At 71.1% G+C, this 113,716-nt stretch carries 102 protein-coding genes and 3 pseudogenes (2 of these 105 only partly in view); 40 read left to right on the top strand and 65 right to left on the bottom strand.

Annotated features, from left to right (window positions below; genetic code table 11):
• Window positions 1-413, bottom strand: partial view of a ZIP family metal transporter gene (locus KWI83_RS05650; RefSeq protein ID WP_218513148.1) — the 5' portion only. Its footprint begins 301 nt before the window's first position; the window shows 413 of its 714 coding nt (coding positions 1-413); it begins with the start codon at window positions 411-413; the stop codon falls past the left edge of the window.
• A gap of 82 nt (window positions 414-495) precedes the next feature.
• Here KWI83_RS05650 and cobM point away from each other — a divergent pair, with 82 nt between their 5' ends.
• Genes cobM through cobC form a run of 6 tightly spaced genes read left to right on the top strand, consistent with a single transcriptional unit; the run spans window position 496 to window position 6,783 of the window.
• Complete coding sequence (gene cobM / locus KWI83_RS05645; protein ID WP_218513147.1) at window positions 496-1,314, top strand: precorrin-4 C(11)-methyltransferase; 819 nt, start codon at window positions 496-498, stop codon at window positions 1,312-1,314.
• Window positions 1,311-2,546 (top strand): precorrin-6y C5,15-methyltransferase (decarboxylating) subunit CbiE, encoded by a 1,236-nt coding sequence (gene cbiE, locus KWI83_RS05640; protein WP_218513146.1) that lies wholly within the window; start codon window positions 1,311-1,313, stop codon window positions 2,544-2,546. Before cobM ends, cbiE begins: the two co-directional genes overlap by 4 nt.
• Window positions 2,543-4,216, top strand: a complete 1,674-nt coding sequence (gene cobJ / locus KWI83_RS05635; RefSeq protein ID WP_218513145.1) for a precorrin-3B C(17)-methyltransferase — start codon at window positions 2,543-2,545, stop codon at window positions 4,214-4,216. The genes cbiE and cobJ overlap by 4 nt, the downstream gene beginning before the upstream one ends.
• The gene (locus KWI83_RS05630) at window positions 4,213-4,800 is read left to right on the top strand and encodes a precorrin-8X methylmutase (protein ID WP_218513144.1); all 588 of its coding nucleotides are present in this window, start codon (window positions 4,213-4,215) and stop codon (window positions 4,798-4,800) included. The genes cobJ and KWI83_RS05630 overlap by 4 nt, the downstream gene beginning before the upstream one ends.
• Window positions 4,797-5,738: a sirohydrochlorin chelatase gene (locus KWI83_RS05625; protein ID WP_218513143.1), complete on the top strand. Its 942-nt coding sequence runs from the start codon at window positions 4,797-4,799 to the stop codon at window positions 5,736-5,738. Before KWI83_RS05630 ends, KWI83_RS05625 begins: the two co-directional genes overlap by 4 nt.
• A complete protein-coding gene (gene cobC, locus KWI83_RS05620; protein WP_218513142.1) occupies window positions 5,728-6,783 on the top strand; it encodes an Rv2231c family pyridoxal phosphate-dependent protein CobC in 1,056 nt (351 codons plus the stop codon). The genes KWI83_RS05625 and cobC overlap by 11 nt, the downstream gene beginning before the upstream one ends.
• On the opposite strand, the gene KWI83_RS05615 is transcribed toward cobC, so the two are convergent.
• The 10 genes from KWI83_RS05615 to KWI83_RS05570 form a co-directional block, all read right to left on the bottom strand.
• Entirely contained in the window at window positions 6,731-8,617 is a 1,887-nt protein-coding gene (locus tag KWI83_RS05615) for a DUF2264 domain-containing protein (protein WP_218513141.1), read from the bottom strand. The genes cobC and KWI83_RS05615 overlap by 53 nt on opposite strands.
• Before the next feature lie 98 nt (window positions 8,618-8,715).
• Window positions 8,716-9,768: a LacI family DNA-binding transcriptional regulator gene (locus KWI83_RS05610; protein ID WP_218513140.1), complete on the bottom strand. Its 1,053-nt coding sequence runs from the start codon at window positions 9,766-9,768 to the stop codon at window positions 8,716-8,718.
• A gap of 43 nt (window positions 9,769-9,811) precedes the next feature.
• Window positions 9,812-11,461, bottom strand: coding sequence for an extracellular solute-binding protein (locus tag KWI83_RS05605; RefSeq protein WP_218513139.1), 1,650 nt, complete (start codon window positions 11,459-11,461; stop codon window positions 9,812-9,814).
• A gap of 27 nt (window positions 11,462-11,488) precedes the next feature.
• Complete coding sequence (locus KWI83_RS05600) at window positions 11,489-12,376, bottom strand: carbohydrate ABC transporter permease (protein WP_218513138.1); 888 nt, start codon at window positions 12,374-12,376, stop codon at window positions 11,489-11,491.
• Window positions 12,373-13,227 carry a sugar ABC transporter permease gene (locus tag KWI83_RS05595; RefSeq protein WP_218513137.1) on the bottom strand — a complete coding sequence of 285 codons (855 nt, stop codon included), beginning with the start codon at window positions 13,225-13,227 and terminating at the stop codon, window positions 12,373-12,375. The genes KWI83_RS05600 and KWI83_RS05595 overlap by 4 nt, the downstream gene beginning before the upstream one ends.
• Window positions 13,228-13,454: 227 nt before the next feature.
• Window positions 13,455-14,387, bottom strand: coding sequence for an SCO1860 family LAETG-anchored protein (locus tag KWI83_RS05590; protein WP_218513136.1), 933 nt, complete (start codon window positions 14,385-14,387; stop codon window positions 13,455-13,457).
• Window positions 14,388-14,545: 158 nt separating this feature from the next.
• Window positions 14,546-15,631, bottom strand: coding sequence for an amidohydrolase family protein (locus tag KWI83_RS05585; RefSeq protein ID WP_218513135.1), 1,086 nt, complete (start codon window positions 15,629-15,631; stop codon window positions 14,546-14,548).
• A 106-nt stretch (window positions 15,632-15,737) separates the two neighbouring features.
• Window positions 15,738-16,511 (bottom strand): amino acid ABC transporter ATP-binding protein, encoded by a 774-nt coding sequence (locus KWI83_RS05580; protein ID WP_218513134.1) that lies wholly within the window; start codon window positions 16,509-16,511, stop codon window positions 15,738-15,740.
• Window positions 16,508-17,344, bottom strand: a complete 837-nt coding sequence (locus KWI83_RS05575) for an amino acid ABC transporter permease (RefSeq protein ID WP_218513133.1) — start codon at window positions 17,342-17,344, stop codon at window positions 16,508-16,510. The genes KWI83_RS05580 and KWI83_RS05575 overlap by 4 nt, the downstream gene beginning before the upstream one ends.
• The gene (locus KWI83_RS05570; RefSeq protein WP_218513132.1) at window positions 17,341-18,195 is read right to left on the bottom strand and encodes a transporter substrate-binding domain-containing protein; all 855 of its coding nucleotides are present in this window, start codon (window positions 18,193-18,195) and stop codon (window positions 17,341-17,343) included. The genes KWI83_RS05575 and KWI83_RS05570 overlap by 4 nt, the downstream gene beginning before the upstream one ends.
• Window positions 18,196-18,352: 157 nt before the next feature.
• Between KWI83_RS05570 and KWI83_RS05565 the strand changes: the two are divergent.
• From KWI83_RS05565 to thpD, 5 genes and pseudogenes are all read left to right on the top strand, one after another.
• Window positions 18,353-19,161 (top strand): annotated as a pseudogene (locus KWI83_RS05565) (aminotransferase class V-fold PLP-dependent enzyme); the annotation flags it as partial.
• A gap of 344 nt (window positions 19,162-19,505) precedes the next feature.
• Window positions 19,506-20,030: a diaminobutyrate acetyltransferase gene (gene ectA, locus KWI83_RS05560; protein ID WP_218513131.1), complete on the top strand. Its 525-nt coding sequence runs from the start codon at window positions 19,506-19,508 to the stop codon at window positions 20,028-20,030.
• A 101-nt stretch (window positions 20,031-20,131) separates the two neighbouring features.
• Window positions 20,132-21,403 (top strand): diaminobutyrate--2-oxoglutarate transaminase, encoded by a 1,272-nt coding sequence (gene ectB, locus KWI83_RS05555; RefSeq protein ID WP_218513130.1) that lies wholly within the window; start codon window positions 20,132-20,134, stop codon window positions 21,401-21,403.
• A 21-nt stretch (window positions 21,404-21,424) separates the two neighbouring features.
• The gene (locus KWI83_RS05550) at window positions 21,425-21,829 is read left to right on the top strand and encodes an ectoine synthase (RefSeq protein WP_218513129.1); all 405 of its coding nucleotides are present in this window, start codon (window positions 21,425-21,427) and stop codon (window positions 21,827-21,829) included.
• Window positions 21,830-21,835: 6 nt separating this feature from the next.
• Window positions 21,836-22,726 (top strand): ectoine hydroxylase, encoded by an 891-nt coding sequence (thpD, locus tag KWI83_RS05545; protein WP_218513128.1) that lies wholly within the window; start codon window positions 21,836-21,838, stop codon window positions 22,724-22,726.
• Window positions 22,727-22,787: 61 nt separating this feature from the next.
• Here the strand turns inward: thpD and KWI83_RS05540 are convergent, their stop codons facing one another.
• The 3 genes from KWI83_RS05540 to KWI83_RS05530 all read right to left on the bottom strand — a co-directional run bounded on the left by KWI83_RS05540 (window position 22,788) and on the right by KWI83_RS05530 (window position 26,308).
• A complete protein-coding gene (locus tag KWI83_RS05540) occupies window positions 22,788-23,840 on the bottom strand; it encodes an aminotransferase class V-fold PLP-dependent enzyme (protein ID WP_218513127.1) in 1,053 nt (350 codons plus the stop codon).
• A 95-nt stretch (window positions 23,841-23,935) separates the two neighbouring features.
• Window positions 23,936-24,577, bottom strand: a complete 642-nt coding sequence (locus KWI83_RS05535; protein WP_218513233.1) for a DsbA family oxidoreductase — start codon at window positions 24,575-24,577, stop codon at window positions 23,936-23,938.
• 201 nt (window positions 24,578-24,778) lie between these two features.
• Window positions 24,779-26,308, bottom strand: a complete 1,530-nt coding sequence (locus tag KWI83_RS05530) for an aldehyde dehydrogenase (NADP(+)) (protein ID WP_218513126.1) — start codon at window positions 26,306-26,308, stop codon at window positions 24,779-24,781.
• Between the two features lie 139 nt (window positions 26,309-26,447).
• On the opposite strand from KWI83_RS05530, the gene KWI83_RS05525 reads away from it, so the two are divergent.
• Together KWI83_RS05525 and KWI83_RS05520 are read left to right on the top strand one after the other, a co-directional pair.
• Window positions 26,448-27,221: an IclR family transcriptional regulator gene (locus KWI83_RS05525; RefSeq protein WP_218513125.1), complete on the top strand. Its 774-nt coding sequence runs from the start codon at window positions 26,448-26,450 to the stop codon at window positions 27,219-27,221.
• A gap of 94 nt (window positions 27,222-27,315) precedes the next feature.
• Window positions 27,316-28,764, top strand: coding sequence for a penicillin-binding protein 2 (locus KWI83_RS05520; protein WP_218513124.1), 1,449 nt, complete (start codon window positions 27,316-27,318; stop codon window positions 28,762-28,764).
• A 36-nt stretch (window positions 28,765-28,800) separates the two neighbouring features.
• Here KWI83_RS05520 and KWI83_RS05515 read toward each other — a convergent pair whose 3' ends face one another.
• Window positions 28,801-30,258: an NCS2 family permease gene (locus KWI83_RS05515; RefSeq protein ID WP_218513123.1), complete on the bottom strand. Its 1,458-nt coding sequence runs from the start codon at window positions 30,256-30,258 to the stop codon at window positions 28,801-28,803.
• Between the two features lie 225 nt (window positions 30,259-30,483).
• Between KWI83_RS05515 and KWI83_RS05510 the strand changes: the two genes are divergently transcribed.
• The 4 genes from KWI83_RS05510 (at window position 30,484) to KWI83_RS05495 (ending at window position 35,217) form a co-directional block, all read left to right on the top strand.
• Entirely contained in the window at window positions 30,484-31,050 is a 567-nt protein-coding gene (locus KWI83_RS05510; protein WP_218513122.1) for a SigE family RNA polymerase sigma factor, read from the top strand.
• A complete protein-coding gene (locus KWI83_RS05505) occupies window positions 31,047-31,904 on the top strand; it encodes a hypothetical protein (protein WP_218513121.1) in 858 nt (285 codons plus the stop codon). The genes KWI83_RS05510 and KWI83_RS05505 overlap by 4 nt, the downstream gene beginning before the upstream one ends.
• Before the next feature lie 105 nt (window positions 31,905-32,009).
• The gene (locus KWI83_RS05500) at window positions 32,010-32,843 is read left to right on the top strand and encodes a pectate lyase (RefSeq protein ID WP_218513120.1); all 834 of its coding nucleotides are present in this window, start codon (window positions 32,010-32,012) and stop codon (window positions 32,841-32,843) included.
• A 178-nt stretch (window positions 32,844-33,021) separates the two neighbouring features.
• Complete coding sequence (locus KWI83_RS05495) at window positions 33,022-35,217, top strand: family 43 glycosylhydrolase (protein ID WP_218513119.1); 2,196 nt, start codon at window positions 33,022-33,024, stop codon at window positions 35,215-35,217.
• Between the two features lie 3 nt (window positions 35,218-35,220).
• Here KWI83_RS05495 and KWI83_RS05490 read toward each other — a convergent pair whose 3' ends face one another.
• From KWI83_RS05490 to KWI83_RS05415, 16 genes are all read right to left on the bottom strand, one after another.
• Window positions 35,221-36,297 (bottom strand): dienelactone hydrolase family protein, encoded by a 1,077-nt coding sequence (locus KWI83_RS05490; RefSeq protein WP_218513118.1) that lies wholly within the window; start codon window positions 36,295-36,297, stop codon window positions 35,221-35,223.
• Window positions 36,275-37,408 carry a pectinesterase family protein gene (locus KWI83_RS05485; RefSeq protein ID WP_218513117.1) on the bottom strand — a complete coding sequence of 378 codons (1,134 nt, stop codon included), beginning with the start codon at window positions 37,406-37,408 and terminating at the stop codon, window positions 36,275-36,277. Before KWI83_RS05485 ends, KWI83_RS05490 begins: the two co-directional genes overlap by 23 nt.
• A 112-nt stretch (window positions 37,409-37,520) precedes the next feature.
• A complete protein-coding gene (locus KWI83_RS05480) occupies window positions 37,521-38,792 on the bottom strand; it encodes a pectate lyase (RefSeq protein WP_256361862.1) in 1,272 nt (423 codons plus the stop codon).
• Between the two features lie 74 nt (window positions 38,793-38,866).
• Window positions 38,867-39,661: a rhamnogalacturonan acetylesterase gene (locus tag KWI83_RS05475; RefSeq protein ID WP_218513115.1), complete on the bottom strand. Its 795-nt coding sequence runs from the start codon at window positions 39,659-39,661 to the stop codon at window positions 38,867-38,869.
• Window positions 39,662-39,770: 109 nt separating this feature from the next.
• On the bottom strand, window positions 39,771-41,132 hold the full coding sequence (locus tag KWI83_RS05470; protein WP_218513114.1) for a sugar ABC transporter substrate-binding protein: 1,362 nt from the start codon (window positions 41,130-41,132) through the stop codon (window positions 39,771-39,773).
• Between the two features lie 46 nt (window positions 41,133-41,178).
• On the bottom strand, window positions 41,179-43,155 hold the full coding sequence (locus tag KWI83_RS05465; RefSeq protein WP_218513113.1) for a pectinesterase family protein: 1,977 nt from the start codon (window positions 43,153-43,155) through the stop codon (window positions 41,179-41,181).
• Window positions 43,156-43,188: 33 nt separating this feature from the next.
• A complete protein-coding gene (locus KWI83_RS05460) occupies window positions 43,189-44,712 on the bottom strand; it encodes a glycoside hydrolase 43 family protein (RefSeq protein WP_218513112.1) in 1,524 nt (507 codons plus the stop codon).
• Window positions 44,709-45,566, bottom strand: coding sequence for a PmoA family protein (locus KWI83_RS05455; protein ID WP_218513111.1), 858 nt, complete (start codon window positions 45,564-45,566; stop codon window positions 44,709-44,711). Before KWI83_RS05455 ends, KWI83_RS05460 begins: the two co-directional genes overlap by 4 nt.
• On the bottom strand, window positions 45,563-46,717 hold the full coding sequence (locus KWI83_RS05450) for a Gfo/Idh/MocA family protein (protein WP_218513110.1): 1,155 nt from the start codon (window positions 46,715-46,717) through the stop codon (window positions 45,563-45,565). Before KWI83_RS05450 ends, KWI83_RS05455 begins: the two co-directional genes overlap by 4 nt.
• Window positions 46,714-48,009, bottom strand: coding sequence for a polysaccharide lyase family 1 protein (locus KWI83_RS05445; RefSeq protein ID WP_218513109.1), 1,296 nt, complete (start codon window positions 48,007-48,009; stop codon window positions 46,714-46,716). The genes KWI83_RS05450 and KWI83_RS05445 overlap by 4 nt, the downstream gene beginning before the upstream one ends.
• A complete protein-coding gene (locus KWI83_RS05440; protein ID WP_218513108.1) occupies window positions 48,006-48,908 on the bottom strand; it encodes a carbohydrate ABC transporter permease in 903 nt (300 codons plus the stop codon). The genes KWI83_RS05445 and KWI83_RS05440 overlap by 4 nt, the downstream gene beginning before the upstream one ends.
• Entirely contained in the window at window positions 48,905-49,840 is a 936-nt protein-coding gene (locus tag KWI83_RS05435; RefSeq protein WP_218513107.1) for a carbohydrate ABC transporter permease, read from the bottom strand. Before KWI83_RS05435 ends, KWI83_RS05440 begins: the two co-directional genes overlap by 4 nt.
• Before the next feature lie 112 nt (window positions 49,841-49,952).
• Window positions 49,953-51,698 (bottom strand): L-arabinonate dehydratase, encoded by a 1,746-nt coding sequence (gene araD / locus KWI83_RS05430; RefSeq protein ID WP_218513106.1) that lies wholly within the window; start codon window positions 51,696-51,698, stop codon window positions 49,953-49,955.
• Window positions 51,695-52,603 (bottom strand): dihydrodipicolinate synthase family protein, encoded by a 909-nt coding sequence (locus KWI83_RS05425; RefSeq protein WP_218513105.1) that lies wholly within the window; start codon window positions 52,601-52,603, stop codon window positions 51,695-51,697. The genes araD and KWI83_RS05425 overlap by 4 nt, the downstream gene beginning before the upstream one ends.
• Window positions 52,600-53,268: a GntR family transcriptional regulator gene (locus tag KWI83_RS05420; protein WP_218513104.1), complete on the bottom strand. Its 669-nt coding sequence runs from the start codon at window positions 53,266-53,268 to the stop codon at window positions 52,600-52,602. The genes KWI83_RS05425 and KWI83_RS05420 overlap by 4 nt, the downstream gene beginning before the upstream one ends.
• 171 nt (window positions 53,269-53,439) lie before the next feature.
• Window positions 53,440-54,066, bottom strand: coding sequence for a TIGR03086 family metal-binding protein (locus KWI83_RS05415; protein WP_218513103.1), 627 nt, complete (start codon window positions 54,064-54,066; stop codon window positions 53,440-53,442).
• 295 nt (window positions 54,067-54,361) lie between these two features.
• On the opposite strand from KWI83_RS05415, the gene KWI83_RS05410 reads away from it, so the two are divergent.
• Window positions 54,362-55,609, top strand: coding sequence for an MFS transporter (locus tag KWI83_RS05410; protein ID WP_256361770.1), 1,248 nt, complete (start codon window positions 54,362-54,364; stop codon window positions 55,607-55,609).
• Here KWI83_RS05410 and KWI83_RS05405 read toward each other — a convergent pair.
• Window positions 55,546-56,709 (bottom strand): hypothetical protein, encoded by a 1,164-nt coding sequence (locus tag KWI83_RS05405; protein ID WP_218513102.1) that lies wholly within the window; start codon window positions 56,707-56,709, stop codon window positions 55,546-55,548. The two genes, KWI83_RS05410 and KWI83_RS05405, sit on opposite strands and share 64 nt — an antisense overlap.
• Window positions 56,706-57,647, bottom strand: coding sequence for a 5-dehydro-4-deoxyglucarate dehydratase (locus tag KWI83_RS05400; RefSeq protein ID WP_218513101.1), 942 nt, complete (start codon window positions 57,645-57,647; stop codon window positions 56,706-56,708). The genes KWI83_RS05405 and KWI83_RS05400 overlap by 4 nt, the downstream gene beginning before the upstream one ends.
• A gap of 237 nt (window positions 57,648-57,884) precedes the next feature.
• Between KWI83_RS05400 and KWI83_RS05395 the strand changes: the two genes are divergently transcribed.
• The 8 genes from KWI83_RS05395 (at window position 57,885) to arsM (ending at window position 66,520) form a co-directional block, all read left to right on the top strand.
• Complete coding sequence (locus tag KWI83_RS05395; RefSeq protein ID WP_218513100.1) at window positions 57,885-58,694, top strand: NAD(P)-dependent oxidoreductase; 810 nt, start codon at window positions 57,885-57,887, stop codon at window positions 58,692-58,694.
• 314 nt (window positions 58,695-59,008) lie between these two features.
• On the top strand, window positions 59,009-59,800 hold the full coding sequence (locus tag KWI83_RS05390; RefSeq protein ID WP_218513099.1) for a DeoR/GlpR family DNA-binding transcription regulator: 792 nt from the start codon (window positions 59,009-59,011) through the stop codon (window positions 59,798-59,800).
• A gap of 127 nt (window positions 59,801-59,927) precedes the next feature.
• On the top strand, window positions 59,928-61,289 hold the full coding sequence (locus KWI83_RS05385) for a sugar ABC transporter substrate-binding protein (RefSeq protein WP_218513098.1): 1,362 nt from the start codon (window positions 59,928-59,930) through the stop codon (window positions 61,287-61,289).
• Window positions 61,290-61,291: 2 nt separating this feature from the next.
• Entirely contained in the window at window positions 61,292-62,239 is a 948-nt protein-coding gene (locus KWI83_RS05380) for a carbohydrate ABC transporter permease (RefSeq protein WP_218513097.1), read from the top strand.
• Window positions 62,239-63,108: a carbohydrate ABC transporter permease gene (locus KWI83_RS05375; RefSeq protein ID WP_218513096.1), complete on the top strand. Its 870-nt coding sequence runs from the start codon at window positions 62,239-62,241 to the stop codon at window positions 63,106-63,108. The genes KWI83_RS05380 and KWI83_RS05375 overlap by 1 nt, the downstream gene beginning before the upstream one ends.
• On the top strand, window positions 63,105-64,094 hold the full coding sequence (locus KWI83_RS05370) for a zinc-dependent alcohol dehydrogenase family protein (protein WP_218513095.1): 990 nt from the start codon (window positions 63,105-63,107) through the stop codon (window positions 64,092-64,094). The genes KWI83_RS05375 and KWI83_RS05370 overlap by 4 nt, the downstream gene beginning before the upstream one ends.
• 94 nt (window positions 64,095-64,188) lie before the next feature.
• Complete coding sequence (locus KWI83_RS05365; protein ID WP_218513231.1) at window positions 64,189-65,415, top strand: TerD family protein; 1,227 nt, start codon at window positions 64,189-64,191, stop codon at window positions 65,413-65,415.
• Window positions 65,416-65,626: 211 nt separating this feature from the next.
• Entirely contained in the window at window positions 65,627-66,520 is an 894-nt protein-coding gene (gene arsM, locus KWI83_RS05360) for an arsenite methyltransferase (protein WP_218513094.1), read from the top strand.
• Between the two features lie 85 nt (window positions 66,521-66,605).
• On the opposite strand, the gene KWI83_RS05355 is transcribed toward arsM, so the two are convergent.
• The 4 genes and pseudogenes from KWI83_RS05355 to KWI83_RS05345 all read right to left on the bottom strand — a co-directional run bounded on the left by KWI83_RS05355 (window position 66,606) and on the right by KWI83_RS05345 (window position 71,043).
• On the bottom strand, window positions 66,606-67,178 hold the full coding sequence (locus KWI83_RS05355; protein ID WP_218513093.1) for a TetR/AcrR family transcriptional regulator: 573 nt from the start codon (window positions 67,176-67,178) through the stop codon (window positions 66,606-66,608).
• 80 nt (window positions 67,179-67,258) lie between these two features.
• A pseudogene (locus tag KWI83_RS38150) lies at window positions 67,259-67,497 on the bottom strand (hypothetical protein); the annotation flags it as partial.
• Between the two features lie 125 nt (window positions 67,498-67,622).
• Window positions 67,623-69,068, bottom strand: coding sequence for an alkaline phosphatase PhoX (locus tag KWI83_RS05350; protein WP_218513092.1), 1,446 nt, complete (start codon window positions 69,066-69,068; stop codon window positions 67,623-67,625).
• A gap of 541 nt (window positions 69,069-69,609) precedes the next feature.
• Window positions 69,610-71,043, bottom strand: coding sequence for a hypothetical protein (locus KWI83_RS05345; RefSeq protein ID WP_218513091.1), 1,434 nt, complete (start codon window positions 71,041-71,043; stop codon window positions 69,610-69,612).
• A 305-nt stretch (window positions 71,044-71,348) separates the two neighbouring features.
• Between KWI83_RS05345 and KWI83_RS05340 the strand changes: the two genes are divergently transcribed.
• Window positions 71,349-73,175, top strand: coding sequence for an endonuclease/exonuclease/phosphatase family protein (locus KWI83_RS05340; RefSeq protein WP_218513090.1), 1,827 nt, complete (start codon window positions 71,349-71,351; stop codon window positions 73,173-73,175).
• Between the two features lie 114 nt (window positions 73,176-73,289).
• On the opposite strand, the gene KWI83_RS05335 is transcribed toward KWI83_RS05340, so the two are convergent.
• Both KWI83_RS05335 and KWI83_RS05330 read right to left on the bottom strand, forming a co-directional pair.
• Window positions 73,290-73,787: a DUF3618 domain-containing protein gene (locus tag KWI83_RS05335; protein ID WP_218513089.1), complete on the bottom strand. Its 498-nt coding sequence runs from the start codon at window positions 73,785-73,787 to the stop codon at window positions 73,290-73,292.
• Window positions 73,784-74,203: a phage holin family protein gene (locus KWI83_RS05330; RefSeq protein ID WP_218513088.1), complete on the bottom strand. Its 420-nt coding sequence runs from the start codon at window positions 74,201-74,203 to the stop codon at window positions 73,784-73,786. The genes KWI83_RS05335 and KWI83_RS05330 overlap by 4 nt, the downstream gene beginning before the upstream one ends.
• A 300-nt stretch (window positions 74,204-74,503) precedes the next feature.
• Here KWI83_RS05330 and dapA point away from each other — a divergent pair, with 300 nt between their 5' ends.
• The gene (dapA, locus tag KWI83_RS05325; protein WP_218513087.1) at window positions 74,504-75,475 is read left to right on the top strand and encodes a 4-hydroxy-tetrahydrodipicolinate synthase; all 972 of its coding nucleotides are present in this window, start codon (window positions 74,504-74,506) and stop codon (window positions 75,473-75,475) included.
• 125 nt (window positions 75,476-75,600) lie between these two features.
• Here dapA and KWI83_RS05320 read toward each other — a convergent pair whose 3' ends face one another.
• The 4 genes and pseudogenes from KWI83_RS05320 to KWI83_RS05305 all read right to left on the bottom strand — a co-directional run bounded on the left by KWI83_RS05320 (window position 75,601) and on the right by KWI83_RS05305 (window position 78,158).
• Window positions 75,601-75,837: a hypothetical protein gene (locus KWI83_RS05320; RefSeq protein ID WP_218513086.1), complete on the bottom strand. Its 237-nt coding sequence runs from the start codon at window positions 75,835-75,837 to the stop codon at window positions 75,601-75,603.
• A gap of 130 nt (window positions 75,838-75,967) precedes the next feature.
• Window positions 75,968-76,957, bottom strand: a complete 990-nt coding sequence (gene dapD, locus KWI83_RS05315) for a 2,3,4,5-tetrahydropyridine-2,6-dicarboxylate N-succinyltransferase (protein WP_218513085.1) — start codon at window positions 76,955-76,957, stop codon at window positions 75,968-75,970.
• Window positions 76,958-77,307: 350 nt separating this feature from the next.
• Window positions 77,308-77,838 (bottom strand): annotated as a pseudogene (locus KWI83_RS05310) (TetR/AcrR family transcriptional regulator); the annotation flags it as partial.
• Window positions 77,838-78,158 (bottom strand): multidrug efflux SMR transporter, encoded by a 321-nt coding sequence (locus KWI83_RS05305; RefSeq protein ID WP_218513084.1) that lies wholly within the window; start codon window positions 78,156-78,158, stop codon window positions 77,838-77,840. The gene KWI83_RS05305 and the pseudogene KWI83_RS05310, both read right to left, overlap by 1 nt.
• A 187-nt stretch (window positions 78,159-78,345) precedes the next feature.
• Here KWI83_RS05305 and KWI83_RS05300 point away from each other — a divergent pair, with 187 nt between their 5' ends.
• Window positions 78,346-79,194 carry an AbfB domain-containing protein gene (locus KWI83_RS05300; RefSeq protein ID WP_218513083.1) on the top strand — a complete coding sequence of 283 codons (849 nt, stop codon included), beginning with the start codon at window positions 78,346-78,348 and terminating at the stop codon, window positions 79,192-79,194.
• Window positions 79,195-79,255: 61 nt separating this feature from the next.
• Here the strand turns inward: KWI83_RS05300 and KWI83_RS05295 are convergent, their stop codons facing one another.
• From KWI83_RS05295 to KWI83_RS05260, 8 genes are all read right to left on the bottom strand, one after another.
• Window positions 79,256-79,588, bottom strand: coding sequence for a metal-sulfur cluster assembly factor (locus tag KWI83_RS05295; RefSeq protein ID WP_073942328.1), 333 nt, complete (start codon window positions 79,586-79,588; stop codon window positions 79,256-79,258).
• Entirely contained in the window at window positions 79,585-80,049 is a 465-nt protein-coding gene (gene sufU, locus KWI83_RS05290) for a Fe-S cluster assembly sulfur transfer protein SufU (protein ID WP_141308822.1), read from the bottom strand. Before sufU ends, KWI83_RS05295 begins: the two co-directional genes overlap by 4 nt.
• A gap of 18 nt (window positions 80,050-80,067) precedes the next feature.
• The gene (locus KWI83_RS05285; protein ID WP_218513082.1) at window positions 80,068-81,324 is read right to left on the bottom strand and encodes a cysteine desulfurase; all 1,257 of its coding nucleotides are present in this window, start codon (window positions 81,322-81,324) and stop codon (window positions 80,068-80,070) included.
• Entirely contained in the window at window positions 81,321-82,085 is a 765-nt protein-coding gene (gene sufC / locus KWI83_RS05280) for a Fe-S cluster assembly ATPase SufC (protein ID WP_218513081.1), read from the bottom strand. The genes KWI83_RS05285 and sufC overlap by 4 nt, the downstream gene beginning before the upstream one ends.
• Before the next feature lie 7 nt (window positions 82,086-82,092).
• Window positions 82,093-82,413, bottom strand: coding sequence for a non-heme iron oxygenase ferredoxin subunit (locus KWI83_RS05275; protein ID WP_218513080.1), 321 nt, complete (start codon window positions 82,411-82,413; stop codon window positions 82,093-82,095).
• Window positions 82,410-83,594, bottom strand: coding sequence for a Fe-S cluster assembly protein SufD (gene sufD, locus KWI83_RS05270; protein ID WP_218513079.1), 1,185 nt, complete (start codon window positions 83,592-83,594; stop codon window positions 82,410-82,412). The genes KWI83_RS05275 and sufD overlap by 4 nt, the downstream gene beginning before the upstream one ends.
• A gap of 87 nt (window positions 83,595-83,681) precedes the next feature.
• Window positions 83,682-85,103 (bottom strand): Fe-S cluster assembly protein SufB, encoded by a 1,422-nt coding sequence (gene sufB, locus KWI83_RS05265; RefSeq protein WP_218513078.1) that lies wholly within the window; start codon window positions 85,101-85,103, stop codon window positions 83,682-83,684.
• Window positions 85,100-85,837, bottom strand: coding sequence for a metalloregulator ArsR/SmtB family transcription factor (locus KWI83_RS05260; protein ID WP_218513077.1), 738 nt, complete (start codon window positions 85,835-85,837; stop codon window positions 85,100-85,102). Before KWI83_RS05260 ends, sufB begins: the two co-directional genes overlap by 4 nt.
• 208 nt (window positions 85,838-86,045) lie before the next feature.
• On the opposite strand from KWI83_RS05260, the gene KWI83_RS05255 reads away from it, so the two are divergent.
• The 3 genes from KWI83_RS05255 to KWI83_RS05245 are packed head-to-tail and all read left to right on the top strand — an operon-like array spanning window position 86,046 to window position 88,811.
• Window positions 86,046-86,969 carry an ABC transporter ATP-binding protein gene (locus tag KWI83_RS05255; RefSeq protein ID WP_218513076.1) on the top strand — a complete coding sequence of 308 codons (924 nt, stop codon included), beginning with the start codon at window positions 86,046-86,048 and terminating at the stop codon, window positions 86,967-86,969.
• A 59-nt stretch (window positions 86,970-87,028) separates the two neighbouring features.
• Window positions 87,029-87,745 (top strand): ABC transporter permease, encoded by a 717-nt coding sequence (locus KWI83_RS05250; protein WP_256361860.1) that lies wholly within the window; start codon window positions 87,029-87,031, stop codon window positions 87,743-87,745.
• 58 nt (window positions 87,746-87,803) lie between these two features.
• Complete coding sequence (locus KWI83_RS05245; protein WP_218513074.1) at window positions 87,804-88,811, top strand: heme A synthase; 1,008 nt, start codon at window positions 87,804-87,806, stop codon at window positions 88,809-88,811.
• Window positions 88,812-88,833: 22 nt separating this feature from the next.
• Here KWI83_RS05245 and KWI83_RS05240 read toward each other — a convergent pair whose 3' ends face one another.
• The 3 genes from KWI83_RS05240 to KWI83_RS05230 all read right to left on the bottom strand — a co-directional run bounded on the left by KWI83_RS05240 (window position 88,834) and on the right by KWI83_RS05230 (window position 91,408).
• Window positions 88,834-89,940, bottom strand: a complete 1,107-nt coding sequence (locus KWI83_RS05240; RefSeq protein WP_218513073.1) for an amidohydrolase family protein — start codon at window positions 89,938-89,940, stop codon at window positions 88,834-88,836.
• 141 nt (window positions 89,941-90,081) lie between these two features.
• Window positions 90,082-90,393 (bottom strand): hypothetical protein, encoded by a 312-nt coding sequence (locus KWI83_RS05235; protein WP_218513072.1) that lies wholly within the window; start codon window positions 90,391-90,393, stop codon window positions 90,082-90,084.
• 46 nt (window positions 90,394-90,439) lie between these two features.
• Entirely contained in the window at window positions 90,440-91,408 is a 969-nt protein-coding gene (locus tag KWI83_RS05230; protein ID WP_256361766.1) for a heme o synthase, read from the bottom strand.
• A 360-nt stretch (window positions 91,409-91,768) separates the two neighbouring features.
• Between KWI83_RS05230 and tkt the strand changes: the two genes are divergently transcribed.
• The 5 genes from tkt to pgl are packed head-to-tail and all read left to right on the top strand — an operon-like array spanning window position 91,769 to window position 98,410.
• Window positions 91,769-93,877 (top strand): transketolase, encoded by a 2,109-nt coding sequence (tkt, locus tag KWI83_RS05225; RefSeq protein WP_218513071.1) that lies wholly within the window; start codon window positions 91,769-91,771, stop codon window positions 93,875-93,877.
• Between the two features lie 34 nt (window positions 93,878-93,911).
• Window positions 93,912-95,030: a transaldolase gene (gene tal, locus KWI83_RS05220; RefSeq protein ID WP_218513070.1), complete on the top strand. Its 1,119-nt coding sequence runs from the start codon at window positions 93,912-93,914 to the stop codon at window positions 95,028-95,030.
• Between the two features lie 4 nt (window positions 95,031-95,034).
• A complete protein-coding gene (gene zwf, locus KWI83_RS05215) occupies window positions 95,035-96,558 on the top strand; it encodes a glucose-6-phosphate dehydrogenase (RefSeq protein ID WP_218513069.1) in 1,524 nt (507 codons plus the stop codon).
• Window positions 96,555-97,631, top strand: a complete 1,077-nt coding sequence (gene opcA, locus KWI83_RS05210) for a glucose-6-phosphate dehydrogenase assembly protein OpcA (protein WP_218513068.1) — start codon at window positions 96,555-96,557, stop codon at window positions 97,629-97,631. The genes zwf and opcA overlap by 4 nt, the downstream gene beginning before the upstream one ends.
• Entirely contained in the window at window positions 97,628-98,410 is a 783-nt protein-coding gene (gene pgl / locus KWI83_RS05205; RefSeq protein ID WP_218513067.1) for a 6-phosphogluconolactonase, read from the top strand. Before opcA ends, pgl begins: the two co-directional genes overlap by 4 nt.
• 31 nt (window positions 98,411-98,441) lie before the next feature.
• Here pgl and KWI83_RS05200 read toward each other — a convergent pair whose 3' ends face one another.
• The 5 genes from KWI83_RS05200 to KWI83_RS05175 form a co-directional block, all read right to left on the bottom strand.
• The gene (locus KWI83_RS05200; protein WP_218513066.1) at window positions 98,442-99,281 is read right to left on the bottom strand and encodes a carbohydrate ABC transporter permease; all 840 of its coding nucleotides are present in this window, start codon (window positions 99,279-99,281) and stop codon (window positions 98,442-98,444) included.
• The gene (locus tag KWI83_RS05195) at window positions 99,278-100,636 is read right to left on the bottom strand and encodes a carbohydrate ABC transporter permease (RefSeq protein WP_218513065.1); all 1,359 of its coding nucleotides are present in this window, start codon (window positions 100,634-100,636) and stop codon (window positions 99,278-99,280) included. The genes KWI83_RS05200 and KWI83_RS05195 overlap by 4 nt, the downstream gene beginning before the upstream one ends.
• Window position 100,637: 1 nt before the next feature.
• Window positions 100,638-101,963: an ABC transporter substrate-binding protein gene (locus KWI83_RS05190; protein WP_218513064.1), complete on the bottom strand. Its 1,326-nt coding sequence runs from the start codon at window positions 101,961-101,963 to the stop codon at window positions 100,638-100,640.
• A gap of 13 nt (window positions 101,964-101,976) precedes the next feature.
• The gene (locus tag KWI83_RS38140) at window positions 101,977-103,875 is read right to left on the bottom strand and encodes a glycoside hydrolase family 13 protein (protein ID WP_256361765.1); all 1,899 of its coding nucleotides are present in this window, start codon (window positions 103,873-103,875) and stop codon (window positions 101,977-101,979) included.
• Between the two features lie 169 nt (window positions 103,876-104,044).
• Complete coding sequence (locus KWI83_RS05175) at window positions 104,045-105,313, bottom strand: ABC transporter substrate-binding protein (protein ID WP_218513063.1); 1,269 nt, start codon at window positions 105,311-105,313, stop codon at window positions 104,045-104,047.
• Between the two features lie 124 nt (window positions 105,314-105,437).
• Here KWI83_RS05175 and KWI83_RS05170 point away from each other — a divergent pair, with 124 nt between their 5' ends.
• From KWI83_RS05170 to KWI83_RS05160, 3 genes are read left to right on the top strand one after another with little or no spacing between them, the layout of a single operon-like run.
• Window positions 105,438-105,953 (top strand): PadR family transcriptional regulator, encoded by a 516-nt coding sequence (locus KWI83_RS05170; protein ID WP_218513062.1) that lies wholly within the window; start codon window positions 105,438-105,440, stop codon window positions 105,951-105,953.
• On the top strand, window positions 105,950-106,702 hold the full coding sequence (locus KWI83_RS05165; RefSeq protein ID WP_218513061.1) for an ABC transporter ATP-binding protein: 753 nt from the start codon (window positions 105,950-105,952) through the stop codon (window positions 106,700-106,702). Before KWI83_RS05170 ends, KWI83_RS05165 begins: the two co-directional genes overlap by 4 nt.
• A 9-nt stretch (window positions 106,703-106,711) precedes the next feature.
• On the top strand, window positions 106,712-108,994 hold the full coding sequence (locus tag KWI83_RS05160) for an FtsX-like permease family protein (protein WP_218513060.1): 2,283 nt from the start codon (window positions 106,712-106,714) through the stop codon (window positions 108,992-108,994).
• A 218-nt stretch (window positions 108,995-109,212) separates the two neighbouring features.
• On the opposite strand, the gene KWI83_RS38135 is transcribed toward KWI83_RS05160, so the two are convergent.
• The 6 genes from KWI83_RS38135 to pgk form a co-directional block, all read right to left on the bottom strand.
• On the bottom strand, window positions 109,213-109,485 hold the full coding sequence (locus KWI83_RS38135; RefSeq protein WP_256361855.1) for a DUF2087 domain-containing protein: 273 nt from the start codon (window positions 109,483-109,485) through the stop codon (window positions 109,213-109,215).
• A 347-nt stretch (window positions 109,486-109,832) separates the two neighbouring features.
• Window positions 109,833-111,482 carry a glucose-6-phosphate isomerase gene (pgi, locus tag KWI83_RS05150; protein ID WP_218513058.1) on the bottom strand — a complete coding sequence of 550 codons (1,650 nt, stop codon included), beginning with the start codon at window positions 111,480-111,482 and terminating at the stop codon, window positions 109,833-109,835.
• Window positions 111,483-111,557: 75 nt separating this feature from the next.
• Window positions 111,558-111,893: an RNA polymerase-binding protein RbpA gene (locus KWI83_RS05145; RefSeq protein ID WP_078066843.1), complete on the bottom strand. Its 336-nt coding sequence runs from the start codon at window positions 111,891-111,893 to the stop codon at window positions 111,558-111,560.
• Between the two features lie 199 nt (window positions 111,894-112,092).
• On the bottom strand, window positions 112,093-112,323 hold the full coding sequence (gene secG / locus KWI83_RS05140) for a preprotein translocase subunit SecG (protein WP_218513057.1): 231 nt from the start codon (window positions 112,321-112,323) through the stop codon (window positions 112,093-112,095).
• Window positions 112,324-112,427: 104 nt separating this feature from the next.
• Window positions 112,428-113,204, bottom strand: coding sequence for a triose-phosphate isomerase (tpiA, locus tag KWI83_RS05135; RefSeq protein ID WP_218513056.1), 777 nt, complete (start codon window positions 113,202-113,204; stop codon window positions 112,428-112,430).
• Between the two features lie 6 nt (window positions 113,205-113,210).
• On the bottom strand, window positions 113,211-113,716 hold the end of the coding sequence (pgk, locus tag KWI83_RS05130; protein ID WP_218513055.1) for a phosphoglycerate kinase. Its footprint extends 706 nt past the window's final position; the window shows 506 of its 1,212 coding nt (coding positions 707-1,212); its start codon lies off the right edge, out of view; its stop codon occupies window positions 113,211-113,213.

Here is a 113,716-nt window from a genome sequence, read left to right as displayed (position 1 = left end):
AAGTCATGGGCGACGACGGCCAGCGCGACCGCCACGCCCATGCCCTCGCCGATCTGGAACGCGGCGCCGATCGCCACGCCGTCCATGGCGCTGTGCACGACCATCGCACCGGCGGCGGTCAGGCCCACCTCGGGCGTGCGGTGGTGCTCGTCGCCGCCGTGCGCGGCCGGCAGACGTCCCGCCAGATGGGCGAAGAGGAAACCGGTCACGAACAGCAGCAGGGCCGCGGGTACGCCGAACACCTCCGCGCCCGCCGCGTCCAGCGCCTCCGGCAGCAGGTCCAGGCCGACCACGCCCAGCATCAGGCCGCCGGCCAGGCCCAGCACGAGGTGACGGCGGTCCGTCACGCGCTGTGCCGTCCAGCCACCCGCGAGCGTCATCAGGAACGCGCCCAGCGCGACGTAGACCGCCATGTGCCCTTGCTATCCGATCAGAGCGCGGTCGTGCACATCCGGCCGCACGCGCGTTGACATCCGTACGAGAGGATCCGAATCCATGGCCGAAGCCCCCACCGGCAAGGTGACCTTCGTCGGTGCCGGCCCCGGCGCCGCCGATCTGCTGACGTTCCGTGCCGCGCGCGCCATCGCCGAGGCCGACGTCGTGATCTGGGCGGCGAGCCTGGTCCAGGCGGAGGTCCTCGAACACGCCCGCGAGGGCGCCGAGATCCTCGACTCGGCGACGATGTCGCTGGAGGACGTCGTCGCCGTGTACCGAAGGGCCCACGCCGATGGGCTGAAGGTCGCCCGCATCCACTCCGGCGACCCGGCGCTGTGGGGCGGCACGCAGGAGCAGCTCGACCGGTGTGCCGAGATCGGCATCGCCACCGAGGTCGTGCCCGGCGTCTCCTCGTTCTCCGCCGTCGCCGCCCTCGCCCGGCGCGAGCTGACGATCCCGGAGGTCGCGCAGTCGGTCGTGCTCACCCGGCTCGGCGGCGGCAAGACGCCGATGCCGCCCGGTGAGGAGGTGCGCGAGTTCGCCCGGCACGGCACCACCATGGCGGTCTTCCTGTCGGCGGCCCGCAGTGGGCAGTTGGTGCGGGAGCTGCTGGAGGGCGGCTATCCGACCACGACGCCGGTCGTCGTCGCGTACCAGGCGACCTGGCCGGAGGAGCTGGTCGTGAAGTGCACGATCGGGACGCTGGAGGAGACGGTGAAGGAGCACAGGCTCTGGAAGCACACCCTCTTCCTGGTCGGCCCGGCCCTCGACGCCCACGGCACCCGCTCGCACCTCTACCACCCCGGGCACTTCCACGGCTACCGCAAGGCCGACCCCGTGGCCCGCCGGGCCCTGCGTGAGCGGGGTGCGAGCACATGATCAGGGTCGTCGGTACGGGGGCGGGGGCGCCGTTGCCGGACGATGTGGCCGCCGGCGCGGAACTCGTCGTCGGCGGGCGGCGCCATCTGGAGGCGGTGCGGCTGCCTCGGGCGGCCGAGCGGATCGTGCTCGGGCCGCTGGCGCCCGCCCTGGACGCCATCGCGGAGTACGTCGAGAAGGACCGGCCGGTCGTGGTGCTGGCATCGGGGGACCCCGGGTTCTTCGGGATCGTGCGGGCGCTCGCCGAGCGGTTCGGGGCGCGGCGGCTGGACGTCCGGGCGGGTGTCTCGTCCGTGGCCGCCGCGTTCGCGCGTGTCGGGCTGCCCTGGGACGACGCGGTGGTGGTCAGCGCGCACGGGCGTGAGCTGCGGACGGCGGTGAACGTGTGCCGGGCGCGGCCGAAGGTCGCCGTGCTGACCGGGCCGGGGTCCGGTCCGGCGGAGCTGGGGGCGGCGCTGGCGGGCAGTGAGCGCGTTCTCGTGGTGGCCTCCGCGCTGGGTGATCCGGCGCGGGAACGGGTGGAGCGGGTGACGCCCGCCGAGGCGTCGGCCCGGGACTGGGAAGCGGCGGTGAGTGTCGTGCTGTGCCTGGACGAGCGGCGGGCGCTCGGTGCCGTGCGGACCGTCGCGGGCCCTGCCGAGGGGCCCGCCGGGTGGGCGCTGGACGAGGGCGCGTTCACGCACCGGGACTCGATGATCACCAAGTTCGAGGTCCGCGCGCTGGCCCTGGCCCGGCTCGGACCGCGCCTCGGTGACCTGGTCTGGGATGTCGGGGCGGGGTCCGGGTCGGTGGCCGTCGAGTGCGCGCGGCTGGGCGCCGCGGTCGTCGCCGTGGAGAAGGCGGCGGACGGCGTGGAGCGGATCCGGGCCAATGCCGGGGCGCACGGCGTCGACGTGACGGTGGTGCACGGTGAGGCGCCCGAGGCGCTGGCCGGGCTGGACGATCCCGACGCGGTGTTCGTCGGGGGCGGGGGGCGTGAGCTGCCCGCCGTCGTCGCCGCGTGCGCGCGGCGGGCACGGCGGACGGTCGTCGTCGCCCTGGCCGCGCTGGACCGGGTGCCCGGCGTGCGTGAGGCGCTCGCGGGGGCCGGGTTCGAGTGTGACGGGGTGCTGTTGCAGTCGTCGCGGCTCGCGCCGCTGCCGGGGGAAGTGACCCGGCTGGCGGCCACCAACCCTGTTTTTCTGCTGTGGGGCGTCCGGCCTCCGGCTGGTAGTGAAGGAGACACTCAGTGATCGGCCTCATCTCCGCCACGGCGGCGGGAGCGGCGGCGCGGGACCGGCTGGCCGCGGCGTGGCCGGAGCGGACGCGGGTGTACGGGGGTCCCGTGGGGGACGCCGTGCGGGCCGCGTTCGGGGAGTGCGAGCAGCTGGTGTGCTTTCTGGCCACGGGGGCCGTGGTGCGGCTCGTCGCTCCGCTGCTGGGCGACAAGGCGTCCGATCCCGGGGTGGTGTGCGTCGACGAGGGGGGCCGGTTCGCGGTGTCCCTCGTGGGCGGGCACGGCGGCGGCGCCAACGAACTCGCCCGGGAGGTGGGCGAGTTGCTGGGCGCCGAGCCGGTGGTGACGACGGCGACGGACTCCGTCGGGCTGGCGGGCCTGGACACGCTGGGCCTGCCCGTGGAGGGTGACGTGGCCGCGGTGTCCCGGGCGCTGCTGGACGGCGAACCGGTCGCCCTGCGCGCCGAGTCGGCGTGGCCGCTGCCCGCGCTGCCGGTCGCGGCGGACGGCTCGTACGCCATCCGCGTCACCGACCGTGCCGTGGAGCCCGCGGCACACGAGGTCGTCCTGCGCCCGCCGTCCCTCGTCGTGGGCGTCGGCGCGTCCAAGGGCGCCCCCGCCGGCGAGGTGCTCGCGCTGATCGAGGGCACCGTGCGGGAGGCGGGCCTGTCCCCTCGCAGCATCGCCGAACTCGCCACCGTCGACGCCAAGGCCGGGGAACCCGGGATCGTCGCCGCCGCCGAACGCCTCGGCGTGCCGCTGGTGACCCACTCCGCCGAGCGGTTGGCGGCGGTGGAGGTCCCCAACCCCTCCGACGCGCCCCTCGCCGCCGTCGGCACCCCGTCCGTCGCGGAGGCGTCGGCGCTCATCGGCGGTGGTGAACTCCTCGTGCCCAAGCGGAAGTCGGCGATGGCGACCTGCGCGGTCGTACGGCGCCCCGCGCGCGGCCGGCTCGCGGTGGTCGGCCTCGGGCCCGGCGCCCGCGATCTGCTCACCCCGCGTGCCAAGGCGGAGCTGCGCCGCGCATCGGTGCTCGTCGGGCTCGACCAGTACGTCGTCCAGATCCGCGATCTGCTGCGCCCCGGCACCCGGATCCGTCAGTCCGGGCTGGGCGCCGAGGAGGAGCGGGCGCGGACGGCGGTCGAGGAGGCGCGCAAGGGGCACGCCGTCGCGCTGATCGGCAGCGGCGACGCGGGCGTGTACGCCATGGCGTCCCCGGCCCTGGCCGAGGCCTCCGACGACATCGACGTGGTCGGCGTCCCCGGGGTCACCGCCGCGCTCGCGGCCGGTGCGATCCTCGGGGCGCCGCTCGGGCACGACCACGTGTCGATCAGCCTGTCCGACCTGCACACGCCGTGGGAGGTCATCGAGCGGCGGGTGCGGGCGGCGGCCGAGGCGGACATCGTCGTGACGTTCTACAACCCGCGCAGCCGGGGCCGCGACTGGCAGCTGCCCAAGGCGCTGGCGATCCTCGCCGAGCACCGCGCGCCGACGACGCCCGTCGGCGTCGTGCGGAACGCCTCCCGGCCGGACGAGTCCAGCAGGCTGACGACCCTGGCCGCGCTCGACCCGGCGACGGTCGACATGATGACCGTCGTGACCGTGGGCAACACGGCCACCCGGGAGGTCGCGGGACGCATGGTGACACCGCGCGGCTACCGCTGGCAGCAGGAGGAGGCCCGGTGAACCGTGTGGTCCACCCGATCGAGCGGGAGTCGTTCCGGCGGCTGCGCGCCCGACTGGACACCTCGCACTTCCCGCCGCTCACGCGGGCGGTGGTGGAGCGGGTGATCCACTCCGCCGCCGACCTCGACTACGCGACCGACCTCGTCATGGACGAGGAAGACCTGGGCGGGGCGTACCGGGCGCTGCACTCCGGCGCCCCCGTCGTCGTGGACGTCGAGATGGTCGCCGCCGGGATCACCCGGCGCGACACCGTCTGCCGACTGAAGGACGCCCGGTCCGGGCCGGGGCTGACGCGTTCGGCGCACGCCGTGCGGCTGGCGTACGACGACGTCGGCCCCGGCGCGATCTGGGTGATCGGCTGTGCCCCGACCGCGCTGGAGGAACTGCTGACCCTGGACGCCGACCCCGCGTTGGTGATCGGGCTGCCCGTCGGTTTCGTCGGTGCGGCCGAGTCCAAGGCGGCCCTGCGGGAGAGCGGACTGCCCGCCGTGAGCAACGTGTCCGAGAAGGGCGGTTCGGCGGTCGCCGCGGCCGCGCTCAACGCCCTGCTGTACCACCCCACGTCGTACGAGGAGAAACCGTGACCACCCCGCCGCCCGCCCTGCTCATCGCCGGCCACGGCACCCGGGACGACGCCGGAGCCGAGGCGTTCCGCGACTTCGTACGGGAGCTGGGGCGCCGCCACCCCGACCTGCCCGTCGCGGGCGGCTTCATCGAGCTGTCCCCGCCGCCGCTGGGCGACGCCGTCACCGAGCTGGTGGAGCGGGGCGTGCGCCGCTTCGCCGCCGTACCGCTGATGCTGGTGTCCGCCGGGCACGCCAAGGGCGACATCCCGGCCGCGCTGGCCCGCGAGAAGGAACGGCACCCCGGGATCTCGTACCGCTACGGCCGTCCGCTGGGCCCGCATCCGGCGCTGCTGTCCGTGCTGGAGCGGCGGCTGGACGAGGCGCTGGGCACCGAGGGGCGTACGCCCGGGGACCGTTCCGATGTGACCGTGCTGCTGGTCGGACGTGGGTCCACCGACCCCGACGCCAACGCCGAGGTGCACAAGGCGGCCCGGCTGCTGTGGGAGGGGCGCGGGTACGCCGGAGTGGAGACGGCGTTCGTGTCGCTGGCGGCGCCGGACGTGCCGAGCGGGCTGGACCGGTGTGTGCGGCTGGGGGCGCGCCGGGTCGTCGTGCTGCCCTACTTCCTCTTCACCGGCATCCTGCCGGACCGGGTGCGGATGCAGACCGAGGGCTGGGCGGCGGCGCATCCGGAGGTCGAGGTGCGCTCGGCGGACGTCATCGGTCCGGAGCCGGAGCTGCTCGATCTGGTGATGGAGCGGTACCAGGAGGCCGTGCAGGGCGATCTGCGGATGAACTGCGACTCGTGCGTGTACCGCATCGCGCTGCCCGGCTTCGAGGACAAGGTGGGCCAGCCGCAGCAGCCGCACTACCACCCCGACGACGACGGCCACCACCACGGGCACGGGCACGGGCACCACCATCACCACCACGGCACCCACTCCCATGCCCACTGACGGGCACGACCTGCGGCATCACGGCGACGCCGAGGTCCGCGACGACGGCGCGGCCCTGGTCGACCTCGCCGTGAACGTCCGCGCGGACACGCCCCCGGCCTGGCTGCGGGAGGTGATCGCGGACTCGCTGGGCGGGCTCGCCGCGTATCCGGACGGGCGGCGCGCGCGGGCCGCGGTGGCCGCCCGGCACGGGGTCGGCGTGGAGCGGGTGCTGCTGACGGCGGGCGCAGCCGAGGCGTTCGTGCTGCTGGCGCGAGCGCTGAAGGTACGGCAACCCGTCGTCGTCCACCCCCAGTTCACCGAGCCGGAGGCCGCGCTGCGGGACGCGGGGCACACCGTCGACCGGGTGCTGCTGCGCGAGGAGGACGGCTTCCGGCTGGATCCGGCGGCCGTTCCCGAGGACGCCGACCTGGTGGTGATCGGCAACCCGACCAACCCGACCTCGGTACTGCACCCGGCCGCCGCCATCGCCCGGCTCGCCCGCCCCGGGCGGACGTTGGTCGTGGACGAGGCGTTCATGGACGCGGTGCCGGGCGAGCGGGAGGCGCTGGCGGGGCGGACGGACATCCCCGGGCTGGTCGTGCTGCGCAGCCTGACGAAGACGTGGGGCCTGGCCGGGCTGCGCATCGGGTACGTCCTCGCGTCCCCGGAGACGATCGCGGACCTCGAACGCGCTCAGCCGCTGTGGCCGGTCTCCACACCCGCGCTGGCCGCCGCCGAGGCCTGCGTGGGGCCACGGGCCCTGGCGGAGGCGGCCCACGCCGCCCACCGCGTCGCCGCCGACCGGGCCCATCTGGTGGCCGGGCTGTCGCGGATCGCCGGGCTGCGGGTCGTGGCACCGGCCGAGGGCCCCTTCGTCCTCGTACGGCTGCCCCGAGCCGCCGCCGTCCGCGGGCGACTGCGCGAGCTGGGGTTCGCGGTCCGGCGCGGGGACACCTTCCCCGGGCTGGACGAGGAGTGGCTGCGGCTGGCGGTGCGGGACCGGGCGGCGGTCAACTCGTTCCTCCGGGCGCTGCAGACGGCGGTGACACCGGCGGACCGCTGATCCGCTCGCGGGTGCCGTCCGGGAAGCGGATCTCCACGGTGCCGTCGGCGTCGACGGTCGCCCGCGTGCCCGAGGTCACGGTCACGGGGTCCAGGTCCGGGTCGGCGCTGAGCACCACCAGGGTGACCAGCAGGCGGGCGCCCGCGTCCCGTTGGAGGCAGGGCGTCGCCGAGTGGTGGCCGACGGCGTTGGTGCCGACGGCATGGGCAACCCTGCCGTCGGTATCGCCCCAGCCGTGCAGGCCGACGATCGTGCTGGTCAGCCCGTCGGCACGGCGGGCCAGCGCCCAGCGGGGGCCGGTGTGAGCGGTGGGCGGCACGGCATCGTCGGCGACCGCCCAGCCGCCCTCCCGTACCGGCGAGTCGGCGCACGGATCGAACCTGTGCACCCGCACCTCGAACGGCCCGTGCACCACACTCACCGTCTCGATGCGCCGCCCCTGCCCCGCACTGTGCCAGGAGGCGGCGCGGCGGCCCTCGACGCCGAGCGGGTGGATACGGCCGCGGGCAGACGGGGTGCCGTCGGGGGCGAGCAGCGCGATGTGGTTGTCGGGCCCCGGCCCGGGCGTTTCGGGCGCGGCGGCGCTGGCGTAGGCGAACTTGGCGTAGTGGGGGCTGTCCTCGTCGGTCGCGGGCGGCGGCGGGAGCCGGTCGCTGCCGTGGTTGACGAGCCGTACGATCCCGTCGGCGGCGGTGGAGTGCAGCAGCCAGCCCGGGGCGGGCAGCGGAAGCCGGACGTCCGCGGTATCCACGCTGGCGGGCTCTTCGGGCGCCGTCCACACCGGATGGTCGGCGGGCAGGAGCAGACCGAGGAAGGCCTTGCTCGCCCAGTAGGGGGAGGCGGGGCCCGAGTAGCGCTGGGTCACCCCGAGGAAGGGCCGGTACCAGCCGAGGGTGAGCAGGCCTCGCTCGTCGGGGACACCTCGCTCGGCGAAGTGCTTCAGGGCACCCGAGGCGAGGCGGCGGGTGCGGCCGGGTGGCAGCGGGGTGGCGTCGGCGAGGGCGCCCGCCCACAGCGGGGCGGTGGTCGCGAAGCGGTAGGTCAGGGAGCGGCCCTGATGGACGGGGGCGCCGTCGGACCCGAAGAAGTGCTGGTGGACGGCGAGGAAGGTACGCAGTCGCGAGCGGTACTTGTCCACGCGGGGGGCGTCTGCCCGTGGCCCGGCGATCCGCGCCCACAGGACCGGATACAGGTGCAGCGCCCAGGCGTTGTAGTAGTCGAACTTCCGGCCGTCCCCGTCGGTGTACCAGCCGTCGCCCCGGTACCAGTCGTCCAGCCGCGCGAGCCCGGCGTCGATCTCGGCGCGGCTGTGCGGGGCGCCGACCGAGGCGAGGAACTCCTCGGTGATGACCTGGAACAGGCGCCAGTTGGAGTCGTTGGCACGGGCACCGACGAATCCGCCGAGCCAGTCGGTGACCTGTTCGCGTACGCGGTCGTCGAGGTGGTCCCACAGCCAGGGGCGGGACTCGTGCAGCGCGATGGCGACGGACGCGGCCTCGACCATCGGCTGGGCGCGGTCGGTGACGGGCGGCCAGCGCTCGTCGCCGTGCGGATCGGTACCGGCGGCGAGCCCGGCGGCGTACCGCTCGACCAGCTCCGGCCCGATGCGCCCACCCGAGCCCGCGATACGGAAGGCGGCGAGCAGGAAGGACCGTGCGTACCCCTCCAGAGCGTCGGACCAGGCCCCGGAGTGGCTGGCGGGCCCGGGCAGCCGGTACTGGGCGAACTTGGGCGAGGCGTAGGGCAGCAACCCGTCAAGCAACCGGTCGGCCATCGCCTCCCAGTGGGCACGGGTCCACCCGGTGACGGGCGAGAGGTGGGCATCTGAGGTCATGCGGGTCCTTGGTGAATCGGGGGCGATGGAAAGCCCCCCTCAGGGGCGCGGGCTGTATCGATATGCGGCTCCGCCGCGTGGGCGCGACCAGCCACCGATCACCCGCAAGACCGCGACGGCGAACAGACACTACGGCGCACGACGATATGAGTACCGAGCAGATGTCGACGCCCACCCGCACTGTCGGGATCCCGCAGAGCAATCCGCACAGCAGCCCGCCCCAGCTCCTCCGCCGGAGTCCGCACAGTCGTCAACGGCGGATTGAAGTCCTCGGCCAGCGGAATGTCGTTGTAGCCGACCACGGAGATGTCGTCCGGCACCGTGAGCCCCGCCTCCGCAACAGCCCGCAACACCCCCGCCGCCACCATGTCGTCCCCGGCGAACACCGCGGTGAACTCCCGCGTCCTCTCCAGTAGTGCACTCATCGCCCGCAACCCCGCAGCCCGCCCCAGCCCACAGTCCACGACATACGCCGACTCCGGCGGCAGCCCATGCTCGGCCAGCGCGGCCCGATACCCCGCCACACGGGCATCCAGCGCCGTGTTGCCGGGCAGTCCCCCGAGAAAGGCGATCCTGCGATGACCGGCGGACAACAGATGCCCGGTGACCGCCCGGGCCCCCGCCTCGTTGTCGAACTCCACGACGAGCGCCGGGATGTCGGGATCCGGCGCGGGCCGCCCGCACAGCACCAGCCGCGCCCCCGAGGAGTCCAGCGCATGCGCGTAGTGCGCGACCCGCTCGCGATAGGCGTCGTCCTCCACCACCCCGCCGACCAGGATCACCAGCCGCGCCCCCTCCTCCCGCATCAACTGCACGAACTCCATCTCGCGCTGCGCGTCCCCACCGGTCGCGCCGACCACGCAGAGCCAGCCCCGGTCGGCGGCCTCCGCCTCCACTCCCTCGGCGACCTGGGCGTAGAACGGGCTGGTGACCTGGCGGACCACGACCGCGGCCATCTTCCGGCCGCCACCCACCAGTGCCCGCGCATGCGCGTTCGCGACGTAGTCGAGGTCACGCGCGGCACGCAGCACGCGGGCCCGGGTCGCGGCGGGCACCGGATGACTGCCGCTGAGCGCACGCGACGCCGTGGCCATCGACACGCCCGCCCGCTCCGCGACCTCCCGGATCGTGACCCGTCCCTTGCCCCTCATGCCGTTCCCCATCCCCCACGTCTCCTGTTCCGCCGGCGGAGCGTCACGTGTTGGCCGCGTGGTCCTGCGCGAACTCCTCGGCCATTCTGTCGCCGCCCCGTGCCCGCCAGCGCTTCACCGCCGCGTCCCATTCGGACAGCGCAAGGCGGCCCGCGACGATGCCGGTGACGGTGTCGTCGAGGAGGGCCTTGAGGGTGGTGCCCTGGGCGTTCTTCGTGCGGGACTGCAGGCCGAAGGAGGCGTTGCGGATGGCGCGCGGGACGACCTTCTCCTGCCAGGCGTGCAGGGCCCGTACGGCGTCGGGCATGCCCGGCACGAACAGCACCTGGGGGCCCTCGGCGAGGTACTTCAGCGGCAGGTTGGTGTTGTTCTCCACCTCGCCGAGCTTGGTCGGCTTCGGTGAGCCGTCGGCCGCGCGGGTGAAGTGGGTGCCCTCGACGCCGTAGTGGACGAGCTCCCACTCCTCGCTGCCGAACGGGGCGGCGAGGTAGTCGAGGATCCGCAGCAGCAGCTCGATGCGCTCCTTCTTCGCCTTCTTCAGCACGGTGTAGCCGAAGGAGCGGCGGGCCGCGACGATCCCGCCGGGCTCGCCGCCGACGCTGTAGGGGAGGGCGGCGGCCGGGGTCATCCCGTCGGGGGCCTCCCGGTACTTGGGCAGGTACGCGCCGAAGCCGTCCTGCATCGAGCCGACCGTGCCGTTGTAGTAGAGCGTGGTCAGGTCGATCTGCGAGATGGACGTGGCGTCGGGGTGGTACGAGCCGTTCTTGCGCAGCTGCGCCTGGAAGGCGATCGCCGCCTTGTAGCGCTCGTCGGCCCAGCCCGGCTGGAAGGTGCCGTCCTTGGTGACGGCCCACTCCTGGGGCGCGTTGTGGGCGGCGGAGTGCACGGCGTTGCCGAACAGGGAGCCTTGGGCGGCGCCGAGCGCGTACGTCCGCCCCCTGGTCGCCCGCTGGGCGACGGCGGCGAAGTCGTCCGCGGTCCAGCCCTCCGTCATTCCCGCGTCGGTGAACATGCCCTGGTTGATCCACAAGGTCGAGCCGGGCAGCGGGCGTTCCAGCGGGATGCCGTGGATGCGTCCGCCGATGCGGCCCATGTCCTGCCAGGCGTGGGTGGGGATGTTGGCGAGGTTGGGGTAGTCGGCGATCGCGTCGCCGGAGAGGTACGGCGTGAGGTCCTCGGCGCGGCGCTGCACGAACTCCGCCTCGCGGGGCAGGACGAAACCGGCGAAGAGGTTGATGATGTCCGGGAGGGTGTCGGCGTCGCCGGCCATCACGGTGGCCATCTTCTTCTGGTAGTCGGCCTGGGACACGATCGTGTACTCGATCTTCACGCCGAGGGCCTTCTCCACGGCCGACCAGAACCGGTTGGCGGAGGCGGGCTTGGGCGGCGTGCCGAAGGACACCGACATGACCTTGACGGTGGAGCCGTCGCCCGGGGTGCGGGACACGGACTTGACCAGGTCCGAGGGGTAGGTGGTGTAACCGGCCTGGACGCCTGCGTCGGTGGGCGCGAGGTCCGGCTCGGGTCCGGTCACGGTCTTGTGGGTCGGCCAGGGGGCGAGCTTCTTGCCCGCGTTGGAGACGTCGCTGTCGCCGGAGCTCGTGGAGCAGGCGGTCAGCAGGCCGGGGGCGGAGAGGGCGGCACCGCCCACCGCCATGGAGCGCAGCAGGGTTCGTCGGGACATGCGGGGCATGGGTGGATCACCTCGTGTCGGCTTGTGTCAGCTCTTGATGGCGCCGGTGAGCACGCCCTTGGTGAAGTACTTCTGCAGGAAGGGATAGACGAGCAGGATCGGCACGGTGGCGATCACCAGCACCGCCATCTGCACGGTCTGCGGCGCGGTGACGGTGGCCTCGCCGGTGGTGGCGTCGGTGAGTCCGGACCCGGCCACCACGTAGGTGCGCAGCACCTGCTGGAGGGGCCAGTGGTCGCTCTCCAGGTAGAGCGAGGCGTAGAACCAGGAGTTCCAGTACGACACCGCGTAGAACAGGCCTACGACGGCCAGCGCGGCCTTGGACAGCGGCAGGACGACCGACCACAGCACCCGCCAGTCCCCCGCTCCGTCCAGGCGTGCGGCCTCGTACAGCTCCTCGGGGATGCCCTGGAAGAAGCCGCGCAGGACGACGAGGTTGAACACGTTCACCAGGACCGGCAGGACGAGGGAGGCGTAACTGTCGAGCAGGCCCAGCTCCTTGACCAGCAGGAAGCTGGGGATCATGCCGGGCGGGAAGAGGAACGTGAACAGGATGAGCAGCAGGACGGGCTTGCCGCCGAGGACACCGGGGCGGGACAGCGCGTAGGCGAGGGTGACGGTGCAGGCGAGGCTGAGCAGGGTGCCGACGACGGTGACACCGGTGCTGACCCCGAGGGCGTGGGTGACGATGCCGCCGTCGAGGATGTCGCGGTAGGCGTCCAGCGTCGGCTCGGTCGGCCAGAGCACCCAGCCGCCGTTCTCCACCACCTCGTCGGTGGAGGCCAGTGAGGTCGAGACGATCACCAGGAAGGGCACGCACACCAGCAGGACGACGGTGGCGAGGGCGAGGACCTTGCCCACCTGGGTGATCGGCCGGGGCTTCTCCCTCCACCGCGGCCGTGCGGATGCGGTCACTTGTAGACCCCCTGTTCGCCGAGGCGGTGGGCGACCTTGTTGGCGGCGTAGACGAGCAGGGCGCCGATGACGCCCTTGAACAGGCCCGCGGCGGCGGCGAATCCGTAGTCGCCGCCGACGATGCCCTGGTAGTAGACGAAGGTGTCGATGATCTCGGCGGCCTCGGGGCCGACCGCGTCGCGTTGCAGCAGCATCTGCTCGAAGCCGACGGAGAGGATGTCGCCGAGCCGCATGATGAGCAGCAGCACGATCACGGGGCGGATGGCGGGCAGGGTGACGTGCCAGAAGCGCCGCCAGGGGCCCGCGCCGTCGATGGCGGCCGCCTCGTACTGCTGCTCGTCGACCTGGGAGAGCGCGGCGAGGAAGATGATCGTGCCCCACCCGGCGTCCTTCCAGATGACCTGGGCGACGACGAGCGGCTTGAAGGCGTCGGGGTTGCCGATGATGTCGACGGTGTGCAGGCCGGCGCCGCTCAGCGTGCTGTTGAGCAGTCCGGTGTCGCCGAGGACCTGCTGGAACAGCGCCACCACGATCACCCATGAGATGAAGTGCGGCAGATACGCCACCGACTGCACGAAGCGGCGTACCGAACTCCAGGTGAGGCTGTGCAGCAGCAGGGCGAGGGCGAGGGGCACCGGGAAGTAGAAGGCCAGCTGGAGGACGGCGATCCAGAGGGTGTTGAGGACGGACGCCCAGAACGCCCCGTCCTCGAACATGCGCTGGAAGTTGGCCAGTCCGGTCCAGGGACTGCCCCACAGGCCGTCGAACGGGACGTACTCCTTGAACGCGATGACGTTGCCGACCAGGGCGCCGTAGTGGAACAGCAGGAAGTAGGCGAGGCCGGGGAGCATGAGCAGGAACAGTGTGCGGCTGCGGCCGTGAAGACCCCGGCCGTGAAAACCTTTTCGCCGGACAACGGCCACGGTTCCCCCCCCTCACTGCCTCGGATGCGGTGTGAGGGAAACTAAAGCGCTTTCACAGTGTCGTCAACGGTTCTGCCGGAGAAAGGACGTTGGCCCATGTCAACGTCGGGCGTCGGCAGGGGCCACCGCGTGAAAACGCTTCCTCTGATGGGGTTTCAGCTCCGGTTGCGGCGGGCCAGGGCGACCGCTCCCCCACCGGCCACGAGCAGCGCCAGAGCCCCGCCCGCGAGGTACGGCGTCATCGCGTTGCCGCCGGTCTCCGCGAGGTTGTCCTGTGCGGGGGCGCCCTGGGCCCTGACGTCGGAGACGGGGTCGGTGCCCGTGCCGGTGCTCGGGGCGGCGGACTCGCCCTGCGGTGCGGTGGGTGCCGGGGGCGCCTCGCAGGTCGCCTTCGCCAGGGTCACGCTGCCCTGCACGTCGGCCACGTTCAGCTTCAACGGGTTGACGGACACGGTCAGTTCGAGGGCGGTGGCGGCCGCCGTGCGGGAGGTCGTCTCCCGCTTCGACAGGTCCAGGCGCACCTCGCCCACGCCCGGCACCGTCACGTTCGTGGTTCCCCCGGCGGTGAGCGTCACCTTCTTGCCGAGCACCGTCACGGCACCGGCCACGTTCGATTCGGCGACCGGAGTCTCCCCCGCGGCGCAGGTCGCGGTCGACGTGACGGTCTCGACCTCGATGAGCGACAGCAGCGGCAGCCCGGGCACGTGCAGCCGGGCGTTGGACAGCCGCGCGCTGCCCTGCGCCTTCTCGTCGGTCGCGGTCGCCTTCGCCTGCGCCACGTCCGCGCGCAGCACGCTGAACGGCTTACCGCCGTCGACGCCGTCCAACTGTGCGGTGAGCGCCGTCTTTTCGGCGCTCGCGGGGGCCTGCACCTCGTTGAGGGTGACGGCGAGCGGGACGTTGACGGCCTTGTTGAGCAGGGAGACGTCCAGTCCGGTGCGCAGCACGAGCGCGCTCGCGCGCCCCTGGTCGCCGGTCGCGTACGCAGAGCCCGCCCCGGCCAGGACCGCGGGACCGGCGGCGAGGACGGCGGCGACCGCGACGGCGACCGGACGGCGTGCGGGCATACGGAAGTTGTAGCTGTTCAAGGTGGTGGGACCCCTCACAAGAGTGACGCTTGGGACTCCGCAAGAATTACGCACTGAGAGTGAACGGACAGCGATCCTGCGTCACTTCACCCGTTCGTGGGGTTTCTCTGAACGAGTTCGATTTCCCGGTACGTGTGTTCAAGGCGGCCGACAGGGCCCTAGCCGACGATCCGCCCGTTCAGCATCACCCTCTGCGGTGCCGCCAGTGCCCGTACGTCCGCCCGTGGGTCCGTTCCGTACACCACGAGGTCGGCCGGTGCCCCCTCGTCGAGGCCGGGGCGGCCGAGCCACTCCCGGGCCGCCCAGGTCGCCGCCGACAGGGCCTGAAGCGGGGGGATCCCGGCGGTGACCAGTTCCGCCACCTCCGCCGCCGCCAGGCCGTGCGCCAGGGAGCCGCCCGCGTCCGTGCCGACGTAGACCTGGATCCCGGCGTCGTAGGCGTTGCGGACGGTGTCGTAGCGGCGCTCGTGCAGTCGCCGCATGTGGTCCGCCCAGCGCGGGAACCTGGACTCGCCGCCGTCGGCGAGCTTGGGGAAGGTCGCGATGTTGACGAGGGTGGGGACGATCGCCACGCCTCGGTCCGCGAACAACGGAATCAGATCCTCCGTCAGGCCCGTCGCGTGCTCGATGCAGTCGATGCCCGCCTCGACCAGGTCCTGGAGGGAGTCCTCGGCGAAGCAGTGGGCGGTCACGCGGGCGCCCAGGCGGTGGGCCTCGGCGATGGCGGCCTCGACCGCGTCCCTGGGCCAGCAGGCCGAGAGATCGCCGAGGTCGCGGTCGATCCAGTCGCCGACCAGCTTGACCCAGCCGTCGCCGCGCCGGGCCTCCCGGGCGACGTGGGCGACCAGGTCCTCGGGCTCGATCTCGTGGGCGTAGTTGCGGATGTAGCGGCGGGTGCGGGCGATGTGACGACCGGCGCGGATGATCTTCGGCAGGTCGTCGCGGTCGTCGATCCAGCGGGTGTCGGAGGGGGAGCCCGCGTCGCGGATCAGGAGAGTCCCGGCGTCGCGGTCGGTGAGGGCCTGCTTCTCGGCCACGTCCCGTGGCACCGCGCCGTGGGCGTCGAGGCCGACGTGGCAGTGGGCGTCGACCAGGCCGGGGAGGGTCCAGCCCTGCACCGTGCGCACGTCTCGGGCCGTGGTGGGACGGTCGTACGAGATGCGTCCGTCGACGACCCACAGCTCGTCGCGGATGTCTTCGGGGCCGAGGAGGATACGGCCCTTCACGTGCAGCACTTCGCTCATGTACCGCACCTTAACGCTCCGCTTTCCGGCCGGTTTTCGGGTGCGGGTTGTACGTGGTTGGTCGCGCCCACGCGGCGGAGCCGCATAGCGATACAGCCCCGCGCCCCTACCCGGCGCTGTCCTCCTCCACCTGTGCCATGGCGGGGTCGAGAAGCCTGGACAAGAAATGGCGCGTGCGCTCGTGCTGCGGATTCGTGATCACCTGCTCGGGGCTGCCGTCCTCCACGATCACTCCCCCGTCCATGAAGACGACCCTGTCCGCCACCTCACGCGCGAAGGTCATCTCGTGGGTGACGACCATCATCGTCATGCCCTCCTCGGCGAGCCTGCGCATGACCGCCAGGACGTCCCCGACCAGCTCCGGGTCCAGCGCCGAGGTGGGCTCGTCGAAGAGCATGACCTCCGGGCCCATCGCCAGTGCGCGGGCGATGGCCACGCGCTGCTGCTGGCCGCCGGAGAGCGACGAGGGGTACGCGCTCGCCTTCTCGGTGAGGCCCACGCGCTCCAGGTTCTCCGCGGCCACCTTCGCGGCCCGCGCCTTGTCCCGCTTGAGCACCCGGCGCTGCGGCAGCGTGAGGTTCTCGGTCACCGTGAGGTGCGGGAAGAGGTTGAACTGCTGGAAGACCATGCCGATCCGGCGGCGTACGGCGTCGATGTCGACATCGGGGTCGGTGACCTCGGTGCCGCCGACGAAGACCTGGCCCTTGGTCGGCTCCTCCAGCAGGTTCACACAGCGCAGCAGCGTCGACTTGCCGGAGCCGGAGGGGCCGATGACACAGACGACCTCGCCCTGGGCGATCTCCAGGTCGATGCCGCGCAGGACGTGGTTGCCGCCGAAGGACTTGTGCAGGTCGCGGATCTCGATCTCGGGTCGGCTCATTTCACGGCCTCCTGGGCCTTCGCCTCCATACGGCGTACGACGAAACCGAGCGGGATCGTGACCAGCAGGTAGCACAGTCCGGCGACCAGGATCGGCGTGGAGTTGGCGGTCTGGCCGGCCAGGTCGCGGCCGAACTTGGACAGCTCCCGCTCCTGAAGGGTGACGCCGAGGAACAGCACCAGCGAGGAGTCCTTGAAGAGCAGCACGAGTTCGTTGGTGAGGGGCGGCAGGATGATCCGGAAGGCCTGCGGGATGATGATCGAGACCATCGCGCGGGCCGGTGAGAAGCCGAGCGAGCGGGCCGCCTCCATCTGCCCCTTGGGCACCGCCTGGATGCCCGCGCGGAACGTCTCCGCCATGTACGCGGCGGCCACCAGGCCGAGCGCGAGGGCGACCTTGCCGTAGGTGCCGCCGGGGATCTCGGTGCCGGGGAAGGCGAGCGGCACGGCCACGCCGATGAAGATGAAGATCAGCAGGGCGGGCAGGCCCCGGAAGATCTCGATGTAGACCCCGGCGACCCACCGGTAGGGCCCCACGGACGACAGCCGCATCAGCGCGAGGACCATGCCGAGCACCAGGCCGACGGCGAAGCCGGAGACCGTGTAGAGCACGGTGTTCTTCAACGCCAGCGTGATGACGTCGGGGAACATCTGCTCGGCGATGTCGCCCTGGGCGAACTGGTTGGCCAGCCGGTCCCAGTCGGCGCCGACCGCGAGGGCGATCATGGCGCCGACGAAGACGACGTACTGCACGCCCCGGGACAGGCCGCGCTTCTGGCGCCGTGTCATCCCCTTCTTGCGGGGCTGGGTCTCGGCCTTGGTGGCGTCCGTCATGAGGCGGTGGGCGACGGGGAGGCGGCGGCGGACTCCTCGTACGGGCCGATCCACTGCTCGTACAGCTTCTTGTACGTGCCGTCGGCCTTGGCGTCGGCGATCGCCTTGTTGATGGCGGCGAGCAGCTCGGTGTTGCCCTTCTTCACCGTGAAGCCGTACTGCTCACCGGTGTTGACCTGCTCGGCGACCTGGAAGGCGGCGGCGTTGGCCTGGTCCTTCAGCCAGCCCTGGACGACGGGGTAGTCGATGACGACGGCCTCGACCTGGCGGGTGCGCAGGCCGTTGAGGACGGCGTCGGAGGACTCGAAGGAGACCGGGTCGAGGCCCTGGCTCTTGGCGTAGTCCTCGCCGGTGGTCTGCGCCTGGGCGCCGACCTTCTTGCCCTTGAGGTCCGCGAAGGACGTGATGCCGCTCTTCTTGTCGACCAGCACGCCCTGGGTGGCTTCGAAGTACGGGTCGGAGAAGTCGACGTTCTTCTTGCGCTCCTCGGTGATGGTCATGCCGGCGGCGGCCAGGTCGCACTGACCGGCGTTGAGGGACCCACCGGTCTTGAAGTTCTCGAAGGGCTGGTCGACGATCTGCTGCCGCACGCCGAGGTCCTCGGCGACCAGGTCGACGAGGGCGACGTCGAAGCCCTGCACCTTGCCGTCGATCTCCGACTGGAAGGGCGGGTAGGGCAGGTGGGTGCAGGTGGTGAGCTGACCGGCCTGGACCAGTTCGACCCCGCCGGCGGCGGTCTTCGTACCACTGCCGCCGTCACCGTCCGACGAGCAACCGGCGACCAGCACCAGCCCGGCCGTCGCGGTGGTGGCGGCCAGCATGCGGGCCCGGCGCCCGAGGACCGTGTTCACGGGGAACCTCCTGTGAGGGAACTTTGAAGTTCCGATGATAAGGAAAGCTTTGGGTTGCTCAAAACAAACCGATGGCCAGGAGGCTGTGTGACCTAAGAAGTCGCAAGTGCCCGGGGGTTGTGGTGCGGCGGTTACGCTCGACCGCGTCGATCCCGTGGCGCCGCTGCCGCTGGAGGGCGCGATCCGGGCCGCCGCGGGTCCGGGGACGGCGGCGCTGAACGTGATCACGGGGCCCGTACGGGCAGACCTTCGGCGACTGGCTGCGGGACTGCGGGGCGACGGTGTACGACCTCGCGGTGCCGTACCACACGGCGGTCACGGCGGCGCAGATCCGTGCGGCCTTCGCCGAGCATCCGGAGATCGACTTCGTGTCGCTGGTGCACGCCGAGGCGGCGACCGGGAACACCAACCCGGTCGCGGAGATCGGCACGGCGGTACGGGAGCAGGGTGCCCTCTTCTGCCTGGACGCCCTCGCCTCCGTGGGCGCGGAGCCGGTGCTGCCGGACGCGTGGGGTGTGGACCTGTGCGTCATCGGGGCGCAGAAGGCGATGGGCGGGCCCGCCGGGGTGTCGGCGGGCCCGGTGAGCGAGCGGGCGCGGGCCCGGACGGCGGCGAACCCGCACGCGCCCCGCCGCTCGTATCTGTCGCTGCTGGACGGGAAGGAACGCCGGGTCGACACCGGCCGCAAGGCCCTGCCGCACGCGCCCGCCCAGCTGGAGATGCCCCCTGGAGGCGTGCGTCGAGCGCATCGAGGCGGAGTCGGCTTCGGACGGTGATGTCCCGGCACGCGTCCGTCGCGGCGACGACCCGTGCGGGGGCGCTCGCGGGGGCCTGGAGCCGTACGTCCACGAGGCGACGGAGGCGGCGCCGGTGGCGACGACCCTCCGGGCACCGTCCGGCGTCGTGGCGTCCGAGCTGGTCGCCCGGACCCTCGCCGCCGACCCCGCCCCGGGCCTGGGGGCAGGTGTGACCGGAAACTGAATTCACCGCAATTAGCGAGCATTCTCCGGGCATCATTCCGTAATTCAATCCTGCGCAGCTTCCCGTATTCTTCTGCCCGCTTTCCTCGACCCTAAACCCAAAGATTTCACGAACACCGAGCGACTCAATTCGGGCAGGTCTCGTGAGGGTTACGCGATTGTGACACGTTCCACAGCGGGACCGTTATGCCCGTTATATCCCGGTCAAAACCGGGCATTTCACCATCCCCTCGCGCGAACACCCGCGCCCGCGTGATAACACATGACGCGGCCATGCGTAAGCCCCCGCGGCCATGCATTTTCAATTCGCGGTCGGTAAATTCAATTCGCATGACTGCCGCACAAGCAGACCTACTCATAGACCGCCCGACGGTGGCCGACGGGGCCGCTTTCTGGCGGCTCGCCAAGGAATCCGGAACGCTCGACCTGAACTCCGCGTACAGCTATCTGCTGTGGTGCCGCGACTTCGCCGGTACGTCGGCCGTGGCGCGGACGGCCGACGGCGAGGCCGTCGGTTTCGTCACCGGGTACCTGCGGCCGGACCGCCCGCAGACCCTGCTCGTCTGGCAGGTGGCCGTCGACTCCGCACACCGCGGACGCGGGCTCGCGGCACGCATGCTCGACGGACTGACCGCCCGGCTCGCCGCCGAGCACCGGCTGACCTCCGTCGAGACCACGATCACGCCGGGCAACACCGCCTCGCAGCGGCTGTTCACCTCGTACGCCGCGCGCCACGGCGCCCGCGTCGAGCGCGAGGTGCTGTTCGGCACGGGGCTGTTCCCGGACGGCCCGCACGACCCCGAGGTTCTCTACCGCATCGGTCCGCTGACCCACCTGCCACAGACGGCGGACTGACCCATCCGCCACAGACGTCGGACCGACCCCCTGCACACAGGCCCCGATTGCTCTCGTCACGACCTCCCACATCGACCAGTCGCACAGAGGAGCGAATCCCCGTGACCATCACCCAGCCCGACCTCAGCGTCTTCGAAACCCTGGAGTCCGAGGTGCGCAGCTACTGCCGCGGCTGGCCCACCGTCTTCGACCGTGCGCGCGGCAGCCGTATGTACGACGAGGACGGCCACGAGTACCTCGACTTCTTCGCGGGCGCCGGCTCGCTCAACTACGGGCACAACAACCCCGTCCTGAAACGTGCCCTGCTCGACTATCTGGAGCGGGACGGCGTCACCCACGGTCTCGACATGTCGACCACCGCCAAGCGCACCTTCCTGCAGACCTTCCAGGACCTGGTGCTGCGGCCGCGTGACCTGCCGTACAAGGTGATGTTCCCGGGGCCCACGGGCACCAACGCCGTGGAGTCCGCGCTGAAGCTGGCGCGGAAGGTGAAGGGCCGCGAGGCGATCGTGTCGTTCACCAACGCCTTCCACGGCATGTCCCTGGGCTCCCTCGCCGTGACCGGCAACGCCTTCAAACGCGCCGGTGCCGGAATCCCGCTGGTGCACGGCACGCCGATGCCCTTCGACCACTACCTCGACGGCAAGGTCCCGGACTTCCTGTGGTTCGAGCGGCTCCTGGAGGACCAGGGCTCCGGCCTCAACAAGCCCGCCGCCGTGATCGTCGAGACCGTGCAGGGCGAGGGCGGCATCAACGTGGCCCGCGCCGAGTGGCTGCGCGCGCTCGCCGAGCTGTGCGAGCGCCAGGACATGCTGCTGATCGTCGACGACATCCAGATGGGCTGCGGCCGCACCGGCGCCTTCTTCTCCTTCGAGGAGGCAGGCATCGTGCCGGACATCGTCACCGTGTCGAAGTCCATCAGCGGCTACGGGCTGCCCATGTCGCTGTGCCTGTTCAAGCCCGGGCTGGACCTGTGGGAGCCGGGCGAGCACAACGGCACCTTCCGCGGCAACAACCCCGCGTTCGTCACCGCGACCGCCGCGCTGGAGACGTACTGGACCGACGGCTCGGCCATGGAGAAGCAGACCCGCGCGCGCGGTGAGCAGGTCGAGCAGGCGCTGATCGCCATCACCGAGGAGAACCTCGCCGACGTCAAGGAGTACCGGGGCCGCGGCCTGGTGTGGGGCCTGGAGTTCCACGACAAGGACCGGGCCGAGCGCGTCGCGCGCCGCGCGTTCGAACTCGGGCTGCTGATCGAGACGTCCGGCCCGGAGAGCGAGGTCGTCAAGCTGCTGCCCGCGCTGACCATCACGCCCGACGAGCTCGACGAGGGCCTGCGCGTCGTCGCCCGCGCCGTACGCGAAACCGTCTGAGAAAAGGAGCTGTTCACCACCGTGATCGTCCGTTCGTTCAAGGACATCGAAGGCACCGACCGGCATGTGAAGGCCGCGTCCGGTACCTGGGAGAGCAAACGCATCGTCCTCGCCAAGGAGAGGGTCGGCTTCTCGCTGCACGAGACGACCCTGTACGCGGGGACGGAGACGTCGATGTGGTACGCCAACCACATCGAGGCCGTCGTCTGCGTGCAGGGCGAGGCCGAGCTGACCGACCACGAGACCGACCGAACGTACACGATCACGCCCGGGACGATGTACCTCCTCGACGGCCATGAGCGGCACACGCTGCGCGTCAAGGAGGACTTCCGCTGCATCTGCGTGTTCAACCCGCCGGTGACCGGTCGGGAGGACCACGACGAGAACGGCGTCTACCCCCTGCTCACCGAACCCGAGGAGGTGTGACCGACCATGACCACCACCGTCACCGATCTGTACCCCAGCCGCGGCACCACCGAGGTGTCCATCCCCCGCCAGGACCCGGTCGTCTGGGGCGCGCCCGGCACACCGGGGCCGATCGACGTCGCCGATCTGCAGGCGTACGAGCGCGACGGCTTCCTCGCCATCGAGGAACTCATCACCGAGGACGAGGTCGCCGTCTACCGGCAGGAGCTGAACCGGCTGGTCAACGACCCGGCGATCCGGGCCGACGAGCGGTCGATCGTCGAGCCGAAGTCCAAGGAGATCCGGTCCGTCTTCGAAGTGCACAGGATCAGCGAGGTGTTCGCCGCGCTGGTGCGGGACGAGCGGGTCGTCGGACGGGCCCGGCAGATCCTCGGCTCGGACGTGTACGTCCACCAGTCGCGGATCAACATCAAGCCCGGTTTCGGGGCGAGCGGCTTCTACTGGCACTCGGACTTCGAGACCTGGCACGCCGAGGACGGGCTGCCGAACATGCGCACGGTGTCCGTCTCCATCGCGCTGACCGAGAACTACGACACCAACGGCGGGCTCATGATCATGCCGGGGTCGCACAAGACGTTCCTCGGGTGCGCGGGGGCCACGCCGAAGGACAACTACAAGAAGTCGCTGCAGATGCAGGACGCGGGCACGCCGTCGGACGAGGCGCTGACCGCGATGGCCTCGCAGTACGGCATCAAGTTGTTCACCGGCAAGGCCGGTTCGGCGACCTGGTTCGACTGCAACTGCATGCACGGGTCGGGTGACAACATCACGCCGTTCCCGCGCAGCAACGTCTTCATCGTGTTCAACAGCGTGGAGAACAAGGCGGTGGAGCCGTTCGCGGCGCCCATCCGCAGGCCGGAGTTCATCGGAGCGAGGGACTTCACGCCGGTGAAGTGAGCCGCCGTCGCCGAGCCCGGGCCCCTCCTTACGAGGGTCCCGGGCTTCGGCATACGGCGCGTCAGCCGGACAGCACGTCCAGGATCCGCTCCACGTCGGCGGGCGTGTTGTAGAGGTGGAACGACGCCCGCAGGTTGCCCGCCCGGCTGGAGACCTGGACGTCCGCGCGGGCCAGCTCGGGCACCCGGTGCCCGAGCCCGGGCACGGAGACGATCGCGGAGCCGGGCGCGGGGACGGGCTCGTGGCCCAGCTCGCGCAGCCCGGCGCGGAAGCGGTCGGCGAGGGCGAGGTCATGGGCGTGTACGGCGTCCACGCCGAGTTCCTCGATCAGTTCGAGGGAGGGGCGCAGCCCGGCGTAGCTGAACAGGGCCGGGGTGAGGTCGAAGCGGCGGGCGGAGTGGGCGAGTTCGGTGACCGGGCCGTAGCAGCTGTCTATCGGGACCTCCCCGGCGACCCAGCCCGCCAGCACCGGCGTCAGCCCGCCGAAGTCCTCCGGTACGACGAGGAAGGCCGCCCCGTGCGGGCCGAGCAGCCACTTGTAGCAGGTGGCGGCGGTGAAGTCGTACGCACCCGCGTCCATCGGCAGCCAGCCCGCGGCCTGGGAGAAGTCGATGTACGTACGGGCCCCGTGCTCCCGGGCCGCCTCGCGCAGCGCGGGCAGGTCGGCGACGCGTCCGTCGGCGGACTGCGCGGCGCTGACCGCGACGAGCGCGGTGCCCGGGCGGACGGCCTCGGCGATCCGCTCCAGCGGCACGGCCCGCACCTTGAGGTCGCCGCGCACGTGGAACGGGTTGAGGACGGAGGTGAAGTCGTCCTCGGCCGTGAGGACTTCGGCGCCCGCGGGCAGCGAGGCGGCGATCACGCCGGTGTGCGCGGCGACCGAGGCTCCCGCCGCCACCCGGCCGACGGGGACGCCGGCCAGCCGGGCGAAGGCGGCGCGGGCGGCCTCCACGTCGTCGAACAGCGGGTCCAGGGATCGGCCCTCGGCCCGCAGCCGTACCGCCTCGTGCAGCGCGGTCACGGTGCGGGTGGGCAGCAGCCCGTGGCTCGCGGTGTTCAGATAGGTGTTCTTCGGGGTGAACTCGGCCCGGACGAGGCTCTCGAAGGTCTCCATGGCTCCACTGTGCGGCCCGGCGACCTCCAAGTCCATTGCGTATTTCTACGTGGTTTCCCTAAGGGCCGCTTATGCACCCGGCGTGGCCTGGGCCTTCACCGCTCGCCCCAGGCCTGCGTCAGCGCCCGCTCGAACACCTCGGCGGGCTGGGCGCCCGACACTCCGTACCTCCGGTCGAGCACGAAGAACGGCACCCCGGTGGCCCCGAGCTGTGCCGCCTCCCGCTCGTCGGCGCGCACCGCGTCGGCGTACGCCTGCGGATCGGCGAGCACCTTGCGCACCCCGGCCTCGTCGAGTCCTGCGCCGACGGCGATCTCCACGAGCCGCTCGTCGTCGTTGAAGACGGACCGCTCCTCGGCGAAGTTCGCCCGGTACAGCCGCCGGATCAGCTCGTCCTGCAGCCCGTGCTCCTTGGCGAGGTGGAGCAGCCGGTGCATGTCGAAGGTGCTGCCCTGGTCACGGCCCCGCGTCCGGTAGTCCAGTCCCTCGGCGGCGGCCTGCACCCCCAGGTTGTCCTCGGCGGCCTGTGCCTGCGCCTCGCTCATGCCGTACTTCTTGACGAGCATCGTCAGCACGGGCTGCACGTCGTCCTTGGCCCGCCCGGGGTCCAGTTCGAAGGACCGGTGCACCACCTCGACCTGGTCGCGCTGCGGGAAGGCCGCGAGCGCCTTCTCGAAGCGGGCCTTGCCCACGTAGCACCAGGGGCAGGCGATGTCGCTCCAGATCTCGACGCGCAGGGTCACGGCTCTCTCCAGCTCGTACGGCCGCGGAGACTCTCTCCGCGGATACGTGAGCGTTCAAGAGTTCGCGTTTCATTCCACCGGTCAGGGATGCGACCCTGAGGGGCGCGGGTCTGTATCCATATGCGGCTCCGCCGCGTGGGCGCGCCAAGCCACACCCAACCCGCAGCCCGGTCCGACACCCGCACCCCTACGGCGCTACCGCTCCAAGCGTCCGTTGAACCTACGAGGCAGCCCCAGCGGGTTGTCGTCCCGAAGCTCCGGCGGCAGCAGCGCCTCCGGCGCCCCCTGATACACCACCGGCCGCAACCACCGCTCGATGGCCGTCCCGCCCACCGAAGTCGACGTGGAGGTCGTAGCCGGGTACGGCCCTCCGTGATGCTGCGCGGGCGCCACCGCGACCCCCGTCGGCCAGCCGTTCACCAGCACCCGCCCGGCAAGCGGCGTCAGCTCGGCCAGCAGCTCCGGCCCACGCCCCTCCCCCGCGGCCTCCTCCGCCGACAGATGCACCGTCGCCGTCAGGTTTCCCGGCAGTCGCGACAGAACCGCCGTCGCCTCGCCCTCGTCCGCATAGCGGGCCACGACCGTGACCGGCCCGAAGCACTCCTCCAGCAGCAGGTCGTACGCCCCCTCCCGCGCCAGCTTCTCCGCCGGCACCGTCAGGAACCCCGCGCTGACCGTGTGCTCGCCCCCGGCACCCGGCGTCACCGGCGACTCCACCCCGTCGAGCGCGGTCCGCTCGGCGACCCCGGCGATGAAGTTGTCCCGCATCCGGTGGTCCAGCAGTACCCCCGCCTCGGTGTCGCTGACCGCGTCCGTCAGCGACTTCACCAGCCGGTCCCCCGCCGCGCCGGACGGCGCCAGCACCAGCCCCGGCTTCACACAGAACTGCCCGACGCCCAGCGTCATCGACCCGGCAAGACCCGCCCCGATCTGCTCCGCCCGCTCGGCCGCGGCGGCCTCGGTGACCAGCACCGGGTTCAGGGAGCCCAGCTCGCCGTGGAAGGGGATCGGGACCGGGCGGGCGGCCGCCGCGTCGAAGAGGGCACGCCCGCCCCGCACCGAACCGGTGAAACCGGCCGCCGCGACCAGCGGATGCTTGATCAGCTCCACGCCCGCCTCGAAGCCGTGGACGAGGCCCACCACTCCCTCGGGGATGCCGTGCTCCCCGGCGGCCCGGCGCAGCACCTTGGCGACCAGCTCGGACAGGGCCGGATGGTCGGGATGGGCCTTGACGACCACGGGGCAGCCCGCGGCCAGGGCACTCGCCGTGTCACCGCCGGCGACGGAGAAGGCGAAGGGGAAGTTGGAGGCGGAGTAGACGGCGACGACGCCCAGCGGGACCTTGTAGCGGCGCAGGTCCGGGATGGGCGGGGTGGCGGTGCCGTCGGGGTGGTTGATGACGACGTCGAGGAAGGCGCCCTCGTCGACGATGTCGGCGAAGGCCCGCAACTGGTAGCAGGTGCGCGCGAGTTCGCCGGTCAGCCGGACCGGCCCGAGCGCGGTCTCGGCGTCGGCGGTCTCGACGAGTCCGTCCCTGGCCGCCTCCAACTGCTCCGCCGCGCTGCGCAGGAAGGCCGCACGGACCGTGCGGTCGGCGAGGGCGCCCCGGGCGTCGTGCGCGGCACGGACGGCGGTGTCCACCTCCTGGGCTGTGGCCTCCACCGCAACCTGCTCACGCTGCTTCCCGGTACGGGGGTCGACACTCCAGACTGGTGCTGCTGCCACCGCGGGTTCCTCCACATGTCTTGCCGCAGTACATAGGTCATTCACCAGGGGTGTTAGGGGTGTTCGATATACTGAACACCATCCGTGATGGTGAATGCCATGCGAGACTATTTCCCGTCGAACGAAGGGGTCAAGGGCGATGTCGGCAGGCGAGACAGGCGGCGGGGCGCAGGTCAAGTCCGCGGTGCGGACCGTTGAATTGCTCGAGTACTTCGCGGGAAGTCCCGGTATGCACTCGCTGGCCGCCGTGCAGGAGGCGGTGGGATACCCCAAGTCGAGCCTGTACATGCTGCTGCGCACCCTCGTCGAGCTCGGCTGGGTGGAGACGGACGCGACGGGCACGCGGTACGGCATCGGCGTACGGGCGCTGCTCGTCGGCACGTCGTACATCGACGGCGACGAGGTGGTGGCGGCGGCCCGGCCGACCCTGGACCGGCTCTCGGACGACACCACGGAGACCATCCACCTGGCCCGCCTGGACGGCACCAACGTCGTCTACCTCGCCACCCGCCAGTCGCAGCACTACCTGCGCCCGTTCACCCGGGTCGGCCGCCGCCTGCCCGCGCACTCCACCTCGCTGGGCAAGGCGCTGCTCAGCACCTACTCCGACGAGCAGGTGCGCAAGATGCTGCCGGAGACCCTGCCCGCGCTGACCGAGAACACCATCACCGACCGGGAGAAGCTGATCGAGGAGCTGCACCAGGTACGGGAGCAGGGGTACGCCGTCGACCGCGAGGAGAACACCCTCGGCCTGCGCTGCTTCGGCGTGGCGATCCCCTACCGCACCCCCGCCCGCGACGCCGTCAGCTGCTCGATCCCGGTGGCCCGGCTCACCCCGGCGCACGAGCAGATGGTGAAGGACGCCCTGTTCGACGCCCGCGACCGGCTGACGCTCGCCACGCGGAGGCTGTGAGCAGCGGGCCGCACCCCGGGGCTTTCTGAGGAGCGGATGAGAAACCGGGCGGAAGGGAACGTTCCGGCCGGTGTCGCTCGTCCTGTAGTGCGGGATGAACAAGACGATCAGGCGCGCGTCGGTCTTCGCGCTGCTCCTGGTGCTGGTCCTGCTGGTCAGGGCCACCTGGGTGCAGTTCTACCAAGGCCAGGCGCTCGCGGACGACAAGGACAACCGGCGGAACGCGATCGAGCTGTACAGCGAGCCCCTCGGCAACATCATCGTGGCCGGAGACTCGGTGACCGGCTCGGCCCGGACCACGAGCGGCGACCTCGAGTACAAGCGGACGTACAAGGACGGCGCGCTGTACGCCGCGGTGACCGGCTACAGCTCGCAGGTGTACGGCGCCACCCAGCTGGAGGGCATCTACCAGGACCTGCTGGACGGCACCGACACCCGGCTGAAGACCGTGATGGACACGGTCACCAACAAGCGCGCCGACCCCGGTGACGTGATCACGACGATCGACCCGGACGCCCAGCGGGCGGCGTACGAGGCGCTGGGCGACAAGAAGGGCGCCGCCGTCGCGATCGACCCGAAGACGGGCAGGATCCTGGCGGTCGTCTCGACCCCGTCGTACGACCCGTCGGAGATCACCGCCGGGAACTCGGAGGCCTGGACGCGGCTCACCGAGGACGAGGACAAGCCGATGACCAACCGGGCGCTGCGCCAGCCGCTGCCGCCCGGCTCCACCTTCAAGCTGGTGGTCGCGGCGGCCGCGCTGGAGGACGGGCTGTACTCGTCGGTGGACGAGCGCACGGACAGCCCGGACCCGTACCCGCTCCCGCTGTCCTCGGACAAGCTCACCAACGAGAACCCGAACGCGCCGTGCGAGAACGCCTCGATCCGGGTGGCGCTCCAGTACTCGTGCAACAACGTCTTCGGCAAGATGGCCGTCGACCTCGGCCAGGACAAGGTCCGGGCGATGGCGGAGAAGTTCGGCTTCAACGACGACGAGCAGGACGTTCCGGTGCGCGCCTACGAGAGCGTGTACCCGAAGGACATGGACAAGGCGCAGACCGCCCTGTCCGGCATCGGCCAGTTCGACGTCACCGCGACCCCGCTCCAGATCGCCATGGTGTCCGCGGCCATAGCCAACGGCGGCAAGCTGGTCCAGCCGCACATGGTGTCGCAGATCACCGACCACAGCGGCGATGTGCTGGAGGACTACGACGACAACGCCTCCACCAAGGAGATCGTCAGTTCCTCCACGGCCGAGCAGCTGCAGTCGGCGATGCGGACGGTCGTCGAGAAGGGCACGGGGTCGAACGCGCAGATCTCCGGCGCCACCGTCGGCGGCAAGACGGGTACGGCCCAGCACGGCGAGAACAACAGCAAGACGCCGTACGCCTGGTTCACCTCGTACGCCAAGTCCGACAGCTCGGACAAGGAGGTCGCCGTGGCGGTCGTGGTCGAGCAGTCGGACGCGGCGCGGTCGGAGGTCAGCGGCAACGGGTTGGCCGCGCCGGTGGCCAAGGCTGTGATGGAGGCGGTGTTGCAGTAGGAGCCGGGGCAGCCCCCACCGGGGTTGCCCGCGACCTCACTTGACGCCGAGGATCTGCTCGATCGGGTCGATCGCGAAGTACACCAGGAACAGCGCCGAGGTGCCCCACAACAGCCAGTGGACCTCCTTGGCCTTGCCGAGCACCGTCTTGATGACGACGTAGGCGACGAAGCCCGCACCGATGCCGTTGGTGATGGAGTACGTGAACGGCATCACGGCGATGGTGAGGAACGCCGGGATGGCGATCTCGTACCGGTCCCAGTCGATCTGCTTGACCTGGGTCATCATCAGGAACCCGACGGCGACCAGGGCCGGGGCGGCCGCCTGCAGCGGGACGATGGTGAGCAGCGGGGTGAAGAACAGGGCGAGGGCGAACAGGCCGCCGGTGACCAGGTTGGAGAAGCCGGTGCGCGATCCCTCGCCGACGCCGGCCGCCGACTCGATGTAGGACGTGGCGGAGGACGCGGACGCGGCGCCGCCCGCGACGGCCGCCGCGCCGTCGATCAGCAGGACACGGCCGAGGTTCGGGACCTTGCCGTCCTCGTCCAGCAGCCCGGCCTCCGCGCTGATGCCGACGACCGTGCCCATGGTGTCGAAGAAGTCGGACAGGACCAGCGTGAAGATCAGCAGCACGACGGTGAGGACACCGACGCCGGGCTCGCCGAACGCGCCGAACAGGCTGAAGTCGCCGATCAGTCCGAAGTCGGGGGCGTCGACGACCTGGCCCGGCCAGGCGGGGGTGGTCAGGCCCCAGGTCCTGACGTCGGCGAGGGAGTTGATGACGATCGCGGCGATCGTCATGGTCACGATGCTGATCAGGAGGGCGCCCTTGACCTTGCGGGCGAGCAGTCCGATGGTCAGCAGCACACCGAGGCAGAAGACGAGGATCGGCCACCCCGTGAGCGTGCCGGAGCCGCCCAGCTGGACCGGCACGGTGGTGTTCGCGGCGTCCGGGATCCGGCTGACGAAACCGGCGTCGACGAAGCCGATGAAGGCGATGAACAGGCCGATGCCGACGCTGATCGCCTGCTTGAGGGGCTGCGGGATGGCGTGCATGACGGCCTCGCGCAGGCCGGTCACCACCAGGACGCAGATCAGCAGGCCTTCGAGGACGATCAGGCCCATCGCGTCGTCCCAGCTCATCAGCGGGGCGATCTGGAAGGCGACGACCGCGTTGAGGCCGAGTCCGGCGGCGAGGGCGAGCGGCAGATTGCCGCCGACGCCCATGATGACGGTCATGACCGCGGCCACCAGGGCGGTGGCGGTGGTGAGTTGGACGGGGTCGAGCTGCTCGCCGTACTTGTCCTGGGCGCTGCCCAGGATGATGGGATTCAGAACAAGGATGTAGGCCATCGTGAAGAACGTGGCGAAGCCGCCGCGTATCTCCCGGCCGAAGGTGGACCCCCGCGCCGATATCTTGAAGAACCTGTCGACGCTGTTCGCCGCCGGTGGCGGGGCACTTGGCCGGTCGGCCACCTTCTGCATGTCGGACATGGCGGTACTCCCTGGTGCCTGAATGATCTGTGTGCGGATGCTGGCTGGATTGTTCCCGCGGTGAACGCGTTACAGGTTTTCTCCGTGTTACGGAATCGGGTTCGGCCCGGCATACGTCGTTCGAAGCCCCGTACGAAACGCATCGGTAACGCTGCTACAGTTCCGGATCTCATCCCGGCGTACGGCTGTTCGATGCCGGGTCGACGCTTCGAGGAGAGACCGCCCGTGGGCACAGTCGTCGACGACGCCGCCTCCGTGGAGTTCCATGCCTTCTTCGAGCGCCATCACGCCGAACTCGCCCGGCTCGCCCATCTGCTGACGGGTGAGGCGGACGCCGCCGACGATCTGGCGGCGGACGCGCTGCTCGCGATGTGGCACCGCTGGGACCGGGTACGCGCGGCAGAGCATCCGGTCGCGTACGCGCGCGGGGTGGTGGCCAACCTGGCCCGCACCCGGATCCGCAGCGCGGTGCGCGAGCGGCGGCGGATCGCCCTGTTCTGGTCGCAGCGCGAGGAGAAGGTGGAGAACCCGGACGTGGCGGGCGCGGTGGACGTCCAGGCGGCGCTGCGCCGGCTGCCGTTCCGCAAGCGGGCGTGTGTGGTGCTGCGGCACGCCTTCGATCTCTCGGAGAAGGACACCGCGCTCGCCCTGGGCATCTCGGTGGGTACGGTGAAGAGCCAGACGTCGAAGGGAATGGCCGAGCTGCAACGATCGCTCGGTACCCGGGCGGCTCCGCAGCGAGTGCACGCGGTCATGGCACGCACCGGTGAGGCCGGAGGAAGGGACCGATGACGATGCAGCGGGACGTGCACGACGAGCTGCGCGCCCGGCTGCACGAGGCGGCCGGGGCGCACCAGCCCGACCGCGCGCGCATCCTGGCCCGGATCGAACGCGGGATGACCGTGGAGGCCCAGCGCGCCGGTGGCCACCGCGTCACGCCGCCGCCGGTGTTCGGCTGGTTGCGGGTGGCCGGGGCGACGGCCGCGGTCGCCGGTGTGCTGGGGGTCGGCGGCTATGCGGTCGCCTCCGCGGTGAAGGACGAACCCGCTTCCCCGCAGGGCAAGGTCGCGGCCACGGCGACGCCCACCCCGTCGCCGGACACGACGAGCCGGCCGCCCGCCTTCCCGGTGGAACCGGCGCCGAGGACCTCCCCGGAGTCCCGCGAGGTGGAGACCGGTACGCCGTCCGCCTCCGCCTCGCCCACCACGCGGCCGTCGGCCGCCGGCGTCGAGGACGGCCCGCTGTGGTCGGACGGCTCGGTGGACCCCCACAGCAACGACTTCTGGGCGCAGAGCAACGTCACCGTCAAGGCCCGCGAGCAACTGACGCGGCTCACGGTGCAGTTGCGGATCGCCCAGACCGGCGGGGTCTCCTCGACGGGCGCCTGGCGGTCGCTGCCGGAGCGGGACTTCGACCTGACGGTCGGCGAGCAGGACGGCTTCCTCGTCTACACCTGGGTGCTCAAGGAGGGCCGTACGGTCCCGGCGGGCGAGTGGGTGTTCGCGGGGCAGTACAACCACGAGCGCGGCGGCCGGGACGCCAAGGACGACCGCTACACGGCGACGGCGACGGCGGCCGGCCGCCAGCTGTCCGTGGCGGGCGACTTCGCGGCCCAGGACGACGACTCGTCCGAGGGCGACTCGTGAAGGCCGACACCCGCTTGTGAAGAAGTCTCGAAGACGCGGCAACCCTTTCTCCACCGGTGGCGACCACAAGGCGCAAGAGTCACCACCCAGTTGAGGAAGCGGTACATGACTGCACCAGCACAACAGCGCGTGCGGCACCGGCGCCGGGTCACCCGGCGGCGGGCCGTGATCGGCGGAGCGGCCGCACTCGGCCTCACCGGCGCGGCGTTCGCGACCACGTCGCTGCTGTCCACCGCCGGCGCTGCGGCCACCTGGCCGACCGCCAAGGGCACCAAGGCGGTGAGCAGCACCATCTCCGTCTCGGGCACGTACGACGGCGGGTACAAGCGTTTCCACGGCAGTGGCGCGCTGGGCGGGTCCGGGCAGGACGAGGGCCAGGACCCGATCTTCAAGCTCAAGGACGGCGCGGTCCTGAAGAACGTGATCCTGGGCTCCCCGGCCGCCGACGGCGTCCACTGCCTGGGCAGCTGCACACTGCAGAACGTGTGGTGGGAGGACGTCGGCGAGGACGCCGCGACCTTCAAGGGCAAGTCGGCGTCGGCCGTGTACAAGGTGTACGGCGGCGGCGCGAAGAAGGCCGACGACAAGGTCTTCCAGTTCAACGGCGCGGGCAAGCTCGTCGTGACCAAGTTCCAGGTGTCGGACTTCGGCAAGCTGGTGCGCACCTGCGGCAACTGCTCCACGCAGTACAAGAACCGCTCGGTGATCATCAACGACGTCGATGTCACCGCGCCGGGCACGTCGATCGTCGGGATCAACGCCAACTTCGGCGACACGGCCGCCCTGCGCAAGGTGCGCATCCACGGCGACAGCGGCAAGAAGATCAAGCCGTGTACGCGTTTCCAGGGCAACGACACCGGCGCCGAACCCAAGGAGCTCGGCACCGGCCCGGACGGCACGCACTGCCGGTACACGGCCTCCGACCTCACCTACCGGTGAGGCCCAACGCCCCCGCCGGTGACCGGCGGGGGCGTTCCCCGTTCCGGTGGGGAACGCGACCGAAAGTTTCGGTCCCCTCCTGCCCCTTCCCCACCGATTGACGCCCCGTCCCCCACCGGTGACACTCCGAAGGCACCGCGGACTCAACAGAATCCCCCAGACTCCCACAGGATGTGTCATGCGCGCCCGCACGCTCCTGCTTCCCTTCCTGGCTCTGCTCGTGGCTCTGCTCGCCGCGCCGCCCGGCACCGCCCTCTCCGGAGCACCACCCGTGAAACAGCCCAAGTACGCCGGTTACCTCTTCGCCTACTTCACCGGTGAGGGCACCGCCGACGGCGAGCAGATCCGTTACGCCCTCAGCCGTGGCAACGACCCGCTGCACTGGCGGGAGCTGAACGCCGGTAAGCCCGTGCTCACCTCCACCATCGGGGAGAAGGGCCTGCGCGACCCGTTCGTGATCCGCTCCCCCGAGGGCGACAAGTTCTACATGATCGCGACCGACCTGCGCATGTACCGCAACTCCAGCGGGAGCTGGGACCACGTCCAGCGGCACGGCAGCAAGTCCATCATGGTGTGGGAGTCCACCGACCTGGTCCACTGGACCGACCAGCGCCTGGTGAAGGTGTCCCCGGACAACGCGGGCAACACCTGGGCACCGGAGGCCTACTGGGACGACACGCTCGGCGCGTACGTCGTCTTCTGGGCGTCGAAGCTGTACGCCGCCGACGATCCGAACCACACCGGATCGACGTACAACAAGATGCTGTACGCGACGACGAAGGACTTCCGCACCTTCAGCGAGCCGAAGGTCTGGAACGATCCCGGCTACTCGGTGATCGACTCGACCGTCGTCGAGCACAGGGGCACGTACTACCGCTACACCAAGGACGAGCGGAACCCCAGCTCCTCCAGCCCCTGCTCGAAGTTCATCACGGGCGAGAAGTCGCGCGCGCTCACCTCGACCGCCTACGACTTCGTCTCCGACTGCATCGGCAAGGGCGCGATGGACCGCGGCGAGGGACCGACGGTCTTCAAGTCCAACACCGAGGAGAAGTGGTACCTCTTCATCGACGAGTACGGCGGCCGCGGCTATCTCCCCTTCGAGACGACCGACCTCGACTCGGGCCGCTGGACCCCGTCGACGAACTACCAGCTGCCCGCCAGCCCCCGGCACGGCACGGTCATCCCGGTGACGCAGCAGGAGTACGACCGGCTGCTCGCCGCGTACCCGGTGAGCCCGGCGTCGGTCGTGGACGCGACGGCGAAGGGCCAGAAGGGGTACGCGATCGTCACCGAGTCGGCGTCGAAGGTCGTGCTGCCGATGCGGCCCCACGCGGATCTGCGGCGCCTCGCCCCGCGGCTGTGGGTCGGTGAGGGCGCCACGGTCAGCCCCCGCTCCGGCACCCGCCGCGACTTCCGCAAGCCGCAGACGTACACGGTGACGGCCGCCGACGGCACGAAGCGCACCTGGACGGTCGATGCGGTCCGCACCCGCAGCCCGATCCTGCCCGGCCTGAACGCCGACCCCGACGTCAGGTACATGGACGGCCGCTACTGGATCTACCCGACCACGGACGGCTTCCCCGGCTGGAGCGGCACGCAGTTCAAGGCGTACTCGTCGAAGGACCTGGTCCACTGGAAGGACCACGGCGTCATCCTCGACCTGGGACCGGACGTCTCCTGGGCCGACAGAAACGCCTGGGCGCCCGCGATCGCGGAGCGAGACGGCAGGTACTACTTCTACTTCTGCGCCGAACAGCAGATCGGCGTGGCGGTCGCCGACTCCCCCGCGGGCCCGTTCAAGGACGCCCTCGGCAAACCCCTCGTTCCCAAGGGCCGGTTGAGCGGCCAGATGATCGACCCGTCGGTCTTCACCGACGACGACGGCACGTCGTATCTCTACTGGGGCAACGGCCGCGGCTACGTCGTTCCGCTGAACGACGACATGGTGTCGTACGACCCCGCCCAGGTGCGGGACATCACCCCGGCGAACTTCCGTGAGGGTGCCTTCGTCGTGAAACGGCAGGGAACCTACTACTACATGTGGTCGGAGGACGACACCCGCAGCGAGAACTACCACGTCGCCTACGCGACCGGCCCCTCCCCGCTCGGCCCGTGGACCAAGCGCGGCACGATCCTTGAGAAGCGCCCCGAGTACGGCATCCTCGGCACCGGCCACCACTCCGTGGTGAACGCCCCCGGCACCGACGACTGGTACATCGTCTACCACCGCTTCGCCCTGAACGGCCCCGGCCGCCCGGGCGGCGACGGCACCCACCGCGAGACCACCATCGACCGCATGGAGTTCGCGGCCGACGGCACGATTGAGCCGGTGGTGCCGACGCTGGAGTCGATCAGGCCGGTACGGCGGTAGCAGTCACAGGACGGCGTCGAGCCACGCGAAGACCTCGTCCTGCATACGGTCGTTGAAGACGTGGCCCAGCTCGGGCCACGTCTTCAGCCGCAACCGCTCCTCGGCGTGGCGCGAACGCCAGACGGCGCGCAGCCTGTCGTACGCGACGCGCACGCCGTCGGCGGGGAACAGCGGGTCGAGCCCGCCGTGGAAGAACAGCATCGGTCGGGGCGCGGCGATGCTCGCCACGTCCGGGATGTCGAGGTGCCGGGCGAGCCCCGGGTGGAGCATGTAGTACGCCGACTGCCCGCGCAGCGTGTTGTTGCCGGGCACCATCATCTCCTTCAGCCCGGTCATCCAGCACACGCTCGCCGCGGCGGCGAGGTCGTCACTGAGCGCGGCGGTCTGCCAGGCGCGGTAGCCGCCCATGGAGAACCCGAGGGCCGCGACCCGGCGGGCGTCCACCCGGTCGAGGCCCGCGAGGAAGGCGGCGGCCCGCTGGTCCTCACGGGCCATCAGCCCGGCGAGCGACGACCCGAGGTTGAGGAGATTGCAGGCCAGGGCCTGCTGCCGCTCGTAGCCGAGCGGCCCGCGATCGCCCCAGCCGAGCGCGTCCAGGCAGAGCACGACATAGCCGCGCCGGGCCAGTGCGTCGCCGACGAAACGCCCGCTGAAGCACCGGTCGGCCCAGGCCTGGGCGGAGGCGAGCCGGGTGTCGTCGTACCAGGGCCGGACGAGTTTCTCCTTCCCGATGTCGAACTTCGCTCCGTGGTCGTGCAGCAGCAGGACGGCGGGGAAGGGCCCGCCGCCGTGCGGGGTGAGCAGGACGCCGCGCACCCGCTCGTAGGCGGTGAGCGAGACGGTCACCGACTCCCGGGTGTATCCGTCGCCCTGGGCGCGCTCGCCGTACTCCGGCGCGTACGGCACCCCGTCCTGCCGCCCGACGATCAGCGCCTCCTCGACCCTGGCCCGGGCGGCCCGCCGCCACGCCCGGAAGTCCCGGATCGGCGAGCTGCCCCAGGCCAGCGGGAAGCGCAGCTCCTCCTTGAGCGACGGGTGGAAGCCGGGCAGGGGGCCGTCAAGCGTCGGGACGCCAGTCACCCAGGTAAGCCTTCCGGGTGTGCGCCTCGGCCTCGGCGCGGGTCAGTTGAGGTCGGTTCTCGGGGACGACGATCCGCGCGCCGGGGCCAGAGTTGCGGTACTCGGCGAAACGCTGCTCCTGCCAGGGGTGGGCGTCCCGCATGTTCGCGTACGGCGCGACCGCGTCGATGCCGGAGCCCAGCCAGGTGTTCCGGACCGTGAGCATCGGGTGAGCGGTGGTGTCGGAGCTGGGCACCCAGGGGCGGGCCAGCTTGTAGTAGGCGTCCGGCGCCTCGCTGGTGACGCGGCTGCGGGTCACGAGGTAGCCGCGCGGGTTGGCGCCGACCGTGGAGGGCGCGAAGACGAAGCCGTACGGGGCGCCGGCGCGGTCGGTGCGGATCAGCGTACGGAAGTGGCAGTGCTCGTAGACGGCGGTCGCGCGGCCGAAGACGAAGTCGACGTCGCCCTCGACATAGCAGTGGGAGTAGTACTGACGGGCGAAGACGCCGCGGTCGAAGGAGTCGGCGTACAGCGTGTCCTGGTGGCCGAGGAACCGGCAGTGGTGGAAGGCCGAGCGGTCGCCCTGCACCTTGATGGCGACGGCCTGGGTGCCGGAGACGCCGGGGTGGTCGGCGCGCAGCCAGTCGTTGGCGAAGGTGATCCAGCGGGCGGTGAAGCCGTCGGTACGGATCAGGGTCGTGGCCGAGCCGCTGGTGCCGTAGGTGCCGGAACCGTCCGGCTTCGGTGTGCCCGCCGCGTTGTCGTACACGATGACGACGTCCCGGGGATCCTCGCTCGCGCCGATCCACGTCATCTCGGAGGCGGCGTCGGTGCGCTGCCCGGTGGCCGGGTCGACGACACCGGCGCTCACCGTCTCTCGGTAGACGCCGGGGGCGATGACCAGGGTGAATCCGGCGGTGGTGGCGGCGTTCACGGCGGCCTGGACGCCGGTGAAGTCACCGCGGCCGTGCGGGTCGACGTAGACCGTCCTCGGGGTCAGGCGGCGGGCCGGTGACCCGTACCGGCCGAAGGGCCGTCGCCGTTCTGCGGCGTGGGCGGGCAGGGGCGCGAGGCCGAGCGCGGCGGCGGCCCCGCTGCTTGCCACGAGAAAGCCTCTTCTGGTCTGGGGCATGCGGATGCTCCTTGGCGGTGCGGCTCGTGAAAGGTGTGGGGGCCGGGGCGGGCGCGCCCCTGATGGAGGCACGATGCGGTCCCGCCCCGGCCGGTCCGTGGGCCGTGCGGCGTCAGCGCAGTCGGCCCGCGCCCGCGTGGTGGCCGACGATCGCGGGAATCGCCTTCGGCGGGTGGACCTTCGTCCGCAGCGTGGGCGTCCAGCCCGCGCCGCGCTGGAGGGTCTCACCGGGGATCTCCGCGTTGTGCACGGCGATCAGATCGGTGAGCCGGCCGTTGACGTAGTTGTTCTCGGCGGTGAGCGGCGCGTCGTTCCACCTCTTCAGCGTCTGGGCGGCGCTGACACCGGGCGGCAGCGAGAACGCGTTGTGCGTCGCGTACAGCCTGGATTCGATGCCGATGCCGAAGGTGTAGGCGTACTTCTGGTCCTTCGTCACGGCGAAGTGGTTGTTGTAGGCGTCGACCTGGCCGTACCGGACGCGCGGCGCGCGCTCGACGATGCCCTCGAAGCGGTTGTGGTGGAGCGTGACCTTGAGCTTGCCCCGGTCGTCGGCGCCGTGGCTGTCGCCGCCCCCGATCAGCATGGTCTTGTCGTGGTCCTCGAAGGAGTTCCACGACACCGTGACGTAGTTGGCGCCGCGCACGATGTCGACCAGGCCGTCGTGCTGCTGGTAGATCTTGCCGAAGTAGGACGGCAGCGAACTGTCGGGGTAGCGGCCGTCGGTGAGCGTGTTGTGGTCGATCCACACATGGGTGGAGCCGCGGACCACGACCGTGTCGTAGTCGGAGTTCCAGGCACCGGTCTTGGTGTCGTCGGTCGGGTCCCACTGGGGGAAGCAGTCGATCGGGGCCTCGATGGTCAGGTTGCGCAGAATGACGTTGTCGACGCCTTTGATCTGCAGGCTGCCGCCGAGGATCCCGGCGTTCTTGCCAACGCCGACGATGGTGGTGTTGGAGGGGATGTTCGCGGTGATGGCCTTGGCCTGGTTGTCGGCCGACGCGTCGCGCAGCTCCTCCTGCTCGCCGCTGACCGGGGTGTCGTGGCCCCAGACGGCCGGGTCGTAGTCGGCGAGGTACTGCTGGAAGTCGTATCCCTTGGCGGCGAACGCGTCGCACCCCTCGGACACTGCGTCGATCATGCCCTTGACCTTGATGATCTTCGGCGCGTCACCGCCGTCCGCGAGCGCCTGCCTGAACTCGGCCCAGGTGCGGACGGTGTACACGTGATCGGCGTCGGCGGCGGCCCCGCCGGTGGTGCCGGCCCCGTGCGACGCCCAGCCGTCGTTCGCCGGGAGGGTCTGCCGGGCGAGGTCACGGGAGGGGTGCGCCTGGGCCGTCGTACCGGTGACCGTCAGCGCGAGGGCGGTACAGCCGACCACGGCCATACTGATGGCACGCCCATGCCACTTCCGTCTGTTCACTGTGCGGCTCTCTTTTCTTGTCGGGGACGGTGTTCGCGTTACGCGGCGGCCTCCGGCCAGGTGATCCAGGACTCGGGAATCCCCTCGTCCAGCCGGCGCACGTCCCGCGGCGCGAGCACCCGCGTGCGCAGCAGCTCCCGCGCCACGAGCCGGGCCACGGCGATCGCGCCCGGCGGATTGAAGTGCGTGTTGTCCTGCTCGGTCTCGGTCCAGTTGAAGTACGCCTTGGTTCCCTCGACCCCCAGCTCCTGCCACAACGCCAGCGACAGGGCCTGGACGTCGAGCAGGGCGACGCCCTCCTCCTCGGCCAGCGCCCGCATCGCCGCCGGATAGTCGCCGTGACTCGGCACGGCGTTGCCCGCCGCGTCGAACCTCCGCCGCTCGACGGGCGTGACCAGCACCGGCCGCGCACCACGGGCCCGCGCCCCGTCGACGTACAGCCGCAGATGGTCCTGGTAGGTGCTCCAGGGCTCGGTGTACCGGGCCGGGTCGTTGACCTTCTCGTCGTTGTGCGCGAACTGGATCAGCAGGAAGTCTCCCGGCCGGATCTCACCGAGAATCACCTCAAGCCGCCCTTCATCGACGAAGCTCTTGGAACTCCGCCCGTTCACGGCGTGATTGGCGACGGGAAGGTGCTTGCGGAGGAAGAAGGGAAGCGCCATGCCCCACCCGGTCTCGGGGGCGGCGTCGGCGTACTTCTGGGCGGCGGTGGAGTCACCGGCGATGTAGAGAGTGCGAGGTCGGCGAGCGGCCTGGGCGGTGCCCTGCGCCGCGAAGGCGAGAGGGACGGCGGCAACGGCCGCCACGCCGACCTGTCTGCGGGTAAGAGACACAAGGGATCCTTTCAAACAGGCGTTGAGGGAATTGCCCCAGGGGGGCGGGGAGCTGCGCGACCAGCCTCAACGGACCCGCAGTCCCCCACAACGAAAACCACCCGAGCTCTCAGCCGTTCTGTTCCGTCCATTCGGCCTGAGCCTCGTTCAACTGATCGGCCAGAGTGTCCAGAAATTCCTTGGCACTCATGTCCCCCAGCAGCACCTTCTGGAAGTTCGGCTCGTTCTCCGCCTTGGAAATCGTGTTCCAGTCCGGCAGGTAGTACGGCAGCTGCACAATGGTCGTGGAACCGTCACCCAGCGCCTGCGCGGCCAGTTTCGTCGGCTCGGCCTCGGAGATCCACGCGTCCTTCGCCGCTTCGGTGTGTGACGGCACCTGCCCCGCCGCCTTGTTGAACTTCGAGTTCTCCTCGTGCGAGGTGGCGAACTCGATGAACTTCCACGCGGCTTCCTTGTTCTTGGAACTCTTGAACAGCCCCAGCCCGTCCACGGGGTTGGACACCTGGACCCGCTTGCCCCCGGGCCCGGTCGGCTGCGGAATACCCCGGAACTTGTCGACGCCGAGCGCCTTCACGTGATCCTGGTACGAGCCCAGGTTGTGGTTCAGCATCCCGATCGTGCCGGAGTCCCACTGGGCCACCATCTTGGTGAAGTCGTTGTTGAGGTCGGCGGCCGGAGTGACCCTCTTGTACAGCCCGGCGTACTTCTCCAGCGCCTCGACGTTCTTCGGGTCGTTCACGGTGGTCTTCTCACCGCTCGCGTCCCAGAAGGACGTGATCCCCGACTGCCCGTACATCGCGTCCAGCGCCTGGGCGATGGATCCCGCGCCACCCCGGATGGTGTAGCCGAACTCGTTCTTGCCCGCGTCGGTGAGTTCCTCAGCGGCCTTGTAGAAGGCGTCCCAGGTGGTCGGCTCCTCCAGCCCCGCCTTCTCGAAGAGGTCGGTGCGGTAGTACAGCACACCGTTGTTGGCGGAGGTCGGAATCGAGTAGAGCGTCTCGTCGCCCCCGCCCGCGGCCTTCAGGGACGCGACCATGTCCTTGTTGAGCTTGCCGTTCAGCGACGAACTGGCGAGCCGCTCGTCCAGCGGCTCCAGCGCGCCCTGCGCGGCGAACCCGGCGAGCATCGCCGCGCCGACCCCGCCGACGTCGGGCAGTCCGCCGCCCTGGATGGCGGTGTCGACCTTGGACTGGTACTCGGTGGAGGCGATGCCCACGTACTCGACGTCGATGTCCGGGTTCGCCGTCTCGAAGTCGGCGATGATCTCCTTCCAGATGTCGGTGCGGACACCGCCATTGTTGTCCCAGAAGACGATCTTTCCGGTGCCGCTGCCCTCGGCGCCGCTGTCGCCGCCCGCCCCGCTGCCGTCGTCGCCGCAGGCGGTGGCGGTCAGCGCGAGCACGGCGCCCAGGGCGACGGCGGCCGGCGTACGCCGCCTGCCGGTGCTGTTTCTGAGCATGCTGATCTTCATTGGTCGGCTCTCTTCTTCTGGATCCAACGGAGAGTGAGGCGGGGGGTCAGTGGTGGCGGGTGTGCGGTGCCCAGCCGTCCGTACCGCGCAGATAGGCGGCGACCGTGTGGGCGCGCGCCGCGTCGTCGTCCAGCTGCGGCCGGTCGGCGGTCACCGCGGCCCCCGGCCCGAAGTTCCGGTACTCCGCGAACCGCGCGTCCTTCCACGAGAAGCCGCTCATGTCGGTCCACGGCGAGGCCTTGATGGCGGCGGGCAGCTCGGTGTCACGGATGAGAACCTGGGCGACGGCGTCCGGTTCACCGCCCGGATGCCAGGGCCGTCCGAGGTGGAAGGTCCCGGCGGGCGCGTCGCTCACGATCCTCGACCGGGTGATCAGGAATCCGTACGGGTTGCCCTTCCAGGTCGAGGCGGCGGTCACGTAACCGTTGTTGGTCAGCGAACCGCGGCTCAGCGCCCGGATCACCGACCGCTCGATGACGGTCGTGGCCCGTCCGTAGACGAAGTCGACATCGCCCTCGATGTAGGAGTCGCGCAGGTAGACCCGGCTGACGGTGGTGAGGTTCGGGCTGTCGGTCATCAGGGTGTCCTGGTTGCCCAGGAAGGCCGTGTTCTCGAAGACGATCCGGTCACCGGTCGTCTTCATCGCCAGCGCCTGCTCGCCGTTGAGCTCGTGCGCGGCCTCGTCGAAGTCGTTGCTGAAGGTGAGGTTGCGCGCGGTGACGTCGTGCGCGGCGATCCGCACGGTGGCGCTCCCGGTGGAGCCGCCGTACGCGGCGGGCGTGTCGTGGACGATGACGGTGTCGGACCGCTTCCGTCCGGTGCCCTCCAGCACGATGTTCGGCTTGCTCGCCGGGATGAGGACCTTCTCCCGGTACGTCCCCGGCGCCACCGCGATCGTCACCGCCACGTCGTTTCCGTCCGGCACGGCGTCGACGGCGGACTGCACGGTCGGATAGTCGCCCGGCACCCGCAGCACGACGGCACCGATCCGTTGCTGCGGCCCGGAGAACCGCTTCACGATCGCGGGCACGGCGGCGGCCGGGTCCAGCCGGTAGTCGTAGAAGTCCCGCGGGTCGAACGCGGCGCCCCACTCGTCGTGCCGCCCGCTGGTGTTCCGCAGGATCGACCCGCGTTCCACCAACTCGGCCGTGGCGTCGGCCTGGTGGGGATGCTGGACGCCGTCGTAGTAACCGTTCTCGATCACCATCCTGGTGCGGCCGCGCGCCCAGCTCCCGTACGTCCACACCGGGTCGCCGTCGGCCACCTGCGCCGAGAGGTAGTTGTTGTACAGGTGTGCGTAGGCGCAGTTGTCGGCGGACGGGTTGCGCTGCTTGGTGCCGGTGAACCAGTTGTGGTCGATGGTGATCTGCGTCAGCGCGTTGGTCGTCCAGCCGATGCCGAGCGCCTTGTTGTGGTTGCTGAACCGGTTGTAGGAGACGGTGATGTACTGACTGTCCTTGCGGATGTCGAGCAGCCCGTCGCCCATGTGGGTGAGGTGGTTGTGATCGATCCAGACGTGGTGCACGGAGTCCATCTGGATGGCGTCGAAGTCGGTGGTCTTGCCGTCCCAGTCGCCCTCGACGTACGAGTCACGGATCGTCAGGTTGCGGATGATGACGTTGTGCGTGCCGGGGTTGAGGTGCAGTTCGCCGTGGACGATCTCGCCGGTGTCGCCGACGCCGATGATGGTCTTGTTCGACCCGACCACGATGTCGGAGCCGAACGGTGCGACGGCGATCGACCCGGCCACCCGGATGACGTACGGCTCGTCCGCGGCCACGTACCGGGCCAGCGAGGCCTGGTCGCGGACGGTCACGACCTTGCCGCCCGCCCCGCCGGTGGTGCCGCCGGCGAGGGACGCGAAGCCGTGCGGCCGGTCGGTGAAGCGGTCGGCCACCGGGGCGGCGGGGCCGGTGCCGTGCGCCTCGGTCACCGTGCCGAGGCCGAGGGCGACGGCCAGGCCCAGGACGGCGGCCAGGGCTCTGCCCGCTCCTGGCAAGCGCTTGCTACGGAGGTACGTCATTGCGGCTCCCACAGGGGTGCGGACGGGGTGACTTCACATGGCGGTGAGGCGGAACTGCGTGAACACAGCGGCTCCGGCGTGCCCCTGCGCCTCCCCGGGCGCGAGGGCGAAGAGGCCGAGCAGGGCGCCGACCCACCGCCACGGCGTGGCGGCGAAGACCTGGCCGGAGGGACGCGGCCCGTCGCCGAGGTCGTAGTGGAAACGACACCGCGCCCCGGCCCCGATCTCGATCCGCAGCCGCGCCCGACCCTCGGGGGCGAGCCGCGGACGGTCGGCGTCCCGCTCTCCCTCCGCCACCGCTTCCGCGAACCGGTGCACCAGGTGGACCGTCCCGTCGGTCCCCCGCTGCAACCCGATCCAGCTGAACGCGTCCCCCAGCACCGCCAGCCCGGCCCTCGCCCCCGGCTCCGCGCTGTCGAGCCGCAGCTCCACCTCGACGGCGACCGGCGTCCCGGGCAGCCGCTGGGTGAGGACGTTCGGCACCTTGCGCAGGTCGTGCGCGTCGGCCGAGCGGACGCAGGTCAGCCGGAGCCCGTCGCCGGAGTGCTGGGTGGCCCAGCCGTCGCGCTGGTTGGCGGTCCACTGCCACTGGCGGCCGTACCGTCCGCCGGGGAAGTCGTCGTCGGTGGCGGGCGCGGCGGGCGGCTGCGGCGGCAGGTCGGGGCGTGGGTGTACGGCGACGGGGGCGCCGTCGTCACCGAGCACCGGCCAGCCGTCGGCGTCCCAGCGCATCGGCTGGAGGTGGATGACCCGGCCGTACGCGCCCCGCTGCTGGAAGTGCACGAACCAGTCCTCACCGGACGGCGTGCGGACCCAGCCGCCCTGGTGCGGTCCGTTGACGTCGGTGTCCTTCTGTTCCAGGACGACCTTCTCCTCGTACGGCCCGAAGAACTCGCGGGAGCGGAACGCGCCCTGCCAGCCGGTCTCCACGCCGCCCGCGGGGGCCAGGATCCAGAACCAGCCGTCGTGTTGGTAGAGCTTGGGGCCTTCGAGGGTGAACCAGCCGGGGATGCGGTCGCCGTCGACGATCAGCTTACCCTCGTCGAGCAGGGAGGTGCCGTCGGGGTGCATCCGGTGGCCGGTGAGGCGGTTCTTGACGCCGGAGCGGGACTTGGCCCAGGCGTGCACGAGGTAGGCCTCGCCGGTCTCGTCGTCCCACAGGGGGCAGGGGTCGATCAGGCCCTTGCCCGGCTTCAGCAGGTGCGGGCGGGTCCAGGGGCCGCGTATCCCGGGGGCGTTGACCTGGTAGACGCCCTGGTCGGGGTCGCCCCAGAAGATCCAGAAACGGTCGGCGTGATGCCTCAGGGCGGGTGCCCAGACGCCGCAGTCGTGGCGGGGCGTCGCGAAGGCGCTCGCCGGTTCCAGCCGGTCCAGGGCGTGGCCGACCAGGGTCCAGTTGACCAGGTCGCGGGAGTGCAGCAGGGGCAGGCCGGGGACGCGGCCGAAGCTGGACGCGGTGAGGTAGAAGTCGTCGCCGACGCGGACGATGTCCGGGTCGGACCAGTCGGCGTCGAGGATCGGGTTCCGGTACACGGTGTCCGTGGGTTCCGCGCTCACTGGGTCACCGCCTTGCGGACCAGGGCCGTGGCCTCGTCGCGGGTGAGGCGGCCGTCGGCGACGACGGTGACGATCCTGCGGACGACGGTGTCGCCGGGCGGGATCGGCAGCCGTTCGTCGTGGGCGAGGGAGGAGCCGACGCCCGGATACTCGGCGGTGCGGACGAACCACGGGTCGCGGCGGGTGGCGTCCGTGGCACCAGCGAGGACCAGCGTCCAGCTTCTCCCGCTCTCGGCTCCGCTCAGGGCCACCCAGTCGGCGCGGGTGCCGTGCACGTCCGACTCGCCCTCGGCCTCGGCGGTGAACGCCTCCGGTGCCGATGCCTCCTTCCGCGCCCGCCAGAAGAAGCCGCCGTAGGCCGCTCCGGGGCGCCCGTTGGTGGCGGGGCTGCCGATCGACAGGGAGCGGGAGGTGGTGTTGGTGAGGGCGAAGGTGAAGTCCAACGCCCAGGCGGTGTCGGTGAGTTCGCTCGCGGAGACGGTACGGCGCTCGCGCAGCAGCTCCGCTCCGGCGGCCATCCAGCGCAGCTCCTCGACGAAGCCGTCGGGGTCGCGGAGCTGGAAGGCGAGGTGGCGCTGGGCGCCGTGGTTGTCGAGCTCGGTCGGGCCCTGGTCGCGGACGAAGGTGCGCCCGCCCCAGAAGTTGTGCCCCTCGACGTCGGGAACGGCGACACCGACGCCGAGGTGGTGGGGGTGGTCGGCGGGGGTCAGCTCGGTGACCGCCGTGCCGGACAGGGTGGTGACGGGGTGCAGATAGGGGCGCGGGGAGAGCCGGGCCGGGAGCTCGGGCCGGGTGACGTACCGGCCGACCGGGCGGCCCGCCACACGCAGCAGCGCGGTGTCGTTGCTGGTCATCGAGCGCTCACCTCTTTCTGACGGCGCTCCACGGGCGGGGCCCAGGGGGTGCCCAGCTCGGAGTAGAGGGAGAGGGTGTCGGCGGCGGCCGCGACGAGTCCGTCGACGCCGGGCACCACACGGCGGTTCTCGTCGGGGACGCGGTGCCAGGCGGTGTCCGGCAGCGGGGCCGGGTCGGGGGCCTGCCGGATCGCCTCGACGACCTTCATGAAGGCGCCCGTCTCGTCGGGGGTGACGAGCAGCTCCGCCCCGGTGGTCAGGTGCGCGACGAGGTTCTCCAGCAGGTCGGTGCGGCCGTACTCGTACTCCTCCGGGCCGTGGTCCGCCCGCTGGAGCAGCACGCGGTCCTGCTTGTACCAGAAGGTGATCCGGCCCCGGCTGCCGTGCACCAGGACGTACGGTTCGTCCGGCCGCTCGGCGCACAGGGTCGCGGCGACGGTGACCGGGCGGCCCTGGGCGGTGGTGATCCGGACGCAGGAGGTGTCGTCGGCCTCGATCGCGTTGGCCCGCCACAGCTCGGTCTCGATGGCGGTGACGTCCTCCGCGCGGGTGGCGCCGCTCAGCGTGAGGGCGGTGGCGACGGCGTGCGCGAGCGGGTTGGTGAGCGCCCCGTCGATCACGTCGGCGCCGTTCATCCGGCGCCGGCCCGCCCAGGGCGCCCGCCGGTAGTACGCCTCGTCGCGCGCCCACGCGCCGGCCCCGCCGACCCCGGCCACCGCGCCGATGGTCCCGTCGGCGACCAGTTGGTGGATCGCGGGCACGGCGTGCGAGCCGAGCGACTGGAACCCGATCTGACAGACGACCCCCGCCTCGGCGACCCCGTCGGCCATCCGGCGGAACTCCGCGTAGGAGGGGGCCGGGGGCTTCTCCAGCAGGATGTGCACGCCTGCGCGGGCGGCCGTCAACGCGAGGTCGGTGTGGGTGGGGATGGGCGTGCAGATGACGGCGACCCGCGCCCCGGTGGCGTCGAGCAGAGCGCCGAAGTCGGCGGACTGGGGCGGGAGTTCGCCGCCGAACTCCTCCTCGGTGAGCGGGGTCAGCTCGCAGATGCCCGCGAGCCGGACCAGGCCCTTCTCCTGCAGGCGGCGGATGTTGGCCACGTGCCAGCGGCCGTGGCCGCGGGCACCGGCGAGTACGACAGGTATGGTCATGGGATCCTCCCCGCGCCCGCGCCGCGCGCCACCTCTCGGTCGGCCCGCTCGGCGCTGTCGATCCTTCCATGGAGGGTGGGTGTCCAGCCGACGTCGGCGGTCAGATCGCGTTCACTGCCCGAGTTGTAGGCGTTGTGGATCGCGAGCAGGTCGACCGGGTAGCCGTTGAAGGTGGTTCCGCTCTGGTGCAGGGCGCTGCCGTTCCAGCTCTTGACCAGGTCGGCGGCCTCGATGTGGCCGGGGGTGGTGAAGGCGTTGTTCTCGGCGTGGACGGCCGATTCGGTGCCGACGCCGATCGAGTAGCGGTAGTCGTGGGCGTCGGCGGGGACGACGTAGCGGTTGTTGTAGAGGTGCACCTGTCCGAAGCGGACCCGGGGGGCGCGCTGGACCACGGAGTCGAACTCGTTGTGGTGCAGGGTGACCCGCAGCCTGCCCCGGTCGCCCGTGGCCGAGTCGCCGTTGCCGATGAGCATCGCCTTGTCGTGGTCGGCGAACCGGCTCCAGGAGACGGTGACCAGGTCGGAGGCGTTGGTGATGTCCAGCAGGCCGTCGTGGCGCAGGTAGGTGCGGGCGAAGTAGGTCGGCTCGTCGGCGTCCGGGTGGCCCTTGTCGGAGGCGGTGACGTGGTCGATCCAGACGTGGGTGGCGCCGCGCAGCCAGAGGTTGTCGTAGGCCGCCTTCCAGTCGCCGAGGCCGCCGGTGTTGGGTTGCCAGACGGGGAAGCAGTCATAGGCGTCGCGGAGTTCGAGGTTGCGGACGATGACGTTGTCCGCGTCGCTGATCTGCAGGCTGGCGCCCTTGAGGACGGCGTTCCGGCCGAGGCCGACGATCGTGGTGTTGGAGCCGACCCGCAGCACGACGCGCTCGGCCTGACGGGCGGCGGACGCCCGGCGGGCCTCCTCCTGCGGGCCGGACGGCTTGGCGGAGCCCCAGGTACGGGGGTCGTAGGCCGCGAGGTACGTGCGCAGGCTGTAGCCGTCGGTGGTGTAGTCGGCGCAGTCCAGGGGGCGGCCCCGGTCGTCGGTGTTGGCGTCGATGGTCCCGGCGATGCGGATGATCTTCGGTGTGTCACTGCCGCCGTCGAGGGCGCGCACCAGCTCACTCCGGTTGCGTACGGTGAAGACGTGGGCTTCGTCGGCGGTGGAACCCCCCGTGGTTCCGCCGTCGGCCGCCGCCCAGCCGTCGTTCGGGTCGAGGGTGTCGCGGCTGATGTCACGGGCGTCGTCGGCGTGAGCGGGGACGCAGAGCACTCCCAACAGGGCTGTCAGCAAGGCGATCCGGCGCAGCCTCATCCCTTCACCGCCCCCGCGCTGAAGCCCGTGATCAGCCACTTCTGGATGAAGGCGAACACGATCACCACCGGCACCGCGGCGATGATGCCGCCCGCGGCAAGGGCTCCCAGGTCGACACTGTCCGCGCTCATCAGGGTGTTGAGGCCGACGGGGATGGTCTGCTTCTGCTGGTTGTTGAGGAACATCAGGGCGAACAGGAAGTGGTTCCAGGAGTGCACGAAGGCGAAGGAACCGACCGCGATCAGCCCGGGCCGCAGCAGCGGCAGCACGACGACCCGGAAGGCGGTCATGCGGTTGCAGCCGTCGACCCAGGCCGCCTCCTCCAGGGAGTACGGCACGTTCTTGATGAAGTTGCTGATCAGGATCATCGACAGCGGGAGCTGGAAGACCGTCTCCGCGATGATGACGCTGCCCAGCGAGTTGATCATCTGCAGCTCGGCGAAGATCTCGAACAGCGGCACCAGCAGCAGCGCTCCGGGCACGAACTGGGAGCAGAGCAGGCCGAGCATGAACGCCCGCTTGACCCGGAAGTTGAACCGGGCGAGCGCGTAGCCGCCGGCCAGGGCGACGACGGTGGTCAGCAGCAGGGTGGCGACACCGACGTACACGCTGTTCTGGAAGTAGGTGCCGAAGCTTCGCTCCGTCCAGACCTTCTCGAAGTGGTCGAAGGTCATCGGCCAGGGGACGAGGGAGGTGGAGCCCGCCGGGCGCAGGGCGAAGAGCAGGATCCAGTAGAACGGGATCAGGGTGAAGACGAGGTAGAGCGACAGCGGCAGGTAGATCTGCCAGCGCGGGGCCTCGTCCCAGGAGCGGCGCGTCTTCCTCGCCGGACGCGGCGGCTCGAAGGCCGCGCGCCGGGGAGCGGGCGCGACCACGGGGGCCTCCTTGGTGGTGCTCACTTGTCCTCACCTCCGAACTTGCTCAGCCGCAGATAGGCGATCGAGCAGAAGAGCAGGATCACGAACGCGACCGTGGTCAGGGCCGACGCGTAGCCGAAGTCATGGGCGTCGACGCTGGTGTTGGCGATGTAGAGCGGGAGGGTGGTGGTCACGCCGGCCGGTCCGCCACCGGTGAGCGTGTAGAGCAGGTCGACGTTGTTGAACTCCCACACCGCGCGCAGCAGTGTGGACAGCACGATGGCGTCCTTCAGGTGCGGCAGCGTGATGTGCCAGAACTGCTGGAGCCGGCTCGCGCCGTCGACCTCGGCGGCCTCGTACAGGTCCTTCGAGACGGACTGCAGGTCGGCGAGGATGAGGATCGCGAAGAAGGGCACGCCGCGCCACAGGTCGGCGACGATCGCGGCCCAGAACACGGTTCCGGTGTCCGACAGCCAGCTGGTGCCGTAGGAGCCGATGCCGACGTCGGCGAGGTAACGGGTGATGCCGGTCTGGGAGTTGTAGAGCAGCACCCAGATCGCGGAGGTCAGCACGCCGGAGACGGCCCACGGGGAGAAGACCAGCGCCCGCCCGAGCGCGCGGCCCACGAAGGTCTGGTTGACGATCAGGGCGAGGGCGAGGCCGAAGAGGAGCTGGAGGCCGACCTCGACGACGACCCACTTCGCGCTGAAGACCAGCGTGTCCCAGAAGATGGGGTCCTCGGTGAACGCGTGCACAAAGTTGTCGAAGCCCGCGAAACCGTTTCGCCACGGCTTGGTGGGGTTGTACTCCTGCAGGCTGTAGTAGAAGACGCTGAGCACCGGGTAGGCGATGAACCCCAGCATCAGGACGGCCGCCGGGGCGATCAGCAGGTACGGCAGCCTGCGCGGCGTGGCGGAGGCACGGCGCCGCCCCGGTGGCGCGGGTGGTTTCGCCACGGCTGCGGCTTGGGCCATGACTGTTCTCCGTTCAGGTACGGCGTTCTGGTACGGCGTTCTCGTACGGCGCGCAGGAAGCGCTTTCTGCTGGTGCAGGGCTGTGCGAGGTGGTGCTGCTGCTGGGGATGGTTCAGCCGGCGTACGGGTCCTGCACCTTGCCCGGGCGGGCCAGGAACTCGAAGTCGCAGCCGGTGTCGGCCTGGGTGATCTGTTCGTTGTAGAGCGCGCCGTAGCCGCGCTCGTGGCGCACGGGCGGCGGCGTCCACGCGGCCCTGCGGCGCTCCAGCTCCTCGTCGTCCACGTGGAGACGAAGGGCCCGGGCCTCCACGTCGAGCGTGATGAGGTCCCCCGTCCGGACGAGGGCCAGCGGTCCGCCGACGTGCGACTCGGGCGCCACGTGCAGCACGCACGCGCCGTAACTCGTGCCGCTCATCCGGGCGTCGGAGATCCGCACCATGTCCCTCACGCCCTGCTTCAGCAGGTGGTCGGGGATGGGGAGCATGCCGTACTCGGGCATGCCCGGACCGCCCTTGGGTCCGGCGCCCCGCAGCACCAGCACGCTGTCCGCGGTGATGTTCAGGGACGGGTCGTTGATGGTCCGCTGCATCTGCCGGTAGTCGTCGAAGACGACCGCGGAACCGGTGTGCCTGAGCAGGTGCGGTTCGGCGGCGATGTGCTTGATGACGGCGCCGTCCGGGCAGAGGTTTCCGCGCAGCACGGCGACCCCGCCCTCGGACGCGACCGGGTTGTCGCGGGGCCGGATGACGTCGTCGTTGTGCACCTGGGCACCGGCGATCTGCTCGCGCAGGGTGTCGTACGAGACGGTCGGCCGGTCCAGGTGGAGCAGGTCCGGGATCCGGGAGAGGAAACCGGGCAGGCCGCCCGCGAAGTGGAAGTCCTCCATCAGGTACGTCTGTCCGCCGGGCCGTACGTTGGCGAGCACCGGCACCGTACGGGCGATGCGGTCGAAGTCGTCGAGGGTGAGCCTGACTCCGGCCCGGCCCGCCATGGCGATCAGGTGGATGACGGCGTTGGTGGAGCCGCCGAGGCCGAGGACGGTGGTGACGGCGTCCTCGAAGGCGTCCCGGGTGAGGATGTCGTTCAGCGTGCGGCCCTGGTGGACCAGTTCGACGATCCGCAGGCCCGCCGCGGCGGCCATCCGGTCGTGCCCGGAGTCCACGGCGGGGATGCTGGACGCGCCCGGCACGGTCACGCCGAGCGCCTCCGCGGCGGCGGTCAGGGTGGACGCGGTACCCATCGTCATGCAGTGACCGGGCGAGCGGGCCAGCCCGCTCTCCAGCTCGGCCATCTCGCAGTCGCCGATCAGCCCGGCCCGCTTGTCGTCCCAGTACTTCCACATGTCGGTGCCGGAGCCCAGCACCTCGTTGCGCCAGTGCCCCGGCAGCATGGGCCCGGCGGGCACGAACACCGACGGCAGGTCCACCGAGGCGGCGCCCATCAGCAGCGCGGGCGTCGACTTGTCACAGCCGCCCATCAGCACCGCCCCGTCGACCGGGTACGACCGCAGCAGCTCCTCGGTCTCCATGGCGAGGAGGTTGCGGTAGAGCATGGGGGTCGGCTTCTGGAACGTCTCACTGAGCGTGGCGACCGGGAATTCGAGCGGGAAGCCCCCGGCCTGCCACACGCCCCGTTTCACCGCCTGTGCGCGGTCCCGGAGGTGCACATGGCAGGGGTTGATGTCGGACCAGGTGTTGAGGATCGCGATGACCGGCTTGCCCAGGTGTTCCTCGGGCAGATAGCCGAGCTGGCGGGTGCGGGCGCGGTGACTGAAGGACCGCAGGCCCTCCGTGCCGTACCACTGGTGGCTTCTGAGCTCTTCCGGACGCTTCCTGCCGGTCGTCCTCCTGTCGGTCATATCGACCACCCGGCGGCGATGGCGGCGACCTCGGCGCGCTCGCTCTCCGGCAGCGGCTTGCTCGGCGGGCGGACCTCGCGGCGGCACAGCCCGAGGGAGGCGAGGGCCTCCTTGACGACGGTGACGTTGTTCGCGGAACCGTTCGCGGCACGCAGTTCCTCGAAGCGGCGGATCTGTTCCCAGACCTTCATCGCGGCCGGGTAGTCGCCGGAGCGAAGCGCTTCGATCATGTTCAGCGAAACGGACGGGGCGACGTTCACCAGGCCGGAGGTGAAGCCGGTGGCGCCCGCGGAGAAGTAGGAGGGGGCGTACGGCTCGGCGAGGCCGGCCACCCACACGAACCGGTCCAGGCCCGCGTCCCGGGCGAAGGCGGCGAACCTTGCCGCGTCCGGGACGGCGTACTTGACGCCGATGACGTTGGGGCAGGCGTCGGCGAGTTCGGCGAGGCGGGCGCCGTGCAGCTGCGCGTTGCGGATGTACGGGACGACGCCCAGCTCGGGGACGGCCTCGGCGATCGCGCGGTGGTAGTCGACCCAGCCGCTCTGCGAGACGTACGGGTGGACGGGCTGATGCACCATCACCATCTGGGCGCCCTGCTCCCGGGCGTGCCGGGCGGAGGCGACGGCGGTGGGCACGTCGTGGCCGACGCCGACCAGGATCACCGCGCGGTCACCGGCCTCGTCGACGGTCAACTCGGTGATCAGTTGGCGCTCTTGGGGACCGAGGGCGTAGAACTCGCCGGTGTTGCCGTTGGGGGTGAGGGTCCTGATCCCACCGTCGAGCAGACGACGCAGCAGGGCCCGGTGGGCGTCCGGGTCGACGGAGCCGTCCTCGGCGAACGGGGTCACCGGGATCGCCACCACGTCGGCCAGTGCCGCCCGGTGGGTCTCGAACGTCGTTGTCATTCCTGACCGTCCTCTCCATGGGCCATGGGCCCCGCGTCCGGGAAGGCCCGCTCGACGAACGACGCGATGTGCGCGTGGAGGGCGCGTGCGGCGCCGTCGGCGTCCCCCTCCAGGGCCAGGCGCAGGATCTCGCGGTGCTCATGGGCCTCCCGCTCCCAGGACGGGTCGGCGGCCCAGGCGACGGCGGAGACGAGGGCCGCCTGGTCGCGGACCTCGTCGAGCATCCGGCCGAGCAGGGGGTTGCCGCACGGCACGTACAGGGCGCGGTGGAACTCCCGGTTGGCCAGCGACCGTTCCGCGGTGTCGGTGGCGTCGTCGGCCCGGGTCAGCGCCTCGCGCGCGGCGTCGAGGGAGGCTCCGCGCCGGACGGAGCGCCGCAGTGCCTCCGGCTCCAGCAGCAGCCGCACGTCGTAGACCTCGCGTGCCATGTCCGCGTCCACCATGCGCACGGTGACGCCCTTGTACTGGTTCATCACCACCAGCCCGGTCCCGGCGAGCGTCTTGAGTGCCTCCCGCACCGGGGTCTTCGACACCCCGAACTGCGCGGCGAGCTCGGTCTCCACCAGTGCCTGGCCGGGCGTCAGCTGCCCGGTGAGGATGCGGCGTTTGATCTCCTCCAGCACGTACTGCGTGCGGGAGGGGATCGGCGTGGGCACAGAGGTCATGCGCGCCTCTCGGATCTCGCGTCTCGGGTCGAGACCGCGTCATCGGATCTCGCGTCCCGTAGGGAATCGCGTATCGCGTCTCATATATGACGTACGAAGTATGACGCGTTGAAGGTAGAAGCGCCTCTGTGTTTCGTCAATGCCTCTGACAAAGGAAGTGGGGATTTGCCCTCAGACCTGGCGGAGAACGGTACTCGCGCTCTCACCCCCGGGCGTCCACTCCGGATCCCGCCCGCTCAGCCCCACCGCCCGGTCCAGCAGGGGCGCGTCCTCCGGGACGGCGACGACCGGGCCGAAGAGGGTGCCGTCGCGGACCGGTTCGTCGGCCGCGGCGAGGAGGACGTCGTACGACGACCGCAGCGCCGCCGGGTCCGGGGCGTACGGCTGTCCGGTGGCGCGGGCGAGGTCCCAGGCGTGGATCACCAGCTCGTTGATCGCGACCGCGCCCGCCACCGCGCCGGGCAGGTCCACGCCGCCCGCGCGGGTCATGCCGGTCCAGGCGGCGGGGTCGCGCCAGGCGTCGGCGAGCTCGTCGAGGACCTTGGGCAGCTCCTCGCGCCAGCCGGGACCGACGTCCGGCACGGCCGCGTCCGGGCTGGTGTCGGTCGTCGGGCCGAGGGCCTTGCGGCCGGCGTCCCGGAAGGCGACGGCGAGCCCCACCAGGTGCCCCAGCAGGTTGCGCACCGCCATGTCCGGGCAGGGGGTCGGGTCCGCGAGCTGCTCGTCGGTCACCCCGGCGGCGAGGCTCGCGACGATCCGGGTCTGCGGGCCGAGGTCGAAGGTGGTCGGGTCGTTCATGGGTGCTCCTCAGTGGTGGCGTCCTGGGAGGTGGACCGACGGCGGCGCCGGAAGTCATCGGTCACCCGTGCGGTTTCTACGGCATCTGCCCGATCCGTCGCACCGGGGCTTAGGGGTCCTTGCACTATGAGCGTCCGATCAGGTCGCGTGGTCTGGTGCCGTGCATCGCAAGGCGCCGGAGCGCCCTGGTAGCTCCGCTACCAGGGCGTTTCGGCAACGCGGCGAGGTGCGGTGCCAGGCCGCGCGACCCGGGCGGGCATAGTGCAAGGACCCCTTAGGCCCACGATGACCGGGCATGAACGGCATGCATGGCAAGACGGGCGGCACACCCGGCACAGCCCGCCCCCTCCCCCGCCTCCTGCGCGACCGCAACGCCGCCCTCCACCTCACCGGCGTGGTGATCTCCGGCCTCGGCACCTCCGCCCTGTGGCTGGCCTCCGGCGTCTGGGTCAAGGACCTCACCGGCTCGGACGGCCTCGCCGCGCTGAGCCTGCTCGCCATGTGGGCGCCCACCCTCGCCGGTCCCCTCCTCGGCGCCCTCGCGGACCGCGTCCGCCGCAAGCCCCTGCTGATCGGCACGAACCTGCTGATGGCGGCGCTCCTGCCCGCCCTCCTCACGGTGGACTCCCCGGGTGACGTGTGGCTGCTGTTCGCGGTCCTGTTCGGGTACGGCGCGGCGGGCGTCGTCCAGGACGCCGCCGAGTCGGCACTTGTCGCCACCGCCCTCGACCCGGACCTGCTCGGCGACTTCAACGGCCTGCGCATGACCCTCACCGAGGGCGTGAAGCTGATCGCCCCGGTGGCCGGAGCGGGCGTCTACGCGGCGTACGGCGGGCCGAGCGTGGCCCTGCTGGACGCGGCCACCTTCGTGCTCGCCACGGGCCTGTACGCCGCTGTGCGCGTCCGGGAGAGCACGCCCACCGGCGGCCGACGCGCACGCACGTCCGAGGGCGTCCGGCACCTGTGGGCCCACCCCCGCCTGCGCCCCCTCGTCCTCACCGGCGGCACGACCATGCTCTTCGCCGGACTCAACGGCGCCCTGCTGTACGCCGTCGTCGAGCGCCTCGGGCACCCCCCGGCGTACGCCGGTGTGCTCGCCGCCCTTCAGGGCCTCGGGTCGGTCGCTGTCGGCCTGGCCTCCGGCGCCGCCCTGCGTCGGAGGGGCGAACGCCGGTTCGCGGCGGCCGGGGTCGCGCTCACCGGCGTCGGGGTGGCGCTGCGGGCGGTGCCGTACGATCCGGCGGCCTGGGCGGGCAGCGTGGCGATCGGCGCCGGGCTGCCCTGTGTGCTGATCGCCGCCCTGACCGCCGTACAGCACGGCACACCGGCCGCCCTCCTGGGCCGTACCGCCGCCACGGCGAGCACCCTGATGTTCGCGCCGAACGTGCTGGGCCTTGCGGTGGGGGCCGCCCTGGTCGAACTGCTCCCCCACCAGCCGCTGCTCGTGCTGCTGGGCGTGGCCCTGCTCCTGACGCCGCTTCAGCTGCCGTTGAGCGCCGCCCGCACCGCCGCCAGGTCGCCGTCCGACGCCAATCCGGCGTGATACAGCCGCAGTTCCGTGGCGCCGAGGGCACGCGCGCGTGCGGCGTCGTCGGCCAGGGTGCCGGGGCGGCCGCCCATCCCGGCGACCACGGTGAAGTTGGCGGCGAGCACGGCACCGTCCCGGCCCTGCTCGGCGAACGGCGTCAGCAGGCCCGCCCCGCCCGTGCACGGCACCACGACACCGTCCGCGACGGACAGGATGTGCGCCGGGTCCACGCCCGCGTTGGCGCCGCAGTGGTACGACACCGGGTCCGCGTGCAGCAGGACCTGGAAGCCGTCGGGTGCGGCGGCGCGCACGGCCGTGACCGCCGCCTCCTGGAGGGCGCGTGCGGTCTCGTCGCGCCACGCGCGCGTGGCGGTCGCCCCGGTCTCGCCGAGCAGCTTCTCCACGCCCGCCCAGCCGCCGTCCGAGGGCGCCCCCTGCCACACCGGTTGCAGTGCGCTGCGTACGGCGTCGGCCAGTTCGTCGGGGTCGAGGCCCTGTGCGGCGTAGCCCGCCCGGCAGTCGGGGCAGAAGCACAGCGACATCAGGTACTGCCCGGCGTCCCCCAGGCCGACGCCCGCGGTCTTGTCGTGGGCGTGCAGATGGGCGAGGCCGTACCAGCCGAGCGACTCCAGCTCGGTGCCGCGCGCGCCCGGCCGTACGGCGGCCTCGGCGGCCAGTTCCACGAGGTACGCGCGCGTGGCGGGCTGCGCGATGCAGGGCGCCCAGGGGTAGCGGTCGCCGTAGGCGTTGACGACGGAGGTGTCCGGGTGCTCGGCGCCCAGGCGGGAGTTGTGCGCGAGGACCACCCAGGTGTGCACCTCCAGTCCGGCGTCCGCGAGGGCGGCCGCCGCCTCGCCGTACGCGTCGCCGGGCGCCCAGTCCCCGGCCGGGTACGGGCGCAGGCGGCGGCCCGCCCAGCGGTCGTCGGCCGGGTAGAGCACGGCGGCGTGTTCGGCGGTGACGATGCGGTGGCGGGGATGGCGCGGGGTGACGGCGCGCGTGGAGTGGTAGGCGGCGGCGAGCGTCACCTGGTCCACGCCGAGCGCGGCGATCCGTGCCGGTGCCTCGGGGTCCCCGTTGATGTCCCAGGGGTAGACGAATGCCGACGCCTTCACGCGTCCTCCTCCAGCAGCGCGTAGCCACGCTCGATCACCTGAGCGAGCTGTTTGACATGATCCTCGCTCGGTTCGTGCAGCGGTGGCCGCACTTCGCCCACATCGAGCCCGCGCAGCCGTACGCCCGCCTTGACGAGGGAGACGGCGTAGCCGCGGCCCCGGGCGCGCAGTTCGACGAACGGCCGGTAGAAGCCGTCCAGCAGGCGGCGGACGGTGTGGCCGTCACCGGCGTCGAGGGCGCTGTGGAAGGCGAGGGCGATCTCCGGCGCGAAGCAGAACACGGCCGAGGAGTAGAGCGGGACACCGATGGCGCGGTAGGCGAGCTGGGTCTGCTCGGCGGTCGGCAGTCCGTTGAAGTGGAGGAAGTCGCCCGGGGCTTCGGTGCGTACGGCGCTCACGGTCCGTTGCATCAGGTCCAGGTCGCCGAGGCCGTCCTTGAGGCCGATGATCCCGTCCGTGCGGGCGAGGTCGACGACGGTCTCGGGGGTGAACACGGCGTTGTCGCGCTGGTAGACGATCACCGGCAGGGCGGTGGCCGACGCGAACTCCCGGTAGTGCCGCAGCAGGCCCTCCTGCCCGGCGTGCACGAGGTACGGCGGCATGGCGAGCAGTCCGTCCGCCCCGGCCCGTTCGGCGAGCCGTGCGTAGTGGACGGCGAGCGCGGTCCCGTATCCGGCGCCCGCGACCACCGGCACGCGCCCCGCCGCCTCCTCCACCGCCGCCGCCACACAGACCTCGAACTCCTCCGGCGTGAGCGCGTGGAACTCCCCGGTGCCGCAGCACGCGAAGACGGCAGCGGCCCCGGCCTCGACCCCGCGGCGGACGTGGGCCCGGTAGGCGTCGAGGTGCAGGCAGCCGTCGGGTGCGTAGGCGGTGACCGGGAAGAACAGCGGCCCGCCGGGGACGCTGAGGCGGGCGGCGAGCGGAGCTGGCGTCACGGGCCCTCCAAGGTTTTGGTTCATATTCATGTTTCGCGTCCACAGTCCTGAACATGCTCACGCTAAGGTGGCTCCATGGGAGGGGTCAAGCCGGTCAACCCCCAACGCACCAGCGGATTTCATGCCTCCGCGCACCCCTTGACGGGCGCGGCCCCGCTCCTTAGCGTGTCCACGATTGTGAATGCCGTGCACCCATGCGGCCGTTCACCCAAGGAGACCCCGCAAGGAGACCCGAGGATGCCCGCTCCCCGCACCGTTCTGCTCACCGGCGCCGCCGGGGGGCTCGGCACCCTGATGCGGGACCTGCTCCCGGCGCACGGGTACGCGCTGCGCCTGCTCGACCTGCGCCCCGTCGAGGACGCACCGGACGCGATCACCGCGGACCTCGCCGACCGGGCGGCCCTGCGCGAGGCCGTGCGGGGCGTCGACGCGATCATCCACCTCGCGGGCATCTCCCTGGAAGCCCCCTTCGAAAAGATCCTCAAGGCGAACATCGAGGGCACGTACCACCTGTACGAGGCCGCCCGCGAGGAGGGCATCCGCCGTATCGTCCTCGCCTCCTCCAACCACGCGGTGGGCTACACCCCGCGCCCTCAGGGCGACGACCCACTGATCCCGATCGACACGCCGCGCCGCCCGGACACCTTCTACGGCCTGTCCAAGTCCTTCGGCGAGGACCTCGCCCAGTTCTACTGGGACAAGTACGGCATGGAGACCGTCTCCGTCCGCATCGGCTCCTGCTTCCCGGAGCCGACCAGCGTGCGCATGCTCTCGGTGTGGATGAGCCCCGCCGACGGCGCCCGCCTCTTCCACGCGGCCCTGACCGCCGAGAACGTCGGCCACACGGTCGTCTACGGCTCCTCCGCCAACACCCGCCTGTGGTGGGACCTGTCCACCGCGCGGGCGCTCGGCTACGAACCGCAGGACGACTCGGAGCCGTACGCCGAGAAGCTGATCGCCGAGCAGGGCGAGCTGGACCCGGCCAATCCGGCCCACGCCTGCCTGGGCGGCCACTTCGTGAACGACCCGCCGATCTGGCCGTACTGATTCGGCCAGGACGGCGCAAGGCGAGCGCCTGGCGGGAGCGGGCGGGCACCGAACGGGCCCGCCCGCTCCCGCATTCGGGCATCCGCGCTGCCCGCTCTCACGCCGCCCCCCTCGGACGCGCAGGTCCGAGACGGGCAGGCGCCGCGGCAAACGGTCACAAACGGGCAGTATCGGCTCGGCGACAGGCCTGTTCAGTCCCGCACCACCGCTGTAGAACTTCCCCCACGGGCTCCACCGGGCCCGAACGGGCAGTACCGGTTCGAACGCCTCCCGACGATCGAGCCACGCACACAGCACGGAAGCGGGTGTCGACAATGACGACGGCGAGGACGGCGCGGACGGCGTGGACCGCCGAGGAGCGCCAGCGCGAGATCGTGCGGGTCGCGCGCGCCACCGGCTCGGTCGACGTCACCGCGCTGGCCACCGACCTCGGCGTGGCGAAGGAGACCGTCCGGCGGGACCTGCGCGTGCTGGAGGACCACGGCCTGCTCCGCCGCACCCACGGCGGCGCCTACCCCGTGGAGAGCGCCGGCTTCGAGACGACACTCGCCTTCCGCGCCACCAGCCACGTGCCCGAGAAGCGCCGGATCGCGGCCGCGGCGGCCGAATTGCTCGGGGACGCCGAGACGGTCTTCGTCGACGAGGGCTTCACCCCGCAGCTCGTCGCCGAGGCCCTGCCCAGGGACCGGCCCCTCACCGTGGTCACCGCGTCCCTGCCGGTCGCGGGCTCGCTCGCCGAGGCCGAGACCATCTCGGTCCTGCTGCTCGGCGGCCGGGTCCGCTCGGGCACGCTGGCGACCGTCGACCACTGGACGACGAAGATGCTCGCCGGCTTCGTCATCGACCTGGCGTTCATCGGCGCCAACGGCATCTCCCGCGAACACGGCCTGACGACCCCCGACCCAGCGGTCAGCGAGGTCAAGTCGCAGGCGATCCGGTCCGCGCGGCGCACGGTCTTCGCGGGGGTGCACACCAAGTTCGGAGCGGTCAGCTTCTGCCGGTTCGCCGAGGTCGGCGCCCTGGAGGCGATCGTGACGAGCACCCTGCTCCCCGCGGCCGAGGCCCACCGCTACTCACTGCTGGGGCCGCAGGTCGTCCGCGTCTGACCTCGGGTCCGCCGCCCCCACCTCCCCACGCACCGCATTCGAAGATCCACCAGTCCAACCGACCCTCCTGCAAGGCACCCCCATCCCCTAACAGTCCCCTTTGCACCTATATGTTCAGGAGAGCCGCATGCGAACCCAGAGCCGTCGCACGCCATGCAGACTGCTTGCCGTGGCCGCCGTGGGAACACTGATCACTTCACTCGCCGCCTGCGCGGGCGCCGGCGGGTCCGGGTCCTCCGACGGCGAGTCCCTCAACGTCCTGATGGTGAACAACCCGCAGATGGTGGAGCTGCAGAAGCTCACCGCCGGCCACTTCACCAAGGACACCGGGATCGCGGTGAACTTCACCGTCCTGCCGGAGAACGACGTCCGGGACAAGATCAGCCAGGACTTCGCCAACCAGGCGGGCCAGTACGACGTCGCCACCTTGAGCAACTACGAGATCCCGATCTACGCCAGGAACGGCTGGCTCCACTCCCTGGACGAGTACGTCAAGAACGACACCGCCTTCGACCAGGGCGACATCCTCACCCCGATGACGCAGGCCCTCACCGCGGAGGACGGCAAGCTCTACGGCGAGCCCTTCTACGGCGAGTCCTCCTTCCTGATGTACCGCAAGGACGTCTTCGAGAAGGCGGGCCTGACCATGCCCGACAAGCCCACCTGGAAGCAGGTCGCCGACCTCGCCGCGAAGGTGGACGGGGCCGAACCCGGCATGAAGGGCATCTGTCTGCGCGGCCTGCCCGGCTGGGGCGAGGTCATGGCGCCGCTGACCACGGTCGTCAACACCTTCGGCGGCACCTGGTTCGACGAGGACTGGAACGCGCGGCTGGACTCCAAGGAGTTCAAGGAGGCCACGCAGTTCTACGTCGACCTGGTCCGCGAGCACGGCGAGGCGGGCGCCGCGCAGTCCGGCTACGCCGAGTGCCTGAACAACATGACCCAGGGCAAGACGGCCATGTGGTACGACGCCACGGCCGGCGCCGGGTCCCTGGAGGCCTCCGGCTCCCCGGTCAAGGGCAAGATCGGCTACGTCCCGGCGCCGGTCGAGAAGACCGACAGCTCGGGCTGGCTCTACACCTGGGCGTGGGGCGTCCAGAAGGCGTCCAAGAACGCCGATAGCGCCTGGAAGTTCATCTCCTGGGCCTCCGGCAAGGACTACGAGAAGCTCGTCGGCGAGAAGCTCGGCTGGGCCAACGTGCCGGCCGGCAAGCGCGCGTCGACCTATGACATCCCGGAGTACCGCGAGGAGGCGGCCGCCTTCGCGGACGTCACCCGGGACGCCATCGCGAACGCCAAGCCCGAGGACCCGGGCGTGCAGCCCCGGCCCGCGCCCGGCATCCAGTTCGTCGGCATTCCCGAGTTCACCGACCTGGGCACCAAGGTCTCCCAGGAGATCAGCGCCGCGATCGCCGGCCGGCAGTCCGTGGACAGCGCGCTGAGCCAGTCGCAGAAGCTCGCCGAGGCCGTCGGAAAGAAGTACCAGTGATCATGACCGTCACGACTCCCCCCACCCGGGTCGCCGCCGCCCCCGCGCGGCCGGCGGCCCGGCGGCCGAACCGTATGCGCGCGTGGGCCACCCGCGCCCCGCTGCTGCCCGCTCTGATCTTCATGATCGTCGTGACGCAGCTGCCCTTCGTGGCCACCCTGGTGATCTCGTTCTTCGACTGGAACGCCCTCTACCCGGACCAGCGCCACTTCGCCGGCTTCGCCAACTACGCGGAGGTGCTGAGCACGCCCGCACTGCGCAAGTCGGTGTGGACGACGGTCCTGCTGACGGTCACGGTCGTGCTCGTCAGCCTGGTACTGGGCCTGATGCTGGCACTGCTCCTCGACCGGAAGTTCCGTGGCCGGGCCGTCGTGCGCACGATGCTCATCGCCCCGTTCCTGCTGGTGCCGATCGCGGCCGCGCTGCTGTGGAAGCACGTGCTGTTCAACCCCGAGTACGGCCTGTTCAACGGCATCCTGCACTGGATCGGAGGGGACGGGGCGGTCCAGCCGGACTGGATCTCCGAGATGCCGCTGATGGCGGTCGAGGCCTCGCTGATCTGGCAGTGGACGCCGTTCATGACGCTGATCCTGCTCGCCGGGCTGCAGAGCCGTGACCCGCAGCTGATCGAGGCGGCCCGGGTGGACGGCGCCAACGACTGGCAGGTGTTCGTCCACATGACGCTGCCGCACATGCGCCGCTACATCGAACTGAGCGTGCTGCTCGGCTCGATCTACATCGTGCAGAACTTCGACGCGGTGTACACCATCACCTCCGGTGGCCTGGGCACCGCGAACCTGCCGTACACCATCTACCAGACCTTCTACCAGGCACACGAGAACGGCCTCGCCTCGGCGGCCGGCGTCATCGTCGTCATCGGCTCGCTCGTCCTCGCGACCTTCGCCCTGCGTGTCGTGTCGTCCCTGTTCCGCGCTGAGGTGTCCCGCTGATGACCGCCACGCTCACCACCGCCGCCCCGCGACCGTCCCGGCCCCGCGCCCGGCTTCAGGGTGCCGCCCTGGGGATCACCGCCTGGCTGGCCGGCATCCTCTTCGTACTCCCCGTCCTCTGGATGGTCCTGACGTCCTTCCACTCCGAGGCGGACGCGGCGACCAACCCGCCCTCCGTCGCCGCCTCGCTCACCCTGGACAGCTACCGCGAGTTCTTCGGCGTGGGCGGCGGCGCCGGCCCCTGGCCCTCGCTGATCAACTCGGCGACGGCCTCGGTGGCCTCCACGCTGCTGACGCTCCTCCTCGCGCTGCCCGCCGCGTACGCCCTGTCCATCCGCCCGGTGAAGAAGTGGACGGACGTCCTGTTCTTCTTCCTCTCCACCAAGATGCTGCCGCTGGTCGCGGGCCTGCTGCCGATCTACCTGTTCGCGAAGAACGCCGGTCTGCTCGACAACATCTGGGCGCTGGTCGTCCTCTACACGGCCATGAACCTGCCGATCGCGGTGTGGATGATGCAGTCCTTCCTCTCCGAGGTGCCCGTCGCGATCATCGAGGCGGCACAGATCGACGGCGCGAGACTGCCGACCGTCCTGTGGCGGGTGGTGGCGCCCATCGCCCTGCCCGGTATCGCGGCGACGTCCCTGATCTGCTTCATCTTCAGCTGGAACGAGCTGCTGTTCGCCCGTGTGCTCACCGGCGTGGTCGCCGAGACCGCCCCCGTCTTCCTGACCGGCTTCATCACCAGTCAGGGCCTGTTCCTGGCCAAGGTGTGCGCCGCGTCGCTCGTCATCTCCCTGCCGGTGCTCGCCGCGGGGTTCGCCGCCCAGGACAAGCTGGTCCAGGGCCTGTCGTTGGGAGCCGTGAAATGAAGGCCGCCGTCATCGAGTCCGTGGGCAAGGCCGTCGTCGCCGAGGTACCGGACCCGACGCCGGGACCGCGCGACGTCGTGGTCGAGGTCGCGGCGTGCGGCCTGTGCGGCACGGACCTGCACATCCTGCAGGGCGAGTTCGCACCGAAGCTGCCGATCGTGCCCGGTCACGAGTTCGCGGGCGAGGTGGTGGCCGTGGGCACCCGGGTCACCGAGGTGGCACCGGGCGACCAGGTGGCGGTCGACCCGTCGCTGTACTGCCACGAGTGCCGCCACTGCCGTACCGGCCACAACAACCTCTGCGAACGCTGGGCCGCGATCGGCGTGACGACGGCGGGCGGCGCCGCCCAGTACGCGGTGGCGCCGGTGGCGAACTGCGTCAGGCTCCCCGAGCACATCCGCACGCAGGACGCGGCACTGGTCGAGCCGCTGTCGTGCGCGGTACGCGGTTACGACGTCCTGCAGTCCCGCCTCGGCGCCCACGTCCTGATCTACGGCTCGGGCACGATGGGCCTGATGATGCTGGAGCTGGCCAAGCGGACGGGCGCGGCGAGTGTGGACGTGGTGGACGTCAATCCGGCCCGGCTGGAGACGGCACGGAAGCTGGGTGTCTCCGGTTCGGCGGCGAACGCCGACGAGCTGGACCGTCCGCAGGGCTGGGACGTGGTGGTGGACGCGACCGGGAACGCGGCGGCGATCCAGGACGGCCTGGACCGGGTGGCCAAGGCCGGTACGTTCCTCCAGTTCGGCGTGGCGGACTACGCGACGCGCGTGACGATCGACCCGTACCGCATCTACAACCAGGAGATCACCATCACCGGCTCGATGGCGGTCCTGCACAGCTTCGAGCGCGCTGCGGAACTGTTCGCGGGCGGTGTCCTGGACCCGGAGATCTTCATCAGCGACCGCCTGCCCTTGACCAGCTATCCGCAGGCCCTGGAGCAGTTCGCGTCCGGCGTCGGCAGGAAGATCGTCGTGGTGCCGTAGGGGTTTTCCTCGCCCCCGAACCGCCGGTGACCCGATCGGCCGCCCGGTAAGGGAACGGTAAAGCGGCCCCGGTCGTTCACGGGGCATGACAGCTATGACCCCCGGCTCGAACATCCCTCTTTCCGCCGCCCGCGTGACGGTGGACGTCGCCGCACCGGTGCGGCTCGACGTATCGGGCCTGCTGCTCACCGCCGACGGCAAGGTGCGCTCCGACGACGACTTCATCTTCTACAACCAGCCCAACGGCCCCGGCGTGACGTACCGTTCAGGCGGCGGCACCGCCCCCGACGCCATCACGGTCGACACCAGCGCCCTCCCCCCGGGCATCGAGAAGATCGTCGTCACCGCCAGCCCGGACGCCGCGGGCCAGACCTTCCAGGGCATCGAACCGACGGCCACGATCCGCAACGCGGACGACAACAGCGTCCTGGCGACGTTCACGCCCCCGCAGCTCGGCACCGAGACGGCACTGGTGATCGTCGAGATCTACCTGCGGGGCGGCGCATGGAAGGCCCGCGCGGTCGGCCAGGGCTACGCCAACGGCCTGGCCGGCATCGCCACGGACTTCGGCGTCACCGTGGAGGAGCCGGCCGCCCCGGCCCAGCCGGTCACCCCGCCCCCGGCGCCCATGCAGCCCCCGGTGGCCCCGCCCGCCCCGGTCATGGACCCGCGCCGCACCACGCCCCTGGCGCCCACCGCACCCCCGGCGGCCCCGCCCGCCCCGGCCGCAGCCCCCGGCGCCGGGAAGATCAACCTCGACAAGGGCCGGGTCAGCCTCCAGAAGAACCAGACCGTCTCCCTGGTCAAGGGCGGCCGCCCGCTGCTCTCCCAGGTCAAGATGGGCCTCGGCTGGGAGCCTGCGTACCGCGGCAAGGACATCGACCTGGACGCCTCGGTCATCGCGTACGGCCCGCAGCGCAACCACATCGACAGCTGCTACTTCGGCAAGCTCCAGATCGTGGGCGGCGCGATCCGCCACTCCGGCGACAACCTCACCGGCGAGGGCGGCGGCGACGACGAGGTGATCACCGTCGACCTCGGCCGCCTCCCGCAGGAGGTCAGCGGCCTGGTCTTCACGGTCAACTCCTTCTCCGGCCAGAAGTTCACCGAGGTCGCCAAGGCCTACTGCCGACTGATCGACGCGGGCAGCGGCGAGGAACTCGTCCGCTTCGACCTCACCAACGCCGAGCCGCAGACCGGCGTGATGATGGCCAAGCTCATCCGCCAGTACTCCGGCGAGTGGGAGATGACGGCCATGGGCGACTTCGTCAAGGCCCGCACGGTCCGCAACATGGTCAAGCCGGCGGCGCAGGCACTGTAGAGAAGCGCCGGTCGGAGCAGCATGCGAGCACCGTGCCAACCCGAGGCTGCGCGTCCTCAGGGTGGGCACGGCGCACGCCCTGGCCGGTCACCCCGGCCCCTTGCTTCGACACCTCTCTATGTTGGCGTTTTTCGATTCAAGGCGCACTCTTGTATCAAGTCACGCCGCACTCTTGTATCAACGAACGTCAATGCACGCCGTGGGGTGAGCCATGCGCGAGCAGTCCACCGACCTGCGCGAAACCGTCCGCCTGCGCTACGCCGCGGCGGCCGTGAAGGTCACCGAGGGCGGCACCGCCTGCTGCGGGCCGCAGCCGGCCGAGGTCGAGGAGGACTTCGGCTCCACGCTCTACGCCGCCGACGAGCGCGACACCCTGCCCGCCGAGGCCGTCGCCGCCTCCCTCGGATGCGGCAACCCCACCGCCGTCGCCGAACTACGGGACGGCGAGCACGTCCTCGACCTCGGCTCCGGCGGCGGCATCGACGTCCTGCTCTCCGCACGCCGGGTCGGTCCCACCGGCAAGGCGTACGGGCTGGACATGACCGGCGAGATGCTCGCCCTGGCCCTGGCCAACGCCGAGAAGGCGGGCGCGACGAACGTCGAGTTCCTCAAGGGCACCATCGAGGCGATCCCGCTGCCCGCCGAGACCGTCGACGTGGTGATCTCCAACTGCGTGATCAACCTGTCCGTCGACAAGCCCGCGGTGTTCGCCGAGACCTTCCGCGTGCTGAGGCCCGGCGGCCGCGTCGGTGTCTCCGACATCGTCGCCGACGACGCCCTCACGCCCGAGCAGCGGGCCGAGCGCGGTGACTACGTCGGCTGCGTCGCCGGCGCGCTGTCCGTCACCGAATACCGGGAGGGACTGGAAGCCGCCGGGTTCACCGACGTCTCGATCACCCCCACCCACTCGGTCGCCGACGGCATGCACTCCGCCATCGTCCGCGCCACCAAGCCGGAGACCGCCGGCGCTTCGACCGAACCGGCGGGAGCGGCCGACGCGTGCTGCGGCGTCAACGCCCGCTGCACTGCCGTCGAGACCTCCGCCGAAGCCGCGCCGACCGGCACGCAGGCCAGGACCGCGTCAGGGTGCGGCTGCGACGCCTGACCACGCGCACGCTCGCAGACCTGGCGGCAGGCTCGTACGTCAAGGTCCGCTCGGGCGGCCCGCGGCAGGCGCACCGAGGCGCCGCTCACCGCACCGCCCGCAGCCCCTCCATCAGCAGGGACAGATACCGCCGGATGTCCCTGCCCTGCCCGTCCGCCAGCTCCGACGCCGTCGCCACCCCGTGCGTCAGCCGCAGGACCTCGATCGGCTCGACGTCCTCCCGCAGGGCCCCCTCCGCCCGAGCCGCCCGCACCAGCCGCTCGGCCGCTCCCTTGAGGCTGGTCCCGCAGGCGGTGGCCACGGCCGAGCCGTCGTCCGTGACGGCCGAACCCAGCAGCGACTTCAGGCCACGGACCTGGATCATGCCCAGGGCCAGCTCGTTGAGCCACTCCACCAGTGCCTCACCCGGCGGCAGCTCCCGCGCGATCTCGTCGCCGCGCCGCGCGAGTGCCTCGATCCGGTCGAGGTGGGCGGCCACCAACAGCGCCTGGCGCGTGGGGAAGTGACGGTAGAGCGTGCCGGACCCGACCCCCGCCCGCCTGGCGATGTCATCGAGCGACGCGCCTTCCCCCTGCTCGGCGAAGGCCTCCACCGCCGCCTTCAGCAACCGCTCGTAGTTGCGCCGAGCGTCCGCGCGCATGGGCTTGACCTGCGTCATCCAGCAACTCCTCGCAAACCGGAGACTCTCCCCGATGCTACTGATGAGGCCCACGGACGGTGTACCGCCGCCCGTGGGCCTCATCCGGTGCCCCTCGGCATCAAGGAACCCCCCGATGGATCAGCCGGCCGACCCCACGGCGAGTCGGCGTCCCGCGCCGCCTCCAGCAGCGGCACCATCCGGAACGCCGCGTCCGACAGCCCGCCCAACGTGTGCCTGTCGCCCTTCCGGACGGCCCGTGGCCCGCCCGGTGACCGGCCAGGTTCCAGGTGTGGCCCGGAATGTGCGCCGGGACCTGCTCGGTCGGGTCGCCGTGGCGGCACGGCGCGGGCTCACCGGCATGCCGCACCGCTCACACAACTTGGACATGCGTGAACCGTATGTCCAGCACCACAGGTCGTCCGTCGAATCGGACAGCCCCACCCGTACGGGTGACTCGGCGTTCTAACGCCGCTGCCGCTTCCAGGGACCGGTGATGGCGAGCATGATGCCCGGCTCCTGGATGTTGGCGTACAGGGTCCTGCCGTCGGGTGAGAAGGTGACGCCGGTGAACTCGCTGTACTCGGGCTCGTCCTCGGTGCCGATGTTCAGGTCGTTGCGGGCGAGGGGGTAGGTGCGACCGCTGTCGGTGGCGCCGAACAGGTGCTGGACGCCGTCGCCGTCCTCGGCGATGATCAGGCCGCCGTACGGGGAGACGGTGATGTTGTCGGGGCCGTCGAAGGCGCCGTCCCTGGCGGGGTCGGGGTTCACGCCGAGCAGGACCTTCAACGTCAGCGTCCGGCGCTTGGGGTCGTAGAACCAGACCTGGCCGTCGTGCTGGGCGGGGCTCTCCTCACGGGCGTACGAGGAGACGATGTACGCGCCGCCGTCGCCCCACCACATGCCCTCCAGCTTGCGGCCGCGGGTGATCTCGCCCTCGCCGAACTGCTCCCGCACGGGGACCGTCCTGGCGTCGCGGTCCGGGACGTCGACCCAGTCCACGCCGTAGACGGTGCCGACCTTGGTGGCGCGGGAGAGGTCGTCGACGAAGTGGCCGCCGGAGTTGTAGCACTTGGGCGCCTGCAGGACACCGGCGTCGTCGGCGAGGGTGCGGAACCTCCCGGGGCCGTACTCGAAGCCCTCCGGCGGGGTCCAGCGGTAGAACAGGCCGTTGGGTTCGTCGGCGTCCTCGGTGAGGTAGGCGTGGCCGCGCTTGGGGTCGATGACGACGGCCTCGTGGTCGTAACGGCCGAAGAACTTCAGCGGCTTGGGGTCGCGGTTGGCGCGCCGGTCGCAGGGGTCGACCTCGAAGACGTAGCCGTGGTCCTTGGTCATGCCGTTCTCGCCGGCCCGGTCTGAGTTCTCCTCGCAGGTCAGCCAGGTGCCCCAGGGGGTGGAGCCGCCGGCGCAGTTGTTGGCGGTGCCGGCGATACCGACCCACTCGGCGACCCGGCCGTCGCGGCGCACCTCGACGACCGTGCAGCCGCCGGGGGCGGCGGGGTCGTAGACGAGGCCGTCGATGAGCGGTACGGGGTACTCCTGTTCGTCGCGCGGGCCGTCCATCTCGTGGTTGTTGACCAGGAGGGTGGTGCCGCGCGGACCGGCGAAGGCCGCGGTGCCGTCGTGTTCGGCGGGGGTGAACTCGCCCGACTCCAGCCTGGTCCTGCCCGCGTAGGTGAGGATCTTGTACGAGAAGCCTGCGGGCAGCGCGAGGATGCCGTCCGGGTCGGGGACGAGCGGGCCGTATCCGACCCCGCCGTGCCTGGCCGCGGACTCCTCGCCCGTGGTCTCCGTCTCGGCGGACGCGAGGGCGCCGGGGGCGGTGGCGAGCGCGCCGACGCTGCCCGCCAGTGCGACACCGGCGCCGGTGATCGCGGTGGTCCTGGCGAAGTCCCTGCGAGTGAGCGACATGCTGTCTCCTGTGACGGGGCGAGTGCCGTGGAGGGTGGCGGACCTCGGGTCGGCGCAACGGTGACGCCCGGTCGTGAACGCCACCTGAACACCGAGCGACACCGCCCGGCTCGCTTCCATGAATCCGTACACCCCCACCACCGGCCGGGAACCGCTCGGACAACGGCGGAAACGGGCCCCGGCACGGCCACGTCCCGTCGAGTGGTGCAGCCGGGCAGCGTTCATTGCCCGCAGGTCATGGCAGTGGTCGGCCCAACATCCGGGTGGCGAGCCGCGCATACCGCCCTGCTGGGCTCGGGCAGCGGCCCGCGACGCCTGGCCGCACCGGCCGCCACAGGCCCCCCGGACGGGCGGGGGCCAAAGGGCTGCACCACGCGGCGGGACGCCGCCCCCGGCACAAGCCGACACCACTCCCACAACAGCAGAAACCAGTCCCGGCACGCGGTTTCGGGGAATCCGCCCCCGCAACTCCGCCCTCGCAACGGGGAAACCGATCACCGTTCGTACGCGAGGCGACCGCTCCCGCAGCGTCGGGAAACCCTCAACCGCCCTGCTGCGAGCGCGCCTTGAAGGCCGCCTTCCTGGCCTCCTTGGCGATCTTCTTGTCGGGGTGGATCCGCCCCATCGCCTCCAGGACGTCCGCGGTGGCCGGATGGTCGACCCGCCAGGCCGCCGCGAAGAAGCCGCTGTGCTGCTCCGCGAGCCCCTCCACCAGGCCGCGCAGTTCCTCGGAGTTGCCCTCGGCGGCGAGCTGTGCGGCCAGGGTGTCCACGGTGAGCCAGAAGACCATCGCCTCGGACGGGGCGGGTACGTCCGTGCAGCCGTGCTCGGTCAGCCAGACCCGGGCGAGACCGCCCAGCTCGGGGTCGTCGAGGACGTCCCGCAGGGCGGGTTCGGCGTCGGGGCCGACGAGCGAGAGGGCCTGCTGGCAGCGCAGTCGGCGCAGCGGGGCGCCGGAGTCCGCGCCCCGGGCGGCGGCGAGCAACTCCCGCGCGGCGGCGAGGGGTTCGCGGCGGGCCAGCCACTGTTCCGTCTCGGCCTGCGCGGCCCGCGGCCCGAAGGCGGCTGTCTTGTCGAGCAGCGCGTCGGCGCCCTTGTCGGCCAGTTCGCCCACCGCGGGCGCGTCGAAACCGGCTTCCAGCAGCCGCGCCCGCAGCCCGTACAGGCCGAGCGGGGTGAGCCGGACCATGCCGTAGCGGGAGACGTCGGTGTCGTCGACGGCGCCCGGTTCCCCGGCGGCGTCCTCGGCGTCCGCCATCAGCGCCTCGTCGACCGGCTGGTACTCCACCAGCCCCACCGGCTGAAGCACCCGGAACTGGTCGTCCAGCCGCATCATCGCGTCCGACACCTGCTCCAGAACGTCGTTGGTGGGCTCGGCCATGTCGCCCGGCACGATCATCGACGCGGCCAGCGCGGGCAGCGGCACGGGCGCCCGGCCGGGGCCGTCCTCACTGACGGTGAGCAGGTAGAGGTTGCCGAGCACGCCGTCGAGGAACGCGGACTCCGCCCCGGGGTCCCAGTCCAGCGCGGTGTGGTCGACCCGGCCGCCCTCGTCCATCGCGTGGGCCAGGTCGTCGAGGTCGGGCACGCTCGCGTCGGCGAGCACCGTCTCCAGGGCGCCCAGCCACACGCCGAGCACGTCGTGCGGGGAGCCGCCGGTGAGCCGCGCCAGCTCCTCGCCCGCCGTGACGGTGCCGGCCGCCTCGTCGACGACCTCGACCAGCCCGGTGTCCACGGCCATCCGCCAGGCCTCACTGGCCAGCGCGGCCGCGTCGTCCCCGCTCAGCCCGAGCGCCTCGGCCGCGGCCGGCAGCTGCTCGTCGACCAGTGCGCCCCCGGCCTCCACGCGTGTGCCGGGCCCGGCCCAGCGGGCGAGCCGGGCGGCCCGGGACAGCAACGGCGTGGACAGCGCGTCGCGCGCCAGCTCCGCTTCGGAGGTCAGCCGCACCGGCGGCAGGGGGGAGCTGTCTGACATCGGGGGGATCTCCTAGGGCGCCTTGGAGGCCGTACGACCGTCTGTACGTCGTACGACCCCGAAACCCGTCGTACGACTCAGCCGCTCAGCCTAGACGGATTTCCACCCATGCCGCCCGGTTCATCTCCCCGTCGGGCGCTGTACATGGCCGAAACCTTGACAAGTGGCCTGAGGACACAGGAAATTGACGCGCGTAGAAATGGGGGGGACAGGTGTTCACTCCGTTCACGGTTTCTACGCGCGTCGTCACTGTTTTCCGTTCCACCCTCGTCCCGGCGCTCACGTACGTCCCCGGAGGGATCCCGTTGCCGAGCAAGTCTTCCGCGCGCCTTGCCGCGCTCACCGTCGCCGCCGTCTGTTCCGCGGCGTCCACCGTCGTCATCGCCGCGCCCGCGCACGCGGACGCGGTGCGCATCCATGACATCCAGGGCAGTACGCGGATATCTCCGTACGCCGGCCGGCAGGTCACGGACGTGGCCGGAATCGTCACCGGCGTGCGCACCTACGGTTCGTCGCGGGGTTTCTGGATCCAGGACCCGATCGCGGACGCCGACCCGGCCACCAGTGAGGGCATCTTCGTCTTCACCGGCTCCACCCCGAAGGTCGCCGTCGGCGACTCGGTGACCGTGTCCGGAACGGTGTCCGAGTACGTCCCGGGCGGCACCTCCTCCGGCAACCAGGCGCTCACCGAGATCACCCGGCCGACAATCAGCGTCGTCTCCAGCGGCAACCCGGTCCCGGCCGCCACGGTGATCGACGCGCGGTCCGTGCCGAACGCCTACACCCCGGCGGGCGACCCGGCGGCGAACGGTTCCATCAACGGCCTGCCGCTCCGGCCGGAGAAGCACGCCCTGGACTACTACGAGTCCCTGGAGGGCATGAACGTCCAGGTCGCCGACACGCGCGTGGTCGGCGCCACCGACCCGTACACCGAGCTGTGGGTCACGGTGAAGCCGCGCGAGAACGCCAGCCGCCACGGCGGCACGGTCTACGGCTCGTACACCTCGCAGAACACCGGCCGCCTGCAGATCCAGTCCCTCGGCAAGGTCGCCGACTTCCCGGACGCGAACGTCGGCGACATGCTCACCGGCACGACGACCGGCCCGCTGGACTACACCCAGTTCGGCGGCTACACCCTCGTCGCGAGGGAGCTCGGCACGCTGAAGCAGGGCGGCCTGGAGCGCGAGACGACCCGCAAGCAGCGGCGCGGCGAGCTGGCGGTGGCGACGTACAACGTCGAGAACCTCGACCCGGCCGACGCCACGTTCGACGAGCACGCCGCCGCGATCGTGCACAACCTCCAGTCGCCCGACATCGTGTCCCTGGAGGAGATCCAGGACAACAACGGCACGAAGAACGACGGCACGGTCGCCGCCGACCGGACGATGACCAAGCTGATCGACGCGATCGTCGCCGCGGGCGGCCCGCGCTACGACTGGCGCTCCGTCGACCCGGCGGACGGCGAGGACGGCGGCCAGCCCGGCGGCAACATCCGCAACGTGTTCCTGTTCAACCCCGAGCGGGTGTCCTTCACCGACCGCCCGGGTGGCGACGCGACGACCGCCACCGGCGTGACCAAGGTGCGCGGCAGGGCGGCGCTCACCGTCTCCCCCGGCCGGATCGACCCGGCGAACGCGGCCTGGGAGGACAGCCGCAAGCCGCTGGCCGGAGAGTTCGTCTTCCGGGGCAGGACGGTCTTCGTGATCGCGAACCACTTCGCGTCGAAGGGCGGCGACCAGTCGCTGCACGCCCAGTACCAGCCGCCGACCCGCACGTCGGAGACCCAGCGCCACCTCCAGGCGACGGTGGTGAACGCGTTCGTGAAGCAGATCCTGGACACCCAGAAGAACGCGGACGTCGTCACGCTCGGCGACATCAACGACTTCGAGTTCTCCGACACGGTGGAGATCCTCGAAGGCGACGGCGAGCTGTGGTCGGCGATCAAGTCGCTGCCCAGGAGCGAGCGTTACTCGTATGTCTACCAGGGCAACAGCCAGACGCTGGACCAGATCCTGATCAGCCCGTCGATCCGGCGCGGCTGCGACTTCGAGTACGACAGCGTGCACATCAACGCCGAGTTCCACGACCAGATCAGCGACCACGACCCGCAGGTGCTGCGGTTCCGCCCGTAACCGCTTGTGATCAGGGCCGGCTGAACCCCGCCCATGAAGAGGGCCGGCCGGTTCGTCCACCGGCCGGCCTTCGATCTCGACCGGCACTCAGGCGCCGACGAGCGTTCCGGTCACCTACCGCCCGCCGTGCCGCCGCCGCATCACCGCCGCCGCGACGACCACCGCTCCGGCCGCCGCCCCGGCGAGCAGCACCGTCCGGGGATGCCGTAGCCCGGCCTGGACGACCGTACGCACCGGCTGCGGCATGCCACCGTGCTCGACGGCCTCGCTCGCCCGGGCGGCCCTGCCCTGCACCGCGTGGCTCGCCTTCGTGGCCCTGCCCTGCACGGCGTGCGTCGCCTCGGCGGCCTTGCCCTGCACGGCGTGCCCCGCCTGGGCCGCCTTGCCCTGGACGGTGTGTCCGGCGTGGGCGGCGGTGCTGCGCAGTTGGACGGTCATCGCGCCGGCCTTGTCCCTCAGGTCGGCGGCGCGGGCCCTGGCACGGCCCTTGACGTCTGCCTTGGCCGCCAACTCCTCGACCGTGTCGCCGAGTTGGCTGCGGGTCTGCGCTATCTGCCGGCGCAGCTCGTCGGGCCCCTTGGCGCCGGTCCCCTGCGTCGTCCTGTCTGTCATCGATGTGCCCTTTCCTTGATCTCCTCGACATCGGCTCTGACGCTGCCGAGGGTCTCCTCGGGCGTGGGGGGTGCCGCGCGGCGCAGCTGGGCGCGGCCGGTCGCGGCCAGTAGTCCGGCGAGCGCGAAGAGCACGCCGGTGACGATGAGCGCCGCAGCCCAGACGGGCAGCGTCAGCGAGAGCGCGGCGGCGGCCGTGGCGGCAAGGGCGAGCAGCCCGGCGTAGGCGACGGCGCCCGCGGCGCCGAGGAGTCCGCCGCCGCGACCCGCGCGTCGGCCCTTCTCGGCCAGCTCCTCCTTGGCGAGGTGTATTTCCTGCCGTACGAGCTGGGAGAGTTGTTCGGTTGCCTGGCCGACGAGTTCGCCCACCGAGTGGTGCTCCTCGGCCACGGGCTTGGCGTCCGGGGTCCCGGTCACGGTGTTCCGCCTCCTCTCGTTCGGAATACCCGGGTACCCGTCCCCGCCCTCGCTACCCGTTCCCCGCGTCCCCGCCACCACGGCGGCCCAGTCGCGCCCAGCTGGGTCTGGAACCAGTCGAGGCGGGCCTGCAACAGGGCAGCCTCGGCGACGAGTTCGGCTGCGCCGAGTCCGGCGGGCGGCAGCCCGGGCTCGCTGTGCGCACCGGTGAACCATCTCCACCGCGCCGCACAAGCACTTACCAATACGTCGTAGAAAATTTAAGTGGATCTACAAGATCCCCCTGCCGACACTACTCCCATGACGAACGCCCCCTGCCCCGCCCCGCCCTTCGGCCGCACCCTCTGCGCGATGATCACCCCTTTCACCGAGGCGGGCGCGCTCGACCTCGACGGCGCGCAGCGGCTCGCCGACCGGCTGGTGTCGCGGGGCTGCGACGGGCTGGTGCTCAACGGCACCACGGGTGAGTCGCCGACCACGTCCGACGCCGAGAAGGCGGCGCTCGTCCGGGCGGTGCGGGAGGCGGTCGGGGACCGCGCGTCCGTCGTCACGGGCGTCGGCACCTCCGACACCCGCCACACGATCGAGCTCACCGTGCAGGCCGAGCAGGCGGGCGCGGACGGTGCCCTGGTCGTCACCCCGTACTACAGCCGACCCCCGCAGGACGCCGTGGAAGCGCACTTCCGCGAGGTGGCGGACGCGTCCGGCCTGCCGCTGATGCTGTACGACATCCCGGCCCGCACCGGCACCCGCATCGAGCCGGACACAGTGATCCGGCTCGCCGAGCACCCCCGCGTCGTGGCGGTCAAGGACTGCTCGTACGACTTCCTCGGCACCCAGAAGGTCCTGTCCCGCACGGACCTGGCGTACTACGCGGGCTGCGACGAGCACAATCTGGCCCTGTACGCGGTGGGCGCGGCGGGCTGCATCAGTACGGTGGCGAACGTGATCCCCCGTCACATCCGCTCCGTTCTCGACGACTTCGACGCGGGCGACACGACCGGCGCGGCCCGCCGCCAGCGGCAGGCCGTGCCCCTCATCGAGGCGATGATGTCGGCCGGGCTCCCCGGCACGGTCACCGCCAAGGCACTGCTGTCCGCGCTGGACCTGCCGTCGGGCCCGGTCCGCCCGCCCCTGCGCCCCGCGGGCCGGGAGGCGAGGGACGGTCTGCTGGCGACGTACGAGGAGCTGGCGGCGGACGAGGGATGGGCGGCGCGCGAGGAAAGGACGGCGGACGAGGAAAGGACGGCGGGCGAGCGACTGCCCGCATGACGAACAGCCCGCTGACAAGCGATGGCCCAGGGGACCACAGAGGCCCGGGGCCCCCACCGCAGACCATGTCTCCATGGCCTCCACGCGGTGGGGGCCCCGGGCCCCGGTGCTCGCGGCGGGACGGATCAGCCCGCGGCGTTCTCCGTGGTCTGCTCGTCGCCGACCAGCCGGAAGTGCTCCAGCACGTCCTCCATCGGGTCGTCGACCTGGCCGAGGTTGACCAGGCCGATCCGCGGACCGTTGTGCGAGGCCCGGTTGGTCTCGTCGGCGTGCGCGGCGCCCGCCGGGAGCCAGCACATCGTCGCCAGGATGACCACACCGGTCAGCCGACGCGCCACGATCCTCGCCCGCTCGTTCGTCATTTTGCTCAGTCCTCGTCTCACCGTTTCGGCATCTGATCGGACACTGGGTCCACCGAACTCATCTGCCGGAAGCGGCCCGAGGTAACGGACGGTAATCCTTTTAAGTGATCGTCTTGAGCGACGACAGGTGTCAGTTGTGGCTGTGCAGTACGTCGTTCAGCCCGCCCCACTCGGCGTTGTTCGGGCGGGCCTCGACGGTGCCGGTGACGGAGTTGCGGCGGAAGAGGATGTTGGAGGCGCCGGACAGTTCGCGGGCCTTGACGATCTGGCCGTCGGGCATGGTGACCCGGGTGCCGGCGGTGAGGTAGAGGCCCGCCTCGACCACGCAGTCGTCACCGAGCGCGATGCCGATACCGGCCTCGGCGCCGACGAGGGAGCGCTCGCCGATGGCGACCCGCTCCTTGCCGCCGCCCGACAGGGTGCCCATGGTGGAGGCGCCGCCGCCGATGTCGGAGCCGTCGCCGACGACGACGCCCTGCGAGATACGGCCCTCCACCATCGACGTGCCGAGAGTGCCGGCGTTGAAGTTGACGAAGCCTTCGTGCATGACGGTGGTGCCGGACGCGAGGTGGGCGCCGAGGCGGACACGGTCGGCGTCGGCGATCCGGACGCCGGCCGGGGCCACGTAGTCGGTCATGCGCGGGAACTTGTCGACGCCGAGGACGCTGAGGTGCAGGCCGCGGGCGCGGGCGGCGAGCCGTACGGTCTCCAGGGTGTCGACGGCGACCGGGCCGAGGGAGGTCCAGGCGACGTTGGCGAGCAGGCCGAAGATGCCGTCGAGGTTCGGCTCGTTCGGCTTGACCAGGCGGTGCGAGAGCAGGTGCAGGCGCAGGTAGGCGTCGTGGGTGTCGAGCGGCTTGTCCTCCACGGAGGAGATGACCGTCCGGACCGCCACGACCTCCACGCCGCGCACCTCGTCCTTGCCGACGGCCGCGACGCCGTGCTCACCGAGCAGCTCGGCCGTGCGCGCCCCGTCGAGGCGCTCGGTACCGGCCGGTCCGGGCTCGGCGGCCAGCTCGGGCGCGGGGAACCAGGTGTCGAGAACAGTGCCGTCAGCGGCGATCGTGGCAAGGCCGGCGGCCACGGCGCCGGTGGTGCGAGGAGCAGTCGTGTCGGTCATGAGGGCAACCTAACCGGCGGGGGGCCACGGATGCGAACCAGCGGGGCGATGTCTCAGGTGGCGGGCGGGGCGGCGGGGCCACCGGCAGGCAGGGACGTGGGGCCGTCGGCGAGCAGGGACGTGGGACCACCCGCGGGCAGGGACGTAGGGCCACCGCCGAGCAGAGGCGTGGGGCCGCCACCGGGCAAAGGCGTGGGGCCACCCGCGGACAGCGACGCGGGCCCACCACCAGGCACAGACATACAGCCACCCGCGGACAGCGACGCAGGCCCACCACCAGGCACAGACGTACCCCCGGGCAGCGACGTAGAGCCACCCCCGGGCAGAGGCGCAGGACCACCGCCAGGTCGGATCACCCGGTCCAGAACCTCCCGAGCCCACCCCTCCTCATACTCCACCCCCGTCAGCAGCACCTGCAGACAGATCCCGTCCATCACCGCGAGCAACGCCCGCGCGGTCGCCGGATCCGTGCGGTCGGCCAGGCGTTCGCTCACGGCCTCGGCCCACTCCGCGGCGACCGGCCGCAGCGCCGGGCGGCGCAGGGCGGCCAGGTACAGCTCGTACTCCAGCTCCACCCCCGTGCGGTCGCCCGCGAGCCACTCCCCCAGCAGGGCGGCGAGCTCGGCGGCCAGGTCGGTCCCCGGATCGGTCAGCGACGTGCGCCCGGCGACCAGCCGGGCGAAGCCCTCGTTCGCCTGCCGCAGCGCCGCGACCAGCAGGTCGTCCAGGGTCTTGAAGTGGTACGTCGTCGAACCGAGCGGCACTTCCGCCTCCGCGGCGACGGATCGGTGGCTCAGCCCGGCGATCCCCTTGGCGCCCACCACGCGGATCGCCGCGTCGATGATCCGCTGCCGTCGCTCGGGGTCGTACCGCCGGACCATCAGTGCGCACCGCCCAGGTTGAGCACCACGACCCCCACGACGATCAACGCGATCCCGGTGGCCCTGACCACGGTCATCCCCTCCCCGAGGAACAGCATCCCGATCACCGCGATCGCCGCGGTGCCGACGCCGGACCAGATCGCGTACGCCGTGCCGACGGAGACCGTTTTCAGGGTCTGGGCGAGCAACGCGAACGCGACCACGTACCCGAGGGCGGTCATCAGCGACGGCCACAGCCGGGTGAAGCCATGGCTGTACTTCATGGCGGTGGTGGCGGCGACCTCGGCCGCGATGGCACCGGCGAGCAGCAGGAATCCCATGTGTACGAGGGTACACAACGATGTGTACGGCCGTACACAAAGCGTCAGAGCCGTTGGCTGAACTCGATGTGGAAACGCTTGCCGAATCAGGCTGCTCAAGCGTCACATCGTCCACTAGTGTTTCACCGCTCAAATAGCGGCCCGTCGCGGCCGCGCCTTCCCCCGCGCGCCCCTGGAGGAACCGCGCATGCCCGAAAGCACCTCCCCACCCCCGCAGCAGCCGTGGGAGAACAACTGGTCCCCGGACACCTCCCGGGTCCCCGGCACACGGCGCCTGTGGCTGGCGGGCGGACTCGCCATGGCCACGATCGTCGGCTGCGTGACCGCGGTGGCCGTCATGGACGCGCGCCCTGACGGCGTGTCACCCAAGAGCGCGCCACCCGCCCCCACGGGCGGCGCGACCATACCCGGCCTGATCTCCTTTGCCAGCCCCTCCGCAACGGGCACGGCCACACCCCCCGGCAAGAGCGGCCTGTCGTCCGCCCAGCCCTCCGGGACCACGTCCGGGAAGCCGAGCCCCACCCCCATCACGAGCACACCGCCCAAGTCTCCCGCGCCCGGCACCACGTCCTCCAACGACCCGAAGCCGCCCACGAGTTCGGCCACCTGGCGCTTCGTCAACTCGGTCAACTACCCGGACCGCTACTGGCGCGTGAGCGACGGTCGGGTCACCCTCGACACGATCACCTCGTCCTCGGCCCGCCAGGACGCCACCTTCGAACTCGTCAAGGGCCTGGCCGACTCCTCCTGCTACTCCTTCGTCACGGCCGACGGCGACTACCTCCGCCACCGCGAGTTCGTCCTGCGCGCCGAGGACCACGACGGATCCAGCCTGTTCCGGCAGGACGCCACGTTCTGCCCCCGCTCCCTCGCCCACTCCGACGCGATCGCCCTGGAGTCCGTCAACTACCCCGGCCGCTTCCTGCGCCACCAGAACTTCCGGCTGCGCCTGGACCCCTACGAGCACCACGGCCAGTACTACGCCGACGCGGCGTTCCGCCTGGTGACCGACGTGGCCCGGACGGGGAACGAGTAACGGGTACGACAGTGGCCCCCGGCGGTGCGCCGAGGGCCACTGAAAGAACGTACGGGCGGGCTCAGACGTTGAACCCCAGCGCCCGCAGTTGCTCCCGACCGTCGTCCGTGATCTTGTCCGGACCCCACGGCGGCATCCAGACCCAGTTGATGCGCAGCTCGCTGACCAGGCCGTCCGTCGCGGACTTGGCCTGGTCCTCGATGACGTCGGTGAGCGGGCAGGCCGCGGACGTCAGGGTCATGTCGACGGTCGCCACATTGGAGTCGTCGATGTGGATGCCGTAGATCAGGCCGAGGTTGACGACGTCGATGCCCAGCTCGGGGTCGACGACGTCCATCAGGGCCTCGCGGAGCTCCTCCTCCGAGGCCGGTTTCATCTCCACGGTCTCGCTCATGCCGTCTTCCTTTCGGCGTCGGCGCCCAGCGCCTGGGCCGTCGCGTCCTTCCACGCCATCCAGCTCAGGAGGGCGCACTTGACCCGGGCCGGGTACTTGGAGACACCCGCGAACGCGACCGCGTCCTCCAGGATGTCCTCCATGGCGTCGTCCGGTTCGATCTTCCCCTTGGACTGCATCAGCTCCAGGAAGGTCTCCTGGATCTTCCGCGCCTCGGCCAGCTCCTTGCCGACGAGGAGTTCGTTCAGTACGGAGGCGGAGGCCTGGCTGATCGAGCAGCCCTGACCCTCGTACGAGACGTCGCTGATCGTCGTGCCGTCGTACTTCACGCGGAGCGTGATCTCGTCACCGCATGTGGGGTTCACGTGGTGCACCTCGGCGTCGCCATCCCGCAAGCCCCGCCCATGAGGGTTCTTGTAGTGGTCCAGGATGACTTCCTGGTACATCGAATCCAGCTTCACGGTTGCCGCTCACGCCCCTCAGCCGAAGAAGTTCCGTACGTGCTCCAGGCCGTCGACCAGTGCGTCGATCTCCGCCGGCGTGGAGTACAGATAGAACGACGCTCGCGTGGTCGCAGGAATTCCGTACCGCAGGCAGACCGGGCGCGCGCAGTGGTGGCCCACGCGGACCGCGATGCCCTGCTCGTCGAGGACCTGGCCCACGTCGTGCGGGTGGATGTCACCGAGGGTGAAGGAGATCGCGGCGCCGCGCTCCTCGGCGGTGGCCGGGCCGATGATGCGCAGGTCGGGGACCTCCGCCAGGCGCTTCACCGCGTACTCGGTGAGGGCGTGCTCATGGGCGAGGATCTTGTCCATGCCGATCGCCGACAGGTAGTCGATCGCCGCGCCCAGGCCGACCGCCTGCGCGATCGGCGGCGTACCCGCCTCGAACTTGTGCGGGGCGGGAGCGTACGTCGACGAGTGCATCGACACCGTCTCGATCATCTCACCGCCGCCGAGGAACGGGGGCAGGTCTTCGAGCAGCTCCTGGCGGCCCCACAGCACACCGATGCCCGTCGGGCCGCACATCTTGTGGCCGGTGAAGGCCACGAAGTCGGCCTGCAGGGCCTGCACGTCCAGCGGCATGTGCGGCGCGGCCTGCGAGGCGTCGACGCACACCAGCGCGCCCACCTCCTGCGCGCGGCGCACTATCGCCTCGACCGGGTTCATCGTGCCCAGGATGTTGGACACCAGCACAAAGGAGACGATCTTCGTCTTCTCCGTGATGATCTCGTCGATGGTGGACAGGTCCAGGCGACCGTCGTCCGTCAGGCCGAACCACTTCAGCTTCGCGCCCGTGCGCTGCGCCAGCAGCTGCCACGGCACGATGTTGGAGTGGTGCTCCATCTCCGTGATGACGATCTCGGTGTCGGAGTCCACCCGGTAGGGCTCGTCGGCCCAGCCGAGCATGTTGGCCACGAGGTTCAGCGACTCGGAGGCGTTCTTGGTGAAGATCACCTCGTCGCGGCTGGGCGCGTTGATGAACTCGGCGACCTTGTCGCGCGCGCCCTCGTACAGCGCCGTGGCCTCCTCGGCGAGCACATGCACACCGCGGTGGACGTTGGCGTTGTAGCGCTCGTAGTACTCACTCAGGGCGTCCAGCACCTGACGCGGCTTCTGGGAGGTCGCCGCGTTGTCCAGGTACACGAGCTTCTTGCCGTCGTGGATCAGTCGGTCCAGGACGGGGAAGTCCTTGCGGATCGCCTCGGTGTCGAGGAGGCCCGGCAGCTGTGTCACGCGGATGCGCCACCCTTCGTGTATGCCTCGTAGCCCTCGTTCTCCAGCTTGTCGGCGAGCTCGGGGCCACCGGACTCGGCGATGCGGCCGGCCGCGAACACGTGGACGTGGTCGGGCTTGATGTAGCGCAGGATGCGCGTGTAGTGGGTGATCAGCAGGGTGCCGACCTCGCCGGTCTCGCGGACGCGGTTGACGCCCTCGGAGACCACGCGCAGCGCGTCGACGTCCAGGCCGGAGTCGGTCTCGTCGAGGATCGCGATCTTCGGCTTGAGCAGCTCCAGCTGGAGGATCTCGTGGCGCTTCTTCTCACCGCCGGAGAAGCCCTCGTTGACGTTGCGCTCGGCGAAGGACGGGTCCATGTTGAGGCGCTCCATGGCCTCCTTGACCTCCTTCACCCAGGTGCGCAGCTTGGGCGCCTCGCCGCGGATCGCGGTGGCGGAGGTGCGCAGGAAGTTGGAGACCGACACGCCGGGGACCTCGACCGGGTACTGCATCGCGAGGAACAGACCGGCGCGGGCGCGCTCGTCGACGGACATCTCCAGGACGTCCTCGCCGTCGAGGGTGACGGTGCCCTGGGTGATCGTGTACTTCGGGTGACCCGCGAGCGAGTAGGCGAGGGTCGACTTGCCCGAGCCGTTGGGGCCCATGATGGCGTGCGTCTCGCCCTGCTTCACGGTGAGGTCGACGCCCTTGAGGATCTCCTTCGTGGCGTTGTCGGCCTCGACGGTGACGTGCAGGTCTCGGATTTCAAGCGTTGCCATGGGTGCCTCAGGACTCCTGGGTGAGGGAGACGAGCACGTCGTCCCCTTCGATCTTTACGGGGTATACGGGGACGGGTCGCGTCGCCGGAAGGGCGTCGGGCTTGCCGGAACGGAGGTCGAAGCGCGAGCCGTGCAGCCAGCACTCGATGTGGCAGTCGTCGACCTCGCCCTCCGACAGGGAGACGTTCGCGTGCGAGCAGATGTCGTGGATGGCGAACACCTCGCCCTCGGTCTGCACGATGGACATCGGTGTGCCGTCGAGTTCCACCCGCTTCGGGGTGTCCTCCTCCAGCTCGCTCAGTCCGCAGACGCGTACGAATGCGGTCATGCGACCGACTCCTCCAGCTCTTCCTCGATCTTGGCGATGAGCCGCTCCTCGATGTCCGGGACGCCGATCTGCTGGACCAGTTCGGCGAAGAAGCCGCGCACCACCAGCCGGCGGGCCTCGTACTCCTGGATACCGCGGGCCATCAGGTAGAACAGCTGCTCGTCGTCGAAGCGGCCGGTGGCGGAGGCGTGACCGGCGCCGACGATCTCGCCCGTCTCGATCTCCAGGTTCGGCACCGAGTCGACCCGCGCGCCGTCCGTCAGGACCAGGTTGCGGTTCATCTCGTACGTGTCCGTGCCCTCGGCCTTGGCTTCGATCAGCACGTCGCCGATCCACACGGCGTGCGCGTCGTCGCCCTGCAGCGCGCCCTTGTAGGCGACGTTCGACTTGCAGTGCGGGGTGTTGTGGTCGACGAAGAGACGGTGCTCCTGGTGCTGGCCGGCGTCCGTGAAGTAGAGGCCGTACAGCTCGGCCTCGCCACCGGTGCCCGCGTAGGTGACGCGCGGGTGCAGCCGTACGAGGTCGCCGCCGAAGGTCACGATGACCGACTTGAAGCTCGCGTCCCGGCCGACCAGCGCGTTGTGCTGAGCGGCGTGCACGGCCTTGTCGTCCCAGTCCTGGACGGAGACGACGGTCAGCTTGGCGCCGTCGCCCAGGATGTAGTCGACGTTGGCGGCGAGCACGGCGTCACCGGTGTGGTCGATGACGACGACGGCCTCGGCGAAGGCCCCGAGCTCGATGACCTGGTGGCCGTAGGCGACCCCGCCCTGGCCGTGCACGGCGATACGGATCGGCTCGGTGAGGACCGTCTCCTTGGGGACGGTGACGACCCCGGCCTTCTCGAACGCCGAGTACGCCTGGGCGGCGACGCGGTCCACCGGGGTGCCGGCCTTGCCGAGCCGCGCGTCGTCGCGGCCGACGGTCTCGACGGTGACGCCCTCGGGGGCCTCCACCTCGACCTTGACGCCCTCGCCGGTGGCGACGGCGGTGCCGTCGTGCAGGCCGCGCAGGCGCTCCAGCGGGGTGAACCGCCACTCCTCCTCACGACCGTGCGGGACCGGGAAGTCCGCCACGTCGAAGGACGGGGGCGCGCTCATGCGCGTGGCGACGGTCGACTCGGCGGCCACCGCGATCGAGCCGGCGGTGGTGGAGCCCACCGGGATATTCTGAGCCTCAGCCATGGCTGTCGGTCTGCTCTCTTTCCTACGTTTTCGATCTTCGGCCCGCCCCGGGGGCGGGCCGCCTGCTGCCGGACCGGATGGCGGGTCTTAGCCGACCGCGCCTTCCATCTGCAGCTCGATCAGCCGGTTGAGCTCGAGGGCGTACTCCATGGGCAGCTCCTTGGCGATCGGCTCGACGAAGCCGCGCACGATCATCGCCATCGCCTCGTCCTCGCTCAGGCCACGGCTCATCAGGTAGAAGAGCTGGTCCTCGGAGACCTTGGAGACGGTCGCCTCGTGGCCCATGGACACGTCGTCCTCACGGACGTCCACGTACGGGTAGGTGTCGGAGCGGGAGATCGTGTCGACGAGGAGAGCGTCGCACAGCACGTTGGACTTCGCCCCCGGCGCGCCCTCGCCGATCTCGATCAGGCCGCGGTAGGACGTACGGCCACCGCCGCGCGCCACCGACTTGGAGACGATGTTGGACGAGGTGTTCGGCGCCATGTGGACCATCTTGGCGCCGGCGTCCTGGTGCTGGCCCTCGCCCGCGAAGGCGATCGACAGGGTCTCGCCCTTGGCGTGCTCGCCCATCAGGTAGACGGCCGGGTACTTCATCGTCACCTTGGAGCCGATGTTGCCGTCGACCCACTCCATGGTCGCGCCCTCGTAGGCGACGGCGCGCTTGGTGACCAGGTTGTAGACGTTGTTCGACCAGTTCTGGATGGTCGTGTAGCGGCAGCGGGCGTTCTTCTTGACGATGATCTCGACGACCGCGGAGTGCAGCGAGTCCGACTTGTAGATCGGGGCGGTGCAGCCCTCGACGTAGTGCACGTAGGCACCCTCGTCGACGATGATCAGGGTCCGCTCGAACTGGCCCATGTTCTCGGTGTTGATCCGGAAGTAGGCCTGGAGCGGGATCTCCACGTGCACGCCCGGCGGGACGTAGATGAAGGAGCCACCCGACCACACGGCGGTGTTCAGCGACGCGAACTTGTTGTCACCGGGCGGGATGACGGTCCCGAAGTACTCCTTGAAGAGCTCCGGGTGCTCCTTCAGCGCGGTGTCGGTGTCGAGGAAGATGACGCCCTGCTCCTCCAGGTCCTCACGGATCTGGTGGTAGACGACCTCCGACTCGTACTGGGCCGCGACACCGGCCACGAGGCGCTGCTTCTCCGCCTCGGGGATGCCGAGCTTGTCGTAGGTGTTCTTGATGTCCTCGGGCAGGTCCTCCCAGGACTCCGCCTGCTTCTCCGTGGAGCGCACGAAGTACTTGATGTTGTCGAAGTCGATGCCCGACAGGTCCGAGCCCCAGTTCGGCATGGGCTTCTTCTCGAAGAGCTTCAGGCCCTTGAGGCGGAGCTTGGTCATCCACTCCGGCTCGCTCTTCTTCGCCGAGATGTCCCGGACGACGTCCTCGTTCAGGCCACGACGCGCCGACGCGCCGGCCTCGTCGGAGTCGGCCCAGCCGTATTCGTACTTGCCCAGGCCCTCGAGTTCGGGGTGGGCAGTCTCCGTGGGGAGAGTCATGCGGGGTTCCTCCCGGCCGTGCTTGCGGTGTTGTGGGTCTTGGAAGTCTTGGGGATGAACGTCGTGCAGACACCGTCGCCGTGCGCGATGGTGGCCAGCCGCTGGACATGGGTACCGAGCAGCTCGGCGAAGATCTCCGTCTCGGCCTCGCACAGCTGCGGGAACTGTTCGGCGACGTGGGCGACCGGGCAGTGGTGCTGGCACAGCTGCTCGCCGGTGGGCGCGCTGCGCGCCGTAGCAGCGTACCCGTCCACGCTCAGGGCCTTGGCCAGCGCTTCCGTCCGCTGGTCGGGTGCGGCCGACTCGATCGCCTTGCGGTACGCGCTCGCCTGCGCGGCGATCCGGGCGCGGGCGAAGGCGGCGACCGCCTCGCTGCCGCCCTCGCGCTCGGCGATCCAGCGCAGCGCGTCGGCGGCGAGCTTGTCGTACGACTGGTCGAAGGCGTCCCGGCCGCAGTCGGTGAGGGCGAACACCTTGGCGGGCCGGCCGCGCGTCCGCGCTCCGTAGACCCGCTGTTCGCGCGCCTCGACGACATCGTCGGCGACCAGCGCATCCAGGTGCCGGCGTACGGCCGCCTGGGTGAGGCCGAGCCGTCCGGCGAGTTCGGCGACGGTCGACGGGCCGTGGTCCAGGATGGACCGCGCGACCCGGTTGCGCGTGGAGCGCTCCCCGGTCACGAACTCCTCCTGAGGGGCCCCCGTGGGGGTCTCCCGAACCTCGCCGACGTTTTTCACAACGCCATTGTTGCGTAATTCCTCAGAGGCAGGCAAGCGGCGTCCCACCCGCCCGACGGTGCCCTGCGTCACTTAGGCATACCTAAGCTGACCTGCAGAAACGATCTTTGATCGATCATCGTGCCCCGTCGGAGGGGTTCCCGGTCACCGGCCGGATCCGGCCCCCCGCCCCCCGCGGGCGCGGGCCGCGAACCTAGACTCTGGGGCCATGCGAAGTGAGCCCGTGGTCCAGGTGCAGGCCCTGGTGAAGCGGTACGGCGACAAGACCGCGGTGAACGGCCTGGACCTGCGGGCCCGGGCGGGCGTCACCGCCGTGCTCGGTCCCAACGGGGCCGGAAAGACGACCACGGTCGAGATCTGCGAGGGCTACCGGAGGCCGGACTCGGGCACGGTGCGCGTCCTGGGCCTCGACCCGGTGCGGCAGTCCCGCGAGCTGCGGCCGCGGGTCGGCGTGATGCTCCAGTCGGGCGGCGTCTACTCCGGCGCCCGCGCGGACGAGATGCTCCGCCATGTCGCGAAGCTGCACGCGCACCCCCTGGACGTGGAGGCGTTGATCGAGCGCCTCGGGCTCGGCTCCTGCGGCCGTACGACGTACCGGCGGCTGTCGGGCGGGCAGCAGCAGCGTCTCGCCCTGGCCATGGCCGTGGTCGGCCGCCCGGAGCTGGTCTTCCTGGACGAGCCGACCGCGGGCCTGGACCCGCAGGCCCGCCGGGCCACCTGGGGTCTGGTACGGGACCTGCGCGCGGACGGCGTCTCCGTGATCCTCACGACCCACTACATGGACGAGGCCGAGCAGCTCGCCGACGACGTCGCGATCATCGACGCCGGCCGGGTCATCGCCCAGGGCTCCCCCGAGGAACTGTGCCGCGGCGGCGCCGAGAACACGCTGCGCTTCACCGGCCGCCCCGGCCTCGACATAGGCTCCCTGCTCAAGGCGCTCCCCGCGGACTGCGCGGCCGCCGAGCTGACGCCGGGCTCGTACCGGGTCGTCGGCAAGGTCGACCCGCAACTGCTGGCGACGGTGACGTCGTGGTGCGCCCAGCACGGGGTGATGCCGGACCGGATCTCGGTGGAACGGCACACCCTGGAAGACGTCTTTCTGGAGCTCACCGGCAAGGAGCTGCGCGCGTGACCACGACGGCCGGAAAAGGCACGTACGCACCCAGGCCCGGCGCGGCCCCGCTCCCCCGCATGATCGCGGCGCAGGCGGCGCTGGAGACGAAGATGCTGCTGCGCAACGGCGAGCAGCTGCTGCTGACGGTGATCATCCCGACGCTGCTGCTCGTGCTCTTCAGCACCGTCGACATCGTCGACACCGGCGCGGGAAAGGCCGTCGACTTCCTCGCCCCCGGCATCCTCGCGCTCGCCGTGATGTCGACGGCGTTCACGGGCCAGGCCATCGCGACGGGCTTCGAACGCCGGTACGGCGTGCTCAAGCGGCTGGCGTCCTCCCCGCTCCCCCGCTGGGGCCTGATGACCGCGAAGACCGCGTCCGTGCTGGTCGTCGAGGTGCTCCAAGTGGTCCTCGTGACGGTGATCGCCCTCGCGCTGGGCTGGTCGCCGCAGGGCAACCCGCTCGCCGTACTGCTTCTGCTGATCCTCGGTACGGCCGCCTTCTCCGGCCTCGGTCTGCTGATGGCGGGCACGCTGAAGGCGGAGGCGACGCTGGCCGCCGCGAACCTCGTCTTCCTGCTGCTGCTCGTCGGCGGCGGGGTGATCGTCCCGCTGGGCAAGTTCCCGGACGCGGCGCAGAGCGTGCTGGGCCTGCTGCCCATCTCGGCGCTGTCGGACGGGCTGCGGGACGTGCTCCAGCACGGGGGCGGGATGCCGTGGGGCGACCTGGGGATCCTGGCCGGGTGGTCGGTCGTGGGCCTGGCGGCGGCGGGCCGGTTCTTCCGCTGGGAGTAGCGCACGCCGACTGGGGCCGGGGGACCCTCGTGAACGTGTGCACAAGCGGCCACCTACGATGGTGCGCGTGCCAAAGTTGACCCGCGCCGACGCCGCAGCGGCCCTGCGCAACCCGCTCGCCTTCATCGCCGCACGCTGGACCCCCACCACCAGGACGGTTCGGAGAGCGGCCCTCGCCGCACTCGTCATGTCGGTGGTCATCGTGGTCACCGGCGGCGCGGTCCGGCTGACCGGCTCGGGCCTCGGCTGCCCGACCTGGCCCAAGTGCACGGCCGACTCGCTGACCGCGACCCGCGAGATGGGCCTGCACGGCGTCATCGAGTTCGGCAACCGCATGCTCACGTACGTGCTGTGCGCGGCGGTCGGCTGGGCGATCATCGCGGCCCGTGCGCAGAAGCCGTGGCGGCGCGGCCTGACCCGGCTGGGCTGGGCGCAGTTCTGGGTCGTCATGAGCAACGCCGTGCTCGGCGGCATCGTGGTGCTGGTCGGCCTCAACCCGTACACGGTCGCGGCCCACTTCCTCGCCACCACGGCGCTGATCACCGTCGCCACGGTGATGTGGCAGCGCGTCCGGGAGGGCGACGGTGCGGCGCGGCCGCTGGTCGGCAAGGCCGTGCGGCAGCTGGTGTGGTGCCTGATCGCCGCCAGCGTCCTGCTGATCGTGGTCGGCACGGTGGTCACCGGGGCGGGCCCGCACGCGGGCGACTCCAGCGACGTACCGCGCATGCCCGTGGACTGGGAGACCGTCAGCAAGGTGCACGCGGTCCTGGCGTGGATCGTGGTGACGCTGACCTTCGCACTGTGGTTCGTCCTCAAGGCCGTAGACGCCCCGCGCGGCCCCCTGAACCGCACCCGCGACCTGTTCCTGATCCTGCTCGCCCAGGGCGTCATCGGCTACGTCCAGTACTTCACGGACCTCCCCGAACTCCTGGTCGCCCTGCACATGCTCGGCTCCTGCCTGGTCTGGATCGCGGTCCTGCGCGTGGCCCTGTCCCTGCGCGAACGCCCCGGGACCGCCCCGGCGGACCTGCCCGGGCAGACGGACCGGACGCTGACCACCGCCTGACCGGCCGCCCCGGCCAGGGCGCTCACTCCAGCCCGTACACCCGGCGCGCGTTCCCCGCCGCGATGAGGCCCGCGACCCGCTGGGCGTCCGCCAGGGACCAGGCGCCCTCGGCCACCCAGGTGCCCAGGACGCGGGCCAGGGCCTCGCGGAACAGGCGGGCGCCCACCACGTGCAGCTCGGGCAGGCCCTGGGCCCCGCTGGAGAAGAGGATCTTGCCGAAGGGGGCGAGTTCCAGGATCTCGGCGAGGACGGTGGCGGCGCGGGCGCCGGTGCGGACCAGGGCGGCGCCGGAGTCGGCGTAGACGTGCGGGAAGACGCCGGCGAGGTGGGCGGCGTGGCGGTGGTACGGGTAGCCGTGCAGCAGGACCAGGTCGGTGCCCATGCCGGCCGTCGCGCGGACGAAGTCCGTGAGCAGCACCGGGTCCGTGCGGTCGATGCGCAGGCCCGGTTCACCGAGCCCGGCGTGCAGCTGGAGGGGCAGGCCGGAGGCGACCGCGATCCACAGCAGATGCCGCAGCAGCACCGGGTCGCTCAGCTCGCCGCCGACCCGCCGACCGGCCAGCCAGCGGCCCGCCGCGCCCCGCACTTCACCCGCCCCCGGCGGCTCGGGCGCGAGCGCGAGGCCGTGCCGGACGCCCGCGACCGAGGTGAAGGCGACGGCGTTCGCCGCGGCCCCGTGCACCGACTCGGCGAGGTTCGCCAGGAACGACTCGACGGTGCCGGAGGTGTCGGCGACCTGCTCGGCCAGCAGTTCCAGGCGGACGATCTCACGTGCATCGGCGGTCGCGGTCGAGGCCATCTCGGCGGGGCCGGTCAGGTCGCCGGGCAGTCCGGTGTCGATGAGATACGTCGTGATGCCGCTGCCGCGCAGCAGCCGCCGGGCCGCCTCCAGTACGCCGAGTTCGCGACGCCGGGCGAGATAGCGGGCGGGCGGGCAGTGCGGTTCCAGGCCGAGCAGCGGGGGGCACCAGCGGCGTACCGCGAAGCCGGTCTGGGTGTCGAAGAGGGTGGTGCCGGGGGCGGGCGGGCCCTCGGTGCGGGCCAGCTGGGCCTCGAAGGTGCCGAGGCCCAGCTCCGTTCTCAGAACGCCGTGGCAGTACTGGTCCACGAGGGACGGCGTTTCGATCATCCGGACTCCCGGGACTGGGCCACGTACTCCTACGAGTCCTAACGGGTGAACCGGGTGTCAGGTGTTGCGTTCCCCGCACCGGCGGAAAAACGTCCGGGAAAAGCCCGGGAGAGCGCGGAAAGCCCGGGAAAGGGGTGGTGCTCAGCCGCCGATCTGGATTCCGGCCATCCGCTTCCACTCGTAGGGGCCGGTCTTCACCTTCGCCGCGAACTCGCCGTCGAAGGACTCGTGGACCGTGAGGCCGGACTTCTCCACCGCCTTCTCGGCGGTCGCGTACGTCGGTGCCACCAGGTCGCCCCAGCCGCCGTCCTCGCCGACGAGCACGATCCGGGCGCCGCTCCGGCCGAGATACGAGACCTGGGCCTCCGCCCCGCCGTGCGCCCTGGCGAAGGCGTTGATCTGCTTGGCGAGCCGGGTCACCCGGCGCTCGTCCACCTGCTGCGTGTCTCCCATGGACACGATGCTACCGGCGAGTAGCACAGACGGAAAGGGAGGGCCGCTAGCGCAGGAACGGGTCCACCGCCACCGCCACGAACAGCACCGACACATAGGTGATCGACCAGTGGAACAGCCGCATCTCCTTCAGCTTCGCGCCCGTCACCTCGGCCTTCGCCCGGTTCTGCAGCGCGTGCGCCTCCCACAGCCACCAGCCGCCCGCCGCCAGCGCGACCAGCGTGTAGAACCAGCCGGTGTAGCCGAGCGGGGTCAGCAGCAGGGAGACCGCGACCATGACCCAGCTGTAGATCACGATCTGCTTGGCGACGACCTTGTTGGACGCGATGACCGGCAGCATCGGCACGCCCACGCGCGCGTAGTCGTCCCGCACCTTCATCGACAGCGGCCAGTAGTGCGGCGGCGTCCAGAAGAAGATGACCATGAAGAGGATGAACGGCGCCCAGGAGAGGGAGTTCGTCACGGCCGTCCAGCCGATGAGCACCGGCATGCAGCCCGCGATGCCGCCCCAGACGATGTTCTGCGAGGTACGGCGCTTGAGGATCATCGTGTAGACGACGACGTAGAAGAGGAGCGCGCCGAGGGCGAGCCAGGCCGACAGCCAGTTGACGGCGAGGCCGAACAGCAGGGTGGAGGCGACCGCCAGGGCGATGCCGAAGGCGAGGCACTCGCCGGGGCTGACCATGCCGGTGACCAGCGGACGCTGCGAGGTGCGGTCCATCAGCGCGTCGATGTCGCGGTCGATGTACATGTTGAGCGCGTTGGCGCCGCCCGCGGACAGGTACCCGGCGAGGCAGGTGACGAGCACGAGGCCTAGGTCCGGCACGCCCTGCTCGGCGAGGAACATCACCGGCACGGTGGTGATCAGCAGCAGCTCGATGATCCGCGGCTTGGTCAGCGCCACGAACCCCTTGACACGGGCCCCGAACGGCCGGTGACTCGGGCTCTGGCTCGTCCCGATTACCCCCGCAGGACGGGATTCAACGGCCGTCACGCACACCCCTGACAGAGACATCCCAGCAAGCCCGAACCGTGTGAGGTCCCGGTAAAGGCTCGCGCGTACCACGCCACTGTAGACGTTGCCCATACCGCGACCTTCGCGGGGGTGGGGTCGTGTTGGACAGCGTGCTCCGAGGTGCGCGGAGGGCGTCGATTGAGCACTCGGACGAGCGGCTGCGTATTCACTTGCCGAATACGGAAACGACCCGGTGGGGAGGCGGATCCACGACACTCCCGGCACTCTGGAATGACGCGAAAAAACGCACGTTCTTACGGGGGTAGGCTCGACTACGGCCGGTGGGCGCCATGTGCACCGGCAGCCGGTGTACGCGCAGGACACCGGCCTTCGACATGTGGAGAGGAGCCCTGACCCAGGGTGAGCACCAAGCCGACCACCACAGACCTCGAGTGGACCGAGTTGGACCAGCGGGCCGTGGACACCGCCCGCGTCCTGGCCGCCGATGCCGTACAGAAGGTCGGCAACGGCCATCCCGGTACGGCGATGAGCCTGGCGCCGGCCGCCTACACCCTCTTCCAGAAGGTGATGCGGCACGACCCGGCGGACGCCGACTGGGTCGGGCGGGACCGTTTCGTCCTGTCCGCCGGTCACTCGTCCCTGACCCTCTACACCCAGCTGTACCTGGCCGGCTTCGGCCTGGAGCTGGACGATCTGAAGGCCTTCAGGACGTGGGGTTCGAAGACCCCGGGTCACCCCGAGTACGGCCACACCGTGGGCGTCGAGACCACCACCGGCCCGCTCGGCCAGGGTGTCGCCAACGCGGTCGGCATGGCGATGGCCGCCCGCTACGAGCGCGGCCTGTTCGACCCGGACGCAGCCCAGGGCGAGTCCCCGTTCGACCACTTCGTCTACTGCATCGCCGGTGACGGCTGCCTCCAGGAGGGCATCTCCGCCGAGGCCTCCTCCCTCGCCGGCCACCAGAAGCTCGGCAACCTGATCCTGCTGTGGGACGACAACCACATCTCGATCGAGGGCGACACCGAGACCGCCGTCTCCGAGGACACGGTCAAGCGGTACGAGGCCTACGGCTGGCACGTCCAGCGCATCGCCCCGAAGCCGGACGGCGACCTGGACCCGCACGCGATCTACAACGCCATCGAGGCGGCCAAGAAGGTCACGGACAGGCCGTCCTTCATCGCGATGCGCTCGATCATCGCCTGGCCCGCCCCGAACGCCCAGAACACCGAGGCCGCGCACGGCTCGGCGCTCGGCGACGAGGAGGTCGCGGCCACCAAGCGCGTCCTCGGCTTCGACCCGGAGCAGACCTTCGAGGTGGCCGACGAGGTCATCGCCCACACCCGGGGCGCCCTCGAGCGGGGCCGGCAGGCGCGGGCCGAGTGGGAGAAGTCGCTGCAGGAGTGGCGCGACAACAACCCGGAGCGCGCCGCCGAGTTCGACCGGATCAGCAAGGGTGAGCTGCCCACCGGCTGGGAGGAGAAGATCCCGGTCTTCGAGGCGGGCAAGGGCCTCGCCACGCGCGCCGCGTCCGGCAAGGTGCTGCAGGCGCTCGGCGCGGTGATCCCGGAGCTGTGGGGCGGCTCGGCCGACCTGGCCGGCTCGAACAACACGACGATCGACAAGACGTCGTCGTTCCTCCCGGCGGACAACCCGCTGCCCGAGGCGCAGCCGTACGGCCGCACGATCCACTTCGGCATCCGTGAGCACGCCATGGCCGCGGAGATGAACGGCATCGCGCTGCACGGCAACACCCGTATCTACGGCGGCACGTTCCTGGTGTTCTCCGACTACATGCGCAACGCCGTCCGCCTGTCGGCGCTGATGCACCTGCCGGTGACGTACGTCTGGACGCACGACTCCATCGGTCTCGGTGAGGACGGCCCGACGCACCAGCCGGTCGAGCACCTGGCGTCGCTGCGCGCGATCCCGGGGCTGAACGTGGTCCGCCCGGCGGACGCCAACGAGACCGCGATCGCCTGGCGGGAGATCCTCAGGCGCTGGACCAAGGAGTTCGGCAAGGGCGCCCCGCACGGTCTCGCGCTGACCCGCCAGGGCGTGCCGACGTACGAGCCCAACGACGATGCCGCGCGCGGCGGTTACGTGATGTTCGAGGCCGAGGGCGGCGAGGCGCAGGTCATCCTGATCGCGACCGGTTCCGAGGTGCACGTGGCCGTCGAGGCGCGCGAGCGGCTCCAGGCCGACGGCGTGCCGACGCGGGTGGTGTCGATGCCGTCCGTGGAGTGGTTCGAGGAGCAGGACCAGGGGTACCGGGACAGCGTGCTGCCGCCGTCCGTGAAGGCTCGTGTCGCGGTCGAGGCAGGAATCGGCCTCACCTGGCACAAGTACGTCGGGGACGCCGGTCGCATCGTTTCCCTGGAGCACTTCGGGGCTTCGGCCGACGGCAAGGTCCTTTTCCGCGAGTACGGCTTCACCGCCGAGACCGTCGCCACCAAGGCGAAGGAGTCGATCGCGGCGGCCCGGGAATCGATCGCCGCCACCCGGCGCTGACGCTCATATACGACACGTAGGAGATGGAATTTCCATGACAGACGCACTGAAGCGCCTCTCCGATGAAGGCGTCGCGATCTGGCTGGACGACCTGTCGCGCAAGCGGATCACGTCCGGCAACCTCGCCGAGCTGATCGACCAGCAGCACGTCGTGGGCGTCACCACCAACCCGACGATCTTCCAGAAGGCGATCAGCAGCGGTGACGGCTACGAGCAGCAGCTCGCCGACCTCGCCGCCCGCAAGGTCACCGTCGAGGAGGCCGTCCGCATGATCACCACGGCGGACGTCCGGGACGCCGCCGACATCCTGCGCCCGGTCTTCGACGCCACGAACGGCCAGGACGGCCGGGTGTCCATCGAGGTCGACCCGCGCCTCGCGCACAACACCCGCGCCACCGTCGCCGAGGCCCGGCAGCTGGCCTGGCTGGTGGACCGGCCCAACACCCTGATCAAGATCCCGGCCACCAAGGCGGGCCTGCCGGCGATCACCGAGACGATCGGCAACGGCATCAGCGTCAACGTCACGCTGATCTTCTCGCTGGAGCGCTACCGCGAGGTCATGGACGCCTACCTCTCCGGCCTGGAGAAGGCGAAGGCGAAGGGCCTCGACCTCTCCCTGATCCACTCGGTGGCGTCCTTCTTCGTGTCCCGCGTGGACACCGAGATCGACAAGCGGATCGACGCGCTCGGCACCGACGAGGCCAAGGCGCTGCGCGGCAAGGCCGCCGTCGCCAACGCGCGGCTCGCCTACCAGACGTACGAGGAGGTCTTCGGCTCGGACCGCTGGAGCGCGCTGGAGAACGCGGGCGCCAACAAGCAGCGTCCGCTGTGGGCGTCGACCGGCGTGAAGGACAAGGCGTACAAGGACACCATGTACGTCGACGACCTGGTCGCGCCGAACACCGTCAACACCATGCCCGAGGCCACCCTGCTGGCCACCGAGGACCACGGTGAGATCACCGGCAACACCGTCGCCGGGACGTACGAGCAGGCCCGGGCCGACCTCGACGCGGTCGAGCAGCTCGGGATCAAGTACGACGACGTGGTCCAGCTTCTTGAGGACGAGGGCGTCGAGAAGTTCGCGGCGTCCTGGAACGACCTGCTGGCCTCGACCGAGGCCGAGCTGAAGCGACTCGCCCCTTCGGAGGGCTGACACCTTGTCGAGCAGCAACCCGCTGCGTGACCCCGCAGACCGACGGCTCCCGCGTATCGCGGGGCCGTCGGGCCTTGTCATTTTCGGCGTCACGGGCGATTTGTCACGAAAGAAGCTGATGCCCGCGGTGTACGACCTCGCGAACCGGGGTCTGCTGCCGCCGGGCTTCTCGCTGGTCGGGTTCGCCCGCCGCGAGTGGGCCAACGAGGACTTCGCGCAGGAGGTCCACGACGCGGTCAAGGCACACGCCCGCACGCCGTTCCGCGAGGAGGTCTGGCAGCAGCTCATCCAGGGGATGCGCTTCGTGCAGGGCACCTTCGACGACGACGACGCATTCGAGCGGTTGCGCGCCACCATCGACGAGCTGGACAAGGCGCAGGGCACGGGCGGCAACTTCGCCTTCTACCTGTCGGTGCCGCCGCGCTCCTTCCCGGTGGTCATCCAGCAGCTGAAGAAGCACGGGCTGGCGGACCAGACGAGCGGCTCGTGGCGCCGCGCGGTGATCGAGAAGCCGTTCGGGCACGACCTGAAGTCGGCCGAGGAGCTGAACAAGGTCGTCCACGAGGTCTTCGCCCCGGACCAGGTCTTCCGGATCGACCACTACCTGGGCAAGGAGACCGTCCAGAACATCCTGGCGCTGCGCTTCGCCAACACGATGTTCGAGCCGATCTGGAACCGGTCCTTCGTGGACCATGTGCAGATCACCATGGCCGAGGACATCGGCATCGGCGGCCGGGCGGGGTACTACGACGGGATCGGCGCCGCCCGTGACGTCATCCAGAACCACCTGCTGCAGCTGCTCGCGCTGACCGCGATGGAGGAGCCCGCCTCCTTCGACGCGGACGCGCTGGCCGCGGAGAAGACGAAGGTGCTGGGTGCCGTGAGGCTGCCCAGGGACCTGGGCCGCGACACCGTGCGCGGACAGTACGCGGCGGGCTGGCAGGGCGGCGCGAAGGTCATCGGCTACCTCGAAGAGGACGGCATCGACCGCGCGTCGAAGACCGACACGTACGCCGCGATCAAGCTGGAGATCGACAACCGGCGGTGGGCCGGTGTGCCGTTCTACCTGCGCACCGGCAAGCGCCTCGGCCGCCGCGTCACCGAGATCGCGGTGGTCTTCCAGCGCGCCCCGCACTCCCCCTTCGGCGCGACGGCCACCGAGGAGCTGGGCCAGAACGCGATCGTCATCCGCGTCCAGCCCGACGAGGGCGTCACCGTCCGCTTCGGCTCCAAGGTGCCGGGCACCTCGATGGAGATCCGGGACGTCTCCATGGACTTCGCGTACGGCGAGTCCTTCACGGAGTCCAGCCCGGAGGCGTACGAACGGCTGATCCTGGACGTCCTGCTGGGCGACTCGAACCTCTTCCCGCGCACCGAGGAGGTCGAGCTGTCCTGGAAGATCCTCGACCCGATCGAGGAGTACTGGGACAGCAACGGCAGGCCCGCCCAGTACCCGGCCGGAACGTGGGGGCCCGTCGAGGCGGACCAGATGCTCGAACGAGACGGACGGAGCTGGCGCCGGCCATGAAGATAGACCTCACCGACACCACGGCCAGCAAGGTCAACAAGGCGCTCGTGCAGGGCCGCCGGGCGATCGGCACGCCGGCCGTCGGCATGGTCCTCACCCTGGTCGTCGTCACCGACGAGGAGAACGCCTACGACGCCCTGAAGGCCGCCGGCGACGCCTCGCGGGAGCACCCCTCGCGCACCCTCGTCGTCATCAAGCGCGTCTCACGCACCCCCCGCGACCGCACGCAGTCCCGCCTCGACGCCGAGGTGCGGGTGGGCGCGGACGCGGGCATCGGCGAGACGGTCATCCTGCGGCTGTACGGCGATGTGGCCGACCACGCCCAGTCGGTGGTGCTGCCGCTGCTGCTGCCGGACGCCCCCGTGGTCGTCTGGTGGCCGGTCAACGCGCCCCTCGACCCGGCCAACGACCCGCTCGGCGCGCTGGCCCAGCGCCGGGTCACCGACACCTACGCCGCCGAGCAGCCGGTACGGGAGCTGTCCGCCCGCGCCGGCACCTACACGCCCGGCGACACCGACCTGTCGTGGACCCGGATCACGCCCTGGCGCTCGATGCTGGCGGCGGCCCTCGACCAGGTCGTCTGCGAGGTCAAGGGCGTCGAGGTGGAGGGCGAGGAGTTCAACCCGAGCTGTGAGCTGCTGGCGATGTGGCTCGCGGACCGGCTGGACGTCCCCGTCCGGCGCTCGCTGTCCGCCGGGCCCGGTCTCACGGCGGTCCGCATGGACACCGACTGCGGCCCGATCACCCTCGACCGCGCCGACGGCTCGCTGGCCACGCTGTCCATCCAGGGCCAGCCGGACCGTGCGGTGGCGCTGAAGCGGCGGGAGACGGCCGAGCTGATCGCCGAGGAGCTGCGGCGACTGGATCCGGACGACACGTACGCGTCGGCGCTGCGGTACGGGGTGGACCGGCTGAACGCGTCGGCCTCGGTCGCCGTGGAGGAGCCGCCCGCCAAAGGAGAAGGCCTCGGCGACGAGCCGGAAGCCGTCCCGGCTCCCGTCGAAACCGCTGCGAAAGCACCCGCGAAGGACGCGGCGGCGCCGGCACCGGTGAGGAAGGCGGCGGCGAAGTGAGCACACCGCAACTGGTCGTCCACCGCGACAAGGAACTGATGGCGCAGGCCGCCGCGGCCCGGCTGATCACGAAGATCGTGGACGCCCAGGCCTCGCGCGGCACCGCGTCCGTCGTCCTCACCGGCGGCCGCAACGGCAACGGCCTGCTGGCCGCGCTGGCCGCCGCGCCCGCCCGGGACGCCATCGACTGGGCCCGCCTGGACCTGTGGTGGGGCGACGAGCGCTTCCTGCCCGAGGGCGCCCCGGACCGCAATGTCACCCAGGCCCGCGAGGCGCTCCTCGACTCCGTGCCGCTGGACCCGGAGCGGGTGCACGCCATGCCCGCGTCGGACGGCCCGTACGGTTCGGACGTCGACGCGGCGGCGGCCGCCTACGCCGAGGAACTGGCCGGGGCGGCGGTCCCGGAGAACCACGCCCCGGTCCCGACGTTCGACGTCCTGCTGCTGGGCGTCGGCCCGGACACCCACGTGGCGTCCCTGTTCCCGGAGCTTCCCGCGGTGCGGGAGACGGACCGCACGGTGGTCGGCGTCCACGGCGCCCCCAAGCCCCCGCCGACCCGCATCACCCTCACCCTCCCGGCGATCCGGGCGGCCCGTGAGGTGTGGCTGCTGGCGGCGGGCGAGGACAAGGCGAACGCCGCGGCCATGGCCCTCTCGGGCGCGGGCGAGGTCCAGGCCCCGGCGGCGGGCGCGTACGGCAGGCAGCGCACCCTGTGGCTGCTGGACGCGGCGGCGGCCTCCCGGCTGCCGAGGTCGCTGTACCCACCGGCTTCGCCGTGAGCGACGGGGCGGCGCGGCCTGCGCGCCGCCCCTACTTCACCGACCCCGCCATCACCCCCTGCACGAAGTGCCGCTGGAACGCGAAGAACACCACCACCGGCACGATCAGCGAGACGAAGGCGCCCGGCGCCAGTACGTCGATGTTGCTGCCGAACTGCCGTATCTGCGACTGGAGTTCCACGGTCAGCGGCTGTGAGGAGCTGTCCGCGAACAACAGGGCCACCAGCATGTCGTTCCAGACCCACAGGAACTGGAAGATGGCGAGGCTGGCGATGGCCGGGCGACCCACCGGCAGGACCAGGCGGGTGAAGATGCGCCACTCGCTGCCGCCGTCCATCCTGGCCGCCTCCAGCATCTCCTTCGGCATCTCGGCGAAGTAGTTGCGCAGGAGGAAGACCGCGAACGGAAGGCCGTAGGCGACGTGGAAGAGGACCACGCCCGGGATCGTGCCGAACAGGCCTAGCCGGCCGAAGAGTTTGGCCACCGGCAGCAGGCCGATCTGGACCGGCACCACCAGCAGCGCGACCACCAGCAGGAACAGCGGCTCGCGGCCCGGGAAGTCCAGCCAGGCGAAGGCGTATCCGGCGAGGGCCGCGATGACGACGACCAGGACCGTCGTCGGCACCGAGATCAGGACCGTGTTCCAGAAGGCCTGCGTGATCCCGGCGTTCTCCAGCAGCGCCGAGTAGTTGTCGAAGGACAGCCGGCCGGGGCTGGTGAACACCGTCCACCAGCCGCCCTTCGCCGTGTCCTCGGCGGACCGCAGCGACGACAGGAACAGCCCGGCCAGCGGGGTGAGCCAGATCAGGCCCACCACCACGAGGAAGGCCTGGACCAGGCTGTTGCCCAGGCTCCGTCGGACGGTGTTCATCGCTGGCTCCTTCGGAATCGGCGGACGTTGAAGACCATCGCGGGGATCACCAGGAGCAGCAGCAGGACGCCCAGCGCGCTGCCGAGGCCCTGGTCGTTGCCCCCGCCGAAGGACACCAGCCACATCTGTGTCGCCAGCACGGTCGCGTCCTGCTGCACGGGGCCGGGCGCGATGATGTAGACGAGGTCGAAGACCTTCATCACATTGATCACCAGCGTCACGAACACCACCGTCAGCACCGGCGCCAGCAGCGGCACCGTGATCTTGCGGAAGATCTGCCACTCGTTGGCGCCGTCCATCCGCGCCGCCTCCAGCGCGTCCCGCGGCAGCGTCGACAGCCCCGCGCCGATCAGCACCATCGCGAAGCCGGTCCAGATCCACAGGTACGCCCCGATGATCGCGGGCGTCACCAGCGTCGGCCCGAGCCAGGAGATGCCGTCGTAGGGCGGGGCGAAGTTCGAGGCGGGCAGCCGCAGCGTGTACGAGCCCGGGTCCAGGCCCGCGAAGCGGAAGGAGCCGTCGGACGCCGTGGTCGTCGTACCGGCCGTCCTTCCGTCGCGCACCGCCTCGACCGTGATCTCGGGCAACCCGCTCTCCTGCCGGTCGACCCGGCCCTGCTGCCCTCCCCCACCGGGCGTGAAGTCCAGGTACACCACTCCGCGCAGCTCACCGGCTCCGGCCTTCCGTTCGGCCGCGGCATACGCGGGCTGCGCACCGCCGGGCAGGTCACCGGGCAGCACCCCGACCAGGCCGAGCGCCACGGTCTCCCCCGGCGACACACTCGCCGTCGTCCGGTACGCCCCGTCCGCCTCCTTGGTCATCCCCTGGCCGTCGCGCGCCCGCGCGGTCGGATAGGACGACGTGCCCTGGAAGGCGTCGTGGACGGAGACGACGGCGGCGTTCAGCACGCCCTTGTCCGGGTCCTCGTCGTAGGCGAGCCGGAAGATGATGCCCGCGGCGAGGAAGGACACCGCCATCGGCATGAACAGCAGCAGTTTGAACGCCGTCGCCCAGCGGACCTTCTCCACCAGCACGGCCAGGATCAGCCCGAGCCCGGTGAGCAGCGTCGGTGCCACGACGACCCAGATCGCCGTGTTGCGTACGGCCTTCAGCGTCGCCGGGTCGCGGAACATCTCGGTGTAGTTGTCGCCGCCCACGAAGCGGGTGCCGGACGCGTCGAAGAAGCTGCGGCCGACGGAGAACAGCACGGGGTAGACGACGAGGGCGCCGAGCAGGAGCAGGGCGGGGAGGACGAAGAGCAGGGCGACGAGCGGCCCCCGCCGCCGCGGGCGCCGGCCCTTCCCGGCGCCCGCGGCGGCCGGACGGCTCGCGTCTTTCACCAGCGTGGCCGCCATGTCAGCCCCGGTACGCCTTCGCCGCCGCGGCCTCCAGCTCGGCCGCGGTGCCCTTCGGGTCCGACGGGTCGCGCAGGAAGTCCTGCAGGATCTTCCACTCGCCCGCGCCCTTGGTGCCGCCGAAGGCGGCCGGTGCCTGGTCGGACATGTCGAAGCGGACCGAGTCGCCCGCGTCGACCAGCGACCTGGCGGTGGCCCGGGTGACGTCGTCGCCGTAGGAGGCGAGGTCGAGCTTCCTGTTCGGGGACAGGAAGCCGCCCGCCTCGGCCCACACCGCCGCGGCCTCGGGCGTGGCGAGGTACTCCAGGAGCTTCATCCCGGCCTCGGCGTTCTTGCCGTCCTTCAGGACGACGGCCGCGTCGCCGCCGCTGACGACCGGCGCGTCACCGCCGCCGACCGCCGGGAAGGGGAAGAAGTTCGCGTCCTCGCCGATGGTCCGGCCGAACTGGTCCTTGGCGACCCCGGCGACGAAGTCCCCCTCGTAGACCATGCCGGCCTCGGGCTTCGGCCCGAACACCTTCTCCACCGAGCCGGGGAAGTCGGTGTTGAGGGCTCCCTTCTGGCCGCCCGCTATCAGCTGCTTGTCCTTGAACAGCTTGCCGAGCGTCGTCAGCGCCTCGACCACCGACGCGTCCGTCCACTTCAGCTGGTGCGCGGCGAGGGCGTCGTACTTCTCGGGCCCGGCCTGGGAGAGGTAGATGTTCTCGAACCAGTCGGTGAGCGTCCAGCCGTCCTGCCCGGCCACCGAGAAGGCGGCGAGCCCGGAGTCCGAGATGGTCTGTCCGGCCTTCAGCATCTCCTCGTACGTCGTCGGCGGCTCGACCCCGGCCTGGGTGAGGGCGTCGGGGCTGTACCAGACGGTCGACTTGTGGGCGGCCTTGAAGTACAGGCCGTACAGCGTGCCGTCGACGCTGCCGTACGTCTTCCAGACGTCCGCGTAGTTGGCGTCGACGGCGGACTGGGCGGTCTGGGACAGCGGCTTGAGCCAGCCCTCCTTTGCGAACTGCTGGAGCACGCCGACCTGCGGGACCATCACCACGTCGGGGGCGTTGCCGCCCTCGATCTTGCTGCCGACGACGGTGGAGACGTTGTCCCCGGTGGACACGAACTGGGTCTTCGCGCCCGTCTTCTGGCTGAAGGCGTCGAGCACCTTCTGGAAGTTCTTCTGCTCGCTGCCGGACCAGACACCGGCCACGGTGACCGTCTGGCCACTGAGCGCCTTGTCGCCGCCGCCGGCCGTGACGGGTCCGCCGCCGCAGGCGGTCGCGCCGAGCGCCAGGACGAGGGCGGTGCAGCCGGTGAGCAGGGTGGTACGTCGTCGCATCATCGTTGATGTCCCTTCAGGGGTTGGGAGTTGACGTGGGGTCGGTGATCCACCAGGCGGTGGTGGAGCCGGGCAGCACCCCCGCGTCCGGGCAGGGCCCGCTCGCCAGCAGGGGGGTGCCGGGGACCGGCGCGGGTGTGGGGGCGGTGCCGAAGTTGACGGCGCAGACCAGGTCGTCGCCGCGGGCGAAGGCCAGGACGCCCGGCGGGGTGTCCAGCCAGCGCAGCGTGCCCTCGCCCAACTGGGGCAGTGAGGCGCGCAGTTGGAGGCCGTCGCGGTACAGGTGCCAGAAGGATCGGGTGTCGGCGAGGGCCCGGTCGGTGGCGTGCTCGGCGAACCACTCCGGTTGCGGCAGCCATGGCTTGACGCCCTCGACGCCGGAGGTGAAGCCGAACGGCGAGGCCTGCCCCGACCAGGGCAGCGGCACCCGGCAGCCGTCGCGTATCCGGGCCCGGCTGCCGGTGCGGCGGAAGATCGGGTCGGTGAGCACGTCGTCGGGCAGATCGACGACCTCGGGCAGCCCCAGCTCCTCGCCCTGGTAGATGTACGCGGCTCCGGGCAGCGCCAGCATCAGCAGCGCGGCGGCACGGGCACGGGCGGCGCCCAGGGCCTGCGTCGGAAGTGGCGTCGTCCGCCCGAAGGGCGGGCCGGGCGGCGTCGTGGGGGTACCTCCCGCCCGAGCCGTGCGAAGCGCGGTTCGAGGGTGGGGGAGCGTGCTCTCGGCGTGCCGGGCGGAAGCCCTCGTACTGGACGTACTTGGGCTTTCACCCGGTGCGGCGAAGGGGGTCCCCCCGTCCGAGCCGTGCGAAGCCGGTTCGAGGATGGGGGCGCGTGCCGGGCGTCGGCCGGCAGGCGCCACTTCCGACGCAGGCCCTGAGCCGCTGCCCTCGGGGGCGAGTTCGCCGTAGCGGGTGACGGTGCGGACCTGGTCGTGGTTGTTGAGGACCCAGGTGACCGTGGAGCCGGTTCCGGCGATGTCCTGCATGGCCTCGGAGATGACCTTGCGGAAGGCGTCGGGGTTCCAGGGGGCGCCGAGCAGGTCGAAGAAGAAGGCCTGGTGGAGTTCGTCCGGGCGGACGTACCGGGCGTGCTCGCGGGCGGATGGCACGGACACCTCGCCGACCAGCAGTCGTTCCCGGCCGTCGCGGGCGGCGTACTCGTCGCACAGGGCGCGCCACTGCCGCCATACGTCGTGCACCTCGGGCTGGTTCCAGGCGAGCGGGTTGACCGAGTCGCGGGTGCGGGCGTCGGCCTCCGGGTCCGGGGAGTCGGGCAGGTCGGGGTGCTTGAAGAGGCCGGCGGCCACGTCGATGCGGAAGCCGTCGACGCCGCGGTCGAGCCAGAAGCGGAGGATGCGGGCGAACTCGGCGCCGATCTCGGGGTTGCGCCAGTTCCAGTCCGGCTGCTCGGGCGTGAACATGTGCAGGTACCACTGGCCGTCGGCGACCCGGGTCCAGGCCGGGCCGCCGAACATGGCGTGCCAGTTGTTGGGCGGCTCGGCGCCGTCCGGGCCGCGGCCGTCGGCGAAGTGGAACCGGGCGCGGGCCGCGCTGCCGGGCGGCGAGGCCAGCGCCTCACGGAACCAGGGGTGCTCGCTGGAGCAGTGGTTCGGGACGATGTCCAGCAGCACCTTGACGCCGAGCCGCCGGGCGGCCCGCACCAGGAGGTCGAACTCGGCGAGATCGCCGAACAGCGGGTCGACGTCGCAGTAGTCGGCCACGTCGTACCCGTGGTCGTGCTGCGGCGACGGATAGAAGGGGCTCAGCCAGATCCCGTCGACACCGAGCTTCTTCAGATACGGCAGCCCGGCCCGGACCCCGGCGAGGTCGCCGACGCCGTCGCCGGTGCTGTCGAGGAAGCTGCGGACGTACACCTGGTAGATCACCGCGTCGCGCCACCAGTGGTGCCTGTTCAACCCATTGATCCATCTCTATGAGGGCAGCGGTTATGCATGCATGTTAAGTAGGCGTGACGTGAGGGTGTCAACGAACAGACGGAACCTACCGGGGAGTTGAACGGCACATACGCGGACTTATATGGACATCCCGCATCCAGTTGAGATGTCGGCGTTACCTAACAGGTAACTATCGGCCGGAGAGGGCGGCCAGCTCGCGCGCCAGCCGTCGCACCGCGCCCTCGGGCGTCTCACGGCCGGTCATCGCGTCGTGCACGACCGCCTGCACCACCAGGCTGACCTGGTCGTAGCGCGGGCTCTTGGGGCGCGGCGCCGCCGCGAGGACGCCCGCGCGCAGGGTCGGCAGATAGGGGAAGTCCCGGACCAGCTCAGGGTCCTCGTACAGCGCGGCCCGCACGGGCGGCAGCGCGCCGCGTGTGAGCACCTGTCGCTGGACGGGCTCACTGGTGAGGTACGCGATCAGGCGCGTGGCCGTGTCGGGGTGCCGCGCGTGGCTGCTGACGGCCAGGTTGGAGCCGCCGAGCACACTCGTGCCCGGCCCGTCCGGCCCGGGCAGGGGCACGGCCCCGACCTTCCCGGCCAGGGGAGAGCCCTCGGCCGACGCGGCGGCGTAGGCGTAGGGCCAGTTGCGCAGGAACAGCAGACGGCCGTCGAGGAAGGCCTGCTTGGACTCCTCCTCCTTGTACGTCAGCGCCTGCTGGGGGATCCAGCCCTCGCGGACGCCGCGGGCGAGGAAGCCGATGCCCTCGCGGGCCGCGTTCGAGTTCACGGTGACGCGTTCGCCCTCGTCGCCGAGGATGGTGCCGCCCGCCGAGTACACGGCCTCCGCCGCGTTGACGGTGAGGCCCTCGTACGGCAGGAACTGTCCGGCGTAGCCGTCGAGGCCGTACTTCGGCGCGACGGTCCTCGCCGCCCGTTCCAGCTCGGCCCAGGTGCGCGGCGGTGGGACGCCCTCCTTGGCGAGGACGTCCTTGCGGTACAGCAGCAGCCCGGCGTTGGTGACGTACGGGACGGCGTACAACCGCCCGTCGTACGTGGCGGTGTCGACGACCGGGGGCAGGAAGCTGCCGAGCGGGAAGCGGTCGCGCGGCAGCGGGCGGATCCAGTCGGCCGCCGCGAACTCGGAGGTCCAGGCGACGTCGATGTTGAGGACGTCGAAGCGGCCGCGTGCCTCGCGCAGGTCGGTGATCATCTGCGCGCGGGTCTCGTCGGCGGAGTCCGGCAGCTCGACGAGCGTGACCTGCTCGGCGGGGTGGGCGCGGTTCCAGTCCTGAAGCAGCGGGCCGAGATAGCCGGTGAGGTCTCCCGCGGTGGCCAGGGTGAGCAGGCCACGGCCGCCCGCGGCGTGGTCGTCGGCGCGGGCGCCGGAGGCGACGTAACCGGTCAGTACGACGACGAGGACGAGGAGGCCCCTACCGGCGGCGCGTATCCACCGCATAGGTTCCTCCCTGTACACCGGCAACGGGCCCCTTCGCCCGGAGTCAGACGCCATGTATACCTGTTAGGTATGGGCGATACTAGGGCGTGGAGCACACTACGCAGACGCGGGGAGGAGAGCACGAGTGCGCCTGCCCCTCCTGGCACTCCTCGCGCGCGGCCCGGCCCACGGCTACGAGCTCAAGCAGGACCTTTCGCAACTGCTGGGCGCCGCGTACCCTCAGCCGAACATCGGCCAGATCTACGTCACCCTCGGCCGCCTGGAGAAGTCGGGACTGATCGAGGGCGAGGAGGTCGAGCAGTCGAGTCGGCCCAACAAGAGGATCTACCACCTCACCGACGCCGGGCGTGAGGCGCTGCACGCCTGGTACGAGGAGACGGCGGACGAACCGCGGGTCCGGGACGAGTTCTTCATGAAGCTCGCGCTCGCCCCGCAGACAGGGCTGGCCGACCAGATCGCGCTGATCAACAGACAGCGGCGCCAGTATCTGAACACCATGCGCAGCCTGTCGAAGCTGGCCGCCGCCGAGAACCGGGACAACCGCATCGCCCAGCTGCTGATCGAGGGCGCGATGCTGCATCTGCAGGCCGACCTGGACTGGTTGGAGCGCTGCCAGGAGGAACTGGAGGAGTCGGAGTGAGCGAGCACCACCCCACTCCTGCGCTGCGCGCCGAAGGCCTGGTCAAGACGCACCACGGCGAGGGTGCCCCGGCGCATGCCGTGCGCGGGGTCGATCTCGGTGTGGCGCGCGGCGAGTTCGTGGCCGTCACCGGTCCGTCCGGCGCGGGCAAGTCGACGCTGCTGCATCTGCTCGGCGGACTCCAGCGCCCGGACAGCGGCAGCATCTGGCTGGACGGCGCGTGCACGGACTCCTACAGCGAGGCGCGCTGGGCGGTGGAGCGCCGGCGGCGCATCGGGATCGTCTTCCAGTTCTTCAACCTCGTCTCCAACCTGTCGGTCGCGGACAACGTCGAGCTGCCCGCCCTCCTCGCCGGGGTGCCGCCGAAGCGGGCCCGCGCCGAGCGGGAGGCGCTGCTGGCCGAGCTGGGGCTGGCCGGCAAGGAGCGCAGCATGCCGGGCGAGCTGTCCGGCGGTGAGCAGCAGCGGGTCGCGCTGGCCCGCGCCCTGGTCAACCATCCGCCGCTGCTGCTGGCCGACGAGCCCGCGGGCAGCCTGGACAGCCGGGGCACCCGCGAGGTGATGCGGCTGCTGTCCCGCTTCCACCAGCGTGGCCAAACGATCCTGCTGGTCACCCATGACGCCCGGCTGGCGAGCGCCGCGGACCGGGTCATCAGCTTCTTCGACGGGCGGATCGTGGACGACGCGGAGCTGACCGGCACCCCGTCACGCCGGGCGGGGGCGTCCGGGGTGCTGGAGCTGAGGGACTGAGGCGGAGGCATGCGAGCAACCCTGCGCTGGGTGCGGTCCGATCTGCGCGCGCACCGCGGCGAGGCGCTGTTCATCGTGCTCGCGACCGCCGGAGTCGTCGCCTCGCTGCTGCTGGCGACGGCGCTCTTCGGCTACGCCACCAACCCCTGGCAGCGTGTGTTCACCCAGTCCCGGGACGCGCACGTGTGGCTCCACACCACCCCCTCCGCCGACGCGGGCAGGCTCTCCGGCCTGGACGGCGTCGAGTCCGTCGCGGGCCCCTACCCCACCGAGTCCGCCACCGTCGCCGCCCGCGGCATCCGCGCCTCCGTCGAACTGCGCGGCACCACCGCCCACCCCGCCGCCGGGCGCCCGCTCCTCACCTCGGGCCGCTGGCTGGACGGCGCGCGGCCCGACGGCGTGGTGCTGGAGAGCCACCTGGCCCGCGCCCTGCTCGCCCAGCCCGGCGACGTCCTCACCCTGCCCGGCACCGCGCGCACGCTCACCGTCGCCGGGATCGCCGACAGCGCCGAGCCGCGCTACCGCCCCGGTGAGCGGCCGGGCCTGGTGTGGGCGCTGCCGTCCGCCGTACGCGCCCCGGACGGCGAGGTGACCGGGCTGCGCCTGACGGATCCCGACGAGACGGGCTACGCCGTCCAGCGCGCCGTCACCGTGCTCGGGGCCGGTGCGGTCAGCGAGGTCTCCACGTGGCAGCAGGCCCGGTCCGAGGCGCAGGGCGACACCCGGCTGCTCGGGCAGGTGCTGGGCCTGTTCGGGCTGGGTGCCCTGCTCGCCGCGGGGCTGGCCGTGCACGGGGCGATCGGCACCCGGATCCGGGGCCATCTGCGGGACATCTCGGTGCTGAAGGCGATCGGCTTCACGCCCGGGCAGGTGGTGCGGGTCTTCCTGCTCCAGCACGTCGCGTACGCCCTGCTCGGCGCGGTGGCCGCGGCGGCGCTCACGGAAGGCCTGGGCAGCCGGATCCCGGGGCGCCTCGGGGACGCGGTCGGTGTGTGGCAGGGGCTGCCGGGGCACACGGCGGCCCTGGCCGGGATACCGGTCGGCGCGGTGCTGTTCATCGCCGCGACCACCGGACTGGCCGCCTGGCGGGCGGGGCGGGTGCCGCCGGTACCCGTGCCGCGGCCCGCCGCCTCGGCCGCCGGACGGCTGTCGGGCCTGGCGCGCGGGGCGCTGGGCTTGCGGCTGTCGCCCGCGCTGGTCCTGGGCTGGCACCAGGCGTTCGCCCGTCGGCCGCGCACCCCGGCGACCGTCGCCCGGCTGGCGCTGCCACTGCTGCTGATCGTGGTGGCGATGAGCGCCTGGACCACCATCGACCGCTTCCACAGCAGGCCCGAACAGGTCGGCCTCGCCGCCGCGCTCACCGCCCGCCCCGACGGCGAGGTCGGCGACCGGGAGGTCCGCTCCCTGCTGGAGCGTGACCCGCGGATCACCGCAGCCCATCCGGGCGTCGAGGTGGCGGCCCTGGTGCCGGGCCAGACGGGCACGATCGCCCTGCGCGGCCTCGGCACCCGCCAGGAGCCCTACCCGTACGCCGTGGCCGAGGGCCGCGCGGCACACGGCCGGGACGAGGCGGTGGCCGGGCAGGGACTGCTCGACCTGCTCGACGTGCGCGTCGGCGACTGGGTGCGGATGACCGTCGGCGACCAGCCGCAGATCCTGCACATCGTGGGCCGCAGCATCGAGCCGGAGAACGCCGGCCGGGTCATCTCCACCTCGCTCGACACCCTCCGCGAGAACGACCCGGAGCTGCGCCCCACCCACTACGAGCTGCGCCTGCGGCCCGGCGCCGACCCGCAGCAGGTCGCGGGTGACCTGGCGGCCGCGTCCGGTGGGCACCTGGACGTGCACGCCGTGCCCAATCCGGCGGACGGGCTGGCGTCGCTGCGTGGCGTGGTCCTCGGCCTGATCGCCGTGCTCGCCCTGATCGGGATCGTCGACCTGCTGACCGTGATCGGCGGCACGGTCCGTGAGGGCGAACGGGACCTGCTGGCGCTCAAGGCCGTCGGCCTGTCCCCACGGCAGATCACCGCCGTCACGGTCACGGCCACCGCCTGCACCGCTCTGTGCGCCGTCCTGCTCGGCACGGCCGTGGGGCTGCCCCTCGCGCACTGGCTGATCGACGCCCAGGGCAGATCCAGCGGCATCGGCGCCGGGATGGCGCAGGGTCCGTCGCCCGGCCTGCTGCTGCTGTTCGGCACGGTCGCCGTAGCGGGCGCCGCCGCTCTCGCCGCCGTGCCCGCGGCCCGCGCGGCCCGCCGCCGCCTCGCCGACACGCTGAGTGCGGTGACCTGAGCGCGGCCCCCGGCGGCGCCGTCAGACGGTGACCGCGGTGGCGTCCCGCCGAGTGGTGCAGGAATCCTGGCCCTGCCCCTCCCGATGGCCCGTGTCGGGCGACGCGGCCGAGCGCCCTGGGCCGCCGCCCGAGCCCGGTGAGCGTGGTCGCGACTGCCCGGCGCCCGGGACCTGGCATGGCCCCGGCCGCGACCTGCGACGACACCAAGACCGCCTCGCTACACCACTCGGCGGGACGTCATCGTGACCGCGGTGACGCGCCGGTAGCTGCTGCCGTCCCGCTCGCGCACCAGCAGACCGTTCTCCACGCAGGAGCGGCGCAGCGCGGAGGTGTCGTCGTGGACGGTGCGGAACGCGTCGTTGACCTCGCGCTCGGTGTAAACGCGGTCGGCCGCGAAGAGGGTTCGCGTCAGATGCTCCAGCAGTTCGCGGCGTACGACCGGACGGACCGGGATCGATGTCAGCCGCCCGTGGGCGAAGAACCCGGTCAGGCGCCGGGGCACCCCGGTCTGCGCCGGCTCGGCGGAGCGTGCGCGGCGGAAGACCGCCGGATCGGCCCTGAGGGAGCCGTCGGGCAGGCGTTCCACCAGGCCCGCCGAGATCAGGCGCCCCAGGTGTTTGCGCGCGGCGGGAGAGTCCTCCTCGCGGGACGGCAGGTCCTGCAGCACGATCCGGGCGTACAGCCGCAGCCGTTCCGGGTCGGCGAGGGCGGCCAGGAGCTGGTCCATGGTGGGTGTCCTTCCGGCGGGTGACGGACCGGAGCAGTGTCACCCGCCGTAAGTCGGCCGCGCATCCGCTTTTTGGCTGCTACGGCTCACCTGCTTGTGGCCGCTACGACTCAACGGCCGCGCAGCTCCCGGTACTTGGCGACCAGGGACGTGGTGGACGCGTCCAGGCCCGGCACCTCGGCGCCCTCGGTCAGCGCGGGCTCGACGCGCTTGGCGAGGACCTTGCCGAGCTCGACGCCCCACTGGTCGAAGGAGTCGATGTTCCACACCGCGCCCTGCACGAACACCTTGTGCTCGTAGAGTGCGACCAACTGGCCCAGCACGGACGGGGTCAGCTCGCGCGCGAGGATCGTCGTCGTCGGGTGGTTGCCCTTGAACGTCTTGTGCGCGACCAGCTCCTCCGGCACGCCCTCCGCGCGCACCTCCTCGGGCGTCTTGCCGAAGGCCAGCGCCTGGGTCTGGGCGAAGAAGTTGGCCATCAGCAGGTCGTGCTGGGCCTTCAGCTCGTCGCTGAGCTCGGCGACCGGTTCGGCGAAGCCGATGAAGTCCGCCGGGATCAGCTTGGTGCCCTGATGGATGAGCTGGTAGTAGGCGTGCTGCCCGTTGGTGCCGGGCGTGCCCCAGACGACCGGCCCGGTCTGCCACTCCACTTCACGGCCGTCCCGGCCGACGTACTTGCCGTTGGACTCCATGTCGAGCTGCTGCAGATACGCCGTGAACTTCGACAGGTAGTGCGAGTACGGCAGCACGGCGTGCGACTGGGCGTCGTGGAAGTTGCCGTACCAGATGCCGAGCAGGCCGAGCAGCAGCGGCACGTTGGACTCGGCGGGCGCGGTGCGGAAGTGCTCGTCGACGACGCGGAAGCCGTCGAGCATCTCCCGGAAGCGGTCCGGGCCGATGGCGATCATCAGCGAGAGGCCGATCGCGGAGTCGTAGGAGTAGCGGCCGCCGACCCAGTCCCAGAACTCGAACATGTTGGCCGTGTCGATGCCGAACTCGGCGACCTTCTCGGCGTTCGTCGACAGCGCCACGAAGTGCTTGGCGACGGCGGCCTCGTCACCGAGGGCGGCCAGCAGCCACTTCCGCGCGGAGGTGGCGTTGGTGACCGTCTCGATGGTGGTGAAGGTCTTGGACGCGATGACGAACAGCGTCTCGGCCGGGTCCAGGTCGCGGGTCGCCTCGTGCAGGTCGGCGCCGTCGACGTTGGAGACGAAACGGACGGTCAGTTCGCGGTCGGTGAAGGCGCGCAGCACCTCGTACGCCATCGCGGGACCCAGGTCGGAGCCGCCGATGCCGACGTTCACGACATTGCGGATCCGCCGGCCGGTGTGCCCGGTCCACTCCCCCGAACGGACCCGCTCGGCGAAGTCGGCCATCTTGTCGAGCACGGCGTGCACACCCGGCACGACGTTCTCGCCGTCGACCTCGATCACCGCGTCCCGCGGCGCGCGCAGCGCGGTGTGCAGGACGGCGCGGTTCTCGGTGGTGTTGATCCTCTCGCCGCGGAACATGGCGTCCCGCAGCCCGAAGACGTCGGTGGCGGCGGCCAGCTCGCGCAGCAGCCGCAGCGTCTCGTCGGTGACGAGGTGCTTGGAGTAGTCGATGAACAGGTCACCGACCTGCAGCGTGTAGCCGGAGCCGCGCCGGGGGTTCGCCGCGAACAGATCCCGCAGATGGGTGTCCGCGAACTCCTCACGGTGCTTGGCCAGAGCGGTCCACTCGGGTGTCTGATTCAGCCTGGTACGGCCGTCTGCGTTCATGGTCCCAACCTACAGCGACCCGCAGACCAAGCAGTTCCGGCCGGGCATCGCGCGGTGCCCGGCCGGGTTCAACTGCTAGATCTCGCCCCGCAGTTTGGCGAGCGCCTCGGCGAGGATCGCCTCGCCGTCCGCGTCGCTGCGCCGCTCCCGTACATACGCCAGATGCGTCTTGTAGGGCTCGGTGCGCGGCGGGTCCGGCGGGTTGTCCCGGTCCTGTCCGGCCGGGAAGCCGCAGCGCGGGCAGTCCCAGGTGTCGGGGACCTGCGCGTCGCTGGCGAAGCTCGGCTGGGTCTCGTGCCCGTTGGAGCACCAGAAGGAGACGCGCAGACGCGGCGCGGACTCGCCGCGCTCGGCCTCGCCCATCGGCCCCGCCCCGACCCGGCTTCCTCGGATCGCGTTGCCACTTGCCACGGTCGTAACTCCCTGCGTGATGGTGCCGCGAAGCGAGTCGGCGTTCCGCTTCGCTGCGAGCGCCTCAGTCTACGTAAGGCCCAACGCGCGTCCAGTGATTGGAGTTACAGCCCCCACACGTAGACGCAAGCCCCATGATAGGCCGCGCTCAGCTGCGCGTACCGAACATGGGGCGTTACGTGCGAAACGCGTGGGCGGCTCAGTTGTTGATCTTCATCAGAATGCCGAGCACGACAATGCACGCGACCCACAGCAGACCGACCACCACGGTGATCCGGTCCAGGTTGCGCTCGGCGACGGAGGAGCCGCCGACGGACGACTGCATACCGCCACCGAACATGTCGGAGAGGCCGCCGCCCTTCCCCTTGTGCATCAGCACCAGCAGCATCAGCAGCAGGCTGAAGACGATCAGGGCGATGGAGAACCCCATAACCACGGCTGGACCAACTTCCTCGGATTCGGATGGACGACGGGGACACAGCGACCACCTGCTGTGTCCCCGCAAGGGTACGACGGATCGCCGCTAGCGCATACTCACTGGTCGCGGAAGCGCACGATCTTGACGAACTCGTCCGCGTCCAGCGAGGCCCCGCCGACCAGCGCGCCGTCGATGTCGGCCTGCGCCATGATCTCGGCGACGTTGCCGGACTTCACGGAGCCGCCGTACTGGATGCGGACCTTGTCGGCCACCTCCTGGGAGTACAGCTCGGCGATCTTGCCGCGGATGGCGGCGCAGACCTCCTGGGCGTCCTCGGCGCCGCAGACCTTGCCGGTGCCGATGGCCCACACGGGCTCGTAGGCGATCACGATGGTCTCGGCCTGCTCGGCCGGAATGCCCTTCAGACCGCCCTCGACCTGGGCGAGGGTGTGGGTGACGTGGTTGCCCGCTTCGCGGACCTCCAGCTCCTCACCGACGCACATGATCGGCGTGATGCCGTGCTTGAAGGCGGCCTTGACCTTGGCGTTCACCAGCTCGTCGGTCTCGCCGTGGTACTGGCGGCGCTCGGAGTGGCCGATCGCCACGTAGGTGCACCTCAGCTTGGCCAGCATCGGGCCGGAGATCTCGCCGGTGTAGGCACCGCCGTCGTGCACCGAGATGTCCTGGGCGCCGTACTTGATCTTCAGCTTGTCGTGCTCGACCAGGGTCTGGACGGAGCGCAGGTCGGTGAAGGGCGGCAGGACGGCGACCTCGACGGCCTCGTAGTCCTTGTCGGCCAGGGCGAAGGCGAGCTTCTGGGTGTGGGCGATGGCCTCCAGGTGGTTGAGGTTCATCTTCCAGTTGCCCGCCATCAGGGGCGTACGGGTGGTCATCGAGGGTCAGTCCTCCAGTGCGGCGAGGCCGGGGAGCGTCTTGCCCTCGAGGTATTCGAGGGAGGCGCCGCCACCGGTCGAGATGTGGCCGAATGCGGTCTCGTCGAAGCCCAGGGTGCGCACGGCCGCGGCGGAGTCGCCGCCGCCGACGACCGTGAAGCCCTGGGAGTCGACGAGGGCCTGGGCGACCGCCTTGGTGCCCTCGGCGTAGTCGGGGTGCTCGAAGACGCCCATGGGGCCGTTCCAGAAGACGGTGGCGGCGTCGGCGAGCTTCGAGGCGTACAGCTCGCGGGTCTCGGGACCGATGTCCAGGCCCTCCTGGTCGGCCGGGATGGCGTCCGCGGCGACGGTGGTGGGGTTCGCGGGGGCCTTGGTCTTCAGGTCCGGGAACTCGGGGGCGACCAGGACGTCCACCGGCAGGACGATCTCGACGCCGTTCTTCTCGGCGCGCTCCAGGTACTCGGTGACGGCCGGGATCTGGTCCTCCTGGAGCAGGGAGATGCCGACCTCGT

Origin of the sequence: Streptomyces sp. TRM70350, assembly GCF_019219825.1 — a bacterium.
Lineage (GTDB): Bacteria > Actinomycetota > Actinomycetes > Streptomycetales > Streptomycetaceae > Streptomyces.
The sequence above is the reverse complement of the archived record's forward strand: the minus strand, read 5'-3'. Positions and strand labels throughout refer to the sequence as shown.

What these genes read in the sequence shown, in the direction of transcription:
- cobM (WP_218513147.1), top strand. Translation starts at nt 496, where the DNA reads ATGGCCGAAGCCCCCACCGGCAAGGTGACCTTCGTCGGTGCCGGCCCC.
- cbiE (WP_218513146.1), top strand. Translation starts at nt 1,311, where the DNA reads ATGATCAGGGTCGTCGGTACGGGGGCGGGGGCGCCGTTGCCGGACGAT.
- cobC (WP_218513142.1), top strand. Translation starts at nt 5,728, where the DNA reads ATGCCCACTGACGGGCACGACCTGCGGCATCACGGCGACGCCGAGGTC.
- KWI83_RS05615 (WP_218513141.1), bottom strand. Translation starts at nt 8,617, where the DNA reads ATGACCTCAGATGCCCACCTCTCGCCCGTCACCGGGTGGACCCGTGCC.
- KWI83_RS05610 (WP_218513140.1), bottom strand. Translation starts at nt 9,768, where the DNA reads ATGAGGGGCAAGGGACGGGTCACGATCCGGGAGGTCGCGGAGCGGGCG.
- KWI83_RS05605 (WP_218513139.1), bottom strand. Translation starts at nt 11,461, where the DNA reads ATGCCCCGCATGTCCCGACGAACCCTGCTGCGCTCCATGGCGGTGGGC.
- KWI83_RS05595 (WP_218513137.1), bottom strand. Translation starts at nt 13,227, where the DNA reads ATGCTCCCCGGCCTCGCCTACTTCCTGCTGTTCCACTACGGCGCCCTG.
- KWI83_RS05585 (WP_218513135.1), bottom strand. Translation starts at nt 15,631, where the DNA reads ATGAGCGAAGTGCTGCACGTGAAGGGCCGTATCCTCCTCGGCCCCGAA.
- KWI83_RS05580 (WP_218513134.1), bottom strand. Translation starts at nt 16,511, where the DNA reads ATGAGCCGACCCGAGATCGAGATCCGCGACCTGCACAAGTCCTTCGGC.
- KWI83_RS05575 (WP_218513133.1), bottom strand. Translation starts at nt 17,344, where the DNA reads ATGACGGACGCCACCAAGGCCGAGACCCAGCCCCGCAAGAAGGGGATG.
- ectA (WP_218513131.1), top strand. Translation starts at nt 19,506, where the DNA reads ATGACTGCCGCACAAGCAGACCTACTCATAGACCGCCCGACGGTGGCC.
- thpD (WP_218513128.1), top strand. Translation starts at nt 21,836, where the DNA reads ATGACCACCACCGTCACCGATCTGTACCCCAGCCGCGGCACCACCGAG.
- KWI83_RS05540 (WP_218513127.1), bottom strand. Translation starts at nt 23,840, where the DNA reads ATGGAGACCTTCGAGAGCCTCGTCCGGGCCGAGTTCACCCCGAAGAAC.
- KWI83_RS05525 (WP_218513125.1), top strand. Translation starts at nt 26,448, where the DNA reads ATGTCGGCAGGCGAGACAGGCGGCGGGGCGCAGGTCAAGTCCGCGGTG.
- KWI83_RS05520 (WP_218513124.1), top strand. Translation starts at nt 27,316, where the DNA reads ATGAACAAGACGATCAGGCGCGCGTCGGTCTTCGCGCTGCTCCTGGTG.
- KWI83_RS05515 (WP_218513123.1), bottom strand. Translation starts at nt 30,258, where the DNA reads ATGTCCGACATGCAGAAGGTGGCCGACCGGCCAAGTGCCCCGCCACCG.
- KWI83_RS05505 (WP_218513121.1), top strand. Translation starts at nt 31,047, where the DNA reads ATGACGATGCAGCGGGACGTGCACGACGAGCTGCGCGCCCGGCTGCAC.
- KWI83_RS05500 (WP_218513120.1), top strand. Translation starts at nt 32,010, where the DNA reads ATGACTGCACCAGCACAACAGCGCGTGCGGCACCGGCGCCGGGTCACC.
- KWI83_RS05495 (WP_218513119.1), top strand. Translation starts at nt 33,022, where the DNA reads ATGCGCGCCCGCACGCTCCTGCTTCCCTTCCTGGCTCTGCTCGTGGCT.
- KWI83_RS05485 (WP_218513117.1), bottom strand. Translation starts at nt 37,408, where the DNA reads ATGCCCCAGACCAGAAGAGGCTTTCTCGTGGCAAGCAGCGGGGCCGCC.
- KWI83_RS05480 (WP_256361862.1), bottom strand. Translation starts at nt 38,792, where the DNA reads ATGGCCGTGGTCGGCTGTACCGCCCTCGCGCTGACGGTCACCGGTACG.
- KWI83_RS05470 (WP_218513114.1), bottom strand. Translation starts at nt 41,132, where the DNA reads ATGAAGATCAGCATGCTCAGAAACAGCACCGGCAGGCGGCGTACGCCG.
- KWI83_RS05465 (WP_218513113.1), bottom strand. Translation starts at nt 43,155, where the DNA reads ATGACGTACCTCCGTAGCAAGCGCTTGCCAGGAGCGGGCAGAGCCCTG.
- KWI83_RS05455 (WP_218513111.1), bottom strand. Translation starts at nt 45,566, where the DNA reads ATGACCAGCAACGACACCGCGCTGCTGCGTGTGGCGGGCCGCCCGGTC.
- KWI83_RS05450 (WP_218513110.1), bottom strand. Translation starts at nt 46,717, where the DNA reads ATGACCATACCTGTCGTACTCGCCGGTGCCCGCGGCCACGGCCGCTGG.
- KWI83_RS05445 (WP_218513109.1), bottom strand. Translation starts at nt 48,009, where the DNA reads ATGAGGCTGCGCCGGATCGCCTTGCTGACAGCCCTGTTGGGAGTGCTC.
- KWI83_RS05435 (WP_218513107.1), bottom strand. Translation starts at nt 49,840, where the DNA reads ATGGCCCAAGCCGCAGCCGTGGCGAAACCACCCGCGCCACCGGGGCGG.
- araD (WP_218513106.1), bottom strand. Translation starts at nt 51,698, where the DNA reads ATGACCGACAGGAGGACGACCGGCAGGAAGCGTCCGGAAGAGCTCAGA.
- KWI83_RS05425 (WP_218513105.1), bottom strand. Translation starts at nt 52,603, where the DNA reads ATGACAACGACGTTCGAGACCCACCGGGCGGCACTGGCCGACGTGGTG.
- KWI83_RS05420 (WP_218513104.1), bottom strand. Translation starts at nt 53,268, where the DNA reads ATGACCTCTGTGCCCACGCCGATCCCCTCCCGCACGCAGTACGTGCTG.
- KWI83_RS05415 (WP_218513103.1), bottom strand. Translation starts at nt 54,066, where the DNA reads ATGAACGACCCGACCACCTTCGACCTCGGCCCGCAGACCCGGATCGTC.
- KWI83_RS05410 (WP_256361770.1), top strand. Translation starts at nt 54,362, where the DNA reads ATGAACGGCATGCATGGCAAGACGGGCGGCACACCCGGCACAGCCCGC.
- KWI83_RS05395 (WP_218513100.1), top strand. Translation starts at nt 57,885, where the DNA reads ATGCCCGCTCCCCGCACCGTTCTGCTCACCGGCGCCGCCGGGGGGCTC.
- KWI83_RS05390 (WP_218513099.1), top strand. Translation starts at nt 59,009, where the DNA reads ATGACGACGGCGAGGACGGCGCGGACGGCGTGGACCGCCGAGGAGCGC.
- KWI83_RS05385 (WP_218513098.1), top strand. Translation starts at nt 59,928, where the DNA reads ATGCGAACCCAGAGCCGTCGCACGCCATGCAGACTGCTTGCCGTGGCC.
- KWI83_RS05380 (WP_218513097.1), top strand. Translation starts at nt 61,292, where the DNA reads ATGACCGTCACGACTCCCCCCACCCGGGTCGCCGCCGCCCCCGCGCGG.
- KWI83_RS05375 (WP_218513096.1), top strand. Translation starts at nt 62,239, where the DNA reads ATGACCGCCACGCTCACCACCGCCGCCCCGCGACCGTCCCGGCCCCGC.
- KWI83_RS05370 (WP_218513095.1), top strand. Translation starts at nt 63,105, where the DNA reads ATGAAGGCCGCCGTCATCGAGTCCGTGGGCAAGGCCGTCGTCGCCGAG.
- KWI83_RS05365 (WP_218513231.1), top strand. Translation starts at nt 64,189, where the DNA reads ATGACCCCCGGCTCGAACATCCCTCTTTCCGCCGCCCGCGTGACGGTG.
- arsM (WP_218513094.1), top strand. Translation starts at nt 65,627, where the DNA reads ATGCGCGAGCAGTCCACCGACCTGCGCGAAACCGTCCGCCTGCGCTAC.
- KWI83_RS05355 (WP_218513093.1), bottom strand. Translation starts at nt 67,178, where the DNA reads ATGACGCAGGTCAAGCCCATGCGCGCGGACGCTCGGCGCAACTACGAG.
- KWI83_RS05350 (WP_218513092.1), bottom strand. Translation starts at nt 69,068, where the DNA reads ATGTCGCTCACTCGCAGGGACTTCGCCAGGACCACCGCGATCACCGGC.
- KWI83_RS05345 (WP_218513091.1), bottom strand. Translation starts at nt 71,043, where the DNA reads ATGTCAGACAGCTCCCCCCTGCCGCCGGTGCGGCTGACCTCCGAAGCG.
- KWI83_RS05335 (WP_218513089.1), bottom strand. Translation starts at nt 73,787, where the DNA reads ATGACAGACAGGACGACGCAGGGGACCGGCGCCAAGGGGCCCGACGAG.
- dapA (WP_218513087.1), top strand. Translation starts at nt 74,504, where the DNA reads ATGACGAACGCCCCCTGCCCCGCCCCGCCCTTCGGCCGCACCCTCTGC.
- KWI83_RS05320 (WP_218513086.1), bottom strand. Translation starts at nt 75,837, where the DNA reads ATGACGAACGAGCGGGCGAGGATCGTGGCGCGTCGGCTGACCGGTGTG.
- dapD (WP_218513085.1), bottom strand. Translation starts at nt 76,957, where the DNA reads ATGACCGACACGACTGCTCCTCGCACCACCGGCGCCGTGGCCGCCGGC.
- KWI83_RS05305 (WP_218513084.1), bottom strand. Translation starts at nt 78,158, where the DNA reads ATGGGATTCCTGCTGCTCGCCGGTGCCATCGCGGCCGAGGTCGCCGCC.
- KWI83_RS05300 (WP_218513083.1), top strand. Translation starts at nt 78,346, where the DNA reads ATGCCCGAAAGCACCTCCCCACCCCCGCAGCAGCCGTGGGAGAACAAC.
- KWI83_RS05295 (WP_073942328.1), bottom strand. Translation starts at nt 79,588, where the DNA reads ATGAGCGAGACCGTGGAGATGAAACCGGCCTCGGAGGAGGAGCTCCGC.
- sufC (WP_218513081.1), bottom strand. Translation starts at nt 82,085, where the DNA reads ATGGCAACGCTTGAAATCCGAGACCTGCACGTCACCGTCGAGGCCGAC.
- KWI83_RS05275 (WP_218513080.1), bottom strand. Translation starts at nt 82,413, where the DNA reads ATGACCGCATTCGTACGCGTCTGCGGACTGAGCGAGCTGGAGGAGGAC.
- sufD (WP_218513079.1), bottom strand. Translation starts at nt 83,594, where the DNA reads ATGGCTGAGGCTCAGAATATCCCGGTGGGCTCCACCACCGCCGGCTCG.
- sufB (WP_218513078.1), bottom strand. Translation starts at nt 85,103, where the DNA reads ATGACTCTCCCCACGGAGACTGCCCACCCCGAACTCGAGGGCCTGGGC.
- KWI83_RS05255 (WP_218513076.1), top strand. Translation starts at nt 86,046, where the DNA reads ATGCGAAGTGAGCCCGTGGTCCAGGTGCAGGCCCTGGTGAAGCGGTAC.
- KWI83_RS05250 (WP_256361860.1), top strand. Translation starts at nt 87,029, where the DNA reads ATGATCGCGGCGCAGGCGGCGCTGGAGACGAAGATGCTGCTGCGCAAC.
- KWI83_RS05245 (WP_218513074.1), top strand. Translation starts at nt 87,804, where the DNA reads ATGGTGCGCGTGCCAAAGTTGACCCGCGCCGACGCCGCAGCGGCCCTG.
- KWI83_RS05240 (WP_218513073.1), bottom strand. Translation starts at nt 89,940, where the DNA reads ATGATCGAAACGCCGTCCCTCGTGGACCAGTACTGCCACGGCGTTCTG.
- KWI83_RS05235 (WP_218513072.1), bottom strand. Translation starts at nt 90,393, where the DNA reads ATGGGAGACACGCAGCAGGTGGACGAGCGCCGGGTGACCCGGCTCGCC.
- KWI83_RS05230 (WP_256361766.1), bottom strand. Translation starts at nt 91,408, where the DNA reads ATGTCTCTGTCAGGGGTGTGCGTGACGGCCGTTGAATCCCGTCCTGCG.
- tal (WP_218513070.1), top strand. Translation starts at nt 93,912, where the DNA reads ATGACAGACGCACTGAAGCGCCTCTCCGATGAAGGCGTCGCGATCTGG.
- opcA (WP_218513068.1), top strand. Translation starts at nt 96,555, where the DNA reads ATGAAGATAGACCTCACCGACACCACGGCCAGCAAGGTCAACAAGGCG.
- KWI83_RS05200 (WP_218513066.1), bottom strand. Translation starts at nt 99,281, where the DNA reads ATGAACACCGTCCGACGGAGCCTGGGCAACAGCCTGGTCCAGGCCTTC.
- KWI83_RS05195 (WP_218513065.1), bottom strand. Translation starts at nt 100,636, where the DNA reads ATGGCGGCCACGCTGGTGAAAGACGCGAGCCGTCCGGCCGCCGCGGGC.
- KWI83_RS05190 (WP_218513064.1), bottom strand. Translation starts at nt 101,963, where the DNA reads ATGATGCGACGACGTACCACCCTGCTCACCGGCTGCACCGCCCTCGTC.
- KWI83_RS05175 (WP_218513063.1), bottom strand. Translation starts at nt 105,313, where the DNA reads ATGCGGTGGATACGCGCCGCCGGTAGGGGCCTCCTCGTCCTCGTCGTC.
- KWI83_RS05160 (WP_218513060.1), top strand. Translation starts at nt 106,712, where the DNA reads ATGCGAGCAACCCTGCGCTGGGTGCGGTCCGATCTGCGCGCGCACCGC.
- pgi (WP_218513058.1), bottom strand. Translation starts at nt 111,482, where the DNA reads ATGAACGCAGACGGCCGTACCAGGCTGAATCAGACACCCGAGTGGACC.
- secG (WP_218513057.1), bottom strand. Translation starts at nt 112,323, where the DNA reads ATGGGGTTCTCCATCGCCCTGATCGTCTTCAGCCTGCTGCTGATGCTG.
- tpiA (WP_218513056.1), bottom strand. Translation starts at nt 113,204, where the DNA reads ATGACCACCCGTACGCCCCTGATGGCGGGCAACTGGAAGATGAACCTC.